The sequence below is a fragment of the Xanthomonas sp. NCPPB 1068 genome, from assembly GCF_041479385.2.
Lineage (GTDB): Bacteria > Pseudomonadota > Gammaproteobacteria > Xanthomonadales > Xanthomonadaceae > Xanthomonas > Xanthomonas cannabis.
Genome location: NZ_CM192986.1, coordinates 4,758,574 through 4,864,051 on the forward strand (window position 1 = coordinate 4,758,574; position 105,478 = coordinate 4,864,051).

87 protein-coding genes and 2 pseudogenes (1 of these 89 cut by a window edge) are annotated in these 105,478 nt (G+C 65.9%); 41 read left to right on the top strand and 48 right to left on the bottom strand.

Annotation, left to right across the window (positions count from 1 at the left end):
* From ACCQ12_RS20115 to folE, 4 genes are all read right to left on the bottom strand, one after another.
* Positions 1-3,271: the 5' portion of an ATP-binding protein gene (locus ACCQ12_RS20115; RefSeq protein ID WP_184374345.1), read on the bottom strand. 119 nt of this gene lie to the left of the window's left edge; only the first 3,271 of its 3,390 coding nucleotides appear in the window; it begins with the start codon at positions 3,269-3,271; the stop codon falls past the left edge of the window.
* A gap of 67 nt (positions 3,272-3,338) precedes the next feature.
* Positions 3,339-4,052: a DUF4194 domain-containing protein gene (locus ACCQ12_RS20120; protein WP_372382565.1), complete on the bottom strand. Its 714-nt coding sequence runs from the start codon at positions 4,050-4,052 to the stop codon at positions 3,339-3,341.
* Positions 4,039-5,508, bottom strand: a complete 1,470-nt coding sequence (locus tag ACCQ12_RS20125) for a DUF3375 domain-containing protein (RefSeq protein ID WP_372382566.1) — start codon at positions 5,506-5,508, stop codon at positions 4,039-4,041. Before ACCQ12_RS20125 ends, ACCQ12_RS20120 begins: the two co-directional genes overlap by 14 nt.
* 171 nt (positions 5,509-5,679) lie before the next feature.
* On the bottom strand, positions 5,680-6,282 hold the full coding sequence (gene folE, locus ACCQ12_RS20130; protein ID WP_047692703.1) for a GTP cyclohydrolase I FolE: 603 nt from the start codon (positions 6,280-6,282) through the stop codon (positions 5,680-5,682).
* Between the two features lie 130 nt (positions 6,283-6,412).
* Here folE and ACCQ12_RS20135 point away from each other — a divergent pair, with 130 nt between their 5' ends.
* The 5 genes from ACCQ12_RS20135 to ACCQ12_RS20155 all read left to right on the top strand — a co-directional run bounded on the left by ACCQ12_RS20135 (position 6,413) and on the right by ACCQ12_RS20155 (position 11,850).
* Positions 6,413-6,868: a MarR family winged helix-turn-helix transcriptional regulator gene (locus ACCQ12_RS20135; RefSeq protein WP_039413771.1), complete on the top strand. Its 456-nt coding sequence runs from the start codon at positions 6,413-6,415 to the stop codon at positions 6,866-6,868.
* An 80-nt stretch (positions 6,869-6,948) separates the two neighbouring features.
* The gene (locus ACCQ12_RS20140) at positions 6,949-7,158 is read left to right on the top strand and encodes a DUF1656 domain-containing protein (RefSeq protein WP_372382567.1); all 210 of its coding nucleotides are present in this window, start codon (positions 6,949-6,951) and stop codon (positions 7,156-7,158) included.
* Positions 7,155-8,084: an efflux RND transporter periplasmic adaptor subunit gene (locus tag ACCQ12_RS20145; RefSeq protein WP_372382568.1), complete on the top strand. Its 930-nt coding sequence runs from the start codon at positions 7,155-7,157 to the stop codon at positions 8,082-8,084. Before ACCQ12_RS20140 ends, ACCQ12_RS20145 begins: the two co-directional genes overlap by 4 nt.
* Entirely contained in the window at positions 8,081-9,529 is a 1,449-nt protein-coding gene (locus ACCQ12_RS20150) for an efflux transporter outer membrane subunit (RefSeq protein ID WP_372382569.1), read from the top strand. Before ACCQ12_RS20145 ends, ACCQ12_RS20150 begins: the two co-directional genes overlap by 4 nt.
* Entirely contained in the window at positions 9,526-11,850 is a 2,325-nt protein-coding gene (locus tag ACCQ12_RS20155; protein ID WP_372382570.1) for an FUSC family protein, read from the top strand. The genes ACCQ12_RS20150 and ACCQ12_RS20155 overlap by 4 nt, the downstream gene beginning before the upstream one ends.
* Positions 11,851-12,041: 191 nt before the next feature.
* Here the strand turns inward: ACCQ12_RS20155 and ACCQ12_RS20160 are convergent, their stop codons facing one another.
* Positions 12,042-13,403 (bottom strand): MFS transporter, encoded by a 1,362-nt coding sequence (locus tag ACCQ12_RS20160; protein ID WP_184441811.1) that lies wholly within the window; start codon positions 13,401-13,403, stop codon positions 12,042-12,044.
* 112 nt (positions 13,404-13,515) lie between these two features.
* A complete protein-coding gene (locus ACCQ12_RS20165) occupies positions 13,516-14,061 on the bottom strand; it encodes a YdeI/OmpD-associated family protein (protein WP_372382571.1) in 546 nt (181 codons plus the stop codon).
* A gap of 192 nt (positions 14,062-14,253) precedes the next feature.
* Between ACCQ12_RS20165 and ACCQ12_RS20170 the strand changes: the two genes are divergently transcribed.
* Complete coding sequence (locus ACCQ12_RS20170) at positions 14,254-15,519, top strand: phospholipase D-like domain-containing protein (RefSeq protein ID WP_047695578.1); 1,266 nt, start codon at positions 14,254-14,256, stop codon at positions 15,517-15,519.
* Between the two features lie 32 nt (positions 15,520-15,551).
* Here the strand turns inward: ACCQ12_RS20170 and ACCQ12_RS20175 are convergent, their stop codons facing one another.
* Positions 15,552-16,076: a CcdC protein domain-containing protein gene (locus ACCQ12_RS20175; RefSeq protein ID WP_372382572.1), complete on the bottom strand. Its 525-nt coding sequence runs from the start codon at positions 16,074-16,076 to the stop codon at positions 15,552-15,554.
* Positions 16,077-16,350: 274 nt separating this feature from the next.
* Here ACCQ12_RS20175 and ACCQ12_RS20180 point away from each other — a divergent pair, with 274 nt between their 5' ends.
* Both ACCQ12_RS20180 and ACCQ12_RS20185 read left to right on the top strand, forming a co-directional pair.
* Positions 16,351-16,557, top strand: a complete 207-nt coding sequence (locus ACCQ12_RS20180) for a hypothetical protein (protein WP_104581773.1) — start codon at positions 16,351-16,353, stop codon at positions 16,555-16,557.
* Positions 16,544-17,656 carry a type II toxin-antitoxin system RelE/ParE family toxin gene (locus tag ACCQ12_RS20185; protein ID WP_039564723.1) on the top strand — a complete coding sequence of 371 codons (1,113 nt, stop codon included), beginning with the start codon at positions 16,544-16,546 and terminating at the stop codon, positions 17,654-17,656. Before ACCQ12_RS20180 ends, ACCQ12_RS20185 begins: the two co-directional genes overlap by 14 nt.
* A gap of 287 nt (positions 17,657-17,943) precedes the next feature.
* Here the strand turns inward: ACCQ12_RS20185 and ACCQ12_RS20190 are convergent, their stop codons facing one another.
* From ACCQ12_RS20190 to ACCQ12_RS20200, 3 genes are all read right to left on the bottom strand, one after another.
* Complete coding sequence (locus ACCQ12_RS20190) at positions 17,944-18,504, bottom strand: hypothetical protein (RefSeq protein WP_372382573.1); 561 nt, start codon at positions 18,502-18,504, stop codon at positions 17,944-17,946.
* Positions 18,505-18,961: 457 nt separating this feature from the next.
* Positions 18,962-20,239, bottom strand: a complete 1,278-nt coding sequence (locus tag ACCQ12_RS20195; protein ID WP_372382574.1) for a HipA domain-containing protein — start codon at positions 20,237-20,239, stop codon at positions 18,962-18,964.
* Entirely contained in the window at positions 20,236-20,487 is a 252-nt protein-coding gene (locus ACCQ12_RS20200) for a helix-turn-helix domain-containing protein (RefSeq protein ID WP_047695759.1), read from the bottom strand. Before ACCQ12_RS20200 ends, ACCQ12_RS20195 begins: the two co-directional genes overlap by 4 nt.
* A 324-nt stretch (positions 20,488-20,811) precedes the next feature.
* Here ACCQ12_RS20200 and ACCQ12_RS20205 point away from each other — a divergent pair, with 324 nt between their 5' ends.
* Positions 20,812-22,425: an alpha/beta hydrolase gene (locus ACCQ12_RS20205; protein ID WP_372382575.1), complete on the top strand. Its 1,614-nt coding sequence runs from the start codon at positions 20,812-20,814 to the stop codon at positions 22,423-22,425.
* Between the two features lie 178 nt (positions 22,426-22,603).
* Here ACCQ12_RS20205 and ACCQ12_RS20210 read toward each other — a convergent pair whose 3' ends face one another.
* Positions 22,604-23,035, bottom strand: coding sequence for an energy transducer TonB (locus tag ACCQ12_RS20210; protein WP_372382576.1), 432 nt, complete (start codon positions 23,033-23,035; stop codon positions 22,604-22,606).
* 72 nt (positions 23,036-23,107) lie between these two features.
* Positions 23,108-23,509, bottom strand: coding sequence for a hypothetical protein (locus tag ACCQ12_RS20215; RefSeq protein ID WP_372382577.1), 402 nt, complete (start codon positions 23,507-23,509; stop codon positions 23,108-23,110).
* Positions 23,510-23,810: 301 nt separating this feature from the next.
* Between ACCQ12_RS20215 and ACCQ12_RS20220 the strand changes: the two genes are divergently transcribed.
* The gene (locus tag ACCQ12_RS20220) at positions 23,811-24,266 is read left to right on the top strand and encodes a hypothetical protein (protein WP_372382578.1); all 456 of its coding nucleotides are present in this window, start codon (positions 23,811-23,813) and stop codon (positions 24,264-24,266) included.
* Positions 24,267-24,328: 62 nt separating this feature from the next.
* On the opposite strand, the gene ACCQ12_RS20225 is transcribed toward ACCQ12_RS20220, so the two are convergent.
* The 4 genes from ACCQ12_RS20225 to ACCQ12_RS20240 all read right to left on the bottom strand — a co-directional run bounded on the left by ACCQ12_RS20225 (position 24,329) and on the right by ACCQ12_RS20240 (position 26,876).
* Positions 24,329-24,808 carry a nuclear transport factor 2 family protein gene (locus tag ACCQ12_RS20225; protein ID WP_372382579.1) on the bottom strand — a complete coding sequence of 160 codons (480 nt, stop codon included), beginning with the start codon at positions 24,806-24,808 and terminating at the stop codon, positions 24,329-24,331.
* A gap of 48 nt (positions 24,809-24,856) precedes the next feature.
* The gene (locus ACCQ12_RS20230) at positions 24,857-25,420 is read right to left on the bottom strand and encodes a TetR/AcrR family transcriptional regulator (RefSeq protein WP_372382580.1); all 564 of its coding nucleotides are present in this window, start codon (positions 25,418-25,420) and stop codon (positions 24,857-24,859) included.
* A gap of 172 nt (positions 25,421-25,592) precedes the next feature.
* On the bottom strand, positions 25,593-25,871 hold the full coding sequence (locus ACCQ12_RS20235) for a hypothetical protein (RefSeq protein ID WP_372382581.1): 279 nt from the start codon (positions 25,869-25,871) through the stop codon (positions 25,593-25,595).
* A gap of 126 nt (positions 25,872-25,997) precedes the next feature.
* Positions 25,998-26,876 (bottom strand): RluA family pseudouridine synthase, encoded by an 879-nt coding sequence (locus ACCQ12_RS20240; protein WP_372383669.1) that lies wholly within the window; start codon positions 26,874-26,876, stop codon positions 25,998-26,000.
* Positions 26,877-27,073: 197 nt separating this feature from the next.
* Between ACCQ12_RS20240 and ACCQ12_RS20245 the strand changes: the two genes are divergently transcribed.
* From ACCQ12_RS20245 to ACCQ12_RS20255, 3 genes and pseudogenes are all read left to right on the top strand, one after another.
* Positions 27,074-28,468, top strand: coding sequence for an alpha/beta fold hydrolase (locus ACCQ12_RS20245; RefSeq protein WP_372382582.1), 1,395 nt, complete (start codon positions 27,074-27,076; stop codon positions 28,466-28,468).
* 240 nt (positions 28,469-28,708) lie between these two features.
* Positions 28,709-29,544, top strand: a pseudogene (locus ACCQ12_RS20250) (restriction endonuclease).
* A 459-nt stretch (positions 29,545-30,003) separates the two neighbouring features.
* Entirely contained in the window at positions 30,004-30,720 is a 717-nt protein-coding gene (locus tag ACCQ12_RS20255) for a zinc ribbon domain-containing protein (RefSeq protein ID WP_179456122.1), read from the top strand.
* 34 nt (positions 30,721-30,754) lie between these two features.
* On the opposite strand, the gene ACCQ12_RS20260 is transcribed toward ACCQ12_RS20255, so the two are convergent.
* The 4 genes from ACCQ12_RS20260 to ACCQ12_RS20275 all read right to left on the bottom strand — a co-directional run bounded on the left by ACCQ12_RS20260 (position 30,755) and on the right by ACCQ12_RS20275 (position 35,156).
* The gene (locus tag ACCQ12_RS20260; RefSeq protein ID WP_166778488.1) at positions 30,755-31,969 is read right to left on the bottom strand and encodes an IS4 family transposase; all 1,215 of its coding nucleotides are present in this window, start codon (positions 31,967-31,969) and stop codon (positions 30,755-30,757) included.
* Positions 31,970-32,325: 356 nt separating this feature from the next.
* A complete protein-coding gene (locus tag ACCQ12_RS20265; protein WP_372383670.1) occupies positions 32,326-33,141 on the bottom strand; it encodes an XVIPCD domain-containing protein in 816 nt (271 codons plus the stop codon).
* 551 nt (positions 33,142-33,692) lie between these two features.
* Entirely contained in the window at positions 33,693-34,292 is a 600-nt protein-coding gene (locus ACCQ12_RS20270) for a hypothetical protein (protein ID WP_372382583.1), read from the bottom strand.
* 24 nt (positions 34,293-34,316) lie between these two features.
* Entirely contained in the window at positions 34,317-35,156 is an 840-nt protein-coding gene (locus ACCQ12_RS20275; protein ID WP_179456126.1) for a hypothetical protein, read from the bottom strand.
* 239 nt (positions 35,157-35,395) lie between these two features.
* Here ACCQ12_RS20275 and ACCQ12_RS20280 point away from each other — a divergent pair, with 239 nt between their 5' ends.
* Positions 35,396-35,728: a hypothetical protein gene (locus tag ACCQ12_RS20280; protein ID WP_372382584.1), complete on the top strand. Its 333-nt coding sequence runs from the start codon at positions 35,396-35,398 to the stop codon at positions 35,726-35,728.
* A 131-nt stretch (positions 35,729-35,859) separates the two neighbouring features.
* On the opposite strand, the gene ACCQ12_RS20285 is transcribed toward ACCQ12_RS20280, so the two are convergent.
* Positions 35,860-36,447: a TetR/AcrR family transcriptional regulator gene (locus ACCQ12_RS20285; protein WP_166750006.1), complete on the bottom strand. Its 588-nt coding sequence runs from the start codon at positions 36,445-36,447 to the stop codon at positions 35,860-35,862.
* An 86-nt stretch (positions 36,448-36,533) separates the two neighbouring features.
* Here ACCQ12_RS20285 and ACCQ12_RS20290 point away from each other — a divergent pair, with 86 nt between their 5' ends.
* From ACCQ12_RS20290 to ACCQ12_RS20305, 4 genes are all read left to right on the top strand, one after another.
* Positions 36,534-37,277 (top strand): SDR family oxidoreductase, encoded by a 744-nt coding sequence (locus ACCQ12_RS20290; RefSeq protein WP_372382585.1) that lies wholly within the window; start codon positions 36,534-36,536, stop codon positions 37,275-37,277.
* Between the two features lie 237 nt (positions 37,278-37,514).
* A complete protein-coding gene (locus ACCQ12_RS20295; RefSeq protein WP_047695743.1) occupies positions 37,515-37,847 on the top strand; it encodes a lipoprotein in 333 nt (110 codons plus the stop codon).
* 587 nt (positions 37,848-38,434) lie between these two features.
* The gene (locus tag ACCQ12_RS20300) at positions 38,435-38,689 is read left to right on the top strand and encodes a type II TA system antitoxin, ParD family (RefSeq protein ID WP_047696333.1); all 255 of its coding nucleotides are present in this window, start codon (positions 38,435-38,437) and stop codon (positions 38,687-38,689) included.
* Complete coding sequence (locus ACCQ12_RS20305) at positions 38,689-38,994, top strand: type II toxin-antitoxin system RelE/ParE family toxin (protein WP_184374364.1); 306 nt, start codon at positions 38,689-38,691, stop codon at positions 38,992-38,994. Before ACCQ12_RS20300 ends, ACCQ12_RS20305 begins: the two co-directional genes overlap by 1 nt.
* Before the next feature lie 194 nt (positions 38,995-39,188).
* Here ACCQ12_RS20305 and ACCQ12_RS20310 read toward each other — a convergent pair whose 3' ends face one another.
* On the bottom strand, positions 39,189-40,034 hold the full coding sequence (locus ACCQ12_RS20310) for an AraC family transcriptional regulator (RefSeq protein ID WP_372383671.1): 846 nt from the start codon (positions 40,032-40,034) through the stop codon (positions 39,189-39,191).
* Between the two features lie 218 nt (positions 40,035-40,252).
* Here ACCQ12_RS20310 and ACCQ12_RS20315 point away from each other — a divergent pair, with 218 nt between their 5' ends.
* Complete coding sequence (locus tag ACCQ12_RS20315) at positions 40,253-40,996, top strand: SDR family NAD(P)-dependent oxidoreductase (protein WP_184374365.1); 744 nt, start codon at positions 40,253-40,255, stop codon at positions 40,994-40,996.
* Positions 40,997-41,114: 118 nt separating this feature from the next.
* On the opposite strand, the pseudogene ACCQ12_RS20320 reads toward ACCQ12_RS20315, so the two are convergent.
* The 6 genes and pseudogenes from ACCQ12_RS20320 to ACCQ12_RS20345 all read right to left on the bottom strand — a co-directional run bounded on the left by ACCQ12_RS20320 (position 41,115) and on the right by ACCQ12_RS20345 (position 58,972).
* Positions 41,115-41,332: pseudogene (locus tag ACCQ12_RS20320) on the bottom strand (HigA family addiction module antitoxin).
* Positions 41,333-41,392: 60 nt separating this feature from the next.
* On the bottom strand, positions 41,393-42,463 hold the full coding sequence (locus ACCQ12_RS20325; protein WP_184368321.1) for a virulence RhuM family protein: 1,071 nt from the start codon (positions 42,461-42,463) through the stop codon (positions 41,393-41,395).
* A gap of 138 nt (positions 42,464-42,601) precedes the next feature.
* Positions 42,602-45,103, bottom strand: a complete 2,502-nt coding sequence (recD, locus tag ACCQ12_RS20330) for an exodeoxyribonuclease V subunit alpha (protein WP_372382586.1) — start codon at positions 45,101-45,103, stop codon at positions 42,602-42,604.
* 178 nt (positions 45,104-45,281) lie between these two features.
* Positions 45,282-49,202: an exodeoxyribonuclease V subunit beta gene (recB, locus tag ACCQ12_RS20335; protein WP_372382587.1), complete on the bottom strand. Its 3,921-nt coding sequence runs from the start codon at positions 49,200-49,202 to the stop codon at positions 45,282-45,284.
* Complete coding sequence (gene recC, locus ACCQ12_RS20340; RefSeq protein ID WP_372382588.1) at positions 49,199-52,606, bottom strand: exodeoxyribonuclease V subunit gamma; 3,408 nt, start codon at positions 52,604-52,606, stop codon at positions 49,199-49,201. The genes recB and recC overlap by 4 nt, the downstream gene beginning before the upstream one ends.
* Before the next feature lie 459 nt (positions 52,607-53,065).
* The gene (locus ACCQ12_RS20345) at positions 53,066-58,972 is read right to left on the bottom strand and encodes a putative Ig domain-containing protein (RefSeq protein WP_372382589.1); all 5,907 of its coding nucleotides are present in this window, start codon (positions 58,970-58,972) and stop codon (positions 53,066-53,068) included.
* A gap of 251 nt (positions 58,973-59,223) precedes the next feature.
* On the opposite strand from ACCQ12_RS20345, the gene ACCQ12_RS20350 reads away from it, so the two are divergent.
* Genes ACCQ12_RS20350 through ACCQ12_RS20365 form a run of 4 tightly spaced genes read left to right on the top strand, consistent with a single transcriptional unit; the run spans position 59,224 to position 61,504 of the window.
* Positions 59,224-59,769, top strand: coding sequence for a phage tail protein (locus ACCQ12_RS20350; protein ID WP_372382590.1), 546 nt, complete (start codon positions 59,224-59,226; stop codon positions 59,767-59,769).
* Positions 59,770-59,828: 59 nt separating this feature from the next.
* Positions 59,829-60,356, top strand: a complete 528-nt coding sequence (locus ACCQ12_RS20355; protein ID WP_166744681.1) for a phage tail protein — start codon at positions 59,829-59,831, stop codon at positions 60,354-60,356.
* A 58-nt stretch (positions 60,357-60,414) separates the two neighbouring features.
* The gene (locus ACCQ12_RS20360) at positions 60,415-60,951 is read left to right on the top strand and encodes a phage tail protein (RefSeq protein WP_372382591.1); all 537 of its coding nucleotides are present in this window, start codon (positions 60,415-60,417) and stop codon (positions 60,949-60,951) included.
* Between the two features lie 4 nt (positions 60,952-60,955).
* A complete protein-coding gene (locus ACCQ12_RS20365; RefSeq protein WP_372382592.1) occupies positions 60,956-61,504 on the top strand; it encodes a GNAT family N-acetyltransferase in 549 nt (182 codons plus the stop codon).
* A 6-nt stretch (positions 61,505-61,510) separates the two neighbouring features.
* Here the strand turns inward: ACCQ12_RS20365 and ACCQ12_RS20370 are convergent, their stop codons facing one another.
* Entirely contained in the window at positions 61,511-61,798 is a 288-nt protein-coding gene (locus ACCQ12_RS20370) for a DUF6916 family protein (RefSeq protein WP_005991442.1), read from the bottom strand.
* A 398-nt stretch (positions 61,799-62,196) separates the two neighbouring features.
* On the opposite strand from ACCQ12_RS20370, the gene ACCQ12_RS20375 reads away from it, so the two are divergent.
* The 6 genes from ACCQ12_RS20375 to ACCQ12_RS20400 are packed head-to-tail and all read left to right on the top strand — an operon-like array spanning position 62,197 to position 66,299.
* A complete protein-coding gene (locus ACCQ12_RS20375; protein WP_039410617.1) occupies positions 62,197-62,991 on the top strand; it encodes an ABC transporter ATP-binding protein in 795 nt (264 codons plus the stop codon).
* The gene (locus ACCQ12_RS20380; protein ID WP_039410615.1) at positions 62,991-63,740 is read left to right on the top strand and encodes an MlaE family lipid ABC transporter permease subunit; all 750 of its coding nucleotides are present in this window, start codon (positions 62,991-62,993) and stop codon (positions 63,738-63,740) included. Before ACCQ12_RS20375 ends, ACCQ12_RS20380 begins: the two co-directional genes overlap by 1 nt.
* A gap of 8 nt (positions 63,741-63,748) precedes the next feature.
* Complete coding sequence (gene mlaD / locus ACCQ12_RS20385) at positions 63,749-64,282, top strand: outer membrane lipid asymmetry maintenance protein MlaD (RefSeq protein ID WP_355606062.1); 534 nt, start codon at positions 63,749-63,751, stop codon at positions 64,280-64,282.
* A complete protein-coding gene (locus tag ACCQ12_RS20390) occupies positions 64,279-64,941 on the top strand; it encodes an MlaC/ttg2D family ABC transporter substrate-binding protein (protein ID WP_039410610.1) in 663 nt (220 codons plus the stop codon). The genes mlaD and ACCQ12_RS20390 overlap by 4 nt, the downstream gene beginning before the upstream one ends.
* Positions 64,931-65,224, top strand: coding sequence for an STAS domain-containing protein (locus ACCQ12_RS20395; RefSeq protein WP_166744684.1), 294 nt, complete (start codon positions 64,931-64,933; stop codon positions 65,222-65,224). The genes ACCQ12_RS20390 and ACCQ12_RS20395 overlap by 11 nt, the downstream gene beginning before the upstream one ends.
* A gap of 10 nt (positions 65,225-65,234) precedes the next feature.
* Positions 65,235-66,299, top strand: a complete 1,065-nt coding sequence (locus tag ACCQ12_RS20400; RefSeq protein ID WP_372382593.1) for an MlaA family lipoprotein — start codon at positions 65,235-65,237, stop codon at positions 66,297-66,299.
* 79 nt (positions 66,300-66,378) lie between these two features.
* Here the strand turns inward: ACCQ12_RS20400 and ACCQ12_RS20405 are convergent, their stop codons facing one another.
* The 3 genes from ACCQ12_RS20405 to ACCQ12_RS20415 all read right to left on the bottom strand — a co-directional run bounded on the left by ACCQ12_RS20405 (position 66,379) and on the right by ACCQ12_RS20415 (position 67,920).
* Complete coding sequence (locus tag ACCQ12_RS20405; RefSeq protein WP_372382594.1) at positions 66,379-66,918, bottom strand: hypothetical protein; 540 nt, start codon at positions 66,916-66,918, stop codon at positions 66,379-66,381.
* 66 nt (positions 66,919-66,984) lie between these two features.
* On the bottom strand, positions 66,985-67,371 hold the full coding sequence (locus ACCQ12_RS20410) for a hypothetical protein (RefSeq protein WP_372382595.1): 387 nt from the start codon (positions 67,369-67,371) through the stop codon (positions 66,985-66,987).
* Between the two features lie 3 nt (positions 67,372-67,374).
* Complete coding sequence (locus ACCQ12_RS20415) at positions 67,375-67,920, bottom strand: glutathione peroxidase (protein ID WP_179456150.1); 546 nt, start codon at positions 67,918-67,920, stop codon at positions 67,375-67,377.
* Between the two features lie 116 nt (positions 67,921-68,036).
* Between ACCQ12_RS20415 and ACCQ12_RS20420 the strand changes: the two genes are divergently transcribed.
* Complete coding sequence (locus ACCQ12_RS20420; protein WP_166749991.1) at positions 68,037-68,501, top strand: MarR family winged helix-turn-helix transcriptional regulator; 465 nt, start codon at positions 68,037-68,039, stop codon at positions 68,499-68,501.
* A 16-nt stretch (positions 68,502-68,517) separates the two neighbouring features.
* On the top strand, positions 68,518-69,912 hold the full coding sequence (locus ACCQ12_RS20425) for an MATE family efflux transporter (protein WP_372382596.1): 1,395 nt from the start codon (positions 68,518-68,520) through the stop codon (positions 69,910-69,912).
* A 67-nt stretch (positions 69,913-69,979) separates the two neighbouring features.
* Here ACCQ12_RS20425 and ACCQ12_RS20430 read toward each other — a convergent pair whose 3' ends face one another.
* The 3 genes from ACCQ12_RS20430 to ACCQ12_RS20440 form a co-directional block, all read right to left on the bottom strand.
* Positions 69,980-70,360 carry a hypothetical protein gene (locus tag ACCQ12_RS20430; protein ID WP_372382597.1) on the bottom strand — a complete coding sequence of 127 codons (381 nt, stop codon included), beginning with the start codon at positions 70,358-70,360 and terminating at the stop codon, positions 69,980-69,982.
* A gap of 185 nt (positions 70,361-70,545) precedes the next feature.
* Positions 70,546-72,078 carry a DNA recombination protein RmuC gene (locus tag ACCQ12_RS20435; protein WP_372383672.1) on the bottom strand — a complete coding sequence of 511 codons (1,533 nt, stop codon included), beginning with the start codon at positions 72,076-72,078 and terminating at the stop codon, positions 70,546-70,548.
* Positions 72,079-72,255: 177 nt separating this feature from the next.
* The gene (locus tag ACCQ12_RS20440; protein ID WP_372382598.1) at positions 72,256-73,263 is read right to left on the bottom strand and encodes a zinc-binding alcohol dehydrogenase family protein; all 1,008 of its coding nucleotides are present in this window, start codon (positions 73,261-73,263) and stop codon (positions 72,256-72,258) included.
* Positions 73,264-73,360: 97 nt separating this feature from the next.
* Between ACCQ12_RS20440 and ACCQ12_RS20445 the strand changes: the two genes are divergently transcribed.
* From ACCQ12_RS20445 to ACCQ12_RS20465, 5 genes are all read left to right on the top strand, one after another.
* Positions 73,361-74,278 (top strand): LysR family transcriptional regulator, encoded by a 918-nt coding sequence (locus ACCQ12_RS20445; RefSeq protein WP_372383673.1) that lies wholly within the window; start codon positions 73,361-73,363, stop codon positions 74,276-74,278.
* Between the two features lie 300 nt (positions 74,279-74,578).
* Complete coding sequence (locus ACCQ12_RS20450; RefSeq protein WP_184442039.1) at positions 74,579-74,809, top strand: hypothetical protein; 231 nt, start codon at positions 74,579-74,581, stop codon at positions 74,807-74,809.
* A 203-nt stretch (positions 74,810-75,012) separates the two neighbouring features.
* Positions 75,013-75,633, top strand: coding sequence for a glutathione S-transferase family protein (locus tag ACCQ12_RS20455; protein ID WP_372382599.1), 621 nt, complete (start codon positions 75,013-75,015; stop codon positions 75,631-75,633).
* A 133-nt stretch (positions 75,634-75,766) separates the two neighbouring features.
* Positions 75,767-76,147, top strand: coding sequence for a hypothetical protein (locus ACCQ12_RS20460; RefSeq protein ID WP_047696375.1), 381 nt, complete (start codon positions 75,767-75,769; stop codon positions 76,145-76,147).
* A gap of 227 nt (positions 76,148-76,374) precedes the next feature.
* Positions 76,375-77,790, top strand: a complete 1,416-nt coding sequence (locus ACCQ12_RS20465; protein ID WP_184553866.1) for an amino acid permease — start codon at positions 76,375-76,377, stop codon at positions 77,788-77,790.
* Between the two features lie 366 nt (positions 77,791-78,156).
* On the opposite strand, the gene ACCQ12_RS20470 is transcribed toward ACCQ12_RS20465, so the two are convergent.
* From ACCQ12_RS20470 to ACCQ12_RS20490, 5 genes are all read right to left on the bottom strand, one after another.
* Entirely contained in the window at positions 78,157-80,634 is a 2,478-nt protein-coding gene (locus ACCQ12_RS20470) for a GH92 family glycosyl hydrolase (RefSeq protein ID WP_372382600.1), read from the bottom strand.
* A 578-nt stretch (positions 80,635-81,212) separates the two neighbouring features.
* Positions 81,213-81,602 (bottom strand): DUF2628 domain-containing protein, encoded by a 390-nt coding sequence (locus ACCQ12_RS20475; RefSeq protein WP_047695601.1) that lies wholly within the window; start codon positions 81,600-81,602, stop codon positions 81,213-81,215.
* Positions 81,603-81,730: 128 nt separating this feature from the next.
* Positions 81,731-83,479 carry a sensor domain-containing diguanylate cyclase gene (locus ACCQ12_RS20480; protein ID WP_372383674.1) on the bottom strand — a complete coding sequence of 583 codons (1,749 nt, stop codon included), beginning with the start codon at positions 83,477-83,479 and terminating at the stop codon, positions 81,731-81,733.
* Positions 83,480-83,704: 225 nt separating this feature from the next.
* Positions 83,705-84,874 (bottom strand): glycerate kinase, encoded by a 1,170-nt coding sequence (locus ACCQ12_RS20485; protein ID WP_372382601.1) that lies wholly within the window; start codon positions 84,872-84,874, stop codon positions 83,705-83,707.
* Between the two features lie 88 nt (positions 84,875-84,962).
* Positions 84,963-86,201, bottom strand: a complete 1,239-nt coding sequence (locus ACCQ12_RS20490) for a dipeptidase (RefSeq protein ID WP_372382602.1) — start codon at positions 86,199-86,201, stop codon at positions 84,963-84,965.
* 295 nt (positions 86,202-86,496) lie between these two features.
* On the opposite strand from ACCQ12_RS20490, the gene ACCQ12_RS20495 reads away from it, so the two are divergent.
* Entirely contained in the window at positions 86,497-88,350 is a 1,854-nt protein-coding gene (locus ACCQ12_RS20495; RefSeq protein WP_372382603.1) for an Svx/AvrXca family virulence/avirulence protein, read from the top strand.
* Positions 88,351-88,413: 63 nt separating this feature from the next.
* On the opposite strand, the gene ACCQ12_RS20500 is transcribed toward ACCQ12_RS20495, so the two are convergent.
* Both ACCQ12_RS20500 and ACCQ12_RS20505 read right to left on the bottom strand, forming a co-directional pair.
* Entirely contained in the window at positions 88,414-88,734 is a 321-nt protein-coding gene (locus ACCQ12_RS20500) for a hypothetical protein (RefSeq protein WP_372382604.1), read from the bottom strand.
* 118 nt (positions 88,735-88,852) lie between these two features.
* Positions 88,853-90,019, bottom strand: a complete 1,167-nt coding sequence (locus tag ACCQ12_RS20505; protein WP_184391069.1) for a class I SAM-dependent rRNA methyltransferase — start codon at positions 90,017-90,019, stop codon at positions 88,853-88,855.
* A gap of 264 nt (positions 90,020-90,283) precedes the next feature.
* Between ACCQ12_RS20505 and ACCQ12_RS20510 the strand changes: the two genes are divergently transcribed.
* Positions 90,284-91,240: a TerC family protein gene (locus ACCQ12_RS20510; RefSeq protein ID WP_372382605.1), complete on the top strand. Its 957-nt coding sequence runs from the start codon at positions 90,284-90,286 to the stop codon at positions 91,238-91,240.
* A 343-nt stretch (positions 91,241-91,583) separates the two neighbouring features.
* On the top strand, positions 91,584-92,372 hold the full coding sequence (locus ACCQ12_RS20515) for a rhomboid family intramembrane serine protease (RefSeq protein ID WP_372382606.1): 789 nt from the start codon (positions 91,584-91,586) through the stop codon (positions 92,370-92,372).
* Positions 92,373-92,458: 86 nt separating this feature from the next.
* Here the strand turns inward: ACCQ12_RS20515 and ACCQ12_RS20520 are convergent, their stop codons facing one another.
* Together ACCQ12_RS20520 and ACCQ12_RS20525 are read right to left on the bottom strand one after the other, a co-directional pair.
* Complete coding sequence (locus ACCQ12_RS20520; RefSeq protein WP_372382607.1) at positions 92,459-93,559, bottom strand: glycerophosphodiester phosphodiesterase; 1,101 nt, start codon at positions 93,557-93,559, stop codon at positions 92,459-92,461.
* A gap of 237 nt (positions 93,560-93,796) precedes the next feature.
* On the bottom strand, positions 93,797-96,112 hold the full coding sequence (locus tag ACCQ12_RS20525; RefSeq protein ID WP_372382608.1) for a TonB-dependent receptor: 2,316 nt from the start codon (positions 96,110-96,112) through the stop codon (positions 93,797-93,799).
* A 196-nt stretch (positions 96,113-96,308) separates the two neighbouring features.
* Here ACCQ12_RS20525 and ACCQ12_RS20530 point away from each other — a divergent pair, with 196 nt between their 5' ends.
* A complete protein-coding gene (locus ACCQ12_RS20530) occupies positions 96,309-97,169 on the top strand; it encodes an acid phosphatase (RefSeq protein ID WP_372382609.1) in 861 nt (286 codons plus the stop codon).
* 776 nt (positions 97,170-97,945) lie between these two features.
* Positions 97,946-100,963 carry a TonB-dependent receptor gene (locus ACCQ12_RS20535; RefSeq protein ID WP_233549018.1) on the top strand — a complete coding sequence of 1,006 codons (3,018 nt, stop codon included), beginning with the start codon at positions 97,946-97,948 and terminating at the stop codon, positions 100,961-100,963.
* 108 nt (positions 100,964-101,071) lie between these two features.
* On the opposite strand, the gene mnmE is transcribed toward ACCQ12_RS20535, so the two are convergent.
* The 4 genes from mnmE to rpmH all read right to left on the bottom strand — a co-directional run bounded on the left by mnmE (position 101,072) and on the right by rpmH (position 105,235).
* On the bottom strand, positions 101,072-102,412 hold the full coding sequence (gene mnmE, locus ACCQ12_RS20540) for a tRNA uridine-5-carboxymethylaminomethyl(34) synthesis GTPase MnmE (RefSeq protein ID WP_372382610.1): 1,341 nt from the start codon (positions 102,410-102,412) through the stop codon (positions 101,072-101,074).
* A 456-nt stretch (positions 102,413-102,868) separates the two neighbouring features.
* A complete protein-coding gene (yidC, locus tag ACCQ12_RS20545) occupies positions 102,869-104,593 on the bottom strand; it encodes a membrane protein insertase YidC (RefSeq protein WP_372382611.1) in 1,725 nt (574 codons plus the stop codon).
* A 25-nt stretch (positions 104,594-104,618) separates the two neighbouring features.
* Positions 104,619-105,056 (bottom strand): ribonuclease P protein component, encoded by a 438-nt coding sequence (gene rnpA, locus ACCQ12_RS20550; RefSeq protein WP_372383675.1) that lies wholly within the window; start codon positions 105,054-105,056, stop codon positions 104,619-104,621.
* 38 nt (positions 105,057-105,094) lie between these two features.
* The gene (gene rpmH, locus ACCQ12_RS20555) at positions 105,095-105,235 is read right to left on the bottom strand and encodes a 50S ribosomal protein L34 (protein WP_002805908.1); all 141 of its coding nucleotides are present in this window, start codon (positions 105,233-105,235) and stop codon (positions 105,095-105,097) included.
* Between the last annotated feature and the right edge of the window lie 243 nt (positions 105,236-105,478).

Sequence of the window (105,478 nt, forward strand, 5' to 3'; positions counted from 1 at the left end):
CGCTGATCTCCACGAAACAGGCGCCGCCAATGAAGGGCTCCAGCGTCATCACCGATTTCAACGGCGTGGCCACCACCATCTGAAAGCCGAAATTTTCGAAGATATTCATCGCCAACGCGGTGAATTCGTTATCCGCCTTGTCGAAGGCTTCGTCCAGCACCACGGCCGCGTAGCGCGGCAGTTCGCCGTCTTCGCCGCCGAGCTGGTAACGCAGCGCCGCCGCCAGGCAGGTGGTTGCCAGCTTCTGGCGCTGACCGCCGGACTTGCCGGCGCCGCTGCGGTAGATTTCCACCTGTTGCCGCGTGGCCGCGTCCAGTTCGACGCCGACGAATTCCACATGCAGGCGCACGTCCAGCACCAGCTCGCGCCAACGCTTGTCTTCGCCCTCCTGCGAGCCGAGTTTGCCCACCAGCTCGCGCAGCACGGAAAATTGCTGTTCGGCCACCTCGCGCTGTTCGGTCTGGTGGTGACCGAGCACATCGCGCAGGCGTTGATGGAATTCGATCACCTCCGGCAGGCGGCGGTCGCTCAATTCGATGGTCAGCAAGGTGCCGTGATTGAACGGCACCTGTTCCAGGCTGGCATTGACCTCGTCCAGGCGCTGAGCGATCGATTTGCGCGCCTCGGCGGTATGCCGTTGCAAGGCAAGCAGGTTGTTCTTGCTCTGGCTCTGCAGCAGATCGAAGAAACGTGCCTCATGCTGCGGCAGGCCATCGCGTTCCAGGCGCTGCAGGCGGGCGAGGAAATCGTCGGCGCTGCCGATGTTGACGGTGAAGTCGCCACTGTCTTCGGGCCATTGCTGGCAATAGCGGCGAAAGCAGCCGAGCAGCAGTTGCTCGAGGCGGGTGAGTTCGTCCTTGCTGAGCGCCAGCTGTGCATCCAGGCCGCGTTCGAGATGACGGAAGCGCTCCTGCAGCGTGTCCAGGCTCACCTCGCCGAGCGTCTGCAGGCGCTCGGCCAGACCCTGTTGCTGCAGGGGGGTGACGACACGGCTGTGCGCGTCGGCGCATTCGAGCTGCTGCTTTTCCAGCCGGCTGCGCTCGGCGCCCAGGGTGATGCGCTCCTTGCGTACGTCCTCATAGGTGCGCGTGGCCTGGGCGATGTCGGCACGGGTGCGATCGATCGCCTCGCCGAGCGCGCGCAGGTTGGCATCGCCTTCGCGCAGTTGCTGCAGCGTGTCGGCGATCTGGCTCAACCGCTGTAGCGAGGCGGCAACATCGATTTCTTCCCAGCTCAGATTGACCAGGGTGTTGTAGGCCAGGCGGCGCGTCCCGTCGCGCTCGCGCTGTGCGCGCAGATCGGCCACCTCGGCGTCGCAGGCGGCGATGCGTTGCGCCAGCTCCTGACCTTCGCGTTCGAACAGCGCCAGCTTGTCGCGGTTGTCGAAACCCAGCAACCAGCGGCGGCGATCGCCCACGGCATGACGGTCGTCCTTTTCGTAGCGCTCGCCCGGATGCTTGACCTGACCCTCGCGCGTGATGGCGCGCTCGGCGTGGCGCAAGGCCTTGGCGCTGTCGACGCAGTCGTAATCGAAGCGTTTGCCCAGCTCGCGGCGTAGCCAGCTGGCGAAGGCATGCTCGCGCAGTTGCAACTTGTGCAGCAGCGAGGCGGCGCCGGGTTCGCGCCCGCTCAGCGCCGACTCGTTGCCACGCACGCGGTAATACACCAGCCGCGTGCCCAGGTGGGTGCGGTTGACCCAGTCGGCGACCTCGGCGTAATGGCGCTCGTCCACCAACAACGATTGCGCAAATCCATGCAGTACGCGTTCGATGGCGCCGCGCCAGGCCGCTGCGTCCTCGCGCACCTGGATCAGCTCGCCGACGAACGGCAGCGCCGCCTCGGGCACGCCGGTGTCGGCGCTCAGGCGCGCGCGCAGGCTCTGCATCGGGGCGGGGATATTGGAAGGATGGCGGGTGAGCGCCTCGATCTCGGCGCGCACCTCGACAAAGCGCTTGCTGTCGTCGTGCTTGGCGGCCATGCGTGCGCTGATCGCCTCGTCGCGTTCGGCGGCCAGACGCTGGCCGTCTTCCAGCGCCACGCGTGCCTGGGCGGTCTGTTCGGCAAAGCCATGCGCGCTGCCGGCCAGTGCCTGTTCCAGTGCGCGGCAGGCCTGCTCGGCCTGCGCACGCTTGGCGGCGCGGCGATCGCGCTCGGCCTGCAGCTGGGTCTGTTCGCGCTCCAGCGCATCGATGCGTTCGCCGCCCTGGGCGCGGCGCTGCGCCTCCAGGTCGTCCAGATGGCGGGTGTGGTTGTCCAGGGCCGCCCGGCGTTGGCCTTCTTCGCCAGCCAGTCCACGATCCTGCACGTCCAGTTCCTGCAGGCGTGCATCCAGCAGTGCGAGACGGCGCTGTTCGCGATAGGCATCGATGCCGAGTTTGAGTTCTTCCAGTTCGCTGCGCTGGCGGCGTAGCTGCAGCAGCTCGGCATGGTGGGTGCGGGCAGGCAGCAGGGTCTCCACCTGCCGCCGCGCTGTCACTACCGCATGGTGGGCGCCGTCCAGTTCGGCGAAGTCGCCGACCAGGCGCTCGGCCGCATCGAAGGTCTTGGGTTCTTCGAGCATGAAGCCACGCAGAAACGCGTTGAGATCGCCCAGGTTCTTGGCCGACTGGGTCTTGTGCAGCAGCCGCAGCGCCATCTCGTTGTGGATGCCCAGCTGGTGGCGGAAGCGTTCGGCGTAGCCGGCGAAACTGTCGAAGTGATGCACGTCCTGCAGGCGCTGCTTGAGCTTGCGCCGATCCAGGTCGAAGCCGGCTAGGTCCTGCGCCACGTCGAAAGCGCGCTCGGCCACCATGTAGTGCTTTTGCACGTCAGCTGTGGCCGCGCTGCTGCCGGCGATCCAGAACAGCCGCACCAGGCTGACCACGCGGTCTTCGCCGTTGCGGTATTCCAGCACCAGTGCGGTCCAGGTGGCGCCCTTGCGCAGGTATTGCGTGGCGATTTCGCCGGAGGCGCTGTCCTGCTGGTCGGCCCAGGCGCCGCGCACATACGACACCAGGTTTCGGTCGCGGCCGCTGCGCTCGGCCTCGCGCGCGGCGGCGTTGAAGTCGACGATGCTGGGTGGGGTGAGCAGTGCCGACATCGCGTCCAGCAAGGTGGATTTTCCGGAGCCGGAGCGACCGACGAACAGAAAGCCGCGTTCGGCGATCGGCACTTCGGTCAGGCCGGAAAACGTGCCCCAGTTGTAGACCTGCAGACGCCGCATGCGAAATTGCTGCAGACGCGGGTCGGGCAGGTCGTTGCCGAACAGGCTGGAAGAGGCGGCGGAAGTCATCGGTTACTGTCCAGAATGTGCAGAAAAAAGCGCAGGCGGGTGCTGGAGCGACACGGCACCCACTGCGCTAGGTACGCGCGGTCGGGGCGTCGGTGTCGTTGTCTGCCGGGCCTTCGCGCAGTTGGCGATAGACCTGCCCCAGCGCCGCGACATCTTCGGCCGAGAACAGCAGCTTGAGTGCGGGCGACACTTCATAGCGCGCCTCGTCGCCGCGCAACCGGGTGAGCACGTGGTTGTCCTTCATCTTCTGCACCGCCGTGGCCACCCGGCGCAGGAAGCCGGCGCGGTCGGTGGAGAGATTCTTTTCGTACACGGCCAATGCATCGCTCAGCTCTGCGTCTTCCACCACCGCCCGCACGCCACGCGCGTCGGCGTCGGCCAGTTGCTGACGCAGATGCAGCAGCAGCACCGAGTCGATGAAGGTCAGCGGCGAGGAACGCAGCAGCACCGGCGTCTCCAGCTCGCCGGTGTCCGCCTGGCGGGTGAAGGCGATGCCGGTGTCGCGATCGAGCACCAGTTCCAGGAACAGCTCGGCCAGGGCGCTGCGGATTGCCGCCTCGCTCCGCAGCAAGGCTGGCCACAGGCGGCCATGCCGCTGTGCGTCCACGCTGGGGCCGCTGAGCAACTGGCACAGCGCCCGCCGCGCCTCGACCGGCAGCTGCCCGGTGTCGCCCGGAAACAGGCCGTTGGCCGGTGTCGGTGACGGATCGGCCAGCGCGGCGGCGGCGGCGGCGTCGATCTCGTCCGGATCATGTCCGTGGTCGTGCTCAGGCCAGTTCATGGCGTTTCTCCCGGGTAAACCAGATCAACGGAATGCGCGCGCGACGCCATTGGCCATCGTTGCCGCGCCAGTGCGCCAGTTCGAACTGGTTGGCGTCGACCACGCCGTGGCGCGTGCCGAGCGACAGATAGCCGATGACGCTGCCCAGCCCCTGGGTGGCCTGGCGCTGCTCCAGTGCCTGGGCGATGGAAACCTGCGGCCGGGCGTCGAGCAGCTCGAACAGATCGCGGCGCAGGCTGCGGAAGTCGATCTCCGACTGCGCGACCAGATCGCCCACGCTGTCCAGTGAGATGGCCGCTGCCTCGTTACGCTGGATGTTGCCATCGACCTGCTGCTGACGCGGGTCGTGCAGGCGCCATTGCGCCAGCGAGCGCAGCCGGCTGGTGGTGAGCATCAGATCGCGGCCGATCAGGCGCTGCGCCGGTACGTGCTCGCGCAGGCTGAGCGCATCGGCCTGCGCCTGCTTGAGCAGGCGGTTGAGCCGGCGCTGTTCGAGGTAACCGCGGCTCTGCACAAAACCACGCAGGCTGCGCGCGAAATGCTGCATGACATCGTGCACCTGCCCGCCCCGCTCGAGCATGGTCGCGGTGAGCCCGCGCAGAAAGCTGCGTTCGCGCCGGTCCAGCTTGCGCGCGAAGGTACGCCCCAGCACGGTCTCCAGGGCCGCATCCAGCTGCGCACTCTGTTCGGCGTCGTTGAGCAGCGCCCAGAACGCCTGGAAGCTGCGTCCGGCATCGCTGTCTCCGATCACGTCCACGCCTTCGAACAGCCGGGTCAGCACGTCGCCGCGCTCGCCCTCGTCGTCGATGATGCGTTCGCGAAATTGCCGGTTGAGCTGCTCGAAGTCGTCGCGCACGCGGCGGAAGTCCTCGGTCAGTTCATCGGCCAGCGCAATCACCTGGCGGGTGCGTTCCAGCGCGCGCTTGCCGTCCAGCGAGGCGACCTTGCCGGCAGCCACCCGCGCGATCTCCGCATCGATGCGGTCGCGCTCATCGCGCAGCGCCGACAGGCGTGCATCCGGGTTGGTCTCGGTCAAGGCGGCCAACTGGGCCAGCTGCTGCATCACCAACGCCAACCGGCTCTCGGTTGCCGCGCCACGGCTGTGCTCCAGCCCATCGACGAATCGGATCGCCTGCGCGGCCTGGGTGGACAGCTCGAACTGCTCCTGCTGCGCGCCCTCGGGAAGGTGACGCTCCAGCCAGCCCTGTGCCAGCCAGTGCGCCACATAGGCCTGGGCGGTGCGCGGCAGGTCGCGTGCAAGCTGTTCGGCGTTGAGTTCGTCGAGCATGCGCTGCAGGCGTTCGTGCAGGACCGCCGCCGGGAGCAGGCGCTCACCGTCCAGCAGCAACGACTGCAGCAAGCCGATCACTTCCGGCGCATGATCGGCGGCAAGCAGTTTCCACAACGGGCTCTCACGCAAGGTGCGATAGCGGGCGATCCGGGCGAGATGTTTCATGCCGCTATGCTGACGCTCACGTCGAGCCACGGCAAATACCGCCCATCAACGCCCGGCAGCGGTGATGCGCGAAGGGCGTGCCGGCGTACGCAGGCCACCATCAGCGGTGCTCCCGACCATGCTCCAAACGCCCGTGGCCAGACGTTGCACCGCGACCGCGCTGCGGCTGCCTCAACGCTTGCCGCCCACTTCGATGAACTGCAGGAATTCGGCGCGGGTGCGCGCGTCTTCGCGGAAGCTGCCCAGCATCTTGGAAGTGACCATGCTGACGCCGCGCTTGTGGATGCCGCGGGTGGTCATGCACTCGTGCGCGCCTTCCACCACCACGCCCACGCCGCGCGGTTGCAGCACGTCCTGGATGCACTGGGCGATCTGGGCGGTCATCTTTTCCTGCACCTGGAAGCGGCGCGCATAGCTTTCCACCACGCGGGCCAGCTTGCTGATGCCGACCACCTTGCCGCGCGGCAGGTAGCCCACGTGCACCTTGCCGATGATCGGCGCCATGTGGTGCTCGCAATGGCTTTCATAGGAGATGTCGCGCAGCACGATCAGCTCGTCGTAGCCGGCCACTTCCTCGAAGGTGCGTTCCAGGTAGGCACGCGGTTCTTCGCGGTAGCCGCTGAACCAGTCGCCATAGGCTTCGGCCACCCGGCGCGGGGTGTCCAGCAGGCCTTCTCGGGAGGGGTCTTCGCCGGCCCAGCGCAGCAGGGTGCGCACGGCCTCTTCGGCCTGGGCCTGGGTGACGGAGGAATCGGGCTGGTCGGACTGGCTCATGCGCAGGTGCACCCAAAGGGGGCGAGCATGGTACCCGAGGACGGGCCGACGGCCCCAGCACCGGTTGCGGCCGCTGCCGCGGGTTCAGTGACTATTGATTCATTGTTGAATTGATAGCATCCTAACTATTATGACGATCAGCACTGCATCCCCGCGCGCCCAGCTCAGTTCCGGCCTGTTGGTCGCCGCCCGCCAATGGCAACGGCTGGCCGACCAGGCCTTCGAGAGCTTCGGGCTGTCCAGTGCATGCACCGGCCCATTGCTGATGATCGGCCGCTCCGGCGGCGGCATCCGTCAGGTGGCGCTGGCCCAGCAGCTGGGCATGGAAGGCCCCTCGCTAGTGCGGCTTCTGGACAAGCTGGCCGCCCAGGACCTGGTCCGGCGCGAAGCCGACAGCAGCGACCGCCGTGCCAACCAGCTCTGGCTCACCGCTGCGGGCCAGGCGCTGGCCGGGCAGATCGAGGTGCGCCTGGACGCGTTGCGCGCCGAGGTCTTCGGTGCGCTCAGCGAGGCGCAGGTGCAGACCGTGCTGACGCTGTGGGAGCAGATCGCCCAGGCGCATGCGCGGCTGGGGCAGTCCGACTAAGCGTACGGCGGTATGCGCTTGCGGTTGGCCGGCACGCCAGGTGCTGCCGGGCAGCGTTGTTCCCTTTCCAGGTAGGCCCGATGTACGGCGAGTTCAGTCTCTACGGTGTGTTCGTTCCCACCCTGCTGGCGTTGATGACGCTGGCGTATCTGCTCAACAGCGCGATCGGCGCGCTGCTGACCCGCGCGGGCGCGTACCGCTACATCTGGCACCCGGCGCTGTTCAACCTGGCGCTGTACATCGCGCTGCTGGGCGGCCTGTTTTCTCTCATGCGGTGGATGCAAACGTGAAAAAGCTGATCAAGACTGCCGGGCCGGCGCTGCTGACCCTGGCAATGGTGGTGGTGGCTGCGTTGGTGCTGCAGCACCTGTGGCGCTATTACATGGACGCGCCGTGGACGCGCGATGCGCACGTGGGTGCCGACGTGGTGCAGGTGGCGCCGGATGTGTCCGGGCTGGTGGAATCGGTCGCCGTGGCCGACAACCAACCGGTCAGGCGCGGGCAGTTGCTGTTCGTGGTGGACCGCGCGCGCTATGCGATCGCGCTGGAACAGGCGCGCGCTGCGCTGGCCGAGCGCCAGGCCACGCTGAGCCAGTTGCGCCGCGAGATCGCGCGCGACCGCAGCCTGCAGGACCTGGTCGCCGCCGAAGATGCCGAGGTGCGCCGTTCCAACGTGCAAAAGGCCCAGGCCGCGATGGCCACGGCGCAATCGGCGGTGGACCTGGCCCAGCTCAACCTGGACCGCACCCAGGTGCGCAGCCCGGCCGATGGCCATGTCAGCGACCGCACCGTGCGCGTGGGCGACTACGTCAGCGCCGGGCGGCCGGTGGTGGCGGTGCTGGACACCGGCTCGTTCCGCGTCGATGGCTATTTCGAAGAAACCCGCCTGCAGGGCGTGCACCCCGGCCAGCGCGTGGACGTGCACCTGATGGGCGAGCCGGTCACGCTGCATGGGCATGTGCAGAGCATCGCCGCCGGCATCGAAGACCGCTACCGCAGCGGCAGCGCCGGTGCGCTGCCCAATGTCACCCCTGCGTTCGACTGGGTGCGGCTGGCGCAGCGCATCCCGGTGCGCATCGTGCTGGATCGGGTGCCGGCGCAGGTGCAGCTGATCGCCGGGCGCACCGCCACGGTGAGCATTCTGCCCGACACAGCCACAGCCAATGCGACCCCGGCCGCCGCGCCTGCCCGCGTGCAGGCCAAGGCGGCGCCATGAAACGCGCCGTGTTTCGCCATCTCGGCCTGGCGGCCGCGCTGACTGCAGTGAGTGCCTGCAGCACGGTCGGCCCCGACTACGCACTGCCGGACAATGCGGCCTACCAGCGGCCGGCGGCCAATGCCGCGTTTGTCGACACCGGCAACGACCAGGTGCAGCCCGGCGTTGCGCTGCCGGCGCGCTGGTGGGCGCTGTATCAGGACCCGATGCTCGATGCCCTGGTCGAACAGGCCCTGCGCGACAACGTCGAGCTGAAGGTGGCCGGCGCCAACCTGCGGCGCGCCGCCGCGGTGTACGAACAGGCGCTGGATGCCGGTGGGTTCGATTACGAGGTGGACGCCGGCGTCAGCCGCGCGCAGGTCTCGGCCGAGGCGTTCCTGCAGCAGGAAAAGCTGCCGGTGTTCAACCTGGCCGATGGCAAGGTCGGGGTGTCGTATCAGTTCGATCTGTTCGGCAAGCTGCAGCGCGGTGCCGAGGCCGCGCACGCCGATACGCAGGTGGCCCAGGCGGCGATCGACCTGGCCCGCGTCAACGTGGCCGCGCAGGTGGCCGGCAGTTATGTGGAGATCTGCCACGCCAATCACGAGCTGCACGTGGCCGAGCATTCGCTGCAGTTGCAGCAGCGCAGCCGCCAGATCACCCAGCGCCTGATCGCTGCCGGCCGCGGCACACCGCCGGATCTGGCACGTGCCACCGCGCAGGTGGCGATGCTGGAAGCGGCACTGCCGCCATTGCGCGCGCGCCGCCAGGCCGCCGGCTATCAACTGGCCGCGTTGCTGGGCAAGACACCGAGCGAGGTGCCGGGCGGCGTGGACAGCTGCGACCACGCCCCCGCCCTGCAACGGCCCATCCCGATCGGCGATGGCCGCGCGTTGCTGGCGCGCCGCCCTGATGTGCGCCAGGCCGAGCGCCGGCTCGCCGCCGCCACCGCGCGCATCGGCGTGGCCACTGCCGAGTTGTATCCGGACATCCGCCTGGGCGGTTCGATCGGCGCCACCGGCCTGCTGGCCGACATCGGCGAGCCGGCCACGCAGGCATGGTCGTTCGGCCCGCTGATCTCCTGGACGCTGCCTTCCAGCGGTGCGCGTGCCCGCGTACGCGCCACCGAAGCCGGCGCCGACGCGGCGCTGGCGCAATTCGACAACACCGTGCTGCAGGCACTGCGCGAGGTGCAGACCGCGCTGTCGCGCTACGCGCAGGATCTGGACCGCCTGCACCTGCTGGAACAGGCGCAGCAGCAGGCCGAGCTGGCGTCGTCGCAGAACCGGCGGCTGTATCAGGGTGGGCGCACGCCGTATCTGTCCAGCCTGGATGCCGAGCGCACCCTGGCTACCGCCGACATGACGCTGGCCAATGCGCAGGCGCAGGTCTCGCAGGATCAATTGCAGCTGTTCCTGGCCCTGGGTGGCGGGTGGGACGCCGCCGCCACGACGGCCGCACGATGACTGCCCTGCTGCGCGACCGCCAGGCCTGGCTGTTTTCGGCCAGGACGTTCGCTGCCTCGATTGCGGCGTTGTACGTTGCACTGGCCGGCAACCTGTCGCGGCCGTACTGGGCGATGGCCACGGTCTATATCGTCTCGCAGCCGCTGCTCGGCCCCACCCGCGCCAAGGGCGTGTACCGCGTGCTCGGCACGCTGCTGGCCGGCGCGGCAACCTTGGTGATGCTGCCGAATCTGGTGGAAACGCCCTTGCTGCTGAGCGCGGCGATGGCGTTGTGGCTCTCGGCCTGCCTGTTCCTGGCGCTGCTCAATCGCGGCCCGCGCGGTTATGCGTTTTTGCTGGCCGGCTACACCACCGCCTTCATCGGTTTCCCGGCGGTCACCGCACCGGAAGGCATCTTCGACACCGTGGTGGCGCGCAGCGAAGAGATCGTGTTGGGCACGGTGATGGCGGTGCTGTTTGCCGCGCTGGTGTTCCCTGCGTCGGTGCGGCCGATGCTCACCGCACGCATCGGCAACTGGATGCAGGACGCGGCGCAGTGGTGCCGGCAGGTGCTGCAGCGCGGCCCCGCGCACGCACCGCGCAACCGCCTGGCGGCCGACCTGGTGCAGTTCGAGGCCTTGATCGCCTTCGTGCGGCACGACGACCCGCGTCATGCCGGTGCCGCCCCCGCGCTGGAGCAGCTGCGCGCACGCATGCTGATGCTGCTGCCGGTGCTGTCCTCGATCACCGACCGGCTGGATGCGCTGCACGGCGACACCACCGCCCAGCCTGAGCTGGCCGCGCTCCTGCACGATGTTGTGGCCTGGGTGGATCCCTGCGACGGCGCCAAGGCCGATGCCATCGACGTCGATGCCTTGCGCGCCCGCATCGCCGCGCTGCGCCCCCCGGTGGATCAACACATCGCGCATCTGCTGCTGGCCAGCCTGTTGCTGCGCCTGGAAGAACTGCTCGACCTCTGGCAGGACTGCCGCGCGCTGGAGCAGGCCCTGGTACGAGGCACGGCGCCCGCAGCGCTGCGGGCAATGCCGAATACGGCAAGACCGGCGACCGCGATACCGGCCGCGACGGCCGCCTCACCCGAGCGGGCCGCCGCGGTGCGGAGCGCAACCGGATCAGCTTGGCGCGTGCGCGCCTCGTCGCAGCGCCCGGCGGGTTCACGCAGCGACGCTGCGACGGCTGCCTCGGCCGGACCGGTCGCAGGCGCGCCGCCCGAACCCGGCACACCTCCGCACACGCGCACCTCGCTGCTGCAACGCCTGCGCGGATTACGCAGCGACACCGCCGATGTGCCTGCACGCGGCGGCACCACGCGCCACATCGATTTCGGCATGGTCGCGTTTTCCGCCGCCAGTGCCGGCTTCGCGTTGATGGCGTATTGCGTGCTGTGGATCGGCATCGGCTGGGAGGGCGGCGGCAACGGCGCCATGATGGCGGCGGTGACGGCCGCGTTCTTCGCCGCGCAGGACGACCCCGCGCCCAGCATGCTGTCGTTCCTGACCTGGGCGGTGGTGGCCAGCGTAGTGGCCGGTATCTACCTGTTCGGCATCTTTCCGGCCATCCACGATTTCCCGATGCTGGTGCTGCTGCTGGCGGTGGTGTTCCTGCCCTTGGGCGCGCTGCTGCACCGCCCTGCCAGCATGCTGATCGCGCTGCCGCTGGTGGTGAACCTCACCGCCCTGCTCAGCCTGCAGAACACCTACAACGCCAATATCCAGAGCTTCGTCAACGCCGCGGTGGCCATGGTGCTCGGTATTGGTTTTGCCGTGGTGCTGACGCGGCTGTTCCGCTCGGTCGGCGCCGAATGGAGCGCACGCCGGCTGGTGCGCCAGGGCTGGCGCACGCTGGCCGCTGCGGCAGAGGGCCATGGCACGCAGGACCGGCAGCACTTTGCCGCCCGCATGCTGGACCTGCTCGGCCTGCTCGCACCGCGGCTGGCACTGACCCCGGAAGGCAGCGACCTGGCCTCGGTGGATATGCTCAACGAAGTGCGCGTGGGCTTGAACATCCTGCAACTACGCAGCGCGCGGCATGGGTTGCCGCAGCCGAGCATTGATGCAGTGGACGCGATTCTGGCCGAGGTTGCGGCGCATTATCGGCAGCAGGTGGCGCACAAGCGGCCGTTTCCGGGGCCCAACTCTTTGCGTGATCGTCTGGATGTATCGCTGACGCGTGTGGACAAGGTGCCAGCGGGCACGTATCGCGACGAAGCGCTATTGGGGTTGATCGGGCTGCGTTACAGCCTGTTTGCAGAGACAGTACAGCGACGCGAAGACATCAAGCACGAGCCGTCTGCTTTAGCCCCTCTCCCCTCGGGGCGATAAGGCACTGCTTGCGCGCCACTGGCGCGCGTGCCTTGGAGCGCCCGCGCTGCTGGCGCGGGCCGGGGCGCGGAGCGGGGGTTGGGGTGAGGGTACGGGGCAAAGCCTCGTGCGTATTCAATGTCACCAGGCTTCGCTCGTACCCTCATCCGCCCCTTCGGGGCACCTTCTCCCGACGGGAGAAGGGCGATGCCTCAGCGCTTGCGCTGATGCATCGCCGCTTCGTCGTCCAGCCAGTTGCTGCCCTTGTTGGTCAGGAAGAACATGTAGACCACCAGCGACACCGCGATCACCGCTGTTGCGTAGATCACGAATTCGCTCACATGGTTGGTCTTCAACGAGGCCTGGTACAGCAACGGCGCGGTCCCGCCGAACGCGGAATTGGCCAGTGCATAGCCCAGGCCAACGCCCAGCGCACGCACATGGGTGGGGAACAATTCCGCCTTCACCACCGCATTGATCGAGGTGTAGCCGGTCAGGATCACAAAGCCCACGGTGAGGATCGCAAACGCGGTCAGCCAGTCGGTCTGCTTGGGCAGTTCCATCACCAGGAACCAGGTATAGAGCACGCCGCCGATGCCGAAGAACACCAGCAGGGTCTTGCGCCCCACGATGTCCGACAACCAGCCGCCCACCGGCTGCATCAGCATCAACACCGTCAGCGCCACCAGGTTGATGATGGTGCCGGCCATCACGTCGCCACCGGCGAACGCGGTCTGGATCATCTTCGGCCCGGTTACCGAATAGGTGTAGAACGCGATCGTGCCGCCGGCGGTGATCAGGAAGCACAACAGCAGCGGACGCCACTGATTGACGAACAGCTCGCGCATCGAACCGGAGGCCCTGGCCTTGCCGGTACGCGAATCGGCGATGGATTCGGAGCTCAACGACTCGTCCATGGTCCGGCGCAGCCAGAACACCACCAGCGCTCCGATACCGCCCAGGCCGAATGCCACGCGCCAGCCCCACGCCGACACCTGCGACGCATCGAAGAAATGCAGCATCACCAGCAAGGTGGCCTGCGCCAGCACATGCCCACCGACCAGGGTGACGTAATGGAACGAGGACAGGAACCCGCGCCGGCCCGGAATGGCCGCTTCGGACATATAGGTTGCGCTGGTGCCGTACTCGCCACCGGTGGCAAAGCCCTGCAGCAGGCGCGCCAGCAGCAAAATGATCGGCGCGGCGATGCCGATCGTGGACACGGTCGGCGTCACCGCGATGACGAACGAGCACAGCGCCATCATCGAGACCGAAATGGTCAAGGCCAGGCGGCGGCCGTAACGGTCGGCGAAACGGCCGAAGTACCACGCACCGATCGGGCGCATCAAGAACGTCATCGCAAAGATCGCCCACACGAACATGGTGGCGTTCTTGTCTTCCTTGGAAAAGAACTGCGATTCGAAATACGTGGCAAACACCGAGTAGACGTAGACGTCGTACCACTCGACCAGATTGCCGGCCGATCCCTTGAGCGTATTGGACACCGAGCGGCGAAGGCTACCGGGTGCTGCGCCAGAACCGGCGGCGATCGGAGACGATGGGGGTGCGCTCATGCGGTGGATTCTCTTGGGTGGGACAGCCCCGAAGTATAGGTGCGCGCTTGTGTGACGCATGTAAGCATTTCGGCGCATATACAGCGGCACAGCGCATGCCAGGCAGCTCGCTTCAGTCCGCTTTTGGGGTCGGCGCCGCAAGCGATTTGCTGTACATCCCGGAGCGATCGAAGCAGCACGCACGCCGCTTGCCGGCCGCGAGCATGTCGCAGGCGGTGGCGACGCGCCTGACCCGCGTGTCGGCCTTCTTGCCCGAGACGATCCAGAAGATCCAGTCGCGCCGCGCCACTGCGGTGATGTCATCCCAGGTCGCACGCGCGGCCGGATGCGCGGCCAGTGCGGCGTGCAGATCGTCCGGCACGACCGGCTCGGGTTCCACGTCCACCGGCGCGATCTCCAGTGCCACCGTCTGCCCGGCCGCAACGCCCGCCGCCTGCTGCAGCGCGTGATCGACCCTGAGCCAATGCCCACCCTGCCCGTCCGGCTGCAGGGTCGCCTGCAAGCGCTGCCCGGCCAGGGTGCCCGCAACGTCGCCTTGCAGCAGATGGTGGCAACGGCGTTGACCATGCTGCGGACCATAGCACCGCAAGATCCCCACAGGCAGCGCTGCAGGACCGACCACATGCAGCGCAACGCGGCGGCCTTGTCGAGGTCGCATATCGTGCAGGTGCGTGCCTTGCCCCTACGATTGAGTGCGACACAGCGGTCGCAACGCGCCGCGTTTTACGCCGGCGCGATGCTACTGGTCTTCCTCATCCATGCCCGCACCCTTCACGCCCCCCATGCCGTCCGCCTTGCCAGAATGCCGGCCGCTTGTGGCCGCAATGGCAGGGGAACCGGAGTTGGATGCATGACATGGATCATCGTGGCCACGGTCGTCATCACGTTGGTGATGGGGCTGCTGGCGCTCAACTTCGCCACGCCTGAGAAAAAGCTCCAGCACATTCCCGGACATTGCTATGACGTGTCCGACCCGCAGTTCAAGCGCGAGATGTCGGTGTTGCTGGGGCCGGCGATCCTGCCCGGCAACAAGATCGATGTGCTGCAGAACGGGCGCGAGATCTTTCCGGCCATGCTGGCCGCCATCCGCGGCGCGCAGCACACCATCACCTTCGAGACCTATATCTATTGGTCAGGCGAGATCGGTCGCGAGTTCAGCGAGGCGCTGTCCGCGCGCGCGCGCGCCGGGGTCAAGGTGCGCGTCACCATCGACTGGGGCGGCAGCTTGAAGATGGACCCGTCACTGGTGGAGGAGATGACCGAGGCCGGCGTGGAAGTGCATCGCTACCGTCCGCTGACCTGGTACAACCTGCATCGCGTCAACAACCGCACGCATCGCAAATTGCTGGTGATCGACGGCCGTCTCGGCTTCACCGGTGGCGTGGGCGTGGCCGACCAGTGGATGGGCGATGCGCAGGACCCGGACCACTGGCGCGACTCGCACTACCGGATCGAAGGGCCGGTGGTGGCGCAGGTGCAGGCGGCCTTCAACGACAACTGGATCAAGAGCACCGGTCGCGTGCTCAACGGCGCCGAGTATTACCCTGAGCTGGCACCGGCCGGCGACAGCGATGCGCAGCTGTTCGTGGCCTCGCCCGCCGGCGGCAGCGAGAGCATGCACCTGATGTACCTGATCGCCATTGCCGCGGCGCGCACGTCCATCGATCTGGCTGCAGCGTATTTCGTGCCCGATGCGTTGATCACCCGCTCGCTGCTGGAAGCGCGCAGCCGCGGCGTCAACATCCGCGTGCTGCTGCCCGGCAAGCATATCGATGCGATCTCGGTGCGGCTGGCCTCCAAGGCCAGCTGGGAGCCGCTGCTGCAGGCCGGCATCGCCATCCACGAATACACGCCCACCATGCTGCACACCAAGCTGCTGATCATCGACGGCCTGCTGGTGTCGGTGGGCTCCACCAACTTCGACATCCGCTCGTTCCGCCTCAACGACGAGGCCAGTCTGAACGTCTACGACCGCACCCTGGCCGCGCGCATGACCGAGGTGTTCGAGGCCGACCTGCAACGCGCCGAGCGCTACACGCTGGAGCGGTGGCGCGCACGCCCACTGCGACAGAAGCTGGGCGAGAAGCTGGTATTCCCGTTCCGCTCGCAGGTGTAGTGCGCACGGCGTCCGCGGTCAGCAACACCGCCTCACAGCGGCGCGGTAGTTCCGGCCTGCAGACGCAGCTGGCGCAGGCGCCACCACACCCCGCCCACGTGGACCAGCGAATACAGCACCAGCGCCGCGGCGATGCCCAGGGTCAGCGCGCTGGCCTGCGAACCGGCCACCGACGCGCCCTGGCCGAAGGCGCCCGAGGCCCAACGCCAGGCCAGCCGGCCCAGCAACACCAGCATCAACGCAGCGCCGATCCAGGGGTTGGGCGTATACCAGCCGCGCCCGTCCACCCACTCGGCATGCGTATAGCGCAGCGACAGCGCACCCAGCCCCATGCCCACCAACGTGCCCACGGCAATGCCGGCCCGCACCTGCGGCAAGCCGTAGACCGCATACGCCAGCGCCGCGGCCGCGACGATCAGCACCACGCTGCGCACTGCCGTGCTCGCCGGCTTCCACTGCTGGCGGCCAAAGCTGCGCCGGATGCGCCGGTAGTAGAGGTAGCCAATGGCGGCCATCGAGAGATACGGCGTCAGCGGTGCGATGGCAGCGGCGGGCATGGCGGTTCCTTTGCGGGTGGGTTGAAGCGACCGACGCAGAATGAAACCAGCCACCGGCGCGAACAAGGTGCCAAGTGTCACTTTCTGCAGGCGGCGGCGTGGCGGCCGGTCGCCGGCAAGCCGCCGTCTCGCCGGGCTGTGCGCACGTAGACCACCGCAGCGGGTGCGTTCCCGCCCCGGCCGGTGAACGCCGCAAACGCGCGCCGGCGGTTGCCACACGCGAACCGGAGCGGCACAGGTAGACTTGCGCGCAGTGTTCCCCCACCGCAGTGCCATGTCCGCCATCAAGCAAGACGCCCACACGCTGATCGACACGCTGCCCGACACGGCCGGCTGGGACGACGTGGTCCGCATCGTGGGCGATGCCAGCTTCCAGGCTGCGGTGCAGGACGGCATTGCCGCCGCAGAGCAGGGCGCGTTTGCCGCACCGGCGCAGGTCGGCGCACTGTTCGCCAGGTGGGGCGTTGATGTTACGGCGTGACTGGACCGTCCCGGCCGCCAAGCAGCTTGCCCACGCCCAGGATCACTACCACGCGCTCAACCCGGCCGCGGCCGCCGCCATGGGACGGCAGGTGCTGGAAGCCACCCGCACGCTGGCCGAGCAGCCCGGCCGTGGCCGTGCCGGCCGGGTGCCTGGCACTCGCGAGTGGGTGGTCAGGCAAACCCCGTACGTGCTGGTCTACCGCGTGCGCGACGACGCGCTGCAACTGCTGCATGTCCACCTCGATGCCAGCGACTGGCTGCCGCGCACCGAGCCGCTGATCGAACGCATCGAGCCGTGGATCGCCGCGCTGATCAGCGCACTGCTGCACGTGCTGATGCTGCTGATCCTGCTGTCGGCCTCCACCCCCACCGTCACCCCGCCGCAGGGCTCGCCCAGCGGTGGCCGCACCAAGGTGGACTTTGTCGGCGACACCAGCCAGCCGCAGCAACCCACGCCCTCGCCCACTCCCACGCCGCCCTCGCAGACCCCGGCCCCGGTGCAGCCGCCGCCGGCCGCCTCGCCGGTGCAGTCCACCCTGGTCCAGAACGCCAGGAACCCGGTGCCGCCGGCGGGCAACACCCGCCGTGGCGGCCTGACCGAGCAGCGCCAGACCCGCCCCGTGCAGCGCCCCACCCCACCGCAACCGCCGGCCGAACCGTCGTCGCCGCCGCAGCGTCGCCCCGAGACCTGGACCGGCCGCCCACCGGGCATGCTCGACGAACCCGCCGATGCCGCCGAAGACGGCACCGCCTACACGCCCACCATCAGCGAAGGCCGCCGCCGCGACCGCAACAACGCCCAGCCCAGCCTGGATATCGGTGGCTTCCAGGTCTATTACGACGTGCGCAGCGAAACCCAGCTGCGGGTGTGGAAGGAACAGGGCATGCAGGAAATCGCCATCATCCTGCCCGGCACCCAGCAGCGCATGGTCTGCCCGCTGGAGGTCGCCCTCAAACGCGGCTCCAGCAAATGCCGCCTGCTGCCGCCGGATTCCCCGGAGCTGAAGACCATCGGCGACGCCCGCGAGGTCATCAACATGATGGAGGTCTACAAGCAGGGCGAACCGGTGTGGCGCGGGCCGGGGCCGTATCGGTGAGGGGTGGGGCCAGGTTGGGCCCGGATTCCACTGAGCTTACGCTCGGGCGCGCCGACGCCTATATCGCTGCGACAGCGGCCGCGCAAGGATTGGCCGTTGCCACTCGCGACACGGCCCCGTTTGAGGCGATGGCATTGGAGGTCATTAACCCGTGGAATTGAGCTGGAGCGCGCGATGATAAACCGGCATTTTGGCGCCTATTTCTGACGCACCTTTTTTGAAAGCAGCAACCGAACGAGCCGAAGATGTCTTCAGCCCGTTCGTCAATTAGCCGGCGGTTGCAGCCATCACGTCCCCTGGTCTTTGCCGAGCTTTGTACCCAGTGACCCTTTGAACGGCGCCGGATTGCTGGTGACCAGGCAGTTGTAAGCTTTGTCGCTGTTGAGCACCAGCACGGACGACTGCGGCCCCTTGAAATCCAGCCCTACCGAGAACAGCACATACGCGTTGGGCAATGCGCTCGGTCGAAATGCCCCGAAGGCATACTCGCCAGACAGGCCCAACGGCGACAGCGGCACCGTGAGCACCAGCGGCTGCGTGGCAACCGGAGAGGGCAGCGAGGAGGAAGCAGACATGATCTTGGACTGCACGTCGATGGAGTACTTGGTGGTGACCGTCATCCCCAGATACTTGGAATCTGGTGCCGACACCTGCTTGCGACAGGCCGCAATATCTTCCGGCTTCTGATCCTGCTGGCCCGTCTGCAGCGTGGCAAAGACATGGGTCAGCGTGACCTTGTCCGCTCCGGTGACCGGTGCTGCAACGGCAGCGTCCATGCACAGCGCGGCGGCGACGAGCGAAAGGCCACATGCCGCAAGCGCACCGCGATAACTGGTTTTACGTTTCATTTCGATCACTCCTTGGTCTGCGATGCAAGGTGTCGGCAGTGGCTCTTGCGCGGCTGCCGCTTGCGTCTTGAATGGAAGTCGCAACGGCACCTGTGCATAACGCCAAGCGGCAGATGATCGATTGCGTACGATGACACCATGTGCGTGTGTGTGGGAGCACCACACCTACGCCACCCAGCTGGCCACGCCGCTGGTGTGTGCATCGTTGAAGACCAACGCCTCGCAAACCCGGCAAATCGTCTCAACGACTTCGTTGCGTGATGCAGCTCGGATTTCGGAAGCAAATAAAGCGACACCTCTTGCTCGAATCAGACATCAATCGAGACCGCACCAAGGCATGACCCCTCTTGGCACACGAAATTTGGTTCTATTTCGCGACTGAGCGAGGTTAGCTTTGAGAGGCGAGCGTCGCAGGCAAAGCTGGCGTAACTAGGGTGAGAACCAATGGCAGCTATAGTTAACGTAGCACTGCCACCGCTTCCAACGCATCCACCACAGGCCCAAACACAATCTGCCGCAGCAAGCGCGCTTCGCCAGGATCGACTGCATGCGTGGCGCCTTGTTCGTAGCTCTGCAGCACCACGTGCGATTCCCGTCTGATCGCGATGGCTAGTTCATCCAGGTGTCGCAATGTCAGTTTTGGCGGTACGCCGATGGAGTGGCCAAACGCGGCGACATCATCCCGGCCGATGGCGTCATAACGGTGGGAAGTGCCCATCGGGAAAACCAGTTCGTCCAAGCCCCAGTCGGGGGCCTTGTAGACGCTGGTGCTGAGCAGGTCGTAATGCGGGGCGAGTTCCCAGCCATTTGCGCCGCGCAGGAAGCTCAGGTTCTTCAGGTGGGCATCGCTGTTGCCGATGAAGAAATTGAACAGTTGCCAGCGCAGCAACGCAATGCGCGTGGCCGCAGGCATACGGCTGATGCGTTCGAGCGCGCGCAAGTTACTGCTGGTGGCTTGCTGGTATTTGTAAACACGATCCAGGGACAGCAGTTGGCAACCGTCCAGCGCATAACGGCGCTGTGCCTGCAGGCCATCGCCGATGCGGTCGAAACGGCGGACCAGATACACTGGTTCCGGCACGCGGCGCACGGCCACCTGTGGCACCGGCAGTCCGCAGGCAGCGGCCAGCTGCATGCAGAACCATTCATTGACCGCGCTGTGCGGGTAGTCGTCCACATGCTCGTGGTCGGGTTTGAGGATATGGGTGGACGCAGCCGTGCCCACCGGCTCCCACAACTGCCCCTGCTCCAGCACCACCGCCAGCTTGTGCTGGGCGCCCGCCAACGACATGCGCTTGGGTGCGCCATGGGTCAGCGGTTGCCGAGGCAAGGCGCGAATACGCGCAGAAAGCGCGACATCGCTCAGCGGCTGCAGCGCCGGCGGCGGCAGTTGCTGGCCTGGCCTGAGCAAAGTCAGCGCGCCGGCCGACTCCGGGCCGAAACGTTGCAACAGGCCGAAAGCATCTGCCGCGTCGATGCCGGCGTCGCTGGCGATCAACCGGCGTCCGCCCTCCTCGGGCAGCAGGTTGTCGAAGAACCACTGCACCGGGCGCTGGCTGCCGCCATCAACGATCTCGCCCGCGCGACATGGCAATGCTGGAGACAGATCGAAGCCGTCCATTCGCCACGCCGGGTCGTACGCAAGCGCCCATAGATTGCCTTGCTCGCGCAACTCCCCGATGCGGCGCTCTTCCAGCCACAGCTCAAGGCTGCGTGGCGCATCGGCGGTGTTCATTCGGCGTGCTTGGCTACCGGCGCAGGCAGTTCCACCGGCAGATCCAGCTGGACCTGGATGCCTAATTGCCGCAGCAGTTCGAACACCCGGCCCAGTTGCACGGTGTCCTTGCCGCGCTCGAGATTGCCCAGCACCACATGGCTGGTGCCGGCCAGCGCAGCCAGGTCGTCCTGACGTAGGCCTTGTGCCTTGCGTACTGCACGGACATAGGTACCGATGTCGGATGCCTGGTCGATTGGGACGCGCATAGCGAATGACCTAATCTAAAGCGGACTTTAGATTACCTCGGCAATTTTACGGTGACAAGTAAAAACTAAAGCAGTCATTAGATTGGTCGTTAGCAGCTACAGGCCGGGCCAAAACTAATGCTCCCTTTAGTTTCATAGCTTAAGCAGTCGCTGTTGCGAAGGGAAAACGAGCCCACGCGCTGCCCGTCGCAGTTCCAACGGCACATATGCTCGGCTACGGAGACCAGATCTCGCACTTCGCAGCACCCGACCAACCGGAACTGGCTACAGTCTGCGCAGGGCCATCTGCGCCCACTCCATCCACCTGCCTTTCAAAGGATCTGCATGTCCCTACATCGTCTTGCTCCGCGTGTGGGCCTGGCCGTTGGCCTGCTGTGCGCCTGCACCGTGCAGGCCGCCGCGCCGGCGCCGGCCCATCGCTTGCTGCGTGTCACCCTGGGCGGTGCCACCGACCAGCCCACCTCCGGCCGGCTGCTGGTGTTCGCCACGCTGGCCAAGGATGCCGAGGCCGAGGCCAAGCAGGACGGCAAGGTGGAGGCGGTGGATACCAACCCGTTCCGGCCTAGCGCCACGGCGGTGGCCGCGCAGGAGGTGACCGGCCTTGCGCCAGGCGGCAGCATGCAGATCGATCTGGACAACATCGCCTTCCCTAGCGGGTTCTCGGCATTGCCGGCTGGCGAGTATCTGTTTCAGGCCGTGCTGGATCCGAACCACAGCTACGGCTACATGGGCCGCGATGGCGGCGACCTGCTGAGCGCCGTCACGCCGGTCACCCTGGGCGGCAAGAATGCCGCGCTGCCCGCGCTGACGCTGAGCACGCAGGTGCCGGCCTCGGACGACCCGTGGCAGGTCTCGCCGCGTGCGCCGCAGGCCGTGCGCGATGCCGTGCCCGAGGCCAAGCTGCATAGCGCCGATGCGTCGCTGGTCAGCCCCGCGCTGAGCGCGTTCTGGGGCCGGCCGGTTTCCCTGCGCGCGCGCGTGCTCACCCCGCCCGGCTACGACGCCAAGGCGGCAACGCGCTATCCCACCGTGTATGTCACCCATGGCTTCGGCGGCAACTACAACCGCTTTGCCGGCAGCATCGCGTCCACCTGGGCGGCGATGGCCGCCAAGCAGATGCCGCCGATGATCTGGGTGTTCCTGGACCAGTCCACGCCCACCGGTACCCACGAGTTCGCCGACTCGGTCAACAACGGTCCCTGGGGCACCGCACTGACCGAAGAGCTGATCCCCGCGCTGGAACGCCAGTACAAGATGGACGGCAAGGCCCGGGGCCGGTTCTTGAACGGGCATTCGTCCGGCGGCTGGGCCACGCTGTGGCTGCAGACGCGCTACCCCAAGCTGTTCGGCGGTACCTGGTCCACCTCGCCCGATTCGAGCGATTTCCATGACTTCACCGGGCCGGATCTGTACGCGCCCAACGCCAATGTCTACCGGCGCGCGGACGGCAGCCAGTTCCCGCTGATCCGCGACCAGGGCAAGGTGGTGGCCGATCTGGAAACCTTCGCCAGGCTCGAAGCGGTGCTGGGCCAGTACGGCGGCCAGTTCACCTCGTTCGACTGGGTGTTCTCCCCACGCGGGCCCGACGGCCGCCCGCTGCCGATGTTCGACCGCACCACCGGCAAGGTCGATCCCACCGTGGTGGCGTACTGGCGCGACCATTACGACATCGCCGCACGGGTGGCGGCGCAGTGGCCCACGCTCAAGCCGGATCTGGACGGCAAGATCCACCTGATCGTCGGCACCGCCGACACGTTCTACCTGGATGGCGCGGCGCGCAAGTTCCAGGCGGTGCTGGACGGGCTGGGCGCCAAGAGCGACTTCCGCTACCTGGAAGGCCGCACCCACTTCGACCTGTACAAGGAGGGCGACGACAGCAACGCCCTGATGAAGAAGATCGCCTGGGAGATGTACGCGGTGGCGCGGCCGAAGCGGTAAGCGCGTCGCTGCACGTACCCGCACGCTGACTGGCGTGCCGGCCGTACCCGCCACGTGCGGCCGGAGTGACAGGTCTGGCGATCACTGCGGTGTTGCATGCCGCAGATCGCCTGGCCGGCGGAACTGCCCTGGTGCGCGCACGCCCCAAGTGTTCGATGCCAGCCTCTGCTGCATCCAGCTATTTCGACTTCAAGCGCTTCAAGCTTGCCTCGACCTGCTCCGGGCTGAGGTCGTTGGTCGGATCGAAACCGATCGTTGCCTGCATTTGGCTTCTGACAGGCAGGCCCTCGTTGTTCAATGCAGGTGCATATCGCCACACAAGCACGCCATCGGTCGCTACCTTGTCCAGCTCAGCGCTCCCACTGCTCTCATGAAGGGACGGATTAGTCACGGTCCCATCCTGTTCCACCCAGAATCGCACCTTTGCTTCGCCACCCACTCCTGTCAGAAGAAGACGTATGGGGTAGCGAGGGACAGGCGTACGCAGTGCGACGGGAGCACGTGCATGGGAATTGACCTGATTTGATGGCTGCACATCCTGTGCTTTGGCAAGGCCGCTTGAGGCGATCATCAACATCGCCGCATAGACCGCCAACGATTTTCTAGACAACTGGGATCATCCTGATTATGGGTATCGAAGTCGCAGCACTCGGGCGGCGACGCGTTGTCGAAGCCGGTGACATCACGCCGAACGCTTGGGCAGCTCCCACTCCAGCTGCTGCCTGAGCACCAGCAGCAGCACCTGCAGGCGGCCGCTGCGCACCAGGGCGGCCGGCGTCTGCCCGTCCAGTGCGTTCATGGGCTTGCGGAACCAGCCGATCAACGCCTCATTGTTGCCGCCGTTCAAGGCCCAGGCGTGGCAGACGATCTCGCCCAGGGCCTCGATGCCGGCGCTGCCCAGCAGCTTGATGTGCTCCGGCGTGAAGGCGAACAGCGACAGCACCAGCTCAGCGTCGGCAGCCTTGCCGTGGTCGACCTCCATCTGCTGGCTATGCGCGGTGCTGTAGATGGACGCCTGCGCACGGAAGTCTTCGGCGCGCCGCATGCCGGTGAGCAGTGATGCAATGAGGTCGGCGCGTTCCATGGGGCAATCCAGCGGTGTGATTGCGCGCACGCTATCCGTGTCATCACTGCGGCTCAATCGGGAGTCTCCTGACACGCGATCTCAGCGTCAGCAACCGTTGCGTTACGCAGCGGCTGGACGCTGCGGCGTTAATGCCCTGGCGGCGGCGGTCTGGTTGCGGCGTGCATGCACCCGCGGCCAGGCGGCGCCGGCCTTCGCCGTGTTTAACGCGGGGGTTGCTAGGCTCCGGGCGCGTCACTGGCAGCAGCCTGCACGTCAACGGGCTGCAGTATTGGAGTGTCACCTCATGAGGAGTTGTCAGATGCCCTGGAAATCCGCGCTCGCCGTACTTGCCCTGTCCACCGCCGCGCTGCCGGCGCTGGCTCAATCCGACCGGCAGGTGGCCGAAGACATGATCACCCGCTCGGCCAATGTCTGCCCCGGCCACAGCACCGAGCGCACCAGCCCCACCGTCAAGACCGTGCCCGTGGGCGCGCTGCGGGTGATGCTGGAACGCGGCCTGGTCATGTGCCCGGACCGCCGCCTGGACGCCGCCGCCCCGGCCGTGTTCTACGGCCGCCTGGGCGTGCTCGCCTGGAACCCGGACGTGCCGGCCGCCAAGACCGTGATCGTGCAACAGATCGGCGCGATGACCCGCAAGGACCAGTACCCCGTCGAGACGCTGGTGTGGGACGCCAAGGGCACCGCGCTCAAACAGCAAACCGTGCCGATGTTCGAGCCCAGGCCGGGTGCGGCGGTGTTGTACAAGGTGCGTTGAGTCCGTGAGCGAGCGCGATGGAATCGTCCGCGCGCTCATGCCGCCGCCGGTCGCTGGCGTGCCTAGAGACCCAGATCGGACAGGCTCGGATGTGCATCGGGCCTGCGCCCGAGCGGCCAGTGGAACTTGCGCTCGGATTCCTGGATGGGCAGGTCGTTGATGGACGAGTGGCGCGCGCGCATCAGGCCGTCGGCATCGTATTCCCAGTTCTCGTTGCCATAAGAGCGGAACCAGTTGCCGGAGTCGTCGCGCCATTCGTAGGCGTAGCGCACCGCGATGCGGTTTTCGTTGAACGCCCACAGCTCCTTGATGAGCCGGTATTCCAGTTCCCTGGCCCATTTGCGCTCGAGGAATGCCTGCGCCTGGTCGCGGCCGGTGACGAACTCGGCGCGGTTGCGCCAACGCGTGTCAACGCTATAGGCCTGGGCCACCTTGCCCGCATCGCGGCTGTTCCAGCCGTCTTCGGCCAGCCGCACTTTCAGCAAGGCGCTGTCGTGGGTGAAGGGCGGCAGCGGCGGGCGGGACGATGCAGGCGATGACATGGCAACACTCCTCACAGAAGGCAGAACAGGAAAGGAAAGGAAAGGACGCTACCCAAGCAACCTGCGGGCAGCCTGTTGGGCGGTGGTTGCAGACTCCGTACCGCCAAAGACCAGCGCGACGGCAATCGCGCCGTCGATCAACACCAATAATTGCTGCGCCAGCGCATTCGGGTCTGGCCGGCCGGTGGCCACCACCAGGCCGTGCAGATACGTGTGCAAGCGTTGCTTGTGCACGCGTGCCGCCCTGCGGATCACATGGTTCGGGTCGCCGATTTCACCGGCCGCATTGAGAAACGCGCAGCCATGGAAGCGGTTATCGGCAAACCAGCTGTGCAACGCGTCGAAGCACGCCAGCAAGCGCGTCACCGGATCGTCGCTGTGCGAGGTGGCGGCCACGAACCAGGCCATCCAACGCTCGTCCCGGCGCAACAAGGCGGCTTCCACCAAGGCGTCTTTGGTTGGATACAGGCGATAGAGCGTCTTGCGTGCCACCCCGGACGCCTTGACGATCGCCTCCATGCCGGTGGCATGAATACCGCCGGCGTAGATCAGGCGCTCGGTGGCATCGAGCAACACGGCGTGGGGTTCAGGTTCGGGTAGCGAGGGCTTCATGTGGACTGAGAATGATCGTTCTCAGTAAAGTAGAACGATCATTCTCCGCTGTCAATATGGCGCAGGGCACTGGATCGAGCTCCGGCCCGTCTTCCATGTGCGCATGGCGGTGGCTGCGTGGCAACCACACGCGACCGCACGCGCAGCGGCAGTCAGCCCATCGCCACCTTGTCTACCGCAGGCGCTGGTGTTTGCCGCACAGAGGTTGTGCATCGATCTCGTCGACGATGCCGCGCAGCGCACGCGCGGCATTGAAGATGCTCTCGCCCAGAATCGACACGCTGCCGTTATCCAGCGCCTGGCCACTGCACACCGCCACCATGTCGCTTTGCGCGGTGATCGTGCGTAACAGCGTGTGGAACCGGTCGATCTGCTCGATGGTGACGCCGAAGCTGAAGTGTTCTTGCTGCGTCCGCAGCGTAGTCATCCTGCGGGTTTTCGAAGTCGTCATGGCACTCGCGCTCGACGTGTGCGGACGGGATGTCCGTGAGCTCACGCTAGCGCATTATTTCGGATATCTGAAAATCAGATAATGCGTAAGGGTTTCAACGATGTACGCCGTCGTAGTGCTATCGTTTTACACCGACTGAATCGGTCCGACGGTTGCAGTGAAATATCTCGGCTCACCGGTGATCGGATCATCAAACGCCAACGTGTGCGCAAACAGCTGCAGTGGCCGCTCAGGATCATCCGGCCGCTGGTCTTCCAGCTCGGGATAGAAACGGTCGTGCAGAATCGGCGCGCCCAGTGCGGCCATATGCACACGCAACTGGTGCTTACGCCCGGTGACCGGCTCCAGCCGATATGTCCATGCGTGCTCGCCGCGCGCGATCACATCGATCACCGTCTCGCTGTTCGGTTCGCCCTCGCACTCGCGCATGCGGAAGAACGGCTCGCCCGGCTCCAGCCGGCTGCGATGCACATACGGAAACCTCAGCCCTGGCAGCGGCGGTGCCACCGCCAGATAGTGCTTGCGGATGCGCCGTTCGCGAAATAGCGCCTGGTAGATGCCGCGCGTGGCGGGATTGGCGGAAAACAGCACCAGCCCGGCGGTATCGCGGTCGATGCGGTGCAGCGGCACCAATGCTGGACTATCGAAGCGGCGCACCAACCGTGTCAGCAATGTCTCGCGCACATAGGCGCCCGCGGGCACCACCGGCAGAAAATGCGGCTTGCACGCCACCACCATGTGCGCATCCGCATGCACCACGGTCTCGGCAAACGGAATGACCGGCTCATCCACCACCTCGCGGAAGTACAAAATCTCGGCGCCCAGGCGATACGGTGCAGAGGCATCGAGCGCGCGGCCTTCGGCATCCAGCACGCGCCCGCGCGCGAAGCGGTCCTGCCAGGTGGCGGCATCCACACCCGCAAAGCACGCGCACAGCGCTTCCAACACCGTGGACCAGGGGCCGGGCGGCAACTGGAACTGGCTGGCGGGGATGCCATCGAGCATCGGGCGTGCTGGAAGCATGGCCACAACAAGGCGCGCTCATACGAACAGGGCTGGCATCGTACCCTGCCCGCGTTTGCCTGCTCCGTTCGTGTGGCATAGCGGACGCAAGCGGTTGAGCGGGCAAGAGTGACTTTCGGGCGATACGCTTGACGCCGCGTTGGGCAATGCTGCGACTCTTTGCCAAGAGATGGAACTCGATGCGTCGTCCTGCGATCTATGCGGCCCTTGCCTGCCTTGCTGCGCTGCTTGCGCCGTTTGCCACCGCAGCGCAGGCGCCCCCGCCGTCATTCACCGCGTGTGCCGACGCGGCGGCGCAGGCATCGTTGGCCGGTAGCGAATGCCTGCTCGCCCAGGTGCCGCTGCGGCATGAAGCACCGGACGCCGGCACCATCAACCTGTTCGTCCGCCGTTTGCCGGCAGCAGACCAGAGCAAGCGCCGCGGCGAAGTTTGGCTGATCGCGGGCGGGCCGGGCGAAGCCGGCGCCTCGCTGTACCCGATGATCAGCACCTACCGGCGGGCATTTCCCGGCTATGACTTGATCATCCCCGACCATCGTGGCACCGGGCGTTCGACTCGCCTGTGCCCTGAGCAAGAGGCACCGCACAGCGCAGACGGGGTTGGTCTGGCCGGCACCGAATGGGGCCCGTGCATCGGCGCACTGTACGCAGATGCGCAACGCACCAAGGCCTTCACCATCACCGAAGCTGCGCAGGATCTTGCACTGCTCATCCGCCAACAGCGACGCAAGGGCGAAGTGCTGCTGTACGGCGTGTCCTACGGCACGCAGCTGGCGCTGCGCACCCTGCAAGTGGCGCCGGTGCCGTTGGATGGGTTGGTGCTGGATGGCCTGGTGCCGCCGGAAACGGCCGCGCAATGGGACTTGAGCCACCGGACTGCCGTGGTCGACGCCGTTGGGCGCGCGCTGCTGGATGACGCACACATCGCCACCTATCGCAGCGTGCTCGATCGCAGCGACAGCGCCGCATGGCGTGCACATATTCCCGGCAAAGATCTCAAGCGCTTGCTGGGGATGTTGCTCAACTTCCCCACCCTGCGCGACCGCATTCCCGCCATCATCGATGGCCTGGCCCGCGACGATGCCACGTTACTCACCGCCTCCATCGCCGATCTACAGACCGCACTCGCCGCAATGGGGCAAAGCGGCGACAACCAGCCCGCATTGCCGCTGGTCATGCTGATCGCCGCATCCGAAAACAATGCACGCCCAACCCTCACCCGCGAAACAGTGGCAGCCGAAGCCAAGGATGCGTTGTTCGTTAGCCCCATCCCAGGCCTGCTGGTAGACGCCGGCCTGCCCACCTACCCACGCGACGCCTGGTTCGGCCGCAGCCCCACCACCCTGCCACGCACGCTGATCATCCACGGCACGCTGGATCCCAACACCCCGTATGCCGGCGCGCAGGCACATGCCGCATTGCTGCAAGCGGCAGGCCCGGTGACCTTCAGCACCGTCGAGCGTGGCGCGCATTTGCTGGCTTTTGCGGCGCCTGCGTGTTTTGTGAGTGCGGTTGCTGACTTTGTGGAGCAACGGAACGTTGCTGCGTCTTGCAGTGAGCCGGGAAAACAATGAAGGGTGGCAGATACGACACTCACGTTGGCCCTTATTCCACATCGCTTGGCGCTTCGACCACCTCGACAAGCCAAGTTGAACCCTTTCAAGCGGACTCAAGCTTCTGGGCTGGATGCAGGCCCGTTACATCGCAGAGCATCATTGCTTGTATTTGATGGAAACCAGATCGCAGTAGCGTGGCTGGCATACTGACAAACCCTGTTTCAGCGGCTATGGTCGAAGCTGGAACGGGGTTCTTGCATGGGACGCAGAAAGAAACAGGGTGGATTCGAAGTGTTGGCCGCATTGCCGTGGCCGGTTGGCTTCGTCATGGGAATCGCTGCGTATCTGGTAGTGCGCTACGGCATCGGCTGGTGGTTTTCTCACCAGGGCGGAATGCTATCGCAGGGCTTGGCCCAGCAAGCGAGCGGGATGCTCGCGCCATTGGCGTGGACGCTGCTCGGCGTCTGCTGGCTTGCCGCGCTGTTTTCCTATCTGGGCACACGCAGCCGGCGACGCTTTCTGGAAACACGCACAAGCCTGGAGAGCCTGGCCGCCGGCGGCTGGCGCCAATTCGAACGATTGGTGGGCGAAGCATTTCGCCGCCAGGGTTACAGCGTCGAAGAAACCGGCCTGGGCGGCGCCGACGGCGGCATCGACCTGATCCTGCGCAGGACGGCCGCCGCACGCTGGTGCAATGCAAGCAGTGGAAGCGCCAACAAGTCGGCGTCAGCATCGTGCGGGAGATGTACGGACTGCTCGCGCATCACCAAGCCCATGCGGTCAAGATCGCCTGCGTTGGCACTTACACGAAAGACGCCAAGCGCTTCGCCCAAAGTAAGCCGATTGAACTGATTAGCGGCCAACAGTTGCTGGCGATGATACGAGCAGTGCAACAACAAGCGACAGCCCCGCCGATGCCACCAGCAGTACATATCGAGCCTGTCTTTGCTTCGACTGAGTCCACTGTCTCCGCAACCATCGCCACCCCAAATTGCCCGCGCTGCGGTAGCACGCTCGTACAGAGAAGGAATCGACGCACCAGCGAACACTTCATAGGCTGCAGCCAGTTTCCAAAGTGCAGAGGAACTGTATAAATGAAACCGCCTCTTTTTCTCAAAATGACACTACGAGGTCGCATGCATACAAGTGAGGCCTAAACCCTTCCTTCAAGCGGACTGGCCTATGGCCAGCTGCTTAAATCAAACGTCAGCAAATGGGATGTCATGTTTACCTCCTTCGTCATCTGCGTTATCGGGATTCTTTGGTATCTGGCAAATTCTCGATACAAGGAGACCAATTCATGGTCATGGCGTCGCAAGAGAGCCTGTTATTCGTGGGCTTTAGTCGGCGCAATTGCGGGCTCTTTTTTTGGCGTTGCGGGTATGGGCTCCGCTATAAGTGGCACTATTCCTGGAGCAATTTTTTTCTATGCTATCGCAAGTAACCTGATGAAAAAGGATGTCGATCCCTCGACATAGAAATTGGCTAACAATTCATCCAAGCCAAAATTGCCAGGCAACACGGCTTAATTAAAGCATGTGAGGGAATATCGAATGTCAATGAGAACTTGTAAGGAGTGCGAAGCAAAAATCAGCACAACGGCCGTGGCTTGCCCGAAATGCGGTGCAAAGCCAAAGAAGACTTCCGGGTGTGCGATTGTCATTGCAGCTTTTATTGGGCTCATGTTTTTCTCCGCAATCCTACGTGGCTGCTCCGATAGCCCTTCCACACCGCTGACAACAACTCCTATAAGCAATGCAGCGCAGTCAGCCTCTCCCACACCGGCCAAAGCTGATCCTGCTGCACTGTTGGATCAATCCAGAACTACCGTTGATTCAATTGAGTCCCGTCTCAAAGAAAACGCTGATAGGCTTAAGAAGTATTACGGAACTATGGATCAGGTTAAACAAGCAACTGCTGATCTAATCGAGCTAGCAGCTGTCAAGGAGTTGTACAAACACTCTAGAATCAAAGAGGAAAAGAGTCTGGTTAGTCGTGCCGACTCGCTCACTGCAAAAGTTTCCCAGCAGCGACGCTCGCTCTATGCATCAACCGCTGAGGAGATATTTGTAAAGAATGGCATGGACGTTAAGATCACCGCAAGTGGAGCTAAGAAGGATCAGCTACGGCTCAGGTACGTATTGATGTCACAACCGCTTGTATACAAGTTTCAAAACGAAATGGAAATGGACGATCAGGCTAGAGCCTTCGGATTTAAGAAAATAATCTACACGGACGGGTACGACGAGACTTGGACTGTGGATTTGTAGATAACGGGTCAGATCCTTAGGTATCCCCACGTTTTTAAAGCACCAACGTCATCTGCTCGCGCACTGCGTCGGGCAGTGTGCGCAAGCGTTCTAGCCAGCATGAGACAGGTTCCATCGGCCAGCGCCTGACCAGCGCCTCGCGGCCGATGCGTAGTGTCGAGTAGAGCTTGCGTGTGCTGCTGCGTGGCGATAGCCACTGGGCGATACCGGTGGCTTCGCATCCCAGTCCTGCCAACCAACTGGCGAAGGTGGCCAGCGTATTGAGCAACAACAGGATCTGCAACCGCTCGCCGCGACGGGTCAGGCTGTCTTCCATCGCCTGACCGTAGCGATGCGATTTCAGATCGCGAAATGCCAGCTCGATCTGCATCCTTCGTGCGTACAGATTGACCAACTGTTTCGCGCTGGGTGCTTGCAACTGTGGGGAGGCAACGATCAACCACGGCTCGCGCTCACGCGCTGCTGCTTTCAAGCTGGATGATGCACGCGAGACCTTGGCGGGTGAGCGTCGATTGCGTTGCCGACGTCCCTGCGGTTTCTTGGCATAGAGCACCAGGCGGCAATCGAGTGGATCGCTGCGATTGGCTTGCATCGGTGGCAATTCGCGTGCACGGTTGGACGCCAGCGCATGCAGGCGACGGCTATCGATCCATTGCAACGCATCATCGGGCACGTCGTGCGGTTTGACCTGCGTGCGTCCGCGCAGGCGCCCGACCCAATCCCAGCCCATCGCCGACACCGCGCGAAACCATGGCGTGCGGAATCCGGCGTCAGTGACCAGGATCGGACGCACATCGTCTGGAATCAGTCCCCTGAGCTGCTGCAGGAAGCGTTTCTCCGCGCCGGGCGATCCCTGCTGTTTCCCAGCAACCACCATGTCCAGCAAGGTGAGCGTGCGTCCACCGATTGGCACGGCTGCACGCAGCAGGCACCACGACTTGTCCGGCTTCAAATCGCTCCAATCGATGACGATCACCGGCTGCTCGCCGCGCAGTAGCCAATGCGCCATGTCCCGCTCGATCACCGATCGCTCGACCTGCAACGTGCGATTGCACAGCAGACGGTCGCATACCTTGAGGGGCGCACGTACCCGCGTCGCGCCGGGCCATGAGCGTGCAATGTCGATCAGGGTCAGCCGACCTCCGTGCAACAGCGCTTCAACCGCACCGAGCAAGGCGCGCTGCCGTGATGCATGCATGCCTGATAGTGAGTCGGACAGGCACTTCTGCAATACTTCGCTGGCGCGCATGGTCGGCACTCTTCTCTGGCTTAGTCACCTTGAAGCGTGCCCCATGCGCGCACCTTCTTCCACGTCCCGGCGTACCAAGTACCTGATCTCGCAGGAAGAAATGTGGGGAAACCTCAGGGTCAGATCGAGTTCCTGTTGACAGAGCTGCCCCCATATTCGGACAGCCATTTCGATGGAAATTTGACTGCCCACACGTCTGCCACCCGCCATCTTTATCCAAGCGGGAGTTAGAAGCGCGCGATGATGAGTCGGTGGAAACCGCACTGGCCGCTGCGTTGCTGTAACCGGTGTGCCAAGATGGGGAGCGAGAGATTGGCCGGTCGCTGAATCAAACTGCCAGACAAAATTCCAGCGGCTCAAACCATTCGATGTTGGGGCGCACTCAGCTGCTGTTGATGATCCTGCTGCTGGCTTTGTTGTTGGGCTTGTTGCTGACGCTGCGTTTCGCTCAGCACCTGCAGCTGCGCAAGAGACTGATCGACAGGCTGTGCGATCGCGTCGCTCGTTTTCATGTGCGCCATCAGATGAGCGGGGTTGTCCAATGCGCCCTGGACCACGAACACGTTTTCGCCCCGTCCGACGGACGCTGTTTGATTACTCAACACGACATGGTCGATCTGCGTTAGTCCGTTCGCCTTGGCCAAGTGGGCGCTACTCGCCGCCAGCCTTGCACTGTTGTCGTCATAGTCGCGGCCAAGGCTCTGCTCCAGACGGCGCACGGCCTCTTCGGCCTGACGATGCAGCGGGTCTTGCGAGGGCACGGCGCCCTGAATGTTTCGGTAGGTTGGCGCAGCATTGTGATCTTCCTGATTCAGCTCGGGCGGGAAGGTACGTGGAGCAATCTGCTGCAGTGTCGCAGGGTCGATGTCTCCCGTTTGAGAGAGGCCGTGCGCCTGCTGGTAGTTGATCACTGCTGCCTGCATCGAGAGGCGGTAGACACCATCCTCCTGCAGTGGCTGATTGTCTGCGCCGCGATACCCTTCAGCATTCAATGTTTGCTGCACCTTCCGAACCATCTCCGACGATTCACCGATGCGAATTGTTCCGTCATCCACGAACGGCCTGGGTTCAATTCCGCGATCCCGCCGTTCTGCATCGATCGACAGCCGACCGCTGACCAGATCGCCTACGTAATTCTCGTAGTGTTGGTAGTAGCGGCTGTCGACCTCCATATGCACGTGGATTGCTCCTGTTGCCTGCTTACCCTGTACGCCTAGCGCCTGGCCATACTCGACCTGATCACCAGTTTTTACATGGAGTGGCGACATATGCCGGACACGGAGGATGACGTCGCCGCCTTCCCGATCCAGGACATCTACCAAACCCTTTGACGGATTAACCGTACCAACAACGCCGGCAACAGGCGATGGAACGTCGAGCGACCTTGAAGCAGGCCCAGAAGGCAGCCTGGAATCCTCAAGCATGAAATCCTTCTTCAGCAAGACCTGATCAGGACGAAGGCCATAGTCCCTCCCTGGCCTGGAGACCTCGATCTCTTGGATTTCACCACCAACCACTCCCAGCATGCGACCTGCTTGACCGCCAACCACATTGCCTTTGACCAGATGAGCATCGCTATTGCTTTTGGGGTGGTGCGTCACCAACTCGTCGAAGCTTCCGACAGCCTCGTTGTGTTCTCCCTTCTCAGCATCCCATTCAAGTTGAATGACGCGATAGGGTATCCGCTGCTTAGCATCCTGACTTGCCATATCCCAACTCCTTGTCAGTCCCTGAGATCAATCGCCCGCGTTAGGTGCCAACAACCTTGACGCTTCTCGAATACATAAGTGTCTACTTCGTATTCCATACCAAAATTTACCGTGCGTCCTTCATTGGCAGTCAGCTCTACGGAGACCTGAGAGCCGACCTTACTCATTGGCTCAGGCTTGCTTCTTCCTGTGGCGATTTGATCGAATATTTTTGCATCCTTGAAGTACCGGTAAGAAAATAATTCAAGGCGAGATGGGCCGGTTCGCTTGGAGATATGCGTGATTGGCGATGACGGAGTTTCGTCTTCAACGGTGTGAGTCGGAACCTCATACTCCAGCGGATCATCTGTAAAACGGCGACGTACGTCGTCGTTCGCAACATCGGCATAGCGTTGAAGAAATGTAGTGAAATCCCTGGAGGGACAAGCGACTGACTCCTGCTCGTTGTGCTGGCTCGGATGCTCGCGCTGCGATGTAATTGCCTGTGCAGGCGAAGTGCATCCCGCCGTAGAGATACAAAGCATTCCAGCAAAAGCGATATATGGATTCAATCGAGGCAGGCCCATGCGCATCATTCTTCCTTTAGTCAGGGCGGTGGCGTCTGAAAGGCTCATCTGGGCGGTGGCGTCGAGACCGTCTCAGCTTACCCATAGCTCAATCCGTTTGGTGATCTTCCATCCTTTCTGTGTGCGCGCAAGGAAATAGAGCATGCCCGTGCCACAACGTCCATGACAACGCTGTTCGGCATAAACGAGCGAATGAGATCCATCGACGAGAACCGGCACACTCAGTTGTAGATATCCGGCTGTTCCCGGATAGGCCTTGTAGAACGCAGGCCAGTTGATATCAGTCAGCAGTGCATTGACGTGATCGGTAGATGCCCCGTGGACGTAGGTGCTCTCGGGCAGCCGTACCTGTACCTGCACAGTGTTTGCCAGCAATAGCGCCTGTCGCGCCTTTCCTGATACGAATGCATCTGCAACAAAGGACGAAAGTAACTTCTGATCTAGATTCGAGGCACACATTCGCTCCGCTCTCTCAACAGCACAAGTCTGTGTAGATCGATCGAGCAGCACCACCGGTTTGCGCTTTGCACCCGAGAGGGGCTTGTCGAACTCTGAAGCCGCAGAATAGACCGGATACCGCTGATCAGCGACCGCTGTCCAGATCAGGATTACGTCTTGCTTCGATAGAACTACAGGCTGCGACGGTGATGCTTGGTGTTCTGCAGCTCCTGTGATGGAGGTCGTGGCCGGCTTTGCGAGCAGCGCGATGAGAATCAGCGCCACGATAAGTAAGGAGATGCGCAGGACGCGGCGCCAATGCATGCGCCTTGGCGATCGACCAACTCGTGGCGAGGTAAGCGCCGTGCGAGTGTCGTTGAAGGAATACTCCTTCGAGATCTCGTGTTGTTCCGACTCATGTGGCGGTGGGTGAGGGTTCACAGCTTGCTCTTCGTAAAGGTCTTGATCGGACAATTTTTTGCGACGGCTTAGCGTACGCCACGGGCGGCGGCGGCGGCCCAAGCAGTTTCAGCTCGCCCCGAGCGGGTGGGCAGGTCAGATTAGGTTGACACGTCATCAGAGGTGGCGGAGCGTCGTTCCCAATGAGGCATCCACTGCGGCGGGGACTTTTTCTTTTGAGCATTCCTGGTCCTTGACCTCCCATACATCCCCCACCAGCCATCCTCGCCGCAACCTCAACCGGAGAACGCACAATGATGAAGTGGATGGGCACCGCGCTGGCCGCGGTACTGCTGGTGAGCGGTTGCGCCAAGGAGGAGGGCGAGAAGTTCGTCGGCCACTGGGTCAACGTGCAGACGCAGGACGAGACGATGGACATCGAGCGCAATGGCGAGACCTTCATGGTCCGCAGCACCACGCCGAAGTTCTTCAGCCGCAAGCCCAAGACCGAGAGCTACCCCGCGGTCTACAAGGACGGAGCGCTGCAAGTCAGCAACGATGGCGAGACGGTGAACTTCGCCATCGACGCGGCCAACGGCCACCTCAACACCGGTGGCGAGCAATACCAGCGCGTGCCGGCCAAATAAGCGCATCACCGCAAGGCCCGCACTGCGGGCTTTGTCATTTTGGTCGCAGGCATCGCCGCAGTTGCAGCGGATGGCGCATACACGTGTAAGCGATCAGCGCATTGCGCTCGCCTTGGCCAGATTAGCGAGGGTCAGGCTGACTTCTTTAGTGATGCTGGACCCGTTCTTTGCGTAGCGATGCCGTCGAGGAACAGCCCGATCAGGTGCGCGATGCGGGTTCTCGGCGAACCGAGCTGCTCGGTGGCCAGCGAGGTGGCGGTGGCGACCACGACAAGATCGTCGAAAGAGACGTCGCGCCGGACGACACCGGTCTTCTGCGCGCTCCGCAATAGCCGTTGTCCCTCCGTGCTGATGGCATCGCACCCTGGCGTGCCGCTCTGCAGCACCTCGCCAAGCGAGGCGGCGAGCCCACGGTAGACGCTGGTGTGTAGCGCCAGCTCCTCGAGATACGCGCGTAGCGCGGCCAGCGTATCGAGCGTGCTGGCACGGGCATGACTGGCAGCGGCGAGCGAGAGGAAGCGCCCGCTGTAGACCGCGGCGAACAATGACTCGCGTGTGGGGAAGCGCCGATATAGCGTGCCGATGCCCACGCCGGCGCGTTTTGCGACATCTTCCATCGACGCCTCGGCGCCGCGCTCCAGGAACACCTCCTCAGCTGCGGCGAGCAGGCGCTCGCGGTTTCGCTGGGCATCGGCGCGCAAGGGGGTGTCGGCGGTCAACGTGGCTATTTCCGGGCTGGCTTGTGTAAGTGGAGGCTACCTCCATATACTAAATGGAGCAATCCTCCACTTACAAAGGAAGCGAGATGGGCAAGCGATTCGAGGGCAAGGTGGTCGCGATCACCGGTGGCACCGACGGCATCGGACTGGTGACGGCGAAGGCGTTTTGGATGGAAGGCGCGCGGGTCTACATCACGGGAAGGCGGCAGGACCGGCTGGACGCTGCCGTGGCGGAGATCGGTGGCGGCGCAGTGGGCGTGCAGGGCGATGTTGGCGTGCCAGCGGATATGGACAGGCTCTATGCGCGCATCCAGCAGGAGCACGGCCGGCTGGATGTCGTCTTCGCCAATGCGGGTGTTTCCGAGTCGGCGGCGCTTGGCGAAATCGACGTCGCGCACCTGGAGCGCCTGCTGGCGACCAACGTCAAGGGCACGGTCTTCACCGTGCAGAAGGCGCTGCCGCTGATGGCAACTGGCGGCGCCGTGATCCTGGCGGGCTCGGTGGCTGGCAGCAAGGGGATCGGCGCACTGTCCGTGTACAGCGCCACGAAGGCAGCCATCCGCTCCTTTGCGCGCACCTGGACGGCCGACCTGAAGAGCCGCGGCATACGGGTGAATGTGGTTTCGCCCGGCATGGTTCACACGCCGGCCATGCAGGCCTACCTGGAAGCAAATGCAGGGGCTGAGGATGCGTTCAAGCAGATGATCCCGTTCGGCCGGCTCGGTAACGCAGAGGAGATTGCCGAAGCGGTGCTTTTCCTTGCCTCGGACGCGTCCAGTTTCATGGCGGGGCACGAACTGTTCATTGATGGCGGGGTCATGGCCATCTAGTCCTGCCTGTGGGAGCGTGGCGGTTGCCGACAACTTCGCCATCGTGCACAACCTGCGCGACGTGCTATGGATGCGACGCAGGACGTGGCAGGAGACGGTGGCCGTCGGGGAAAGGGGTGGTTGAGTCTCCCAACCTTGTCGACGACATTCGACTTCGAATGTCGGGCAAGTACGCCTTGACTCTTCCTACATCCCCCACCCGCCATCCTCGCCGCAGCCTCAACTGGAGAACACACGATGATGAAGTGGATGGGTACCGCGCTGGCCGCGGCACTGTTGGTGAGCGGTTGCGCCAAGGTGGAAGGCGAGCAGTTCGTTGGCCACTGGGTGAACGTGCAGACGCAGGAAGAGACGATGGACATCGAGCGCAATGGCGAGACCTTCATGGTGCGCAGCACCACGCCGAAGTTCTTCAGCCGCCAGCCCAAGACCGAGAGCTACCCGGCGGTCTACAAGGACGGGGCGCTGCAGGTGACCAACGATGGCGAGACAGTGAACTTCGCCATCGACGAGAGCAACGGCCACCTCAACACCGGCGGCGAGCAGTACCAGCGCGTGCCGGCCAAATAACGCTGCTGTCACCGGATGCCACCAACGCCCGCGTGCGGACCCTTGACGGTCGCACGCGAGCGTTTTGGTCGTTGGCAGCGTGGTTTTTCCGGCCGCTTCGATGGGCTGCAGGCCCCTGCCCCGCCTTGCGGGGAACCGCCCTGCCGCTCCGCCCGCCGCCGGCCTGAATCTGCTGCCATCCAGCGCGCACAAGCCTTACAGTGCGCAGGCACGCCAAGGTCATGGCGCTGCCCGACCGATCAATCCAGCAACTACGAGGGTGTCATGAGCAAGGGGATGGACCAGAAGAAGAACCAGAAAAAAGAGCCGACCAAGACGCTGAAAGAAAAGCGCGCGGCCAAGCAGGAAAAGAAGGGCAAGTAAGCCGCCCGGCCTGCCAGACGGCAGACGAGGTCAGGCGTAGGCCTGGCCTCGCGGTTTTTTGGCCCGCACCAGGCGCTGCGTTGGCTTGCGAACTCGGCCTGTCAGATTTCTCAATCGCTGCTGACATGGCCTGCGGCAGCACCCTCAACGCTGCTATTGACCGATCAACGGGCCGGCCAAAGTGGCTGTGCTAATGTGGGTTTGTGCGGATTTCGGAGCTTGCCATGAGCCGTTTGACCATCGATCTGAGCGACCAGCAGCACCAGAGTTTGAAGGCGCTGGCGGCTCTGCAGGGCAAGACGATCAAGCAGTACGCGCTTGAACGCCTGTTCCCTGGCGACGTGAACGCCGATCAGGCGTGGCAGGAGTTGAAAACCCTGCTTGGGGAACGCGTCGCCGAAGGCCTAGCCGGCAAGGTGTCTAGCAAGAGCATCAACACCATTCTGGATGAGGAATTGGCCGAGGGCCGGCGCGGTTGATGCACGGCTACGTCCTCACCGACGCAGCCGAAGCCGATCTGCGCGGGATCATCCGCTACACCTCGACACGCTGGGGCCAAGCGCAGGTTCGCAGGTACATTGCAGATCTGGAACAAGGCATCGCCCGTCTCGCCACAGGGGAAGGCGCTTTCAAGGATCTCAGCGCGCTGTACCCTGCGTTGCGGATGGCCCATTGCATGCACCATTACGTCTTCTGCCTGCCGCGTGAGCAGGCTCCAGCACTGATCGTTGCGATCTTGCATGAGCGTATGGATCTGATGGTGCGTTTAGTCGGCAGGTTGTAGCTCACACTCCACATCGCGATGGTGTGGCTTTCAATACTCCTGCTCTGCCAACAATTCGGCTTGTTTTGCTGACGTGGGCGTTTGATTCGATCTATGTGCTGCGCTCAGCAATGACTGGCGTGTGCCGCTGCAGCGTTCCTGGATTTAGGGAAAACGCGGTAGTTGAATGACGCGGTGAACGCACGTCGATAGCCTCAGAGATAACGCTGCGCAGACGCGTCACACCGCCACCCACGCAAGGCTTCGAAAATGCGCGCCGCATCCTGGGACGGCGGCAGGCCGAAGGTGCGTGCGTATTCGCGGCTGAACTGGGTTGCGCTTTCATAGCCCACGTCCATGGCGGCGGTGGTGACGCTCTTGCCATGCGCGGTGAGCAAGTGGCGCGCCTGCAGCAGCCGCAGCTGCTTCTGGTATTGCAGCGGGCTGAGCGCGGTGGCGGCCTTGAAGTTGCGATGGAACGCCGACTCGCTCATGGCGGCCTGGCCGGCAAGCGTGGCGATGCGCAGGGGTTGGGCGTAATTGGCGCGGATGCAGTGGATGGCCTTGCGCAGCCGTGCCAACGTGGAATCCGGCGTTGCCACGGCACGCAGAACGCCGCCCTGCGGGCCTTGCAATGCGCGGTACAGAATCTCGCGCTCGTAGGCCGGCGCCAGTGCCGGGATATCGGCGGGGCATTGCATCAGGCCCAGCAGGCGCACCCAGGCATCCAGCATTTCGCCGGTCATGCTGGCGACCGAAAACGACACCGCGTCGGCACCTGCCGCAGGAATGGCCGCCTGCGTCGCGGGCAGATCGTGCAGCAGGGCGGCGATGGTTTGCGGGTCGAGCGTGAGGCTCACCGCAAGATAGGGCGCCCCGTCGTCTGCGGCATGCACCTTGCCGATGGCGGGAAGGTCGACGGTCATGACGAAGTAGCTGGCCGGGTCGTACTGCAGCGTGCGGTCGCCCACCGTCATCGACTTACCGCCTTGCAGGATCAGGTTGATCATCGGCTCGTAGACCGCCGCCAGCGCGTGCTCCGGCACCTCGCCCTGCACCATCGCCACGCGCGGGATGCCGGTTTCGGTGCGGCGGTTTTGGGCATGCCGGGTGAGCCGCTTGAGCTCGATAAGTGCCGATTTCATCGCCTATCAAACTACGCGGCGATGCACCCGGCAAGCGCAAAGGCAGGATCAGGCAGGCCGGCGCCAGCTTCGGGCAGGCCCTGCGGCACGGCGCTGCCTAACCTGGGAACACCTTCAGACACGAGCCCAGCGCCATGAATATTGCAGTCATCACCGGTGGTAGCCGCGGCATCGGTGCCGCCACCGCCCTGGCCAGTGCCCGTCGCGGCATGGGCGTCATCCTGACCTATCACCAGAACCCACTTGCAGCCGACGCAGTGGTTGCACGCATTGCGGCCGATGGCGGCAAGGCAGTTGCATTACCGCTGGATGTGGGCCACACGCGCAGCTTTGCCGGCTTCGCGGCGGCCGTGCAGGAGACGCTGCACACGGTCTGGCAACAGGACACCCTGGCCGGGCTGGTGAACAACGCCGGCTACGGCACCTTCAACCCGATCGAAAGCGTCGATGAGGCGCAGTTCGATGGGCTGTTCAACGTGCACCTCAAAGGGCCTTTTTTCCTCACCCAAGCGTTGTTGCCGATGCTGGGCCGCGGTGCCTCCATCGTCAACCTCACCAGCGCCACCACGCGCGTGGCGTTCGCCGGGGTTGCGCCGTATGCCGCGTTCAAGGGCGGGCTGGAGGTGCTCAGCCGCTACATGGCCAAGGAGTTCGGCGAGCGCGGCATCCGCGTCAATGCGGTCTCGCCAGGCGCCATCCGCACCGAACTCGGCGGCGGGCTGACGCCGGACTTTGAAGCGATGCTGGCCGCGCAAACGGCGCTAGGCCGCGTTGGAGAGCCCGAAGACGTGGCCGATGTCATCGCGATGCTGCTCTCCGATGAGGCGCGCTGGATCAATGCCCAGTCGATCGAGGTTGCGGGAGGGTATTACGTTTAAGCGTTTATTGGACCGAGGTGCTCCGTTGCCGGCAGTGCGTATGTCATTCGAGCTTGCTCAAGATCGCAAAGCAGGACGCATCGCGCAGTAGGCTCACACGCGCTCGTTATTACACGGATCAAGCGGCCAGCCGCTTGATTCGTGATGGCAGATCGCCCAGCGCGCGATGCGCTTGTTCCAGCTCGTAATCAGCCAGAACCGCTCGGTCGTGCCCAGTGCTGCGGCCAGGCGCACGGCTGTGTCTGCGGTGATACCGCGCTTGCCCAGGACGATCTCGTTGATGCGGCGCGGCGGCACGCCGGTGGCGCGCGCCAGCGCGTTCTGGCTGATGCCCATCGGCTCGAGGAACTCCTCAAGCAGGACTTCGCCGGGGTGGATGTTGGGTAACGAAAGCCGTCATGGTAGATCCGTCTCGCGCGGGTCGTCATCGATGGCGTCAAGCCGGTCTTCGGAGTCAAGCTGCTGCAAGACGCGATCGAAATCACTCAGAAAATGCTGGTCCTGCACGATGCGGTACTTTTCGAACTCGCTTTCCGCATGCGCTTTGGCGATCTCGGCAGTGACGCGCCCTGCGTCCTGCAACACCTGCCGGTCGGTCGCTTCGATGAAACGATTCAGACGTGTTTCCCAATCCTGCATGGTCATCGGAATCTGTCGAAGCGCCATGTCCTCGGCCAGATCCAGATAGGCTGAAACAAGACGTTGCAGCTGCGCCATCTCGCCGGTGGTCAGGTAGTTCTTGGCGACCGCCACATCGAACTTCTGGATTTTCCCGCGTGGCGCGTCGACCCAGGTGGTCAGGCCCATGTGCTGCTTGCCGGCATCGGCGCGGTGGTAGACGACTTCCGCTGCGGTGTGCCCGTGGATGGCCCAGTGCAGCTTGTTCTGCACCGTGGCGAAGAAACGTTGGGTGGCCTGCGCCGTTGTGTCGTAATCAAGGGCGGTGGCGTAGATGTCGGTGATCTTCTGGTAGAACTTGCGCTCGGAGAGACGGATCTCACGGATACGTTGCAGCTGCTCTTCGAAGTAGCGTTTGCCCAGCACCGTACCGTCGTTCTGCAGGCGCTCATCGTCCATCGCGAAGCCCTTGATCGTGAAGGACTCGATGATGGTGGTGGCCCATTTGCGGAACTGCACCGCGCGCTCGGAATTGACCTTGTAGCCCACGGCAATGATGGCCGCGAGGTTGTAGTGCTTGGTGTCGTAGTTCTTGCCGTCGGCGGCAGTTATTCGAAAATTTCGAATAACTGCATCTGGCTGCAATTCGTTGTCAGCGAACACCTTTTTCAGGTGGTAGTTGATGGTGTGGGTTTCGACATCGTAGAGCTGCGCCAACATCTTCTGCGTCAGCCAGACGTTCTCGTCGGCGTATGCCGCCTGCACCCCGCCCTCGCCTGCTGCGGCCACGAAGGTCAGGTATTCGGCCGCCGACGAACGGACGAGTGAGATTTCATGCTTCTTCGGCATTGATGCCTCCCATGCTGGCGATACCGCACCACCAGGCATTCTTCGACAACGATGCTAGCCGGGTACACGTAGTAACCGCGATAGGCGAACATTTTGTTTTGTCGTCAGTGGTTCTGCCATCACGCCAGCTCGCATCCATCAGAACAACGACCCCTGCACGGGTAAAGCAGTAGATGGTTCTGTTGCTTGCGTGGCGGGTGCCGCCTGCTGCTGTGCACCCAACCGCCACGCCAGGCCCGAGATGCGCGCGGCGTGCCGGGCGAGCGCGGCGCGGATGACCGCTTCGCTGCCGGACAGGTGCAGGGCGCGGCGGGCGCGGGTGATGCCGGTGTAGAGCAGTTCGCGGCTGAGCACGCGGGCGTCGCGGGTGGGCAGTTGCAGCCAGACGTCATCGAATTCGCTGCCTTGCGCCTTGTGCACGGTCATGGCGAAGGCGCTTTCGTGCGCGGGCAGTGCGGCGGGGTGGAAGCCGCGCACCTGGCCGTCGCCGTCGCCTTCGAACCAGGCGACCAACGGGCCTTGGGCACGGTTGTCGGTGCCTGGGGCGTGGCGGTTGGCGGTGGCGGCGGACTGGCTTGGCGGTGAAGACGGGCCTTCGTCGCTGCGCCCCGAAAAGGGACTCGCATCGCTTCGCAGGCAGATGCCGACGTCGCCGTTGAACAGGCCGTGGCGGTAGCTGTTTTCGGTGATCAGGAGCAGGCGGCCCTGGAACCAGGGCGAGGCAGCGCCGAGGCGGCGGGCGCCGGAGCCGGTGTCTGCCAGCAGTTGTTCGATACGGGCGTTGAGGCCGCGCGCGCCTTGCGGGCCGGCGCGCACGGCGGTGAGCAGGCGCAGGCGGCCGGCCGCGCGCAATGCGGCGGCGGGGTCTTGGGCGTCGGCCAGCGCGCGCCAGTGGGCGAGCAGTGCGTCGCGGCCGTCGCTGAGCGGGTCTTCGCCGTCTTCGTGGAAGTGCACGCCGGCCAGCTCGCCGCTGCGCAGCAAGGCCAGGGCGGTGTCGGCGTCGCCGGCGCGGATGGCATCGGCCAGGGGGGCGAGTGCGAAGTCGTCGGCCTGCCGGTAGCCGCGCAGCAGGTGCACGCGGTGGCCGGCCAGGCCGCCTGTGTGGGTGGCGGCGGGCGTGGTGTCGCCGGGCGCGCTGCCGAGCAGCGGTTGCAGTGCCTGGGCGTCATCGGGCTGCAGGGCATCGCCGGGGCCGGCGGCCTGCAGGATGGCGGCGAGCACGTCGCCGGCTTCCACCGAGGGCAGCTGGTCGGCGTCGCCTAGCAGGATCAGCTGGGTGCCGTCGGCGACGGCTTCGACCAGCTTGCACATCAGTGGGAGGTCGACCATGGAGGCTTCGTCGACCACGATCAGGTCGAATGGCAGCGGGTTGTCGGCGTTATGGCGGAAGTGCGGCGAGTCCGGGATGACGCCGAGCAGGCGGTGCAGGGTGCTGGCGCCGTTGGGGAGGAGGGAGTTCCACGGGGACGGCTGGCCCTCACCCGCCCTTCGGGCACCCTCTCCCGCAGGCGGGAGAGGGGAAAGGTTGGCTGGCTCTGTCGCTTGGCGGGGAGGGGTAACAGCGGGGTTGGCTGGCTCCGTTGCTTGACGAAGCGGGGGAGCGGCGGGGTTGGCTGGCTCTGTTGCTTGAACGAGAGGGGAAGCGGCGGGGTTCGGTAGCTGCTGCGCTTGCCCGGGCGGGGCTGCACCGGGAGTGGGTGCGAGGTGGATGCCATCGGCGATGGCGCGCGCGACGGCCAGGCGCAGGCTTTCGGCCATGCGCTCGGCGGCGCGGCCGGTGGGCGCGGCCAGGGCGATGCGCGGCGGCGGGTGGCCGGCGGCGTGGGCCTGGGCGATACGCAACAACAACAGCCGGGCGATGGTGGTGGTCTTGCCGGTGCCGGGGCCGCCGGTGACCAGCAGCAGGCTGCGGCGCAGGGCCAGGGCGGCGGCCTGGGCCTGGCGGTCTGGGGAATGGGATGGCTTGGACTGGCCTATGCCGTTGATGGCCGGGGCGGGTGAGGCCTTGTCCGTGGGGGACGGCTCGGGTGGCGCCTTGTCCGTGAGGGATGCCGCGGGTGAGGCCTTGCCCGTTAAGGATGGCTCGGATAGGGCCTTGCCCATGGAGGATGGCTCGGGCAGGCCCGTACCCTCACCCGCCCTTCGGGCCCCCTCTCCCGGGGGGAGAGGGGAGGCCTGGGGGAATAGTTGGGCGAACAGTGGGGCCAGGGCGGCGGGGTCGAAGGCCGGCATGGGTTGGACGGCGATGCGTTGCAGGCCCAACGCCAGGCGGCGTTCGTACTCGCGGTAGCGGCGCAGGTAGAGCAGGCCGTGTTCGAGGACCAGGGGGCAGTCGGCGGCGGCGGGGTCTTCGGGGGTCGGTTGGTCGACCCAGCGCGAGGCGGCCAGGGTGCGTTGCCAGTCGGCAGGGTCCGGAAGGGCCGGCAGTGGGCCGTCGCGCTGGTCCAGCAGCATGCCGGCGCGGGCCGGGTCCAGCCCGGCGTGGCCGCTGGTGACGGCCAGCGACGCGAGCGCGGCACCGGCCAGGACCTGCGGTTCGGTGTCCGGGGACAGGCGTTGCAGGCTTTGGGCGAAGGCCAGGTCCAGGGTGCGCAGGACTTCGGCTTTGATCAGCGCGCTGAACAAGGTTGGCTGGTTCATGGGGTGATGGCTCCCATGGCGGACGTGCCTTTCTCCGGGTGCTTGTGCCGCACCTCGATCCGGGCGAGGTGGCGTTGGCATGGCCAGGCAGGCGCGGCGTGGGGTGCGCGTGGTGTCTGGCTGCCTCTGGGGGGGAGCGGTTTGCGCACGGCGCTGATTGGGAGCGGGGTTTGTTGGGTCATGGGTCGGGCGCTTCTGTAGCAGACGTACCCTCACCCCAACCCCTCTCCCGGGGGGAGAGGGGCTTTGAGCCATCGGGGATCAGTTGCGTTGGCGCGCTGCTGGATATTGGCTCCGGGGCGTTGCCGGCGAACAAGGCGTCGAGGGCTTCCACCAGGGCAGGGTCGAAGCGCCAGGCGTGGATGCCGGGGGCGGGATCGCCCCCGCCGTTGCGCCCGGCATCCAGGCCGCGGCAGAACAGATAGCGCACGCCGCCGAAGTCGCGGGCGTAGTCGTAGCCACCGCCCTCGGCGGCATCGCCCAGGCGGAAGCGCAGCCAGCGGTGCAGCGCCACGGTGTAGATCAGCGCCTGCAGCTCGTACTCGCTGTGCGCCATGGCGCGGGCCAGGGCGTCGGCGTCGTAGCTGGGCAGGCGGTTGGACTTGTAGTCCAGCACGTACCAGCGGCCGTCCACGGTGTAGGTGAGGTCGATCAGGCCGGTCATCAGGCCTTCCAGGCGCTGGCGCATGCCGAAGGCCTGGCGGTCGCCGACCACGCCAAACCGGTGCAGCAAGGCCAGCAGCGCATCCACGCGGGTGGGCCGCATGGCGAAGTGGAATTCCATTTCGTTGCGACGCTGCGGCGCAGGCACGTCGGCCAGGCGGGTGCCTTCGGGCAGCGCAACGGTGAGGGTGTGGCCGATCAGCGCGGTGAGCATGCTCAGGCCGTCGTCGAGTTCGTCCTGGGCATAGCCGCCGCGCTGCAAGGCCTCGACGATAGGCGCAGCCTGGCCATCGGGGGCGGGTTGGCCGGGCCGCCAGCGCTGCCAGGCAGCGAAGTCGCTGCGCTCGAACACGTCGTGCATCACCACGCCGAAGCGGTTGCCGGCGAACCGTGGATCGAAGGGTTCGGCCTCGGTGGCCACCGCGATCGCTTCGCTGCCGGACGGCTCGTCGCTGCCGCCGCTGCCGACCACCGTGGCGCTGGCCATCGGGTCGGTGGCGGCGCCGGCATTGGCATTGGCCAGCTGGGTGAAGCTGTAAACCCACCACTCCGGGGCGATGTGGCGCTGCGGGGTGCGCGCGGGCGGCACCTGCGCCTCGACCGGTGGCGGCAGGCGTGGCAGGTTGGCGGGCGGCGTGCTGGTGTCGACCACCACCGCGCCCTCGCCTGCTGCGCCCTGCAACGCATCCAGCGCGCGCAGCATGCCGGCCAACGCAGTGCGCTCGTGCTGATGGAACGGGCCGCTGGCGATCCACAGCGCGTGCTCGGCGCGGGTCAGGCCGACGTAGAGCAGGCGCGCGTCTTCGGCACGTTGTTCCTGTTTCCAGGCGGTTTCGGCGGCGCTCCAGGTCGGGTCGTCTTTGTCACGGCTCCATTTGGACACGTTCCAGTGCAGCTGGCGGCCGAGCTCGGGCGCATGCACCACGCAGTGGCGGCCGGCGCCCTTGTCGCTGCGGCCGATGCCGATGTACGGCAGGAACACCAACGGATATTCCAGGCCCTTGCTCTTGTGCAGGGTGACGATCTGCACGCGGCGCGCGTCCGACTCCAGCCGCAGCTGCTGGGCTTCGTCGTTGTCGTCGGCATTGGCGATGCGGCGCGACAGCCAGTCCACCAGGCCATGGGGGCCGAGCGCGCGGGCGTCGGCTTCCTGCAGCAGTTCGGCCAGTTGCAAATAGTTGGTGAGGCGGCGTTCGCCATCGACCAGGGCCAGCAGGCGTTGCCCGTGCGCGGCGCCCAGCTCGCCGATCAAGGCCAGCGGGCCGCCGCGTTGCCAACGCTCGCGCCAGTCCAGTGCGTGCTGCTGCCAGCGGCGGTGACGCTCGCCGTCGTGTGCGAGCGCAGCGATGGCGGTGGCGTCTTCGCCGATCAGCACGGTGGCCAGGGCGGCGCGCAGGCGGCTGTCGTCGCCGGGGTCGAGCAAGGCCTGCAGCAGGGCGAGCAGTTCCAGCGCCTCGTCGGTGGCGAACAGGCTTTGCTTGCCGGCGGCCACGGCGGGGATGCCCATCGCGCCCAGTGCCTGCTGGATGCGGGTAGCTTCGCCGTGGCTGCGCACCAGCACGGCGATATCGCCGGCCTGCACCGGGCGGCCGTTGATGGTGGCGCTGCCGTCGCGGCCACCGGCCAGCCAGCTGCGGATCGCCGCGACGCAGGCGGCGGTGGCCAGCTCGCGGGCGCGGCCGGCGCTCCAGGGTCTGGGCTTGCCCTTCATTACCGGCGGTGGCTCGGGCGCGCGCCACAGCGTGAGTGCCGGCGCGGTGACGCCGTTGCATTGCAGGTCGGTGTCCAGGCGTTTGGTGCCGGCCTGCACCGGGTGGAAGGCGATGCCGTCGGTGAGGAAGGCGTCGGTGTAGCCGGCCTGCGCGTACAGCGCATCGATGGCGGCCAGCACGCCGGGGCGCGAGCGGAAATTGTGGCTCAGCGGTGGCGCCAGTTCGGCGGTGACCGCGGCAGCCAGATAGGTGCGCACATCGCCGCCGCGGAAGCCGTAGATGGCTTGCTTGGGGTCGCCGATCAGGAACAGGGCCGGCTCCAGGCCGGCGGCGCGGGCAAGCGGGCCCTGGCCGAACACAGTGGAGAAGATCGCCCACTGGCGGTCATCGGTGTCCTGGAATTCGTCCACCAGCGCGATGGCGTATTGCGCGCGCAGGCGCTGCACCAAGGCATCGGCCTGCGGGCCTTGCAGCGCATGCGCCACGCCATCGACCAGGTCGTCGTAGGTCTGCACGCGGCGCTGGCGCTTGAGCAGTGCCAGCCGTGCGATGGCATCGTCGCGCAGCGCGTGCACCAGGCGGATGCGGCGGCGGGTGCGCCATTGTTCGACGTTTGCCAGCGCGGTGAGATAGCCATCGATCTCGTGGCTCATCGGCGAGGCCGGCGTGCGGTCGACGAACTTCTTGTTGGTGCCGGTGGCCAGCTCCGCAGCGGTCAACTTGAGCAACTTCGGATGCGGCGCGCTGTCGTGCGAGGGCGCCGCGGCGAAGCTCTGGAACCAGTGCCACAGCGAGGCCAACCACTCGGGCTTGTAGCTGACCTTGCTCAGGATGCCGCCATCGATGGCGGCCATGATGGCGTCGAAAAACGCCGTGCCGTGCGCCTGGAACGCAGCCGCCAATGCATGGCTGGCGTCGTGCACGGCCTGCAGCAATGCCGCGGCATCGTCGGTGGCGTCATCGGAGCGTGCGGGCAGGATGGCCGGGTGGCGCACCAAGGCACGCAGATCGGTGGCCAGGGCGGGCGGGCCGCCCGACCACAGCGCGATGAGGTCTTCGGCCATCACCGCATCGGCGGCGCGTTGCCGCCACAGGTCGGCAGCGACTTCGCCCAGCAGTTCGCGGTCGTTGGCGAGCAGTTGCGGTGCGGCGAAGGCCTGGCCGCTTTCCAGCGCATGTTCGCGCAGCACGCGCGCGCAGAAACCGTGGATGGTGAACACGGCGGCCAGGTCGATTTCTTCGACGGCCTGTTGCAGGCGGCGGCGCAAGGCGGCAGCGGTTTCGGTGCCGGTGGCCAGGTGTGCTTCGAGAATGGAGCGGGTGAGCAGGGCGTCGGGCGCTTCGTGTAGGAGCGGCCTTGGCCGCGACGGGTCGTTGGCGACGTTGGTCGCGGCCAAGGCCGCTCCTACAGGAGCATCGGACGTCGGTACGATGGCCGGTTCGGTCGCGCCCGGGTGCGCTCCTACGATGGTGGATGAGGCATTGGGCACCAGCGTTGCGGCCAGCACCAGGCGTTCGCGGATGCGGCGGCGCAGCTCTTGCGTGGCGGCTTCGGTGAAGGTCACCGCGAGGATCTGGCCGATGCGCAGGCCGCGCTCGACCACCAGCCGGGTGAACAGCGTGGCCAGGGTGAAGGTCTTGCCGGTGCCGGCGCTGGCTTCGATCAGGCGCACGCCGTGCAATGGCAGCTGCAGGTACGGGTCGATGACGGGAGTGCTGCTCATTCGGCGTCGTCCTGTGCGCCGTGCCAGTGGCGCCAGCTGTCGATCAGCCGCTCCGGGTCGAGCGTGGTGTCGGTGCTGCCGCGTTCGAGCAGGTCGTACACGCGGTGGCTGGTGGTGGCGAACTCGGTAAAGCGCTGCACATCGGCAAACGGGTCGCGGCCGCGGTTGACCAGGCGCAGTTCCGGGCTATGCGACTCGCTCCAGCCGAAGCTGGATTGCCACTGCCCGGCGGCGTCCTTGATCGCCTTGTCCAGGTCGTCGCTGCGCGCGGCCTGGTGATATTTCCAGCTGCTGTACGGCGCGAACGGCAACGGTGCCTGCAAGCCGTGGCGAAACAGCTGCAGCAATTGGGCCAGGGCGCTGTGCGCCTGCGTCTGCGACAACGGTTCGGGGTCGATGGGATGCGGGCCCAGGCCATCGTCGTGTTCGAAGAAGCGCACATATGGCGCCTGCTCGCCGGCGGCGCGCAGCAGCAGCCATTCCAGGCCGTGGCGAATCGCGCTGCGGCCGCTGAGCGCACCGACCTGCACCCGCCCCACGCCATCGGCGTACCAACCAGGCACGCGGCCATGCACTTCCGTCTCGCCGATCTGCACCTGCAGCCGGCGCGACTGCGCCGGCGCTTCGCCACGCCATTGCCGGAATGCCTGCGCATACGGGCGCAGTTGCGCCACCCGCTCATCGAGCTGGCGCCGCCCCAGCGGGCCGGATGGCAGCAGTGCGCGCGCGCGCAGACGCTCGTACAGCCGCTCGGTGTCGCCGGCCAGTGCCGCTTCGAACACCTGCTGCTGCAGGCCGTAGTGGTCCAGCCCGCGCGTGGAGGCGAGCAGTGGTTCCAGGTCGCTGTCTTCGCTGGCCGGATCAGGCAGCCGCATGCCCAGGCGGTGGCGCAGGAACTGCCCGGCCGGGTCGCCGAACAGGCGGCGCAGGTCGTCGATGGACACGTTGGCGGGCAGCGCAACGGTGTCGGCCGGCAGTGCGCCGGCGACCCACGGCGCCAGCGCCTGGCGTTGCCCGGCCAGGCTGTCCACGGCCGGGCGCCATTGCCGGCGATAACTGAAACGGCGTGGGTCGGCGTGCGCGTCGTCGCCCACCGCGCCGAACGCCGCGGCGGCGAACGGCTGCAACGGGTGACGCACTACCAGTGTGTCGAACGCCGCTGGGTCGGCGTGGTACTGCGCCGCGCTGCCCAGCAACTCGCTCACCAGCACCGACGGCTCGCGCACGCTGCCATCGCGCGCATCGGCGCCGAGATAGCTGAGGTAGAACACCTCCTGCGCGGAGGCGAACAACTGCAGGAACAAAAAGCGGTCGTCCTCGCGCGTGGAGCGATCGCCGTGCCGGCGACGTTCGGTGCCCAGTTCCGCGGTGAGGCGATTGAGCCCGGCGGCCGGGTCGCGGCGCGGGAAATCGCCGTCGTTCATGCCGAGCAGGCAGATCACCCGGAACGGCAACAGGCGCATCGGCACCATGCGGCCGAAACTGATGCCGCCGGTGAGCAGCGGCGCGCGCGTATCCGATTCGCCCAGCACTGCGGCGAAATGCGCACGCACCACCTCGGCCGGCACCTTGCCTGCGTAGTCGGCACGCACCGCATCGCGGGCGAACTGATCGATCAAGCTGCGCAGGCGGTCCAGCGCGCGCTGTGCACGCGGTGCGGTGGGCGCTTTTGGCATCAGCGCCTCCAGCAGGCCAAGCAGACGCTCGCGCCACTCCACCGGCGTCATCGCTTCGGCCAGCAACGATTGATGGCGTTCGAGCACGCGCAATAGCTTCAACAAGGTGTCCAGTGCGGCCAGCGCGCTGCCTTCCAGCTGCGGCCATGGCGCCACGCCATCGATATCGTCGTCGGCACCGCTGGCGTGACCGAGCAGCAGCCGGTCCAGCGCAAAGCGCCAGGTGTAGGCGTCGTCGCTCGGAGCCTGCAATTGGCGCCGATGCGCCGCATCCAGGCCCCAGCGCGCGCCGGCCGCGTGCAGCCAGCTGCGCAGGCGTTCCAGCCCGGCTTCGTCCAGGCCGGCGGCTTCGGCAATTGGTGCGCTGGCCAGCAGGTCGAGAATTTCGTGCAGGCCGAAGCGTGCGATCGGCAGGCCGAGCAAGGTCAGGAACACCTCGGCCAGCGGCTCGCTTGCCAGCGGGCTGGCATCGGCCAGTGCATATGGCAACGCGTCGTCATTGCCGTGGCTGCCGAACACCGCGTCCAGATACGGCACATACGGGTCGATATCCGGCGACAGCACCGCGATCTCGCGCGGCTGCAAGGGCGGGTCGAAGCGCGGGTCGTCGAGCAAGGCGCGCAGCTGGTCGTGCAATACCTGCAACTCGCGCAGCCGCGTGTGGCAGGCGTGCACCTGCAGGCTGGGGTCGTGCCGATTCACCGCCGGCAACGCGGCCGGTACGCGTGGCGCGCGGCGATTGAACAAATCGCTCTGCATGCGCCGCAACAAACTGTCGCCCAGGCCGCCATCGGCCAGCGCGCGGCGGCCGGACTCCAGCGGGTCGGCATAGGCTGCGATCTCGGCCAGCGGGTGCACCACCTCGTAATCGCCCACCAGCGCCATGAAGTCGCGCCCGGCCGCGCCCCAGGCCTGCAGCAGTGGGTTTTCCTGCACCTGCTCGGTGAACAGCTGCACCGCGCCGTCTTCGCGGCGGCGTTGCCACAGCGTCTGCAAATCGCCCCAATAGCCTTGCGTGGGCGTGGGCAGATAGAAATGCAGCGTGCCCACGCGCGCCTGCGTGGCCAGCACGCGCAGCACGTCGGGCGAGATATTGAGGATGGCAAAGGCGAACAGCCGGCCCGGCAAGCCCTGTGGCAAAGGCCCGTCGGCGCGCGCGTAGCGGTCCAGATACTGGCCGATGCGACGCGCGCGGTATTGCCGGCCCGATGCGATGCTGCGCCACAGCCGCGCCTGCGGATCCTCGGGGTCGGCGCCGCCTTCCCAACGCAGCAGCCAGTCGCGGCGCCAGGCCTGGTATTTCTCGAACACACTGCCCAGCTCGCCGGCCAGCGCCCACGGCTTGAGCGCGTCGCCGTCGGACAGATAGCCGGCCAGTGGCGCCAACGCCCCATCGCTGCCCAGGTCCGATTGCAGGACCGCGTACAGCCGCCACTGCGTGGTGGCCATGTCCAGATCGTCGTCGGCCGGGCCCAGGTTGCACTCCAGCGCGCGCGCGACGAACTCGCCGGGGGTCAGGAATTCCAGATTCGCCGCCACCCCGTGCTCCGCCGCCAGCGTGGATTGCAGCCAGCGCCGCATAGCCACCTGCGGGATCAGCACTACCTCCGGTTGCAGCAGCGGCTGCCCGGGTACCGGTCGTCGCAGTTCCTGGGCCAGCAGGGCAGCCAGGGTATCCAGCGCATTGGATGGATAAAGGCGGAAATCGGGCGCGGAGGTGACGTGCATGCGTGCGCGCATTGTGCCGGATGCGCGCGTGATGCGCTGTCGGCGCTGGCCGCGATCTGCCCTGGCGCTGATGCACGTGCGCCGTGCGGTCGAGCGCGCGGGCGCGCTGCCGGCGCGCGCTGCAATCCGATGCAGGCCCTCATTGCCAATGCTATGCGGCAAGCATTCGACGCCGCATGCGGATCGCGCGACGTCAGATGGATGTGCCGGCCGGCCGGCGCATCGACGCTGCCCGGCAGCGCCGCGTCGGCCAGCACCGGAGTCAGAGCGGTGCACATTCCCGCGCCGCGATCGCGCGGCAGCCGGCGTGCGACCTGCGTGATCGCGACCGCAGGTCGAACAGGGGCAGGCCATCAAGCGGCGGGCCAGCCGCATCCACCGGGCAAGCGTCGCAAATGCGATGGGCCGGGGTCATCGCCCGGCCCATCGCGTTGCTTGCTGAGCGGGCTTGCGCCGCGATCAGTATTTCTTTTCCAGATTGATCATCCAGGTCTGGTCGTTGTTGCTGTCGCCATCGGTGATGCCGCGGTACTCCAGGCGCGTGGAGAGGCCTTGCTCGGTCAGCAATGCCGCGCCGATACCGACCATCAACCGGTTGCGGTCGAACGCACTTTGCGCGGTGCGATAGAACGGACCGCCGCTGAGATCGGCATAGCTCAGCGTGGCATCGCCACGGCCCTGGAAGTCGCGCTGATACTCCACGCGCAACTGCGGGGTCAGCCGTCCCCAGCGTACTTCGCGGCGCCACTCCAGGCGCAGGCCCAGGTTGCCGGTCGTGGTGGCCACATCCATGTCGGCATAGCGCAGTGCGAACGGCGCCACGCCGTCTTCCGCATAGCCATCCAGCGTGGCGCGTGCCACATCCACCCGCGCATACGGAGTGATCTGCACGTCGCCGCGCTGCAGGTCGGCACCGGTGGACAGCGAGGCGATCCACTGCTTGCCGTCGCGGTTGCCCTCGGCCAGCGAACTGTCGTCGGTGACGAAGCGGCGCAGGTCGTAGGACAACATCTGGTAACCCACCAGGGTGTCGAAGAAGAACGCCTTGCCCGGGTGGAAGCTGGCGTACAACGCCATGGTGTACGCGGTGCCCTTGCTGCGGCTGCCGCGCGTGCCCACATCGCTGTCGTCGCGGCCCCAGCCCAGGCCCGCACCGATCGCCAGCGACTGCGCAACCCGGTAGTCGGCACCGATGCTCAGGCCGTCGGTCTGGAAATCCACGCCGTTGCTGTTGGTCTGCCGGTTCAAGCTGCCCGAGCGGATCGCACCGCCGATCCACAGGCCCAGGTCGCCCTGGCCCTGCACACCTTCGCTGCTGCCCGCCGCCGCTGCCGCCGGCGCATCGCGGAAGTCGTTGTCGGCGTCCTGGGTGTCCGGGCTGCACGGCTGCGCAGTGATGCCGCGCTCGGCCTGGCGGCAATGCGAGGTGGGCTGGAAGCTCACCGCGTTGGTGAAGCTGCCACCACCACGGTGGGTGGCTTCCAGACGGCGCTGGAAGTTGTCGATCTGCGCACGGGCAAACCGCCGCGTGGACTCGGACTGCGCATCGATCAAGCCACGCACTTCCGCGTCCTGGCTCGGGTCGCGGCGCGGCGCGATGTTGAACACCACATTGGCCGGCACCGAGGTTGCGAAGGCGTTGGACAAGGTGAACTGCACCGTGGCCTGGCCGACAAACGCCGGGTTGGGGGTAAAGGTCAGCATGAAGCTGGGCGTTTCGGCCATTGCCGCCGCGGCCGGCGACGGGCCGCCGGAGGCGCGCGCCGCTGCGGCGGTGGCTGTACCGCCAACCCGGGTGATGGTGGCAGTACCGGCCGAGGCCGGCAGCACCGCAACCACGGCCGCAGCCACAAACGGCCCGCCGGTGGCATTGCGGGTGATGTCCACCTGCTGCGCTTCGCCGGGCACCGCCTCCGCGGTCACCGACACCGCCACCGGCCGCGCATTGACGGTGATGGTCAGCGTGGTCGCGGCCGAGGTGCCGCCACTGCCGCTCGCGGTATAGCTCACCACATCGGTGCCGATGAATCCGGCGTTTGGCGTGTAGACCACATTCAAGCCATTGACCACGGCACTGCCGTTGGTCGGCGCGGTGGTAATGGCAATCGCGGTGATCGTGCCGGTGTCGTTGCCGGTCACCGCCACCGTCACGGCGGTGCCGTCCATGGTCACGGCAGTGTCTGCCACCGCCACCGGCGCGGCGCTGCCCACGCTGACGCTGTAGGCCTGCGCCGCGCTGGCAGCACTGGCGTCGGTCACGGTGATGGTGAAGTTGCTGACGCCTTCGGCACTGGGCGTACCGGACAGCGTGCCGTCGGCAGCCAGCGTCAACCCGGCCGGCAAGGTGCCGCTGGTCACGCTGAAACGGTAAGGCGCCACGCCGCCGGACACGGTCAATGTCTGGCTGTATGCGGTGCCATTGACGGCCGGCGGCAGCGTGCCCTGCCCGATCACCAGCGTGGCCGCGCCGATGCTCAGCGCATAGCTGCGCGAGGCCTGCGCAGCCGGGCTGGGCGTGCTGTCGGAGGCAGTGAGGGTGAAGTTGAACGTGCCCGCCACGGTGGGTGTGCCGCTCAGCCCGCCGGTCGCCGCATCCAGCACCACGCCGGCCGGCAGCGCGCCGGCAGTCAGCGCATAGCTGTACGGGGCGGTGCCGCCGGTGGCCGGAGTGATTGCGGCGGTGTACGCCTGCCCGGCGGTGCCGACCGGCAAGGTGGAAGCCGGCAGCACCAGGTTCGGGCCGGCCACGGTCAGCGCATATGCCTGCGTGCCGGTGAAGCTGTTGGCATCGGTCGCCTGCACGGTGAAGTTGAACGTGCCTTCCACCGTCGCCGTGCCCGACAGCGTGCCGTTGCTGGCCAGGGTCAGGCCGGCCGGCAACACGCCACTGGCAATCGCATAGGTGTACGGCGCGGTACCGCCACTGGCGCTCAACGCCTGGCTGTACGCAGTGCCACGCGTGGCACCGGGCACCGAGGTCGGTGCGACCACGACTTGCGGTGCCGCGATGGTCAATGCATAGCTGCGCGAGGCCTGCGCAGCCGGGCTGGGCGTGCTGTCGGAGGCAGTGAGGGTGAAGTTGAACGTGCCCGCCACGGTGGGTGTGCCGCTCAGCCCGCCGGTGGCCGTGTCCAGCACGATACCGGCCGGCAGGGTGCCTGCGCTCAACGCATAACTGTAGGGCGCAGTACCGCCGGTGGCCGGAGTGATGGCCGCGGTGTACGCCTGCCCTGCCGTGCCCGCAGGCAAGGTGGATGCAGGCAATACCAGGTTCGGGCCGGCCACGGTCAGTGCATACGCCTGCGTGCCGGTGAAGCTGTTGGCATCGGTCGCCTGCACGGTGAAGTTGAACGTGCCTTCCACCGTCGCCGTGCCCGACAGCGTGCCGTTGCTGGCCAGGGTCAGGCCGGCCGGCAACACGCCGCCGGCAATCGCGTAGGTGTACGGCGCGGTACCGCCACTGGCGCTCAACGCCTGGCTGTACGCAGTGCCACGCGTGGCACCGGGCACCGAGGTCGGTGCGACCACGACTTGCGGTGCCGCGATGGTCAATGCATAGCTGCGCGAGGCCTGCGCGGCCGGGCTGGGCGTGCTGTCGGAGGCAGTGAGGGTGAAGTTGAAGGTGCCCGCCACGGTAGGTGTGCCGCTCAGCCCGCCGGTGGCCGTGTCCAGCACCACGCCGGCCGGCAGCGCGCCGGCAGTCAGCGCATAGCTGTACGGGGCGGTGCCGCCGGTCGCCGGAGTGATTGCGGCGGTGTACGCCTGCCCGGCGGTGCCGGCCGGCAAGGTGGATGCAGGCAGCACCAGGTTCGGGCCGGCCACGGTCAGCGCATATGCCTGCGTGCCGGTAAAGCTGTTGGCATCGGTCGCCTGCACGGTGAAGTTGAACGTGCCTTCCACCGTCGCCGTGCCCGACAGCGTGCCGTTGCTGGCCAGGGTCAGGCCCGCCGGCAACACGCCGCTGGCAATCGCGTAGGTGTACGGCGCGGTACCGCCACTGGCGCTCAGTGCCTGGCTGTACGCAGTGCCACGCGTGGCACCGGGCACCGTGGTCGGTGCGACCACGATCTGCGGGGCGGCGATGGTCAATGCATAGCTGCGGCTGCCCTGCGACGGCGTTCCCGAGGTGCTGTCCGTAGCCGTCAGGGTGAAGTTGTAGGTCCCGGGGGCCGTGGGCGTGCCGCTCAGCGCACCGGTTGCGCTATTGACCGTGATCCCGGCCGGCAGGACGCCGGCAGCCAGGGTGTAGGTATAGGGCGCGATACCGCCGCTAGCCGGCGTGATGGCGGCCGAGTAGGCCTGACCGGCGGTTCCCGGTGCCAGCGTGGTGGCCGGCAGGTTCACGGCCGCGCCGGCAACCACCAGCGTGTAAGCGCGGCTTCCGGTGGTCGGCGCTCCGCTGTCGGTGGCGCTCACGGTGAAGTTGAAGCTGCCGCTCGCGGTCGGGGTGCCCGACAGCACGCCGCTGGCGTTCAGGGTCACCCCGGCCGGCAACGCACCGGCACTGAGCGCGAAGGTGTACGGGGCGGTACCACCGCTGGCCGACAGATTTTGCGTGTAGGCGGTGCCCGCCGTTGCCGCCGGCAGCGACGCCGGGGCGATGACTACCACGGCATCGTCATTGTTGATGGTGCCGGTACCGGTGGCGCGGGCGATGGTGGCATTGGTAGCGCTGGACAGCACCACGCGATAGGTCTCGTTGGGCTCCACCGAAAGATCGCCGTTGACGGAAATCGCCACGGTCTGCGTGGTGGTTCCCGGGGCGAAGCTCAGCGTTCCCGAGCGGGCGGCGTAATCGCTGCCAGCCGTGGCGGTACCGTCGGCGGTAGCGTAATTGACCGTGACGGTCTGGCCGCTGGCCGTGCTCAGGCTCACCGTGAAGGTGGCCGTGGTGGTGCCGCTGTTGCCCTCGATCACGCTGACGTCGTCGATCGACAGCGCCGGCGCCGTGTCGTCGTTGACGATCGTGCCAAGGCCCTGCGCATCGGCCACATTGGCACCGGTGACATTGCTGACGTTGACGAAGTAGGTTTCGTCCGGTTCGTTGAGGCTGTCGCCGTTGACCAGCACGCTGAAGGTGGCGCTGCTGCTGCCGGCGGGAATGGTCTGCCCGCTCAGGCTGGAAGCGACGTAATCCGACCCGGCGTTCGCGGTGCCATCGGCGGTGCCGATGTCGAAGCTGACGCCGCCGGCACCGGCCGGCTGGCTCAACGACACGGTGAAGGTGGCTGTCGTCGTACCGGCATTGCCCTCGTTCACCGAGACGTCGTTGATGCTCAGCGATGGCACATCGTCATTGAGGATGGTGCCGGTGGCGCTGTTGGGCGAACCCACCACATACCCACTGCCGGTGTTGAGGGTGATCACGACCGTTTCATCAGGCTCCGACGTCGCGTCCGCAGTGGGATCGATGACGATGCTGCCGCTGGTCAGCCCGGCCGGAATCACCAGCGGCGAGTTCACCGCCGCGAAGTCGGTGCCCGACGTTGCCGTGCCGCCGACGCTGAAGCCGATCGAGACGGCGGTTGCCGACGGATTGGTGAGCGTCACGGTGTAGGTCAGGTTGGTGCCGCCATCCTCGGCCACGCTCGCAGGCGACACCGCGATCGAGGCGGTGGTGACGTCGTCATTGACGATGGTGGCCGTCGCGCTGGCCGGGCTGCCGGGCGAATAGCCGGTGCCGTTGGCGACGCTGAAGGTCACCGTCTCGTCCGGTTCCACCACGCCATCGGCGATCGGGGTGACGCTGAAGCTGGCGGAGGAGGCATTGGCCGGCACCACGACGCTGCTCACCGCACCGGAGTAGTCGGCGCCGCTGGTCGCGGTACCGCTCCGGGCCAGGTTCACCGTGGTCGCCGATGTGTTGGTCTGGCTTAACGTCACCGTGTAGACGAAGGCATCGCCGCTGTCCTCGCTGCGGTTGACCGGGCTGACCGCAATGCTGGCCGTGCGCGAGGGGTTGATGGTGATGTTGAAGGTGAGGACGTTTTCGTCCTCGTCGCGCAGGTAGAACGTATCGGAGGTCGCAGAATTCCCCCCATGTGTATAAGTGACCGTCTGGGTGCCAGGGCCACTCTGAAAGCTGAGCTGGATGCTGCCGTTGGCAGTGGAACCGCGTCCATTGGCATCCAGCGGATTGCGCGGGTCGTCGCCCATGCCGATGTTGGAGGGGCCATCGCAGTTGCTGACGTCGAACGTCACCGAACCGCCCTGATTGATCGTGGCGTTCTGGGTCGAACAATAGGCCGACGCCCCCTGTGCCCAGACCTGTCCGGGTAGCAGGAGCGCCAGGGCGCAGATCACCACGGCCACCATCCAGCGCATCGGCGCACCGGTGCCTGTTCCACGCCATTGCGGCTTGTTCACGTTCTACCCCTGATGAAGCGCCACCCCGGCGCCGGCACGGTCCTCGTGCCTGAAGGCAATACCGCCCTAGAGAAGTCATCCCCTGGCATTGCGAGCGCATTGAAACAGGAACTGACTGCCAGTTAAAGAACAAAAAATTAATACTTCATTCCAGTTCTGGATTGTCCCGGCTTGTGGGACCCCGCCGCGGCGGGTATCTGTACGGCGACCCCCGACACATGTCGGCGGCGCACCTACGCAGGGAGAGCTGCATGAGCGAGTTTTTCATCGGCCAGGTCATGCTGACCGGTTTCCCCTTCGCGCCGAAATATTTCGCGCAATGCAATGGCCAGCTGCTGCCGGTCAATCAGAACCAGGCATTGTTCAGTCTGCTAGGCACCCGCTTTGGCGGCGATGGCAATACCACGTTCGCCCTGCCTGATCTGCGCGGTCGCACGCCGGTCGGGTACGCGCCGTCGGCCGACGCGAACTGGCAGCCGCCGGTTGCACCGATCGGTCAGGCGGGCGGCGCGGAGGCGGTGACCCTGCTGCCCGCCAACCTGCCCGCGCACAACCACCTGGTGGAATGCAGCAGCACCGGCGGCAACAACCGCACACCGACCGGCCGCGTGTTTGCCACCAACATGGCCACCTCGGGTGCCGCCACGCCGCTGTATGCCGCTCCGGGAACGACGGTTCCACTGACGCCGGCAACGGTCGCGCCCGCTGGCGGTGACCAACCGCATCCGAATCTGCAGCCCTACACCACGATCAACTTCTGCATCGCGCTGTCGGGCATTTTCCCCTCGCGCGGCTAAGCGCGACCGCATTCGGGTGCGCCTGCACGCGCGGCGCCTCATCGACCAGGAAGGATCACATGGGCACTCCATTCATCGGCGAAATCCGCATGTTCGGCTTCGGCCGCACGCCTCAGGGCTGGCAGGCGTGCGACGGCTCGCTGCTGCAGATCTCCGCATACGAACCGCTGTACGTGCTGCTGGGCACCTCGTATGGCGGCGATGGGCAAACGACCTTCGGGGTGCCGGATCTGCGCGGGCGCCTGCCGGTTCACCAGGGCCAGGGCCCTGGCCTGAGCAACTACGTGTTCGCCCAGAAGAGCGGTACCGAAACGGTGACCGTGACCGAGCCGCAGATGCCGGCGCATACCCATGTCGCACAGGTCACGACGGTGGCGGCAACCAGCCCCTCACCAGCCGGACTCCTGCCAGCGGCGGTCGGTGCCACGCTGTTCTATGCCAGCGACGTGACCGGGGCCACCGCGCTGGCGATGTCCACGCAGAGCACCTCGTTCACGGGGGGTAGCCAGCCGCACGACAACACGATGCCGACGCTGACGGTGCAGTACTGCATCGCCACCACGGGCATCTTTCCGCAGCAGTCCTGATCCACGGCGCCGCGCCGAGTCGGTCGCGGCCTGCATCGCTCCACCGGAGGAAATGCGCATGACCGAACCCTATTTCGGCGAAATCCAGTTGTTTGCCTTCGATTACAACCCGTACGGTTGGGCGCTGTGCAACGGCGCAACCCTGCCGGTCATGCAGAACACCGCGCTGTTCTCGTTGCTGGGCGTGGCCTATGGCGGCAACGGCAGCACCACATTCCAGTTGCCGAACTTCTCCACCCGCGCCGGCTGCCAGCAGGGGGCGGCACCGGGCCTGACGCCCCATGCGCTGGGCAATGCGTTCGGCTCCGCCTCGGTGAGCCTGTTGAGCACGCAGATGCCCAACCACGAGCACGGCTTCAATGCGTTCTCGCAAGCGGATCCGAGCAAGAAGAGCGGCACCCCCAGCAGCGGATCCGCACTGTCGAACTTGAACAGCAACAGCGACCGGCCGTTCAATGCAGTCGCACCCGACCAGCAGTTTTCCCCGACCATGGTGCTGCCCGCCGGCAACGGCCAGGCGCACGAGAACCGGCAGCCCTACTTGGCCATGAACTTCTGCATCGCGCTGCAGGGCGATTACCCGGTGTTCGACTGAGGCCATGCCGCACCTGCGTCTCAGGGTCGCGCCGATCGATCTGGAACCGCCTGCTGCACTGGGCGTGCCAGGCGGCGTGCTTCGGCCCGAGCGCGCCGCCGATCTGCCCTGGCTACGCGATCTCTACGCCAGTACGCGGCGCGAGGAACTGGCGCAGGTGCCGTGGGCAGAGCAGACCAAACGCGCGTTTCTGGACCAGCAATTCGCGTTGCAACGCGCCCATTACCTGCAGCATTTCGCCGGTGCCGACGTGTTGATCGTCCAGGTTGGGCCATTGCGTATCGGTCGCCTGTACCTGCACCGCACCACCACGCAACACACCCTGGTGGATATCAGCCTGCTGCCGGACTGGCGCGGCAAGGGCATTGGCTCGCACCTGATCGCCTACGCGCAGGCATCCGCCCGCGCTGCGGGGTGCGCCGTGTGCCTGCATGTGCTGCACGCCAACCCTGCCGCGCAGCGGCTGTATGTTCGTCACGGCTTCATTGCGGGGTGCAGCACCCAGACGCATCTGCAGATGCACTGGACTCCCCATGCTCAACTGCTCAGCTGAGCGTGCTCAATTGAACACGGCCTGATACAGGAACCCGTCGCGTTCGCGCGCCACCGGCACCAGAAAGATGCCGATCTCGCCCAGGCGCGCGTGACGCATCTGATAGGTCTGTTGCGGAAACAAAAAGGCCGAGCCATTGCGAAACAGCAGCGAGAACGGCGCACGCTGCGCGTTGCGTGTGTCCTGCAATGGCCTTGCTTCCACCAGCACGAACGGTACCTCGCCCTCATTCAAGGAGGCAGCGAAGGTTTCGTTGACGCTGCCGGCGAAGTGTTCAAGCGTCAGCAACTCCATGGATGATTCCTTTCATGACGATGTGCACGGATCGTCGCGTGGTTCGCGCCGGCCCCACAAGATGGCGATGCCAACAACGCGACGCACTCGACACATCCGAGCGATGCGGCAGGCGCCATCGCAGTGCGCACGTGGTATCCGACTGTGACGACACCGGGACCCCCCAGGTTCTGAAACGCCGGCCGCCCATGCACTTACTCCCTACTGCAGCGTACGTTGGGCAGCCGTCGCATGCAGCGCAATCGTGCGTGCGTTGCGGGACACGCTGTTACGCAGATGGCGACATGGGCGGCCACATGGCCTGCCGCATGAATGCGACAATACTGCACGCGGCGGTTCGGTTATGTTCAGCCGTGTGACAGTTACTCTATCGCGTTGGAATTCTGTTAAAGGCCTCGATGACGGCGTCCGCCTCTTCTGTCGTGCAACTGTCCGGTGTCCGCATCGATCGCGGCGGGCGGACGATCCTGCGCGACGTATCGCTCGACGTGCCACGCGGCAGCATCACCGCCGTGCTCGGTCCGTCCGGTAGCGGCAAGTCCACGCTGCTGGCGGCATTGACCGGCGAGCTGCGCCCGGTGGCCGGCACAGTCACCTTGTTCGGCAACGCCATTCCCACCGGCAGCCGGGCGCTGCTAGAGATGCGCCGCAATGTCGGCGTGCTGCTGCAGGGCAATGGGTTGCTGACCGACCTGAGCGTGGCCGACAACGTGGCCCTGCCACTGCGCACGCATACGCGCCTGCCGGCGCCGGTGCTGCAACGCCTGGTGCAGATGAAGCTGCATGCGGTGGGCCTGCTGGCGGCGGCCGATGCCTGGCCGCGCGAGCTGTCTGGCGGCATGGCGCGGCGCGTGGCGCTGGCGCGTGCGCTGGCGCTGGACCCGCCGCTGATGATCTACGACGAGCCGCTGACCGGGCTGGACCCGATCGCCTCGGGTGTGATCATGAGCCTGATCCAGCGCCTCAACGACAGCCTGGGCCTGACCAGCATCATCGTCAGCCACCACGTGCACGAGACCCTGCCGATCAGCGACCAGGCCGTGGTCATTGCCAATGGCGGCATCGTGTTCGCCGGCACGCCCCAACACCTGCAGGACAGCACCGATCCGCTGGTGCAGCAGTTCCTGCACGGCCAGCCGGACGGCCCGATCGCCTTCGATGCCGCACCACGCCGCGACCGGAGCGCTGCCTGATGGCCTTCGCCGATTCCATTCGCGCCTTCGGCCGCGCCGGGCTGTTTTCGTTGACCGTGCTGCGTGGCTCGCTGCCCACCCGCGACTTCGTCGCCGAGCTGGTGCGCGAGATCTACAAGGTCGGCGCGCGTTCGCTGCCGATCATCGCCGTGGGCGGTGCCTTCGTCGGCCTGGTGTTGACCTTGCAGGGTTACCGCACGCTCACCACCTACGGTGCATCGGATGCGCTGTCGACATTGCTGGGGCTGTCGCTGTACCGCGAGCTGGCACCGGTGCTGACCGCACTGTTGTTCATCGGCCGCGCCGGCAGCTCAATTGCCGCCGAGCTCGGCCTGATGCGCGCCACCGACCAGATCAAGGCGCTGGAGCTGATGGCCATCGATCCGGTGGCCAAGGCGGTGGCGCCGCGCTTCTGGGCGGCAGTGCTCACGGTGCCGTTGCTGACCGGCGTGTTCTGTTCGCTGGCCATCACCGGCGGCTACTTTGAAGCCGTGCACGTGCTGGGCATCGACAACGGCACGTTCTGGTCGGGCCTGAGCAACAGCGTGGACTTCTGGGACGACTTCGGTGTGGCGATGCTCAAGTCGGCGATCTTCGGCGGCACCGCCGCGCTGGTTGCCGCCTACGTGGGTTTCCATGCCGAGCCGACCATCGAAGGCACCTCCATCGCCACCACCCGCGCGGTGGTGAATGCCTCGTTGCTGGTGCTGATGTTCAACTTCGTCCTTTCTGCAATGTTGTTTAGGTGAGATAGCCCATGGCCATGCGTGGACCACGACTCGAATTCGCCGTTGGCGCCTTTTTGCTGCTGACCCTGGCCTCGCTGCTGGTGCTGGCGGTGGCCTCGACCAACCAGCGCTGGGGCTTCGGTTCCAGCCAGTACACCCTGATCGCGCGCTTCAGCCAGATCGGCCAGCTGCGCGCGCAGGCGCCGGTGAAGATCGGCGGGGTGACCATCGGCAAGGTGGCCGACATCAGCCTGGATCCGACCAAGTTCGATTCGGTGGTGACGCTGTCGCTGGACACCAAATACAAGGACCTGCCCGCCGACACCTCGGCCGGCATCTTCACCAGTGGACTGCTCGGCGAGAGCTATATCGGTCTGCAGCCGGGCGGCGACCCGGAGACGCTCAAGCCGGGCGAAGAGATCGGCTTCACCCAGCCGGCGGTGGATCTGCTGCAGCTGGTCGGCAAGTACATGTTCAGTGGCGGCGGTGATAAATCCGCTACAGACGGTCAGGCCGCCCCGCCTGCCCAGCCCGCTTCTCCCTCTACGGAACCGCACCAATGAAGACCACCCTGCTCTCTGCCATCCTGGCCTCGACCCTGCTGGTGTGCGCACCGGCCACCGTGCTGGCGCAGCCGGCCGCCGCCAGTGCGCCTGCGCAGGGCGCGGCCACCAAGACCGTCATCGACAGCAGCACCCGCATCCTGGGCACGCTGGAACAGCGCCGCGCCGAGTTCCGCAGCAACCCGGCCGCGCTGCGCCAGTACATCGATGGCGAATTGAACAAGGCCTTCGACCGCGACTACGCCGCGCGCCTGGTGCTGGGCGTGCATGGCCGTGGCGCCTCCGATGCCGACATCAAGCTGTTCGCCGATGCGATGGCCGACAACCTGATGCAGCGCTACGGCACCGCCCTGCTCAACTTCGAAGGCAAGCCGACCTTCCGTGCCAAGTCGGAAAGCGCGCTGCCGGGCAACCGCGGCGTCAAGGTGTCTACCGACCTGCTGCGCGCCGGCAACGACCCGACCCCGGTGGACTACCTGATGCGTAACGTGGGCGGCCAGTGGAAGATCTTCGACGTGATGATCGAAGGCATCTCCTACGTGCAGACCTTCAAGGGCCAGTTCGACGGTCCGCTGCGCGAAAAGGGCATTGCCAAGGTCGCTGCCGACCTGCGCAGCGGCAGCCTGCAGGTCGGTGCGGCACCGGCCAATGGCAAGTAACAGCTCGGTGCAACGCAACGGCGACACGCTGGTGGTCACCGGCGTGCTCGACCGTGCCGCGGTCACCGCGGCCTGGCCGCAGGCGGCCGCACAGCTCGATGGCGTGCGCACGCTGGACCTGTCGGGCGTGCAACGCCTGGACAGCGCCGGCGTGGCGATGCTGGCCGAACTGGCCGCGCGCGTGCGCGGCACCGGCACTGCGGCAGTGGTGGGCGAGGCGTCCGGTCTGGACGAATTGCGCGCCGCCTACCGCTTGTCTCCCACCCTCGAATTTCAGGCCTGAGCGCCACGCCATGACCCAGTTCCGCATCCTTTCCCTGTTGGCCTGCCTGTCGCTGCTTGGCGCCTGTGCCAGCCAGGCGCCCAAGTCTGCCCCGCCATCGGCCAGCGCCGACACCGCGCCCGATGCTCCGGCACCGGTGCGTGACGACGCCGGGGTGACCGCGCAACCGGCGGCCGCCGGGTTTGCCGCGCCCGACACGTTGCCGGCCACGGTGGCGGCGGCGCCTGCCGAACAGACCAGCGCTGCGGGCGATGCCGGCGCGGACGCGTCCGGTGCGCCCACCTCGGCCGAGGACGACTTCAGCGCCCTGTACGGCACCACCACGCCACAGGCCGGCGCCAATGGCGCACCCGCCCAGCCGGGTGCGGCGCCAGCGTACGACCCGTGGGAGCGCTACAACCGCGGCATGCACCGCTTCAACCTGGCGGTGGACCGCGGCGTGGCACGGCCGTTGGCGACCGCCTACACCAAGGTGGTGCCGAGCCCGGCGCGGCTGGGCGTGACCAACTTCTTCGACAACCTCGGCACGCCGCTGACCATGGTCAACCAGCTGCTGCAGGGCCACCCGGTGTATGCGGCGCAGTCGCTGGGCCGGTTCGTGATGAATACCACCCTGGGTGTGGCCGGCCTGTTCGACCCGGCCACGGCGGCGGGGATCCCGCGGCGCAGCGAAGACTTCGGTCAGACGTTGGGCGTGTGGGGCTGGCGTAACTCGCGCTACTTCGAGCTGCCGCTGTTCGGGCCGCGCACGGTGCGCGACACCTTCGGGCTGGGTGGCGACATCCCGCTGTCGTGGGTGCGCCAGGTCGACGACGGCGGTGCGCGTTTCGCGTTGCAGGGCCTGCAATTGGTGGACACGCGCGCGCAGCTGATGTCGCTGGATTCGCTACGCGACCAGGCGCCGGACGAGTACGCCCTGACCCGCGATGCCTGGATGCAGCGCCGCAATTACCAGATCACCCGTGACCTGCGCAGCCACCGCGAACAGAACAACGAGCTGCCGGAGTATCTGCGCGAAGACAAGGACAACACGGTGCCGGTGGATGCGATGCCGATTCCCAGCTGGGTGCGTTGACCGGTCGAGTTTGCGTGTCTGACTGATAGATAGGAAGAAGAAGCCCGGGATCGCTCCCGGGCTTTTTTGTGCGCTGTCTTCATGAGCCTTGGGTTGGGGGCGGCGGGGGCGGGGGCGGCGGCAGCGGCAGCACCGTCCTGGCGGCAATCTCGCGCGGAGGGAAGTCCTCAGGCAGGGCATGCACACCGTAGATGGCGCGAATCACCGGCAATATCAGCATCGACTGCAGCGAAGCGGTCTTTCTTTCCGGGTTGTAGAGGTCTTCGATCTCGAAAAGTGAGGCGTCCCCACCCACCAATTCAATCGTGTCACCCGTCGCAGGGGTCGCGATCAGGTAGTGACGCCCGACGACCAGCTTGACCGCACCGCACAATACGCTTGAAAACTGGATGTTCACGAGCCGTGTCGGATCGACATAGAGATTCTGCACAAGCGTGATCTTGCCCTCCACCCAGCTCGTATGAGCACCGAGTCCAAAGTCTTCGCGCCGATATCGCGCCTGGTCCAAACGAAAGATGAAGACGCTGGTGGCGTTCTGCAGGGATTGCTTAAATGTTGGATGAGCGGGTATGGAACATGCGTTTACCTGACCTGCCGCGATGCCAAGCACCACGGCCATGACGGTGCTGCTACTGCGTCGCATATTTACACTCTGCATAGAAGTCCGAACGGATGACCTTAATGGTCATAGTCGAGCCGCGACATAGGCCGCCAGAATCGCCTGTTGAAGCTCCGGCGGCAGCTTCGCATAGTCGTCCGCACGGTCCTGGAATTTGTCCGGAAGTGTGGTGGACAGATCAAAGCCATCTACCACTGCAGCGATTACCAGTAGCGTGCACACCGCAAACTCACGAGCGTGGCCCGGCACAAGCGTGTGGGCACCCAACTCGACGACTTCGTACGGATACCAATCTTCGCCCGGCTCGAACCGGCCCCCGCGCGCAATTACGGATGTAAGCGCCCGTGAATGCCGCTCTTCGTCTTGTCCATAATCGCGCTGGGCAATAAAGCGCACTTCGCCAGGCGTCAGCGAGTGCAGCACTGCACGTAACGTCGATACGGACTCCGCCATGCACTACGCTGCCAACGCCGCATCCACCGCTGCACGCAGGCGTGCATCGTCGGCCGGGACATCGGGGGCGAAGCGCTCGATGACGGTGCCGTCGCGGCCGATCAGGAATTTTTCGAAGTTCCACAACACGCCGGGTGCGGGGTTGGGCGCAATGCCGTAGCCGGCGAGCTTTTCGCGCATCGGGCCGTCGCCGGTGGCACTCGGGCGTGCATGGGTCAGGGCCTGATACAGCGGATGGGTGTCGCCGCCGGTGACCGCGATCTTGGCGAACATCGGGAAGGTGACGTCATAGGTGAGCTGGCAGAACTGCGCGATCTCCGCCTCGCTGCCGGGCTCCTGGCCGTTGAAGTCGTTGGCCGGAAACGCCAGCACTTCCAGACCGGCCGCATGCTTGTCGCGGTACAGCGCTTCCAGGCCTTCGTACTGCGGGGTCAGGCCGCACTTGGAGGCGACATTGACCACCAGCAACACCTTGCCGCGGTAGTCGGCCAATGTGGTTGGCTCGCCTTCGATGCGGGTCACGGGAATGTCGTACAGCGTCTGGCTCATCGGGGCTGTCCTGATCTGCGGGGTAGCCAGCATAAACCGCCCCGCGCGCATGGATGACCTGCGCTGCACCATGCCTCAACACTTGTATATGCAAGTATCTTGGCTACACTCGCCGCATGGCCACACCCCGCACGCCGACCGGCTGTACCAACTTCCGCCTGCGCAGCGTGTCGCGGATGGTGTCGCGCCATTACGCGACATATCTGAGTGCGAGCGGTCTGAAGTCGACGCAGTATTCGCTGCTGTCGCATCTGGTCACGCTGAGCCCGATCCGGCCGATCGATCTGGCGCGCAAGATGGGCCTGGATGCGTCCACGCTCACGCGCAACCTCAAGCCGCTGATGCTGGCCGGACTGGTGCAACAGACCGACGGCACCGATGCGCGCAGCCGCTTGATCACGCTCACCGCCGCCGGCCGTCGCCGGCATACCCAGGCCCGGACGCAGTGGCAGAAGGCGCAATCCAGCCTCACCGCGCTGCTGGGCGCCGAGCGCGTGCTCGCCCTGCATGGCCTGCTCGACGACACCCTGGCCACGCTGCAACAGGCCGGGCTTGCCGATACCGACGACTCCCCCGACTAAGAGCAGCTCTGCCTCCATGACCGCACTCGATGCCCGCACCCGCCTGCTGCTGGAGGCCCCGATCGCACCCACGCTGGCGCGGCTGGCCGTTCCCAACGTACTGGTCATGGTCGCGCAGGCGTCGGCCGGGCTGATCGAGACCTACTTCGTCGGCAAGCTCGGCACCGATGCGCTGGCCGGCATGGCGCTGGTGTTCCCGATCGTGATGCTGATGCAGATGATGTCGTCCGGTGCGATCGGCGGCGGCATTGCCTCGTCGATCGCGCGGGCCCTGGGCGGCGGCCGGCGCGAGGATGCCAACGCGGTGGTGGTGCATGCGCTGGTGATCGCCGTGGCGTTCGGGGTGCTCTTTACGCTTGCGCTGTGGGCCGGCGGCCGCTGGCTGTATCGGCAGATGGGCGGGACAGGCGCCGCGCTCGATGCCGCGCTGACCTACTCGCACTGGATCTTCGCAGGCGCGGTGTTTGTCTGGCTGTTGAACTCGCTGGCGGCGGTGCTGCGCGGCTCCGGCAATATGGCCGTGCCGGCCAAGGTCACCGTCTACGGAGTCATCGGATTGATCCCGCTGTCGCCGTTGCTGATCTTTGGCTGGGGGCCGATTCCGGCGCTGGGCATTGCCGGCGGTGCGCTGGCGCTGCTGCTGTACTACATCGTCGGTACGCTGGTGCTGGTGGCCTATCTGCGTTCGCCGCGTAGCCTGCTGCGCCTGTCGTTTGCGGCGATCCGCCTGCGTGCAGCGGTCTTTCGCGACATCCTGCGGGTTGGCCTGATCTCGGCGATCGGGGTGATCTGCACCAACCTGTCGGTGGGCGTTGCCACCTCGTTGGCCGGGCATTTCGGCTCCGGCGCGATTGCCGGCTACGGCACTGCGTCGCGGCTGGAGTACGTGCTGATCCCGCTGGTCTTCGGCCTGGGAGCACCGATGCTAACGATGGTGGGCACCTGCATCGGTGCGGGCAAACGCGAGCGCGCACTGCGCGCGACCTGGATCGGTGCGGCCATGGCGTTTGCCATTACCGAAACCATCGGCGTTGCGGCGGCGCTGTTCCCGCGCGGCTGGCTGTCCTTGTATGGCAGCGATGCGACCATGCTGCAGACCGGCACGCTGTACCTGCAGACCGTAGGCCCGTTCTACGGCTTTCTGGGCATGGGTCTGGCGCTGTATTTCGCCTCGCAGGGCGCAGGAAGGCTGCTATGGCCGATCTGCACGACCGTGCTGCGCCTGCTGATCGCGGCCGGCATCGGCATCGCGGCGATCCGGCTGGGTGGCGGCCTGCACCAGGTCTACCTGGCACAGAGCGCGGCGCTGCTGGTGTATGGGCTGGGGACGGCGCTGGCCATCGCCGGTGGATCGATGTTCGGCGCCGTTGGCTGGCCGCGTCGCACGGCGGACGTGGTGGTGGACGCGTAAGCCGCTGGCGCTGGTGCATGCGTTGGGGCATCTGGACGCGACGCGCGCCTGATGCCCTACCCGCGCATCAGTCGATGCACAGCGCCGCCTGACCCTTGCCGCCGATGACTTCCTGGCGGCAGCCGAAGCGGTCGCTGTCGCGCTGGCAGGTGCCGGTGGTGGCGGCACCGGTCGGCACGATGCTGGTGGCCAGGCAATCACCGCTGCAGTCGCTGTTGTCGCTGCAGGTCTTGCCGGCATCGGCATACGGCACGATGCAGCGCACCGTTTGCATGCGGCCGACCGGACGCAGTTGGCCGCCCTTTGCGGTGCATGCGGCGGCATCGGTAGAGGCTGCGCGCGGTGTCTGCGCATCAGCTGCGGTGGTGCCCGGACGAGATGCCGGCGTCGCGCTGCAGGCGCCCAGCAGCAGCACGCACACCGTTGCGTAGATCCATCGCGTCGCCATGGGATGCTCTTCTTGAATAGGGTGCGTGCAAGCATCGCGGTGGCGATGTCTGCGCGGTGTGCTCGACATCCGGAGCAGGAACAGGACGTGGCAGAGCTGCTGTTGTAGGAGCGCCCTCGGGCGCTCCTACGGGTGGGTCGGTTTTCGGGCGCTGTGCGGTCGGTCAGGCCTCCTGCACTTGCTGGCTACTCCTGCTCGTCGCTGCTGTCGTCGTGTGAGAGCCCGGCGCCTTCGTCGCTGCCATCGTCCAGCAGCGCCTGCGAGTGCTCGCCGGACAACGTCTCCACGCCGCGCAGGCGGCGTTCGATGGTGCGGGTCTTGCGGCTGGCTTCGCCCAGGCTTTTGCCGACAGTGCTGATCTGCCGCTCGGCCTTTTCGAGAATGCCGGCAAACTTGCCGAACTCGCTTTTCACCGCGCCCAGCACCTGCCAGACCTCGCTGGAGCGCTTCTCGATCGCCAACGTGCGGAAGCCCATCTGCAGGCTGTTGAGCAAGGCGGTGAAGGTGGTCGGGCCGGCCAGCACCACGCGATGCTCGCGCTGCAGCAGATCGACCAGACCGGCGCGGCGGATGACTTCGGCGTACAGGCCTTCGGTGGGCAGGAACATCACCGCAAAATCCGTCGTATGCGGTGGGCAGACGTACTTGTCGCTGATCGACTTGGCCTGCACGCGGATGGCGCGTTCCAGCTGGGCGGTGGAATTTTTGATCGCGTCCAGGTCGCCTTTTTCCTGCGCGTCGATCAGACGCTCGTAGTCCTCGCGCGGGAACTTGGCGTCGACCGGCAGCCATACCACGGTGTCGTCGCCGCGCCCGGGCAGGCGGATCGCAAAATCCACCGCTTCGGCACTGTCGGGTTTGACCCGCACGCCGCGCGCGTACTGCTCCATCGTCAGCGTCTGCTCGAGGATGTTCTCCAGCTGCACTTCGCCCCAGCCGCCGCGGTCCTTGACGTTGGTCAGCACGCGCTTGAGGTCGCCGACGCCGGTGGCCAGCTGCTGCATTTCGCCCAGGCCGCGCTGCACCTGTTCCAGCCGTTCGGACACGAGCTTGAACGAGGCATCCAGGCGCGTGTTGAGGGTGGTCTGCAATTTTTCGTCGACGGTGGCGCGCATCAGTTCGAGCTTGCTGGCGTTGTCGTTTTGCAGGTTGGCCAGCTGCTGTTCGAGCGTGGCGCGCATTTCGCCGATGCGCAGTTCGTTGCGCTGGGTGAGCTCGGTCAGGCGCTGGCCCAGCGCTTCGGTGAAGCGCTGTTGCGATTCGCCGGCCTCCTGGCGGCCCTTGCGCGAATCTTCGGCCAGCGCTTCGCGCAAGGCGGCCATGTGGGTGTCGGTGCGCGCGATCAGCTCGGTCAGTTGCTGGCCGAACATGTGGATGCGGGTTTCCTGCTGCTGGCCGAAGCCTTCCAGCTGGGTACGCAGTTCGGTGAGCCGCAGGGTCAGCAGTTCGCCGGTGCGTTGCTGGGCCAGGCCACTTTCTTCGCGCGCCTTGCGCGCGTCTTCGCCGAGTGCGTCGCGCAGCAGGTCCAGACGCTGATCGGTGCGCGTGGACAGTTCGGTGAGATTGCGCGCAAAGGTTTCCAGGCGGCCGTCCTGCTGCCGCGCCAGGCCTTCGAGTTGCTCACGCAGTTCGCCGCGGCCATCGCGTTGCTCGGCGCGCAGCGCGTGCTCCAGCGCGGTGGTGGAGGGACGTCGCAGCAGCGCGAGCAGCTGCAACACCAGGACTACGACAAGCAGCCCGAGAAGGATCAGGGATTCGGATGACATGCGCGCAGTGTAACGGTGCCTGTCGCAACAGCTGCGTCGCGGACCGTCGCCCGCCCTAGCGCACGCAGCGCCTGGGAATCTGCGACGCAGCGGCCAGCGCAGCCGCTGCCTCGCTGCTCAGGCCTGAGGTCAGAAGCCTTCCAGCACCAGCTTGCCGCGGGTGCGGTGCGATTGCAGCGCGGCGTGGGCGCGGCGCAGGTTGTCGACGGTGATGCGGCCGTAGTGCTCGCCCAGGGTGGTGCGCAGCAGGCCGCTGTCGATCAGCTCGGCGACACGGTTGAGCAGGTGGTGCTGGGCGATCATGTCGTCGGTTTCGAACAGCGAGCGGGTGAACATCAGCTCCCAGTGCAGCGACAGGCTCTTGCGCTTGAGCGGCAGCGCATCCAGCGTGGCCGGGTCGTCGATCAGCGCCAGCTGGCCCTGCGGTGCGAGCACCTCGACCAGCTGCGCGAAGTGCTGGTCGGTGTGGGTGAGACTGGCCACGTGCTGCACCTGCGCGATGCCGATCCGCTGCAGGCCTTCGCCCAGCGGCTGGGTGTGGTCGATGACGTGATGCGCGCCGAGTGCGTAGACCCAATCCTGGGTCTGCGGGCGCGAGGCGGTGCCGATCACGGTCAGCTTGGTCAGCGTGCGCGCCAGCTGCACCAGGACCGAGCCGACGCCGCCGGCCGCGCCGACCACCAGCAACGCCTGGCCCTGGCCGCCGCCTTCGGCGATGCGCAGCCGGTCGAACAACAATTCCCAGGCGGTGATGGCGGTCAGCGGCAGTGCGGCGGCCGCAGCGTCGTCGAGCGTGGCCGGCTTGCGCCCGACCAGGCGCTCGTCCACCAGATGGAATTCGGCATTGGTGCCTGGGCGGGTCAGCGCGCCGGCGTAGTACACCGCGTCGCCGGGGCGGAACAGGCTGACCTCGCTGCCGACCGCATCGACCACGCCGCTGGCGTCCCAGCCGAGCACGCGCGGCGATTCCACCGGCGCGTTGGCGCGCACCTTGGTGTCCACCGGATTGACCGAAATGGCATGGATGCGCACGCGCAGATCGCGCGGGCCGGGTTCGGGCAGCGGCAGTTCGAGTTTGACCAGCGCGCGCGCATCGTCGATGGGCAGGCCGTGCTGCGGGTAGGCAATGGCTTTCATGGCGGGCGTCATGCAGGGAGGGGACATGCATGGTCGGCTGCCGGGATTAGGAGAAAAACCGGCAAACTGCACAAGCACTTTCACGATTGGAGTGAAGATGGTCCGCTTCGACGACCTGGCGCTGTTCGTACGTACCGCGGCGCTGGGCAGTTTTTCCAATGCCGCGCGTGAAGCCGACCTGCTGCCGGGGCAGGTCAGCGCGGCGGTGGCCCGGCTGGAGCGGGCACTGGATCTGCGCCTGTTCGCACGGTCCACGCGCAGCCTGCGGCTGACCGCCGAGGGTGAGCAGTACCTGCCGTATGCGCGCCAGGTACTGGAGCTGCTGCGCGACGGGCGCGAGCATGTGCGCGGGCGCGACAGCGAATTGCAGGGCCTGCTGCAGGTCACCGCGCCGTCGGACCTGGGCCGCAACGTGCTGCTGCCCTGGCTGACCGAATTCCGCGCTGCGCATCCGAAGCTGACCTTGCGGCTGCATCTGTCCGACCAGGTGGCCGACCTGTATCGCGCGCCGGTGGATGTGGCATTCCGGCTCGGCCGCATCGACGGTGCCGACCACGTCGCGCTGCCGTTGGCACCGCACAACCGCCGGGTGCTGGTCGCCGCGCCTGCATACCTGCGGCGGCACGGGCGGCCGGCCACGCTGGAGGCGCTGCGCGACCACGCCTGCCTGCTGTATCTGCTGGCCGGGCGCGCCTACGACCGCTGGCAGTTCGAACGCGACGGCCGACGCCAGGTGGTGCCGGTACGTGGGGCGATGCTGTGCGACGACGCCGACATCGTGCGGCGCTGGGCCGTGGCCGGCGAAGGCATCGCCTACAAGTCGTGGCTGGATGTCTGCGCGGACGTGCAGGCCGGGCGGCTGGAGGTGCTGTTCCCCGACGATGGCGACCGCTTGCCGCTGCATCTGGTGTGCCCGCATCGCAAGCAGTTTTCGCCGGCGGTGCGCCAGCTGCATGCGCTGTTTGCGCAGCGCTGCCAAGCGCTGACGGCGTTGTATCCGCCGGGCCAGGGCTGACGTGCTGCGCTCGTGGTGCAAGGTGCCGACGGCCGGGGCTGATGCGGCGGCGCGCTCGAGTTCGGCTGGCACGCAGCCCGTCAGGCAAGACGCGGATGGCGCTATGTCGCACGCCACGCCGGCGCGTTCCGGTGCCCTGCCTGTCAGGTGCATGCGGCCCGCACGCTGCAACGCGATGGCATGTGCATGACGATGTGGAGGTCACCGCAGAAGGCCGCACCGGCATTGCCGGGCTCGTTGAAGCACCCATCACCGTGGCGGTTCTAGCCTGCCGGCATGACCTCTCTTAACCCGGTTTCCCTGCAGCGCTACGGCAACCGTGATGGCCACTCCGGCGTGGTGGCGTATGCGCTGGCCGAGGATGCGATTGCGGTGCGTTTCCGCAGCGGCGAGACCTATGTGTACACCGCCGACAGTGCAGGCGCCGACGTGGTGGCGACCATGCAACACCTGGCCAAGGCGGGGCGCGGGCTGAGCACCTACATCAGTCAGCACGTGCGCGACGCTTACGCGGGCAAGCTCGACGTATAGCCAGGCGCGACTACTGACGAACCCACGTCGCATTCGCCAGGCGCAAGGCAGTTGCGTCGTGCAGCCCCCGCTGTCTGTACTGCCTCACGCGCAGACACGACCGCCGGGCTGCTGCGATGATGCCTGGCAACGATGCGCACAACGCGCTACCTCCCCTGGTGGCGCGTTACGCCACCTGCACCACATCACTCGTCGGGATGCACATGCTGGACATCTACGGAACGCTCACCTCGATCAATGTGCGCAAGGTGCTGTGGCTGTGCGAGGAAATGCAGCTGGACTACCGCCTGCATGCCTACGGCAGCGGCGCCGCATCGGTCCAGGCGCCCGAGTTCCTGGCGCTCAATCCAAACGGCCTGGTGCCGGTGCTACGCGACGGCACGGTGGTGCTGTGGGAATCGAACACCATCTGCCGCTATCTGGCTGCACGCAGCCAGCGCGAGGATCTGCTGCCGAGTGCGCCGGCAGCGCGGGCACGGGTCGAGCAATGGATGGACTGGCAGGCCACCGAGCTCAACCCGGCGTGGCGGTACGCGTTCATGGCCACGGTGCGTGGCAGTGCGGCGCATACCGACATGCAGTGCATCGCAGACAGCGTGCAGGCGTGGAACCGGCTGATGGCGCTGCTGGATGCGCAGCTGCAACAGGCCGGCCCGTATGTGCTGGGCGCGCAATTCACCCTGGCCGACATCGTGCTGGGGCTGTCGACCCAACGCTGGATGGCCAGCCCTATCGCGCGCCCGGTGCTGCCCGCCGTGGCAGCGTATTACGCGCAGCTGTGCACGCGCGTCGGGTTTCAACGCCATGGCTGCAGCGCGCCTTGAGCGTGGCGGGCAGGCCCGCGCAAAGCGGCCGCAGCAACACGCCGTGATGTCGCCGCGGCGCTTGCAGCACGCATTGACCTCAACGTGACCTGCGCATGGGTAGGGTGAGGCTCTGCTCCTGCGAGGCTTGCCGATGACCACTGCCACCAATCAGACCCGCCTGCTTGCCCTGGGCTTGTTTGCGTTTCTGGCCACCTTTGCAGTGATCGTCTGGTCGCTGATGCGGCCGTATGGCACGGCGTATTTTTTTCCGGTGCATTTTTTGATTGGAGCGGCGTTGCCGTTCCTGGTGTACGCGATCGGGGGCACACGGCTGTGGTTCTGGATCGGCATGGGGATCACCGCGGTGGTGCTGCTGTGGTTCAACCTGTGGGGGCATGAGGCCAATGGCGCGGCGCCGCAGTTGCTGGACTGGAGCCAGTTTGCCGCCGGTGTGGTCGGGCTGGCCGGTGCCTGGGCGGTGCAGCTGATCTATCGCAACGCGCGCCCGCCGCATCGTCCGTCGATTGAGTGAGCGATTGAGCGGGATTGGTGCGTTGGGATGTGGGATTCGTAACAGCGCTGGACTGCAGACGTCGGTTAGGTTGGCGAAGGTCCGGCAAGGCGAAGTACGCGCCACGCCGATGCAGGCAGGCGCGTCTACCCTGCCCGACCTGCGCTGCCACATGACCTTGGACCGATAGCTTTGCTGCGCTGCGTTGGGCGACACTCGCGCATTCTTTTGATTCCCGCGAGGTCCGCATGTCGTCTTGGCTCAGGCGCAAATCCATCGACCAGGTCACCGTGCACGAGGCCGGCCGGCAACTGGTCCGCAGCCTGAGTTGGCCGCACCTGATCGCGCTGGGCATCGGCGCGATCGTCGGCACCGGTATCTACACGCTGATCGGCGTAGGCGCCGACAAGGCCGGCCCGGCGGTGCTGCTGTCGTTCGTGGCTGCCGGCATCGTGTGCGCCTGCGCGGCGCTGGCGTATGCGGAAATGGCCACGATGATGCCGGCGGCCGGCAGTGCCTACACCTACAGCTATACCGCGCTGGGCGAGAGCATCGCCTGGGTGGTGGGCTGGAGCCTGGTGCTGGAATATTCGCTGGTGGTCAGCACGGTGGCGGTGGGCTGGTCGGGCTACTTCGTCGGCTTCCTGCAGTGGCTGGGAGTGGAGCTGCCGCAGACGCTGATTGCGGGGCCGCATGCCGGCGGTATCGTGAACCTGCCGGCGGTGGTGATCACCTTCCTGGTGGCCGGCATGCTGATGGCCGGCACCAAGGAGAGTGCCACGCTCAATGCGGTGCTGGTGGTGCTGAAGATCATTGCGCTGGGCGTGTTCGTGGCGATCGCGTTGCCAGCCTTCAACAGCGCCAACCTGCAGCCGTTCATGCCGTATGGCTTCTCCAAGGCGATGGGCCCGGACGGCGTGGAGCGCGGGGTGATGGCGGCGGCGGCGATCATCTTCTTCGCGTTCTATGGTTTCGATGCGATTTCCACCGCGGCCGAAGAGACCAAGAACCCGGGGCGCGATCTGTCGATCGGCATCGTCGGCTCGATGATCGGCTGCACGCTGATCTACGTGCTGGTGGCGCTGGCAGCCGTGGGTGCGATGAGCTTCACCGTGTTCGGCAAGAGCCCGGAGCCGCTGGCGCTGATCCTGCGCGAACTCGGCCACGGCAAGGCCGCGCTGGTGATCGGTGCGGTGGCGATCATTGCGTTGCCGACCGTGCTGCTGGCGTTTTTGTACGGGCAGAGCCGCATCTTCTTCGTGATGTCGCGCGATGGGCTGTTGCCACGCGGCTTGTCCAAGGTCAACGCACGCACCGGCACGCCGGTGGCGATCACGCTATTCACCGCGGTGCTGGTGGCGGCGTTGGCGGGCGTGGCGCGGCTGGATGAGATCGCCGCATTGGCCAATGCCGGCACGTTGGCGGCGTTCACCGCGGTGGCTGCATGTCTGCTGGTGCTGCGTGTGCGCGAACCCGGCCGAGCGCGCGCCTTCCGCACGCCGCTGGCGTGGGTGGTGGGCCCGGTGGCGATCCTGGGCTGCCTGTACCTGTTCTGGAGCCTGCCGAGCAAGACGCAGCTGTGGTTTCTGGTCTGGAACGTGCTGGGTGTGGTGGTGTACCTGGCGTATGGGCGGCGCAATAGCCGGTTGCATCAGGCGGGGTGAGTCGCGACGTCCTCCTCGCCTGCGGGAGAGAGGCTCTCAAAACACTGCGGCAAGGCCAGCACTCCCTTCTCCCACTGGGACATTGTCCTCCTTTATGGGGGAGAAGGTGGCCCGAAGGGCCGGATGAGGATACGGGCGAAGCCTCGTGTTATCCAACTTGGTGAGTGGCTTTGCCCCGAACCCTCACCCCAACCCCCGCTCCGCGCCCCAGCCCGCGCTTGCGGCGCGGGCGCTCCAAGGCACGCGCGCCAGTGGCGCGCAAGCTGTGCCTTTCGCCCCGATGGGAGAAGGGCTTTCGAGCTGCGCGGCGCTGATCAGTGCTTGCGGCGTCGAGGCTTGCGGTGACTGGGTGGCTGCAGCCGGTTGTTACTGCGCTGCTGCTGGCGTGGCACAGAACGAGGTCGGCAACGCATCCGCTTGCGTGCCCCACCCTTGGGTCGGGGCGCGGTTGGTGAGCGCGAACGACAGCGTGCCGCCCTGCTGCAACTGCGCCCAGTCCAGGAATACCTGCGGCTGCGGCTTGCCATTGAAGCGCACGCCATCCACGTATTGCAGCGTGCGGCCGTCGGCACCGGGGGCGTCGATGCGCAGGCGCTTGCCGTTGCCCAGGGTGAGCGTTGCCCGCTTGAAACGCGGCGCATGCAGCAGGAATTGCCCGCTGCCCGGTACCGCCGGATACAGGCCCAATGCACTGAACAGGTACCAGGCCGACATGGTGCCCAGATCGTCGTTGCCGGTCACACCGTTGGGTGCGTTGGTGAACAACTGCTGCGCGGCGCGCACCACGGTGGCGGTCTTCCACGGCTGGCCGATCAGCGTGTACATCCACGGTGCGTGCAGGTCTGGTTCGTTGTTGGGGTTGTAGCGGTACTGGTTGTAGTAGCTGTAGGGCCCGACCACCCAATGCGTGCGGGCGCCATTGAGCGGGTCCTTGAGCAGGTCGTCGTAGGCGAAGAAGGCGTCCAGCCGCTTGCCGGCCTGTTCGCTGCCGTGCATGGCCTGCAGCATGCCGGGAATGTCCTGCTGCACCAGCCACTGGTACTGCCAGGCGGTGCCTTCGTGGAAGCCGTGTTGCGAGCGTGGGCTGTACTGATCGTTGGACGGCGCGTACCAACTGCCGTCTTCCAGCCGCGGGCGTGGAAATCCGGCAAAGCCGGTCTCGGCATCGCGCACGTCTGCATCCCAGACGTTGTGCCAGTTGCCACCGCGCGCGCGCAGTTGCGCGCTGTCGTCGCTGTGACCCAGCGCTTGCGCCATCTGTGCGAGTGCGCAATCGGCCAGCGCATATTCCAACGTGGCCGAGCCGCCGTGGTGCGGGTCCACGTCCATACCCTTGGACGGAAACGCGCGGTCGTACTGCACGAAGCCCTTGGCCAGATAATTGGCATTGCCCGAGCGCCCGGCGTGGCGCGAGTTGATCGGCGGTTGGCCGAAGGCGTTTTGCCGTAACGCTGCATACGCTTGGGCTTCATTGCCCTGCAGCGCGCCGAAGCGCCACAGATCGACCAGGAACGGCGTCACCGGATCGCCGGTCATGATGTTGGTATCGAAATTGGCGTAACCCCAGCGCGGTAGCCAGCCGCCCTGCTGATGGATCGCCAGCAACGAGCGGCCGATGTCGCGTGCGCGTGCCGGTTGCAGCAGGGCCAGCAACTGGTTTTGCGAACGATAGGTGTCCCACAGCGAAAAGTACTCGTAATACGTCCAGCCATCGGCGCGGTGGATCGCATCGTCGTAGCCGCGGTAGCGGCCATCGGCATCGCTGGCGGTGAGCGGCTGCAGCAGGGCGTGATACAGCGCGGTGTAAGCCACGCTGCGGTCATCGGGGCTGGCGCCGTCCAGCTGCAGGCTGGCCAGTTCGCGGCGCCAGGTCTGCTGCGCGCGCTGGCGCATCTGTTCCAGGCTCAGCAACTTGCCGCCCTGCATGCCATCGGCACGCAGGTTGGTGCGGGCACCGTCGGCGTCCACATGCGAGATGGCGCTGACCACGGTTACCGCGCGCGCGTCTTTGCCCTTGCCCAGCGGGAAGCTGAGCCAGGCGCCATTGGGCTTGAGCTCGCCGCCCATGCCGTGACGCGCGCCGGGCACGCCACCGTCTTCGCCCCACACCCCGTGCGCGGTAAACGGGCGGTCGAATTCCAGCCGGAACCAGGTGGTGTATTCGTGGCCGCCGCAAAAGCTCTGCGTGACCAGTTTGCCTTCCACCACGCGATCGCCCACCAGCTGCACCTGGCTGCCGATCACCACATGGCGGTCGTTGGCCTGGGCCACGTTGATCAGCAGGTGGCCGGTGTCGGCCCCCGGCGCGAAGGTGTAGCGCTCGGCGGCAGCGCGGGTCAATGCGCTGGCTTCGGCGTCGATGCCGCCGTAATCGGTGAGCCGCACCTTGTAGTACCCGGCCTGGCCCACTTCGCCGTCATGCGTGTAGCGCGCGGCATAGCGCTTCTGGTCGAAGGCCTTGGCATCGGTGGTATCGAAATCGCCGCCCGGGCCGATGCGTCCGGTGACCGGCAGGATCGACACCTGCCCGCCCTGCTCCCAGCAGCCAGCGCCGGACAGGAACGAATGCCCAAAGCCGCGGATGCTGGGGTCGTCGTAGCGCCAGCCGGCGTAGTGGGCGCCGATCGGGCTGACCTGGATCAGGCCGAACGGCGCGGAAGCACCCGGATAGGTATTGCCGTCGTCCTTGCTGCCAATGAAGGTATTGACCTGCGTGGGGTCCTGCGCGGCCAGTGGCGGTGCGGCCAGCATGCCGAGCAGACACAGGCCGGCGGCAGCGCGGCGCCACAGCGGCATTGACGGCAGACGCGACGAAGAGCGATCAGATGCAACGGCAGAGAGCATGCAAGACACCTCGGGGAGAGGGCGGCCGAGGCCGCAGGTGGAATGAGACGCGCCGACCGCTGCACAGGCGGCAATCGGCATGACGACCGAACTCGAACCAAGACCAGCAATGGCCAGTAACGGGGCGCAATCTTCGTCAGTTGCGTGGACGGCGCAGACCAGGACGAGTGTACGAGTGGAACATGCCGATTCCGAACAGCGGCGTTGCCCATGTGGCATTGACCACGGTGGATCGATTGGCTGCTGCAAACCGAAACTGCGCTCGCCCGCGGATGGCTGCGAGGGAGGCTCCGGCTTGGCAGGCGCGTATGCACACGTCCACTTGCGGCACGGCGCGCGCAGCCAGCGTCGCAACGCGTGGTATTCGTCACGCTGCCCGCGGCAACGCAGCGCGATGCAGCTGTTGTTCGCGCTTCTTCCAGCAAATTCGCTCTTCTTGATGGAATCGTGGCGAGTTGCCGAAACGCAGTCGTCAAATATGCGCGACGCCTTGACGATGCAGCGCCACAAAAAAGCCCGGTCGTGGACCGGGCCTGGCGGCAAGGCGTCGGTGGGAGGGTCCGCGCCCGGTGCGCGGCTTACCAGCGCATGCCTTCGAACGGGTTGAAGCTGGTGCTGCCCTTCACCTTGTCCAGGTAGTAGGCATAGTTGGCGCTCATACCGGCCAGCAGGGCCAGCGGAACGCTCAGCGCGTTACCCAGCGATCCGGGCAGGAACGAGGCAATGATGCCCACCACCAAGCCGATGCCAATCAGGCCCAGCGCCTTGCGCCACAGGCCCAGGATGAAGAAATAGATGAAGCCGAAGAACAGCGCGTAGAAGTTCATGCCCACCTTCAGCTTCTCGCCGAACGGCAACGTCTTGAGCGCTTGCTTGTGGGCAGGATCCTTGGGGCCGCCGTGACGGTCGAAGAAGGCGAAGCGGAATTGCCACTTGGGGCTGAGCTGGGTGCGATCGAAGGTATCCATTCCAATCCATGTAATTGTAAACGGTTACATGATAGGCGATCGCGTATTCATCAGCACGTTCTTTCGGGCCGGTCACATGGGTTCGGTACGGAGACGCATGCGCGGCACTGGCCGCCGCGCGCGGACGCTCAGCGCTGGCCGCTGGTGCCGGTGCCTCGGCGGGCGCGTCGCAGCGAATACAGCGAGCGGTCGGCGCGGTCGACCACCGCGGCCAGCGCTTCGCCTTCATGCCGCAGCGCGGTGCCCAGGGTGAACTGGATCGGCGCGTCGGCGGCGGCCGCCAGGTAGTCGCGCACCAGCGCGTCCAGCTGCTGCTGGCTGGGCTGATGCAGCAGCACCAGGAATTCGTCGCCGCCCAGGCGGACCAGGCGGTCCTGGGTGCGCAGCGGCTGGTTGAGGAACCACGCCATCTGCACCAGCACCTCGTCGCCGCGCTGGTGGCCATGGGTGTCGTTGACCAGCTTGAACTTGTCCAGGTCCACCACGATGCAGCCCCAGCGCACGCTGGGGTCGCGCTTGTCCAGCTCGTCCAGGAAGCGGCGGTTGTAGCAGTTGGTCAGCGGGTCGGTGAACGACCATTCCAGCAGCAGCTTTTCCTGCTGGTACTGGTTGGTGATGTCCTGGGCGTGGGCCAGCACCAGGGTGGCGTCGGATTCGACATCGAGCACGTTGCTGTACTGCCAGTGGCGCAGGCTGCCATCGCCGGCCACCAGCTCGATCACGCCGGCATCCTGGCCGTCGAGCACCATCCGCGACAGGTACCCACGCACCGCGCCGTGCCGCTCCGGGCGCACGAACTCCAGCAGCGAGCGGCCTTCCATCGCCTCCACGCTGCGCCCGAGCGAGCGCGCCGCCGCCGGGTTCACGCTGACCAGCCGGCCATCCATCTCGTGGGTGCAGATCAGCCCCAGGCTGTACTGGAACAGCTTGCGGAATTTGCGTTCGCTGGCCGCCAGCGCATCCACCGCAAGATGCCGGTCGGTCACGTCCTGGACTGCGCCGATCAGGCGCATCCGCCCGTCCACGTGTTCCACCGAGCCGGTGCTGTGCACCCACAACTTGCGGCCGGCGGCACTGACCAGGGGCAGCTCCAGGTCCCACGCAATGCCGTCCCGCACGCAGGTCTCCACCGCCTCGGTGATCACCGAGCGCGCTTCCAGCGGGTAGAACCCGATCGCCTCGCTCAGGGTGGGCCGGTAACCGGGCGGAACATCGTGCAGGCGGCAGGTCTGGTCCGACCAGATCAGCGTGCCGCTGGCCACATCCACCTCCCACCCGCCGACGCCTGCCACCCGGCCGGTGCGCTCCAGGAACGCTTCGCTCTCGCGCAGGCGCTGCTGCAGCTGCGCATTGGCCGCCTCGCGCTCGAGCATCACCCGGCGCTGCTCCAGGCCTTCGGCAGCCACCTTGGCCAGCTGCTGCAAGGCCTGCAATTGCGCCGGTTCCAGCGCGCGCGGGCGCTGGTCGATCACGCATACCGTGCCCATGCGCAGCCCGTCGGGCAGCACGATCGGGGCGCCGGCGTAGTAGCGGATGCCGGGCGCCTCGGTAACCAGGATGTTGTCGTGGAAACGCGGGTCGGCCGGTGCATCGCGCACCTCCATCACCGCATCGCCCTGGATGGTGTGGGCACAGAACGCCAGTTCGCGCGGGGTTTCGGACACGCCCGGCAGGCCGATGTTGGCCTTCCACCACTGGCGGCGTTCGTCCACCAGCGAGACCAGCGCGATGGGGGTGCCGCCGATCGCCTGCGCGGCGGCGGCCAGCGCGTCGAAGAACGGTTCGGCGGCGGTGTCGACCACCTGCAACAACGCCAGGCGCGCCAGACGCTGCGCCTCGTTGGGTGTGGATGACACCATGGTGTCGCTGTGATTCAACGGAAAGCTCGCTTGTCCCCGGGCCATCCCCGCAGTCTAGCGGACCGGGGACAGGCACCTGCTGCCGGGTTGCGTGGGCAAATCACAGAATGCGCTGCGCGCCGCGTCCCTGCGGCAGGTGCCCTTGGGTGACGCTGACGATCGATGGGTCTGCGCCATCGACGCAGCCAGCGGATCCTTTCGATTGCCCCGACCGGTGCGGACGCGTCGCGCTGGGCGCGGTCCTCAAGCAGGGCGCGCGGCCGCAGGCCGTTGCACCAGCGTGCCACCAAGCTGCACCGCCGCCGCCACGTTGCGCGCGGCGCGGCGCACGTTGCCGGCGGCATCGGCCAGGGCCTGCTCCAGGGTGCAGGCGCCGGGCACCACCGCGAACATCGCATCGATGCCATGGCCATGCAGTTGCGCAGCTGCGTGGCCGATCGATCCGGCAATGGCGATCACCGGGATGCCATGCCGCTGCGCGAGCTGCGCCACCCCGACCGGGGTCTTGCCGCGTGCGCTCTGGCCATCCAGACGGCCTTCGCCGGTGATCACCAGATCGGCCTGCGCGATGGCGGCCTCCAGGCCGAGCGCCTGGGCAAGCAGCTCCACGCCCGGGCACAGCTGCGCGCCGAGGAAGGCCACCAGGCCTGCGCCCAGCCCACCGGCCGCGCCAGCGCCAGGCAGTGTGTGCAGGCGCACGCCCAGCGCGCGCTGCAGCACATCGGCGTAGTGCTGCAGGTTGGCATCCAGCTGCGCCACCATCGCCGGGGTGGCGCCTTTCTGCGGGCCGAACACCGCCGAGGCACCGGTCGGGCCGACCAATGGGGTGTCCACATCGCAGGCGACCTCGATCCGGCAGTGCGACAACCGCGGGTCCAGGCCGTCGACCTCGACATGGGCCAGCGCTGCCAGCGCGCCGCCGCCCGGGCCGATCGGCAGGCCGTGCGCATCCAGCAGCCGCACCCCGAGCGCCTGCGCCATGCCGGCGCCGCCGTCGTTGGTGGCACTGCCGCCGATGCCAAGGATCAGGTGGCGCGCGCCGGCATCCAGCGCGGCCAGGATCAGCTCACCCACCCCGGCGGTGCTGGTCTGCAGCGGTGCCCGCTGCGCCGGCGGCAGCAGGGCCAGCCCGCTGGCAGCGGCCATTTCGATCACCGCGGTGCGGCCGTCGCCGGTCATCCCGAAAAAGGCCTGCACCGGCGTGCCGCGCGGGCCGCTGACGGTGCAAGCGATCCTGCGCCCGCCGGTGGCGGCGATGAGCGCATCCACCGTGCCTTCGCCACCATCGGCCATCGGCACCTGGCGGTAATCCCAGTGCGGGAAGACCTGGCGAAAGCCGGCTTCGATCTGCGCGGCCACCTCCGGCGCGGGCAGGCTTTCCTTGTACGCATCGGGGGCGATGACCACCCTCACCGACGTGCACCTGCCCGCGGCGGACGCACCCAGCCGCCCGTGCGCGGGTTGGGCTTGAACACGGCGGCGTTCAACGCGCAGGCCATCCCTATCCGGCCCTGGCGCGCGTGGCCGCGTAGTCCTGCGCCTGTTGCATCACCCGCAACAGATTGCCGCCCCAGATGCCGGCGATCTGCTGTTCGGTATAGCCCTTGCGCAGCAGCCAGGCGGTGATGCGCGGCAGGTCGGAGACATCGTCCAGCCCCACCACGCCACCGCCGCCATCCCAGTCCATGCCGATGCCCACGTGCTCGGGCCCGACCACCGCCAGCACATGCTCCAGATGGGCGAAGAAATCCTCTTCGGTCGCCCGCTTGATCGGGTAGCGCGCATCCAGCTCCTTCAGCGCGGCGCTGAGCCTGGTGCCGTCGGCGATCTTGATGTGCTCCCAGCCGCCGTACTGCTCGGTAAGCGCCTTTTCGGCGGCCTTGCGCTCGGGGCTGGCACCGCTGTCCACCAGATAGCCGCCGTAGGAATTGACCTGGATCACGCCGCCATGCGCGGCCAGCACCTTCAGGCGTGCATCGTCGATGTTGCGCGGGTGGTTGTAGACCGCACGCGCGCCGCTATGCGAGAGCACGATCGGCACCGGCGACAGCGCAATCAACTGGTCGAACACCGCATCGGAGGCATGCGATTGATCGATCACGATGCCCAGCGCCTGCGCCTGTTGCACCAGCTGTTTACCGGCCGGGCTCAGGCCCTGCCACTCGGCGCCCTTGGGGTCGGTGGCCGAGTCGGCGAACTCGTTGTTGAGAAAGTGCACCGTGCTCATCAAGCGCAGCCCCTGCGCGTAGTAGAAGCGCAGCAACGTCGGGTCGGCCACCAGCGGGCTGGCGTTTTCCATGCTGATGTACACCACGCGCTTGCCGGCGGCCTTGATGCGCGCGGCATCGGCCGGCACGGTGGCCAGTGCAAAGCGCTGCGGTTGCGCGGCCACCAGGGTGTGGATCTTCAGCAGGCGCTGCAGGCCGGCGTCGCGGTCGTCCAGGTGCGCGGCTGCACTGCGATCGCCCTGCCCGGTGTAGACCGCCCAGAACCCGCCATCCAGCGCGCCTTTCACCATGCGCGGGTAATCCACCTGCGACAGCCGGTTGCCGGCGTGCGCCTGCAGCACATCGAAGTCGGCGCGCTCCAGATTGGCCGGCGTGTCCAGGTGCGAATCCAAGGTGACCAGGCGTTGTTGCAGGGCAGTGGCGCGCGCCAGTTCGGCCCTGGAGAACTCCAACGCGTGCGCCGAGCCGGCCAGGCTCAACAACACGGCCGTACACAGCAGTTGCAGGTTCATGCGCGCTCGCAGGCAGGTGGGGGTCTCGGGATCATAGCTGCAGCGAACCCACGCGCCAGCTGCGCGCGCCGTGGTGATGCGCGCAAGTCCAACCATCGCCACACCGCAAGCGCCGAGCACGTTGCAGTTATGAAAAATACATCAGCAAAGTAATTGCGCCACGTTCGACGCTACGCACACTTGCGCGGCCGTCGCTGGCGGCACCCCACCACGTCGATCCCCGCCCACCGCCACGCCTTGCGCGCGTGTCGTGCGGGTGTGCGCCGCAATCCCCTTCTTTCTGCGAGATCCAACCATGTCCATTGCATCGCGTGCGCTCCCCCGGCGCCTGCTCACCCTTGGCCTGATCGCCGCCGGCCTGGGCGCGGCCGCCAGCGCCAGCGCGGCCTGCACCGCCGGTTCCTGGGTGGCGCGCGTCAATGAGGTCGGCATGCCGCCGGTGCGCTACGAAACCGCGCATTTTGCGTTCCGCTGGAACGGCAGCGGCGTGTCCGACGCCGACCTGCGCGCGGCCGGCGAGCATCTTGAAATGGTCTGGGACACCTTCATCAACCGCCTGCAGTTTCCCGAGCCGTTCTGCAACGCCGGTACCAAGTACAAGGCCAACCTGCATCTGGATCCGAGTTTCGGCCTGAGCGGCGGGGCCACCGGCAGCGGCGGCATGGGCATGTGGATGGCACCGGCCGCGCTGCGCGACCACTGGGGCCTGGCGCACGAGCTCACCCACGCCTTGCAGTACCAGGCCGGCGGCCTGCAGGAATCGGAGTACACCGGCTGGATCTGGGAATCGCATGCCAACTGGATGACGCACCAGCTGCCGGAATTCCACAGCAGCGACGTGCATTGCTCGAGCATGCTGGTGAACTACCCGCATCTGTATCTGGGCTCCACGCGCGACCGTTACTGCAACTGGCAGTTCATGGAATACCTGAAGAACCGCTACGGCTATTCGATCATCAATGAGATGTGGAGCAAGGCACCGCGCATCGACAACCCGGCACGCCGCACCACCGATCCGTTCTCGGTGATCAAGACCAACATGGGCTGGACGCAGGCGCAATTGAACGATGTGCTGGGCGACTGGGCCATGCGCAACGTCAATTGGGACTACACCAATCCCGACGGCAGCGACCAGGGCGCGGTGTATCGCGCGCGCTATGGCAGCAACCTGTCCTTCGACCCGCAGCGCACCCAGGACTGGGACAACCGCGACCGCGCCTTGCGCATGACCGTGCTCGACCCGGTGTCCGGGCAAGCCAATCGTTATCGCGTGCCGTTCGAGTGGGCACCGCAGCGTTGGGGCTACAACCTGGTGCAGCTGATGCCTGCCAGCGGCGCCACCAGCATCAGCGTCGCCTTCGAAGGCCAGGTGCAAAGCACGCCGGCGGTCACCAGCCTGCCCGGCCTGGCCACCGACCCGGCCAGCATCCCCAACCCGGATTCGGACTGGCGCTGGGGCGTGGTGACCATCGACAGTGCCGGCAAGGCGCGTTACAGCACCCTGCAACGCGGCGCCAAGGCCAGCGTTACGGTGGCCTTGCAGAGCGGCGACCGCGCGGTGTATCTGATGGTGATGGGCGCGCCCGGCAGCATGCAGCAGATCAAGTGGGATCAGTCCTACTACGCGATCTACCGCTATCCGTGGAGCGTGACGCTGACCAACGCCGCGCCGGCCGGCAGCCAGCCCAATGCGCCCACGCCCACCCCGGTGGGGCGTCGCCACGCCAACGGTGGCGGCTGGGTCGCCAATACCGCCAATGTCGCCTCCACCGCCTATGTGGGCCCGCGTGCGCGGGTGCTGGCCGGCAGCGTGCTGGGCAACGCCCGTATCGACGGCCGGGCCACCGTCATGGGCGGCACCGTGCAGGGCAATGCGGTGCTCGGTGGCATCACCGTGTGGCATCCGGGCGCAACCATCGGCGGCAATGCGCAAGCCAACACCAGCTTCATGGGGCCGGGCGCCTTCGGCACGGTGAACATTGCCGGCACCACCCAGGTGCGTGGCGATATCGAACTGCGCGAAGGCACCACGCCTACGCAAGGCGTGTTTTACGGCTATGCCGATGCGCAGACCATGCGTAACCCCGAATTCGGCGCCGACCTCCGCCAGGCGGTGCCGGAGATCACCGCACGACCGGCGGGTTGGTGAGTCCGCAGTAAGGCGATGAGCTTGCAAGCTGCAGCACGCGGTCAAGCCCACGCGTGCTGCAGCTCAATCCCCCAGTTCGGCCAGACGCGCGCGTACGCTCTCTACATCGACATGCTCGCGCACGTGCGGCCACTGCCGCGCCCACACCGAGCGGAACACGATCCACGCGCCAAACACGCCCAGGCAGGTCGAGCCCAGCGCCAGCACCAGCGGGTGCAGCGGCGAGCCGTCGCCGGTCTGGAACAGGTACATGAAGGCCCCGGAAAACAGCAGCCACACGCCGAACACCGGCCAGTTGCTGGCCAGCAGGCTGGCATTGGGGCGTTCGATCTCGCGCAGCAAGCGGCGCAAGGCCTTGCGTTCGTCTTCGTCGCTGGACGTCATCGGCTGCCGGCTCCTGGTTGGATGTCTACCTTGAATCCTTACTTGCCGGCGATCGCATCGCGCGACTGAAGACGCTTCCTGCAAGGCGGCAAACCGCGTCCTCAGCCGCGAGGCGCGCTTACACCACGCGGCAGAACACCGCCTTCAAGTAGCGCGATTCCTGCACGTGCGCCATGAACGGGTGGTCCGGGCCGGCGCCGGCCACTTTCAGGATCTGGATGGTGCGCCCGGAGAAATACGACGCGCGCCGCAGCATGTCCAAAAACTCCTGCTCGGCCACCAGCCCGGTGCAGGAGAACGTGGCGAACAGGCCGCCGGGCTTGACCACGCCCAGCGCCAGCTTGTTCATGTCCAGGTATTTCTTCAGCGCCGGGATCACCTGCTCGCGGTCGCGGGTCATCTTGGCCGGGTCCAGGATCACCACATCGAACTGGTCGCCGCGGTTGGACGCATCGCGCAGCCACGGAAAGATGTCGGCCTGCACGAACTTCGGGCGCACGTTGTTGAGCTTGGCGTTGCCCTTGGCAATGGCGATCACGTCTTCATCGATGTCCACGCCCAGCACCTCGCTGGCACCGCGCGCAGCGGCATACACCGCAAAGCCGCCGGTGTTGCAGCACAGGTCCAGCACGCTCTTGCCTTCCACCTGCTCGCTCAGCCACTGGCGGTTGTCGCGCTGGTCGGCAAAGAAGCCGGTCTTGTGCGCGCCGGCCGGGTCGGCGCGGAACTTGATGCCGTGCTCGGTGATCACCGCAGCTTCGGTGGTGGTGTTGCTGTGGAAATCGAAGCTCTCCTGCTTTTGCACGTGTTCGTCGGCAAAGCTGTGGAAGCGGCAGCCCGGGAACTGCTCGCGCAGCGCCTCGTAGATCCATTCGCGGTGACGGAACATGCCGGCGGCGAAGAACTCCACCACCACCAGGTCGCCGTAGCGGTCCACCACCAGGCCCGACAGACCGTCACCTTCGCTATGCACCACGCGCCAGGCATCGGACACGCCGTCGAGCTTGAGCCAGTCGCGGCGCAGGCTCACTGCCGCGGCGATCTTGCGCGAGAACCAGCCGGCATCCACCGGCACCGACTGGTCGGTTTCCAGGATGCGCACGGCGATGCGCGAATGGCCGTTGTAGAAGCCGCGGCCGATCCACTCCCCGTCCACGCCGACCACATCGACGATGGTGCCGGGTTTGGGCTTGGCGGCGGGCTTTTCCACCAGCTTCTGGAAGATCCACGGGTGGCTGGAGCGCCAGGCATTCTTGAGACGGACGGTAGGGACTGGAGTATTCATCCGCCCATTGTATCCGGCTGGATTGACGTGCCTGCCTCCGGCCCGCAGAATCGGGCGCAGAAGGGGAGTAGCTCCCAACGTTGTCGCCGTCATGACGAGCCCGCCTTGTGCAGTGCTCCGGTGCAACGGCAACCGGCCAGGCCGGTTGCGAGCGAGACCTTCGCCGCGCAGGCGAAGGTCCGTCACCCGGAATCCACGATTTCCGTGTCACAAGGCCTCAGCCCAACCGGCTGTCCAGGTCGTTTCACTTTTTCGGGATTCTTTATGCAAACCATTGGCAATGTCTGGTTATGGGGCGGTTTCGGGGTCGTGGTGATCGCCGCGCTGCTGATCGATCTGGTGCTGATGCGCCACGGCGGCGCGCACAAGGTCACCTTCAAGGAAGCCACCTGGTGGAGCATCGGCTGGGTGTTGCTGGCCCTGGCCTTCAATGCCGGGCTGTGGTGGTACCTGCAGGGCAGCCTGGGCGATGCGCAGGCCGACCAGATCGGGCTGCAGTTCCTCACCGGCTACCTGGTGGAAAAATCCCTGGCGGTCGACAACATCTTTGTGTTCCTGATGGTGATGACCTACTTCGGCGTCCCCGAAGAACAGCGCCAGCGCGTGCTGATCATCGGTGTGCTGGGCGCGATTGTCCTGCGCGCGATCATGATCTTCGCCGGCTCGATGCTGCTGGCCAAGTTCCATTGGCTGCTGTACGTATTCGGCGCGTTCCTGCTGCTGACCGGGATCAAGATGTGGTTCTCCGCCGGCAAGGAGCCGGACCTGGAAGCCAACCCGGTGTTGCGCTGGATGCGTGGCCACCTGCGCCTGAGCCCGCAGTACCACGGCAACCTGCTCAGCGTGATCAAGGACGGCAAACGCTGGTTCACGCCGCTGTTCGTGGTGTTGATCCTGATCGCGGTGATCGATGTGATCTTCGCGGTGGACAGCATCCCGGCGATCTTCGCGATCACCACCGACCCGTTCATCGTGCTCACCTCCAACGTGTTCGCGGTGCTGGGCCTGCGCGCGATGTTCTTCCTGCTGGCCGGCATGGCCGACCGCTTCCACCTGCTGCCATACGGGCTGGCGGTGATCCTGGTGTTCATCGGCATCAAGATGATGATCATCGATCTGTACAAGATCCCGGTGCTGGTCTCGCTGGGCGTGGTAGTGACGATCCTGATTGCCACCATCGTGCTGAGCCTGCTGCGCCCGCCCAAGGTGGCTGGGCACTGAGAGGCCGGGATTGGGCATTCGGGATTCGGGATTTGGGAACGCCCGCGCCCTTGCACTGCTCCCAACCATGCGCACCGACCATCTCGACAGGTCCTTGCCCGCTCACCGTCGCGGGACCTTGAGCGGCATGGATGCCGCGTAAGGGCTACAAGGACGTACTTGCAGCGTGTCCCGCGATGGTGGGCGGGCAAGGACCCCGCAGCCAAGCAACAGATCATCCGTGATGCGGCGCAGGCTGATGCACCAACGATCGGCGCCGGGATTGGATTATCCCGTCGCCGGGCCTGCTTATCCCGCGCCGGATAGGCTTGTAAAAAACCCGCGCGACGCCATCCGTGAAGGTATGACTCCGCATCCAGTTGCCGCCGCCGACACCACCACCCAAGCTCGCCTGGATCGTTCCCGGGTCTTGCGTGCCTTCAATGTGAGCCTGGCCGCCGTGCTGCTGCTGGTGGCGGTGTTCACCACCCAGGGCATGTTCGACTGGCGCGCCTGGGCGGTGGCGCCGCTGCAGGCCGACGGCCTGCTCGGCATCCTCACCGCGCCGTTGCTGCATGGCTCGCTCGCGCATCTGGGCGCCAACGCCGCCGCCTTGCTGATCCTGGGCACGCTGGCAGGCAGCGTGTATCCGCGGGCCACCGCCATGGCGCTGCCATTGCTGTGGCTGGGCTCGGGGCTGGGCGCGTGGCTGCTGGGCGAGCCCGGCAGCCGGCATCTGGGCGCCAGCGGCGTGACCCACGGCCTGATGTTTCTGGTCTTCGTGCTGGGCCTGCTGCGCCGCGACCGCCCGGCGATCGCCACCAGCATGATCGCCTTCCTGTTCTACGGCGGCATGCTGATGACCATCCTGCCGCACGAAGCCGGCGTGTCCTGGCAATCGCATCTGGGTGGCGCGGTGGCCGGCCTGATCGCCGCGCTGCTATTGCGCCTGCGCGACCCACAACAGGCCAGGCCACGTTACAGCTGGGACGACGAGGACGAAGACGCCGCCTGGGAAGTGAGCAACCCCGAACGCGATGTGCTGGAACCGCCGCCGCCGCAACGCGTACCGGTGCTGTGGCAACGCCAGGAAGACGGCTCGCAGAACGTGGTGCTGCACTTCCCGCCACGCGAACGGCCACCTGAGACGTAGGAGCGCGCTTGCGCGCGATGGGGCGTTATCGGGAACGCTTCATCGCGCGCCAGCGCGCTCCTACAGACCGCATATGCGTCCAACGTTTAACGCGTCGCACGCTCGCTCAACGCACGCCGCGCCAAGCCGGGATCATCAGCAAAGAACGCATCAATACCGGCATCCAGATACGCCTTCAACTCGGCCAATGCGCCGGCTTCGTTACGTTCGGTCACCGCACCACTGCTGCGGTTGTTGGCGGCCAGGAAATAATTCTCCGGGCGAAAGGTATACGGCTGTACCTGCAGTCCTGCCGCGTGCGCGTCGTGCACCAGGCTGGTCGGCGTGCCCAGGCGTTGCTGCACATCCAGCGGAATGATGCTGCGAATGTCCGGGCCGATCGCATCGGCATAGCTGGCAACCTGCTTCAGTCCCTCGGGTGTGATCATCTGCGCGTAGGTGCGCGGTGCGCTGCCCACGCCCGCATCGGGCAGCGCCAGCTGCGCGCCGCCCAGCAACTGCAGCAAGCGAATAGTGCTGCTGCGCCCGATCTTGCCGCGCAGCTCACGCAGGTTGCCGGTCTCGAACGACTGGATCACCACAGGCGCGGTCTGCGTGTAGGCATGCGCACGCAGGCTCGCCAGCACCTTGTCTTCCATCGCCAGATTTAGCCCGCTGAAATAGCTCGGGTGCTTGATCTCCGGAATCAGCCCGATCGTGCGCCCGGTCGCTGCTGATTCGGCTGCGACAAAATCGATGATTTCGTCGAAGGTGACGATCTGAAACTGCCCATCCCAATGCGTGCCGCGCAACTGCGGCAACCGTTCGCGCGCACGCAAGGTCTTCAATTCGGCAAGAGTGAAGTCTTCGGTGAACCAGCCTTCCATCGATTGACCATCGATGGTCTTGCGGGTCTTGCGCGCGGCGAACTCCGGATGACTGGCCACGTCGGTGGTGCCGCCAATCTCGTTCTCGTGGCGCGCCACCAGCACGCCATCCTTGGTCGCCACCAGATCCGGCTCGACAAAATCGGCGCCATCGGCAATCGCCTTGGCGTACGAGGCCAGGGTGTGCTCCGGGCGCAACGCGCTGGCGCCACGGTGCGCAAAGATCTGCACCGTTTTCGCCAACGGCGCTTCTGCAACTGCGGGGCCGCTCACGCCGACCATCATCGCTCCCACCAACCAAAGACGACCGAACTGCATCATGCATCTCTCCAACGAAAAACAGCTAGCAGACCACCGCATGATCGCCAGGCGAGCATGGCCGACGAGCGATGCGGCATGTATGACTCTACATCCCGCTCCGCTGCATCGTCCCTCCCCGCCTGACAACCACGCGTGACGTCTTGTCAGTACTCTAGAACTGTTTACATCGACGGACATCGGCGTCGGCAGGCAACAGGAAGACCCGCTTTTGCGATTCCCCAATCCCGATTGCCGTCATCAGAACTTCGCATCCAGCGTCAGGAAGAACTGCCGCGGCGCGCTGGCATGGAACGCCAACTGCCGCCCGTTCGGGTCACTGTTGGCAAACGCGGTGAGATTGGACGCGTAACGCTTGTCGGTGAGGTTGGTGACATTGAACGAGAGCTTGAGCCCCTGCAGCACACCGACCTGGCCGAAGTCGTACCCGGCGCCGGCATCGAACGAGGTGTAGCCGCCAAAGCCCTGGTCGTTGGTGTAGGTATAGAAGCGCTCACCGGTGTACTTGCCGCGCAGGTTGACGTTCCAGTTCGCGTAATTGAAGGCAATTTCGCTGGCGAACATGCGCTTGGGCGTATCCACCGTGGTCTTGCCGGCGGTGGGAATGGTTACGCCGTTCTGCACGTAGTTGTCGTCGTAGGTAGAGCGGTTGATCGAGGCCGAGTTGTACCACTGCAGGTAGCTGGTCGGCTTCCAGATCACGGTCAGTTCGCCGCCACGGCTGCTCACCGAGCCCACGTTGAAGAAGCGCGTGGTGCAGGCCGGCGTGGTGCCCTGCTGGATGCTGGCGCACGGGTTGAGCGAGAGCAGGCGGTTGTCGAAGGTGACGTCGTAGCCCACCAGCGATGCCTCGAAGCGATCGCGCACGAAGCGGTAACCGGCTTCCAGCGTGCGCGACTTCTCCGGCTCCAGTGCACCGACGCTGGCATCGAACGAGGCCTGTGTCACCAGCAACGGACCACCGGCACCACCGCCCTGGAAGGCGGCGATATTTTCCGCATAGGAGGCAAACAGTTCCTGGCCCTCGGCAACGCGATAGCCCAGCCCGATCTGCGGCAGCACCGACTCGCTGGCCTTGAGCGAGCCGGTCGCCACCGGTGCTTCCACTGCCACGCCCGACGTTTCGCGCGCGGTCATTTCGGTGCTCGGGCTCTTGATGCCCAGGTCCAGGCTCAGACGCTCGTCGAGGAACTTGAAGTTGCCCTGCACATAGAACTGCCGGGTGGTGATCACGTAATTCTGCGAGAACAGGCGGCGGTTGGGGTTCTGCAGGAACTTGTCGTCGCTGACCGGGCCGGTGATCCAGTAGAAATTACGCTCCACATCATGGTGATTGCGCTCGTACCACAGGCCAGCTTCCAGGTGATGCGGGCCCAGTTCCCAACCGAGCGAGGCGATGCCGCCGGTGCGGTTGATCCAGTAATTGGTGCTGCGGATGGAGATCGGCAATGCCTGCGGCGTGCCCGGATTCGATGCCTGGCCCGGCGACCACCAGTGGCCTTGGCCCTTGTTCTCATGGTGATACACCTGCGTATGCAGGCTGATCGCATCGTTGGGCTGGAAGTCGCCGGCCACATAGAACAGGTCGTCGTCGCGCAACGCACGGCTCTGGTAATACGCATCATCGATGTTGTCGACGCCACCACTGAAACCGCAGCGCGCCGCATTGCGCGTGGCCGGCGCGCAATACGCTGCGGCCAAGGCGCGGTTCCAGTCCGGCGCGTACAGGTTCCAGTCCCAGCCCAGACCACGTGCCATACCGCTCTTGGACAGGTACGAATAGTCAGCCTGCGAGGTCCGTGAGGTGTCCGCGAACGCGGTCAGCTTGCCACCATCGAACTGATACACACCCTTCGCGTTGAACTGCCGCGTGGTGGTCGGCGATTCCGGGCGCGCCCACATGTCCGCTTCGGCGTTGATACCCGACAGATACGCAGAAAACCCGTTGTAATCGCCGGTATCCACGCGCAGGAAGGTGCGACGATTGGCATCGGACCCCACCGTCTGCGACACCTGCCCGCCAAACACGCTGGACGGGTCGGCCGAGTAGTACTGGATGGTGCCGCCCAGGTTGCTGGTGGAGGCCGTGCCCAACGCACCGATGCCCGAGGCCAGCTCCACGCCGCCGAAGTTTTCTGCGATCAGCGCACGGCTGATGTTGAGGCCGTTGTAGTTGCCGTAGGCGTTGTCGCCCAGCGGCAGGCCGTCGAGCGTGTAGCCCAGGCGCGTGCCATTGAAGCCGCGCAGGCTGATCGTCTGCGATTCTTCGTTGGCCCCGAACGCATCGTTGGATTGCACGTTCACGCCCGGCATGCGGTTGAGCAGCTTCTGGATGCTGGTGCCGGGCGGCAACACCGGGATGTCCTGCTGGGTGATGCGCTGCACCTGGCGTGTTTCGCCCTGGCCGATCACCGACACCGCATCGAGCTGCTGCACGGTGGCCGAGCTGGCGGAGGCATCGGCAGACACGGCGCCAGCTGCATCGGCGGCATGCGCGGCTGGCGACAGCACGAGCGCGGTGAACACGGCAGCACTTAGGAGATGGATCTTGGGCATGAGCGGCACGGGGGATGAGTCAAAAGATGACGGCAAGCGTGCGACAGCTGTCTTGCGCCGATGCGACGCACAGATGACAGTGCGGCGACAACCGCTGCGCCCGCCGCGCCACCACTGCGTTGCGCTGGCATGCGGCTGTCACCTGCACGTCGTAATCTGCAGACTCTTCCGTTGTGCTGCCTGAAGGATCCGCCTCATGTCGTACCGTCTTCCTCGGCCTTTCCACCGGACGTTGGCAGGCCTCGCCGCCATCGCCCTGCTGGCCGGCAGTGGCGGCATGGCGCGTGCGCGGCAAGCGGCGACACCGGCGGATTCGGTGCTCGCCACCGACGCGCGTGGCTACCTCGATAAGGACCAGCTACCCGACAGTCTGCGCTTGGTGCCGCCCCCGCCGCAGGACGGCAGCGCTGCACTCGCCAACGACGAGGCCGTCGCCAAGGCCATGCTGGCGTTGCGCGGTACCCCACGCTGGGACCTGGCAGCGCAGGACGCGGTGCTGGGTTTCCCCGCTGCGGCCAGCCATTTCAGCTGCGCGCTCGGCGTACAGATCGACCCGGCCAGCACCCCGCATCTGCTGCGCCTGCTCGAGCGCAGCATGCGCGATGCCAGCACCAGCACCAGCGCCGCCAAGGCACGCTACCAACGCCCGCGCCCGTTCATGCGCAACGACCAACCGATGTGCACCCCCGCCGACGACGCGGCCCTGCGCAAGAACGGCTCCTACCCCTCCGGCCACACCGCCATCGGTTGGACCTGGGGCCTGATCCTGTCGGAAATCGCCCCCGCCCACCGCGATGCCCTGCTCGCCCGCGGCCGCGCCTTCGGCGACAGCCGCCTGGTCTGCAATGTGCACTGGCAAAGCGATGTCATCCAGGGCCGCATGCTGGGCGCCGCTACCGTCGCTGCGCTGCACGACAACCCGGCATTCGAAAAGGACCTGATCGCCGCCCGTCGCGAGATCGAAAAGGCGCAGGCGAAACAGGCGGCTGCATCTACGGTGGCCGCGTGCAATGCGGAAAGCCAAGCGCTGCAGACGGCGCTGCCTGGTGTGATGTAGCCAGCGCCGCAACGTCGGCTCAATGGCCGGCGCCCCTTGCCGGGCGTATGTGCGGGCCTGGTTGCAACGCTTTTACGGTGCCGGTGCGCTCTGAGCATGCTGCTTCAACAACGCAGTGAGCATGCTCATAGCATTCGAACAGCTGCAGGTAGTGCATCGGCAACTGGCGCGCTCGCGTTTGCCCGCGTCATGGGTTCGGGTGCGTGACTGCCGCGTCGTTGGCTCATACCGATTCCCTCGATCCATTCGGCTTGTCCCGCGCATCTGCGCCCTTGGGCACAACAGCCATCCTGTAGCTGCTGATTGCGGCCAACAGTCACTCCATCGGTACTGAGCCACAGTGGCCAACCGACACCTCAGATCAGCTGCAGCATACGCCGTGCCGCGCTGGTCGCCCGTAGCCACCGACGCTCTCCGTCCGGCTGTAAACCCGCACATACCCCTGCTCAGGAATGAGCGACTCGCTACCGCGATAGCCCCCGGCCTGCCCACAGCGGAGGACGACTGGCAATAGTGCCTTCGCTTACACGAGTTTGCCCGGCGATACCCGGCCCGAAAGCGCTGTTTCACAAGAAAGTTCCCAACTGGTGACATCTCCGTAAATCCTAGGTTAATCTTCAGACAGCCTTCAGGAATATGACAGCCGTTCAGCTTGCTGTCGCTTGAAGCGCACCTCCCCTCAGCTGCTGCAGGGCAGTCGAGTCCCACGTTTCGAAGTCGTTGTGCGTAATTCATCAGGAGAGAGAGGAATGACGCGTCCAGGAGTTCGTAGTTCGTTGTCCAGGAATATCACGCGCAGTGCCTTGAGCCTCGCCCTGGGCATGTGTGTGGCAGGTGGCGTGCAGGCACAGAGCTCGGTGGGTTCCATCTTCGGTAGCGGGCAGCCAGGCAGCACCATTGCCATTCAGAGCCCGCAGACCGGTGTCACCCGTTCGGTCACCGCCGCGTCCGACGGCAGATTCAGCTTCAACCAGCTACCGCCGGGCAAATACGTGGTCACCGCCGACGGGGTGACGCGCGAAGTCGAGGTCAAGGTCGGTAGCGGCTCGCAGGTCGTGTTCGGAAGCAACGCCACAACGCTGGACAGGGTCAACGTGATCGGCACCGGCGCGCTCAATCCCATCGATGTCTCGTCGGTTGAATCCACCACGGTCTTCACCGCCGAGCAGATGATTGCATTGCCGGTAGCCAGCGATGTGTCTTCGGTTGCACTGTTGGCGCCAGGTGCGGTACGAGGCGACAGCGGCCTGGGTGCTGGCAACCTCGCATCGTTCGGCGGCTCGTCGGTGGCCGAGAACGGCTATTACATCAACGGCTTCGACGTGACCAACATGCGCACGTTCCTGTCGTTTGCCAATGTGCCGTTCCAGGGCATCGGGCAGTTGCAGGTCAAGACCGGTGGCTATGGCGCCGAGTATGGCCGCTCCCTGGGCGGCATCGTCAGCATCGTGACCAAGTCCGGCTCCAATGATTGGCATTACGGCGCCAGCGTGGAATGGGCGCCGGACTGGGGCGCGGCAGCAGGTAAGAACGTCCGCGAACGCGACCCAGACGCGTCGGACCCGCTGTACCAGTACCGCAGCGACGATCAGTTCGACAGCACCATTTACTCTGCGTATGCCAGCGGCCCCATCATCAAAGACAGGCTGTTCTTCTTCGCCATGGTGGAGGGGCGCAGCGAGACTGAAGACAACTTCTACGCGTTGACGAGCCGGCAGGTTCGCGATGACACGCCGCAAGGCCTGGTCAAGCTCGATTGGTACATCAACGACAGCAATCTGGTCGAATTCACCGGCATCTACAACCAAGCCAAGACCAAGTACCGCACTTACGAATACAACCTCGATGCCAACGGCGATAACCGTTACAACGTCGGCAGGCACGAGTCGCCGATCGAAAGCTATGAGATGGAAAACGGCGGCAAGGTCGGCATCCTCAAGTACACCGGCTACTTCACCGACAACTTCACCTTGTCGGCGCAGTACGGCTATCTGAGCAACCTGATCGACTCGCGCCTGCCGGCCAATCCGGCTGGCGGCGAGTGCCCGTGGGCTTACAGCTTTGGACTAACCACCAGCACGGTGGATCGCTACATCGGTTGCAACCCGGGAACGATTTCGACCATCGCCGATCTGAATGCCGAGCCGGACGAAGACATCCGCAAGGCCTTCCGCGTCGATGGCGAGTGGGTGCTGGGCGATCACCGGTTGCGCTTCGGTGTCGATCAGGAAAACTACGAATCCAGCCATCGTGGCCAGACCTATGCTGGCGGCATCAATTGGGCCTATTACCTGGTCCCCAATAATTCGGTTGCCACCGGCGCATTTGCCGGACGTCCGGGCCGCACCGTGAACGGTCAGCTGGTGCCGCGCGGCGCACTGTATGCACGCTCGCGCGTCTATCAAACCAGCAGCTCCAGCTACGAAAACACCAACAGCGCTTTCTATCTTGAAGACAATTGGCAGATCAGCGAGGACTTCCTCGCGGTGCTCGGATTGCGTGGCGAAAAATTCGAGAACAAGAATGGCGATGGTATCGCCTGGGTGGAGTCGGACTACAAGCTCGCCCCGCGACTTGGTTTTTCGTGGGACGTGCTGGGCGATTCCAGCCTGAAGCTGTTCGGCACCGCAGGCCGTTACTACATCCCCGTCGCAACCAACTCGAGTATTCGTGCAACGGGCGCAGAATCGACCGTGTCCAACTGGTACTTCGTCAATGGCTGGAGCGAGGCCGACGGCCGGCCGGTTGGCCAGGGTGCGCAGATCGGCGCTACCCAGACCAACGGCTCGCTAGTTGCGCCAAACCCGGCATCGGTTGCATCCACCAATCTCTCGCCGATGTATCAGGACGAAGTCATTCTCGGTGGGCAGTTGCAGTTGACCGAGAACTGGATGGCAGGCGTGCGCATGATTCGCCGCGAGGTGAAGTCGGGCATGGACGATACCTGCACCACCAATCCCTGGATCGATTGGGCCGCCGATAACGGCTATCCCGATTTCGATCCGGGTTCGGTGCCGAGCTGCTACTTCCTTAACCCAGGCAGCGATGTCACGCTTAATGTCGACTTGAATGGCGATGGCGAAGTGGAACTGGCAACCCTGCCGGCATCGTATCTCGGTCTTCCGGAGTATCGACGCATCCATACCGCACTGGAATTCTTCTGGGAGCGCACCGGCGAGAAATTCAACTTCCAGGGCTCATACACGTTTGCCAGAACGCGAGGCAATGTTGAGGGCTACGTCAATTCCACATTGGAACAGGAAGATCCGGGCCTGACGCAGGACTTCGATCACCGTCTGTTTACCGATGGCACCTATGGCCCGACGCCAAACGATCGTCAGCACACCCTCAAGCTGTTCGGTGCCTATAACCTCACGCCGGAATGGCAGTTCGGCGGGAACCTGGTGTTGCAGTCCGGTCGTCCGGTCAATTGCCAGGGCTACATCCCGCTGGACGACATTCCGCAGCCTGACCAGGGCAACCTCAGCGGTTACAGCGGTTCGAGCTTTTATTGCTTGAACGCTGAAGGCACCCGCGTGTTACGGCAGCGCGGCGATGAAGGGCGTACGCCGTGGACCTGGACCTTCGATCTGGCGGCTGCATACATCCCCAACTGGGCCGACAACAAGCTGCGCATCAAGCTCGACGTGTTTAATCTGTTCAATAACGACCGCGTCACCGAGTACAACGAGTTCAGTGAAGCATCCCGCGATGTGATCAGCCCCAACTATTTGAATGACGGCAATTATCAGACGCCGCGCTCGTTCCGGCTGACCGCACGTTACGACTTCTGATGGCTTGATTGCACATCGGCTCCATCAACACCGGCCTCGAAAGAGGCCGGTGTCCTTTGCGCCAGCCGTTGCGGATCGCTCATCGCGAGCACGCTGCACGGCACCGCATCACTTCCCGATACAAAAACTCGAAAAGATCTTACCCAGCAATTCATCGGCGCTCAGCTTGCCGGTGATCTCGCCCAGTGCCGCATGCGCCAGGCGGAGTTCTTCGGCGGCCAGTTCGAGCTGCTCGAAACCCAGCTCAAGGTCGGCGGCGTCCGCGTGGTGTTCGGCGCGGCGTAGCGCTTCCACATGGCGGGTGCGTGCGGAGAACTCGCCGTCCACGCTGTCGGTTGCGTCGCCCAGCGCGAGCTCGCGCAAGCGGACGTGCAACTGCTCCAGTCCCTGCCCGGTCACCGCCGATACCGCGACCGCATCGCGGTCGAGCGCTGCGGGTTCGGCCAGCAGGTCGCATTTGTTGTGGATCCACAGCCGGCGTGGCACTGCATCGATGGCATCGCCAATCGCATCGCGTGCGGCCTGCGGGTCGCGTGCGTCCAGCACCACCAGCGCCAGATCGGCGCGTTCAAGTTCGGCGCGGGCGCGGCGCATGCCTTCGCGCTCGATCGCATCGCCGCCCTCGCGCAGGCCGGCAGTGTCGACCAGGGTCAGCTCGAAGCCATCGAGCTGGATGGCCTCGTGCAAGGTGTCGCGTGTCGTGCCGGCGACGTCGGTGACGATGGCGCGGTCGCTGCCGGCCAGCGCGTTGAGGAGCGAACTCTTACCGGCGTTGGGCGGGCCGATCAGCACCGCATGCAAACCGTCGCGCAGCTTGCGCCCGCGCTCTGCGTCACGCAGCAGTTGCGCCAGCAGTGCGCGTGTCTGGGTCAACTCCTGACGCACTTGCGATCCACCCAGCGTGTCCAGCGGCTCATCGGCGAAATCGATCGCCGCTTCGACATGGATGCGCAGACGCGTCAGGCTCTCGCTCACCGCATCCACACGCCGCGAGAACACGCCATCGAGCGAACGCCGCGCTGCGCGGGCCGCACGCAGATCACTGGCGGCGATGAGATCGGCAATCGCTTCGGCCTGCGCCAGGTCGAGTTTGCCGTTGAGAAACGCGCGTTCGCTGAACTCGCCTGCGCGCGCCTGGCGGGCGCCCGCTGCGATGCAACGCGCCACCATCTGGCGCAGCAGCACCGGGCTGCCGTGGCCCTGCAGCTCCACCACGTCTTCGCCGGTAAAGCTGTGCGGCGCCCGGAACCACACCGCGATGCCATCGTCGATCACCTCGCCCTGCGCATCGCAAAAGCGTGCGTAACGCGCGTGCCGCGGTTGCAGGCCGGCAACGCCCAGCGCTGCGGCGATCTGCACCGATTGCGGGCCTGACAACCGCACGATCCCGATGCCGCCGACCCCGGCCGCACTGGCGATGGCAACGATGGTGGATGTAGCTGAGGACATGGGGCGCTGGCTCCAACCTGGATTGCAAAAGAATAAGCGCGGCTCTCAGAACCGCGCGGTAGCGGGCGACGATGCACTGCGGGCGCGTGCGTCGCGCCGAACTGCATGTGCGTTCGACACGCGTGTTTCTTCGGGCACCTGTATGCCGCTCCTCAGCGTCGCAGGATCAAGGCGACCGCAGCGGCACGCGCCTGCACAGCGCCGCTGCTTGCGGTTGCAGCTCCACAGACGTGGAGTACGCCCTGCGCAACCTGGCGCGATCGCCGGCTACGGCACAGGCAGCGCCAACAGTGCGATAGACCATCGCGCACGAGGGACCGGTTCTAAGGGTGTTTCCTGCCAACATGCCACTTCGGCATGTGGTTGCTGGCAGTCCACACAACCGGATTGCGGCGCTGGCGCGTACAACCGCTGGCCCGCATGCAGAAAGCCCGCCTTGCGGCGGGCCTTCTTCGATTACTTGGCGTTGGCCTGGATGATCTTGCTCGGCTTCTCGCCGTGCTGGCGAATCATCCACCACTGGATCAGCAGACCCAGGCCGCCGTTGACCACCCAATACAGCACCAGACCGGCCGGCATGAAGGCCATCATGACGCCGAACACCAGCGGCATGAACTGCATCATCTTGGCCTGCATCGGGTCCATGCCCGGGGTGGGGGTCAGCTTCTGCGTGGCCCACATGATCGCGATGTTGAGCACCGGCAGGATGAAATACGGGTCGCGTGCAGTCAGATCCTGGATCCAGCCCAACCACGGCGCCTGGCGCAGTTCCACCGACTCCACCAGCACCCAGTACAGCGCGAAGAAGATCGGCATCTGGATCAGCAGCGGCAGGCAGCCGCCCATCGGGTTGATCTTTTCCTTCTTGAACAGCTCCATCGTCGCCTGCTGATACTTGACGCGATCGTCGCCGTAGCGCTCCTTCAGCTGCGCCAGGCGCGGCTGGAAGCGGCGCATCTTGGCGCCGGACTTGTACTGCGCTGCCGACAGCGGATACAGCGCCAGACGCAGCAGCACCACCAGGCCGATGATGGCCCAGCCCCAGTTGTGCAGGAAGCTGTGCAGGTGGCTCAGCACCCAGAACAGGCCCTGGCCGATGATGGCCATGATCGAGAAGCGGCTGTAGTCGACCACGCGGTCCAGGCCCTTCACGTCTTCCTTGGCGATCAGGCTGACCAGCTTCGGGCCCACCCACAGGCGTGCCTCGGTGGTCGCGGTCTGGCCCGGCGCCACGGTGAAGGCCGGTCCACGCAGTTCGGCCACGTCACGCGGGCCGTCCTGGGCCAGCACGTACAGCGAGGCCTGGTCCTTTTGCGGAATCCATGCGGTGAAGAAGTGGTGCTGCAGCAGCGCCACCCAGCCGCCGGTGATCTGGCGATTGAGGCCACCGTCGTCCATGTAGTCCTTGAACGCGCGACGCTCGTAACCTTCCTGCGGGCTGTACCAGGTCGCCCCGTTGAAGCTGAAGGAGTCCGGGTTGGTCATGCCGCGGCTGAGGATGGTCGGCACCCGGCTCAGCTTGCGGAACACATAGCCGTTCCACGGCGCGCCGCTCTTGTTGATCACTTCATCCTTGATCGAGATCGCATAGCGGCCACGTTCCAGGGTGAAGGTGCGGCGGATCGACACGCCGTTGGGGCCATTCCACACGAACGGCACCACCAGGGTATTCTGGCCCTTGGCCAGTTCGAACGCGGTGCCCGGCTGCTCGGCGCGGAAGCCGCCCACGCCCGGCACCGGAGAATGCTCGCTGGCCCAGCCGCTAGTGGCGTTATACGGGTGCGCCGGATCTTCAGTCAGCAGGCTGACCGGCGCGGTGCCGTCCTTGGTCTGCGGGAACTGCAGCAGTTCGGCATCGAGCACGCTGCGGCCATCCAGCTTCAGGCGCAGCACGTCCGAGGTCAGGGTCACCACCGGTGCAGCGCCGGCAGCCGCCGGCGTCGCGGCAGTGCTGCTGGTCGCCACCACCGTACCCGGCGCGCCGGCCTGCGGAATGGCCTGGGCAGCGGGCACATTAGCGGCGCTCGGCGCTGCCGCATCCAGATCACGCGCGGCCGGGACCGATTGCGTGGCCGCCGCAACAGGCGCATTGGCAGCTGCCTTGTCCTTGCCCCACTCCATCCACAGCAGCGCCGCGACCATCAGCCAGGCAAAAATCAGGAAAACACGGGTCTGGTTCATCGGGCAGCAACTCGCTCAGTCGGAACTACAGTTCCGGCTCTGTCGGGGAAAGGGAGGATGGATACATCGTCCTGGCGGGCGGCATTGTGCCGGGCGCAGCAGGCAGGGGCAATGCGCCGGCGCGGCGCAGCAGACGCAGGAAGGCGTCGCGAATCTGTGGATTGGTCGCCTTCGCCGCTGCCGAGCGCGCCACGATGACGTAATCGCCGCCGGCCAGCTCGGGCAACAGGTGACGCATGGCATCGCGCAGCACGCGTTTGATGCGATTGCGGCCAACCGCACGCGTATCGACCTTGCGCGACACCGCCATGCCCAGGCGCGGCGGCGTATCGCCAGTCCGCCAGTGCAGGCTGAGCAGCGGGTCCGAGGTGCGACGTGCGGTATCGAAGACAACCGTATATTGCGCACGCGTACGAACCCGCGCAGAGCGAGGAAATCGCCTGCACGGGTTCGATGCGTTCACGGTAGGACTTGCCTCGGCCGCAGAGAGCGGCGCGGCAATCAAGCGCTCAGGCGCTTGCGGCCCTTGGCGCGGCGGCGAGCCAGGATCTTGCGGCCGTCGGCGGTTGCCATACGTGCGCGGAAACCATGGTCGCGTGCTCGCTTGAGGTTGCTGGGTTGGAAAGTACGCTTGGTGGCCATGGGGCCCTCTGCATGAATGGAGACGAATAGAACCGGAAATTCTATAGGACCTCTACAGCCCGGGTCAACTCCCTGCACATCATGCCGATGAGGGGCTTGCATGCATCCTGTGGATGGACCTGTGAATAAGTCTGGGAAAAGCCTGCCCGCGGTGCTAGTCTGGCCCATCCTCTTTTTCACTTCCGGGCTGCGTGCACGGCGCCTTGCTGCGCGCCGCAGCCAGCAACTGATGATCACACTTTG

Bases quoted from the DNA above. Each gene is read 5' to 3' on its own strand.
- ACCQ12_RS20375 (WP_039410617.1), top strand. From the start codon at position 62,197: ATGACGGCGTCCGCCTCTTCTGTCGTGCAACTGTCCGGTGTCCGCATC.
- ACCQ12_RS20360 (WP_372382591.1), top strand. From the start codon at position 60,415: ATGACCGAACCCTATTTCGGCGAAATCCAGTTGTTTGCCTTCGATTAC.
- ACCQ12_RS20255 (WP_179456122.1), top strand. From the start codon at position 30,004: ATGTCAATGAGAACTTGTAAGGAGTGCGAAGCAAAAATCAGCACAACG.
- ACCQ12_RS20530 (WP_372382609.1), top strand. From the start codon at position 96,309: ATGTCGTACCGTCTTCCTCGGCCTTTCCACCGGACGTTGGCAGGCCTC.
- ACCQ12_RS20180 (WP_104581773.1), top strand. From the start codon at position 16,351: ATGTCCGCCATCAAGCAAGACGCCCACACGCTGATCGACACGCTGCCC.
- ACCQ12_RS20395 (WP_166744684.1), top strand. From the start codon at position 64,931: ATGGCAAGTAACAGCTCGGTGCAACGCAACGGCGACACGCTGGTGGTC.
- ACCQ12_RS20400 (WP_372382593.1), top strand. From the start codon at position 65,235: ATGACCCAGTTCCGCATCCTTTCCCTGTTGGCCTGCCTGTCGCTGCTT.
- ACCQ12_RS20380 (WP_039410615.1), top strand. From the start codon at position 62,991: ATGGCCTTCGCCGATTCCATTCGCGCCTTCGGCCGCGCCGGGCTGTTT.
- recD (WP_372382586.1), bottom strand. From the start codon at position 45,103: ATGAACCAGCCAACCTTGTTCAGCGCGCTGATCAAAGCCGAAGTCCTG.
- mnmE (WP_372382610.1), bottom strand. From the start codon at position 102,412: ATGTCCTCAGCTACATCCACCATCGTTGCCATCGCCAGTGCGGCCGGG.
- ACCQ12_RS20165 (WP_372382571.1), bottom strand. From the start codon at position 14,061: ATGCGACCTCGACAAGGCCGCCGCGTTGCGCTGCATGTGGTCGGTCCT.
- ACCQ12_RS20175 (WP_372382572.1), bottom strand. From the start codon at position 16,076: ATGCCCGCCGCTGCCATCGCACCGCTGACGCCGTATCTCTCGATGGCC.
- ACCQ12_RS20215 (WP_372382577.1), bottom strand. From the start codon at position 23,509: ATGGAACGCGCCGACCTCATTGCATCACTGCTCACCGGCATGCGGCGC.
- ACCQ12_RS20500 (WP_372382604.1), bottom strand. From the start codon at position 88,734: ATGACGTCCAGCGACGAAGACGAACGCAAGGCCTTGCGCCGCTTGCTG.
- recC (WP_372382588.1), bottom strand. From the start codon at position 52,606: ATGCACGTCACCTCCGCGCCCGATTTCCGCCTTTATCCATCCAATGCG.
- ACCQ12_RS20390 (WP_039410610.1), top strand. From the start codon at position 64,279: ATGAAGACCACCCTGCTCTCTGCCATCCTGGCCTCGACCCTGCTGGTG.
- ACCQ12_RS20185 (WP_039564723.1), top strand. From the start codon at position 16,544: ATGTTACGGCGTGACTGGACCGTCCCGGCCGCCAAGCAGCTTGCCCAC.
- ACCQ12_RS20295 (WP_047695743.1), top strand. From the start codon at position 37,515: ATGATGAAGTGGATGGGTACCGCGCTGGCCGCGGCACTGTTGGTGAGC.
- ACCQ12_RS20495 (WP_372382603.1), top strand. From the start codon at position 86,497: ATGTCCATTGCATCGCGTGCGCTCCCCCGGCGCCTGCTCACCCTTGGC.
- ACCQ12_RS20305 (WP_184374364.1), top strand. From the start codon at position 38,689: ATGCACGGCTACGTCCTCACCGACGCAGCCGAAGCCGATCTGCGCGGG.
- ACCQ12_RS20370 (WP_005991442.1), bottom strand. From the start codon at position 61,798: ATGGAGTTGCTGACGCTTGAACACTTCGCCGGCAGCGTCAACGAAACC.
- ACCQ12_RS20325 (WP_184368321.1), bottom strand. From the start codon at position 42,463: ATGCCGAAGAAGCATGAAATCTCACTCGTCCGTTCGTCGGCGGCCGAA.
- ACCQ12_RS20120 (WP_372382565.1), bottom strand. From the start codon at position 4,052: ATGAACTGGCCTGAGCACGACCACGGACATGATCCGGACGAGATCGAC.
- ACCQ12_RS20520 (WP_372382607.1), bottom strand. From the start codon at position 93,559: ATGATGCAGTTCGGTCGTCTTTGGTTGGTGGGAGCGATGATGGTCGGC.
- ACCQ12_RS20195 (WP_372382574.1), bottom strand. From the start codon at position 20,239: ATGAACACCGCCGATGCGCCACGCAGCCTTGAGCTGTGGCTGGAAGAG.
- ACCQ12_RS20470 (WP_372382600.1), bottom strand. From the start codon at position 80,634: ATGCTCTCTGCCGTTGCATCTGATCGCTCTTCGTCGCGTCTGCCGTCA.
- ACCQ12_RS20225 (WP_372382579.1), bottom strand. From the start codon at position 24,808: ATGTCATCGCCTGCATCGTCCCGCCCGCCGCTGCCGCCCTTCACCCAC.
- ACCQ12_RS20490 (WP_372382602.1), bottom strand. From the start codon at position 86,201: ATGAACCTGCAACTGCTGTGTACGGCCGTGTTGTTGAGCCTGGCCGGC.
- ACCQ12_RS20510 (WP_372382605.1), top strand. From the start codon at position 90,284: ATGCAAACCATTGGCAATGTCTGGTTATGGGGCGGTTTCGGGGTCGTG.
- ACCQ12_RS20170 (WP_047695578.1), top strand. From the start codon at position 14,254: ATGACATGGATCATCGTGGCCACGGTCGTCATCACGTTGGTGATGGGG.
- ACCQ12_RS20160 (WP_184441811.1), bottom strand. From the start codon at position 13,403: ATGAGCGCACCCCCATCGTCTCCGATCGCCGCCGGTTCTGGCGCAGCA.
- ACCQ12_RS20525 (WP_372382608.1), bottom strand. From the start codon at position 96,112: ATGCCCAAGATCCATCTCCTAAGTGCTGCCGTGTTCACCGCGCTCGTG.
- ACCQ12_RS20140 (WP_372382567.1), top strand. From the start codon at position 6,949: ATGTACGGCGAGTTCAGTCTCTACGGTGTGTTCGTTCCCACCCTGCTG.
- ACCQ12_RS20425 (WP_372382596.1), top strand. From the start codon at position 68,518: ATGACCGCACTCGATGCCCGCACCCGCCTGCTGCTGGAGGCCCCGATC.
- ACCQ12_RS20515 (WP_372382606.1), top strand. From the start codon at position 91,584: ATGACTCCGCATCCAGTTGCCGCCGCCGACACCACCACCCAAGCTCGC.
- recB (WP_372382587.1), bottom strand. From the start codon at position 49,202: ATGAGCAGCACTCCCGTCATCGACCCGTACCTGCAGCTGCCATTGCAC.
- ACCQ12_RS20350 (WP_372382590.1), top strand. From the start codon at position 59,224: ATGAGCGAGTTTTTCATCGGCCAGGTCATGCTGACCGGTTTCCCCTTC.
- ACCQ12_RS20420 (WP_166749991.1), top strand. From the start codon at position 68,037: ATGGCCACACCCCGCACGCCGACCGGCTGTACCAACTTCCGCCTGCGC.
- ACCQ12_RS20315 (WP_184374365.1), top strand. From the start codon at position 40,253: ATGAATATTGCAGTCATCACCGGTGGTAGCCGCGGCATCGGTGCCGCC.
- ACCQ12_RS20290 (WP_372382585.1), top strand. From the start codon at position 36,534: ATGGGCAAGCGATTCGAGGGCAAGGTGGTCGCGATCACCGGTGGCACC.
- mlaD (WP_355606062.1), top strand. From the start codon at position 63,749: ATGGCCATGCGTGGACCACGACTCGAATTCGCCGTTGGCGCCTTTTTG.
- rpmH (WP_002805908.1), bottom strand. From the start codon at position 105,235: ATGGCCACCAAGCGTACTTTCCAACCCAGCAACCTCAAGCGAGCACGC.
- ACCQ12_RS20235 (WP_372382581.1), bottom strand. From the start codon at position 25,871: ATGACGACTTCGAAAACCCGCAGGATGACTACGCTGCGGACGCAGCAA.
- ACCQ12_RS20415 (WP_179456150.1), bottom strand. From the start codon at position 67,920: ATGAGCCAGACGCTGTACGACATTCCCGTGACCCGCATCGAAGGCGAG.
- ACCQ12_RS20220 (WP_372382578.1), top strand. From the start codon at position 23,811: ATGCCCTGGAAATCCGCGCTCGCCGTACTTGCCCTGTCCACCGCCGCG.
- ACCQ12_RS20445 (WP_372383673.1), top strand. From the start codon at position 73,361: ATGGTCCGCTTCGACGACCTGGCGCTGTTCGTACGTACCGCGGCGCTG.
- ACCQ12_RS20465 (WP_184553866.1), top strand. From the start codon at position 76,375: ATGTCGTCTTGGCTCAGGCGCAAATCCATCGACCAGGTCACCGTGCAC.
- ACCQ12_RS20265 (WP_372383670.1), bottom strand. From the start codon at position 33,141: ATGGAGGTCGACAGCCGCTACTACCAACACTACGAGAATTACGTAGGC.
- ACCQ12_RS20245 (WP_372382582.1), top strand. From the start codon at position 27,074: ATGCGTCGTCCTGCGATCTATGCGGCCCTTGCCTGCCTTGCTGCGCTG.
- ACCQ12_RS20135 (WP_039413771.1), top strand. From the start codon at position 6,413: ATGACGATCAGCACTGCATCCCCGCGCGCCCAGCTCAGTTCCGGCCTG.
- ACCQ12_RS20365 (WP_372382592.1), top strand. From the start codon at position 60,956: ATGCCGCACCTGCGTCTCAGGGTCGCGCCGATCGATCTGGAACCGCCT.
- ACCQ12_RS20475 (WP_047695601.1), bottom strand. From the start codon at position 81,602: ATGGATACCTTCGATCGCACCCAGCTCAGCCCCAAGTGGCAATTCCGC.
- ACCQ12_RS20260 (WP_166778488.1), bottom strand. From the start codon at position 31,969: ATGCGCGCCAGCGAAGTATTGCAGAAGTGCCTGTCCGACTCACTATCA.
- yidC (WP_372382611.1), bottom strand. From the start codon at position 104,593: ATGAACCAGACCCGTGTTTTCCTGATTTTTGCCTGGCTGATGGTCGCG.
- ACCQ12_RS20200 (WP_047695759.1), bottom strand. From the start codon at position 20,487: ATGCGCGTCCCAATCGACCAGGCATCCGACATCGGTACCTATGTCCGT.
- ACCQ12_RS20230 (WP_372382580.1), bottom strand. From the start codon at position 25,420: ATGAAGCCCTCGCTACCCGAACCTGAACCCCACGCCGTGTTGCTCGAT.
- ACCQ12_RS20155 (WP_372382570.1), top strand. From the start codon at position 9,526: ATGACTGCCCTGCTGCGCGACCGCCAGGCCTGGCTGTTTTCGGCCAGG.
- ACCQ12_RS20205 (WP_372382575.1), top strand. From the start codon at position 20,812: ATGTCCCTACATCGTCTTGCTCCGCGTGTGGGCCTGGCCGTTGGCCTG.
- ACCQ12_RS20430 (WP_372382597.1), bottom strand. From the start codon at position 70,360: ATGGCGACGCGATGGATCTACGCAACGGTGTGCGTGCTGCTGCTGGGC.
- ACCQ12_RS20410 (WP_372382595.1), bottom strand. From the start codon at position 67,371: ATGGCGGAGTCCGTATCGACGTTACGTGCAGTGCTGCACTCGCTGACG.
- ACCQ12_RS20125 (WP_372382566.1), bottom strand. From the start codon at position 5,508: ATGAAACATCTCGCCCGGATCGCCCGCTATCGCACCTTGCGTGAGAGC.
- ACCQ12_RS20505 (WP_184391069.1), bottom strand. From the start codon at position 90,019: ATGAATACTCCAGTCCCTACCGTCCGTCTCAAGAATGCCTGGCGCTCC.
- folE (WP_047692703.1), bottom strand. From the start codon at position 6,282: ATGAGCCAGTCCGACCAGCCCGATTCCTCCGTCACCCAGGCCCAGGCC.
- ACCQ12_RS20355 (WP_166744681.1), top strand. From the start codon at position 59,829: ATGGGCACTCCATTCATCGGCGAAATCCGCATGTTCGGCTTCGGCCGC.
- ACCQ12_RS20310 (WP_372383671.1), bottom strand. From the start codon at position 40,034: ATGGTGCAGGGCGAGGTGCCGGAGCACGCGCTGGCGGCGGTCTACGAG.
- ACCQ12_RS20300 (WP_047696333.1), top strand. From the start codon at position 38,435: ATGAGCCGTTTGACCATCGATCTGAGCGACCAGCAGCACCAGAGTTTG.
- ACCQ12_RS20150 (WP_372382569.1), top strand. From the start codon at position 8,081: ATGAAACGCGCCGTGTTTCGCCATCTCGGCCTGGCGGCCGCGCTGACT.
- ACCQ12_RS20240 (WP_372383669.1), bottom strand. From the start codon at position 26,876: ATGCTCGATGGCATCCCCGCCAGCCAGTTCCAGTTGCCGCCCGGCCCC.
- ACCQ12_RS20270 (WP_372382583.1), bottom strand. From the start codon at position 34,292: ATGAGCCTTTCAGACGCCACCGCCCTGACTAAAGGAAGAATGATGCGC.
- ACCQ12_RS20455 (WP_372382599.1), top strand. From the start codon at position 75,013: ATGCTGGACATCTACGGAACGCTCACCTCGATCAATGTGCGCAAGGTG.
- ACCQ12_RS20460 (WP_047696375.1), top strand. From the start codon at position 75,767: ATGACCACTGCCACCAATCAGACCCGCCTGCTTGCCCTGGGCTTGTTT.
- ACCQ12_RS20280 (WP_372382584.1), top strand. From the start codon at position 35,396: ATGATGAAGTGGATGGGCACCGCGCTGGCCGCGGTACTGCTGGTGAGC.
- ACCQ12_RS20440 (WP_372382598.1), bottom strand. From the start codon at position 73,263: ATGAAAGCCATTGCCTACCCGCAGCACGGCCTGCCCATCGACGATGCG.
- ACCQ12_RS20190 (WP_372382573.1), bottom strand. From the start codon at position 18,504: ATGAAACGTAAAACCAGTTATCGCGGTGCGCTTGCGGCATGTGGCCTT.
- ACCQ12_RS20405 (WP_372382594.1), bottom strand. From the start codon at position 66,918: ATGGCCGTGGTGCTTGGCATCGCGGCAGGTCAGGTAAACGCATGTTCC.